A 111,213-nucleotide genomic window follows, 5' to 3' on the forward strand; every position below is an offset into this window, starting at 1 on the left:
ATCGTCGCCATCAACAAGGACGAGGAGGCGCCGATCTTCCAGGTCGCCGACTACGGCCTCGTCGCCGATCTCTTCGATGTCCTGCCGGAACTGGAAAAGGCGCTTTGAGGGCGCCGCACTCGGGCACGAAAAGGGCTGGAAAATCTGCCGGGTTGGCATTAACAATCGTACCGGGCCGTACCATCGGCCCGGTTTTTTGCATCTTCGGCAGCGCCGCTGCCGAGATTTCCTAAAGTGGATGTTCGCTTCGATGATCAAGACAATCGGAATTATTGGCGCGGGGCAAATGGGCTGCGGCATTGCCCATGTTTCAGCAGCCGCCGGTTACAAGGTACAGCTCTACGATATTGCTGCTGACCGCATCGAAGCAGGGCTGGCGACCATCAACGGCAACCTCGCCCGCCAGGTTTCCTCCGGCAAGATGAGCGACGACGACCGCAAGAGGGCGCTGTCGCTGATGAAGGGCTCGACAGATATCAACGATCTTTCGCAGGCCGATCTCGTAATCGAGGCGGTCACCGAAGACGAAACCGTCAAGCGCAAGATCTACGGCCAGGTTTGTCCGATCATGAAGGCGGACGCGCTGCTTGCCACCAACACCTCGTCGCTGTCGATCACCCGGCTCGCCTCGGCGACCGACCGTCCCGAACGCTTCATGGGCATCCACTTCATGAACCCGGTTCCGGTGATGAAGCTGGTGGAACTCGTGCGCGGCATCGCCACCGACGAGGAGACGTTCCGGACGGCCAAGGAATTCGTCGCCCATCTCGACAAGACCGTCACGGTCGCCGAGGACTTCCCCGCCTTCATCGTCAACCGCATCCTGCTGCCGATGATCAACGAGGCGATCTACACGCTCTACGAGGGCGTCGGCACGGTCGATGCCATCGACACGGCGATGAAGCTCGGCGCCAATCATCCGATGGGGCCGCTACAGCTCGCCGATTTCATCGGCCTCGATACCTGTCTGTCAATCATGCAGGTGCTGCACGACGGCCTCGCCGATTCGAAATACCGTCCCTGCCCGCTGCTGGTGAAATATGTCGAGGCCGGCTGGCTCGGCCGCAAGTCCGGCCGCGGCTTCTACGATTATCGCGGCGACGTTCCGGTCCCGACGCGCTGAGGCCCGCGATATCGCTTAACTTTCCGGAGGCGGCGCTATCGCCACCTCGATCAGCCGCTTCGCATCGTCGCTGTCCCAGGCGGCCGGCCCGTTCATCGAACCGATAAGGCAACCCTTCTCGTCGATCAGCAGGGTGGCCGGCAGACCGAAGGCAAGCCCCTCCTTCTTCAGCGTGTTGAAGACGCCCATCGAGGCGTCGCGATAATAGCGCAGGTCTTTGACCCCGATCTCGTCGAGGAAGGCCTTCGGCTTGTCGTCGCCACCGGTGTCGATGTTGACCGCGACGACCTCGAAGCGATGGCCGCCAAGCGCCCCCTGCAGCCCGTCAAGCGCTGGCATCTCCTCGCGGCAGGGCAGGCACCAGGTTGCCCAGAGATTGACGAGCAGCGTCTTGCCGGCAAAAGAGGCGAGCGTCAGCGGCTTTCCGTCCGGCCCCGTGAAGTCGAGACCGCCAATCGGCCGCGGATTGGCGGCCGGTGTCATCGCCGCCACCTGGCCGCGCATCAGCGGCGTCAGCGCTGCCACCTTTTCGCCGGCGAGCGGGCAGCTTGCGTCCGCCGTCGGCGCCGCGCCGCCATTGCCAGACCCGGTCTCCTTCACGTATACCGCAGCCGCACCGGCGATCACGCCAAATAGGGCAGCGAGCGCGAACAACTTCACGGCCGGAGGACGTTTCTTCTGGTCTTGCATTTCATTCTCCAAAGGCGGGCATTCCGATGGCTGACGGCAGTTCCGAGACGAAATCCTCCAACCAGATGTGGGGCGGACGCTTCGCCTCGGGCCCGGACGCGATCATGGAGGAGATAAATGCCTCGATCGGCTTCGACAAGAAGCTCTATGCCCAGGACATCCGCGGCTCAATAGCGCACGCCACGATGCTCGCGCATCAGGGCATCATTTCCGCCGAGGACAAAGACAAGATCGTTCACGGCCTCGGCACGATCCTGTCAGAGATCGAAAGCGGCGCCTTCGAGTTCTCGCGCCGGCTCGAAGACATTCACATGAACATCGAAGCGCGGCTGGCGACGCTGATCGGCCCCGCCGCCGGACGCCTGCATACGGCACGCTCGCGCAACGACCAGGTGGCGCTCGATTTCCGCCTCTGGGTGAAGGAAGAACTGCAGAGGACCGAAAGGGCCCTGACAGCGCTGATCGGCGCCTTTCTCGACCGGGCGGAAGAGCATGCCGACACGGTGATGCCGGGCTTCACCCATCTGCAGACGGCCCAGCCGGTGACCTTCGGCCACCATTGCATGGCCTATGTCGAGATGTTCGGCCGCGACCGCTCGCGCGTCCGCCACGCGATCGAGCATATGGACGAAAGCCCGATCGGCGCCGCCGCCCTTGCCGGCACCGGCTTCCCGATCGACCGGCACATGACGGCGAAGGCACTCGGCTTCCGCGAGCCGACCCGCAACTCGATCGATACGGTCTCCGATCGCGACTTCGCACTGGAATTCCTGTCTATCGCCGCAATCGCCGCCACGCACCTGTCGCGTCTTGCCGAAGAGATCGTTATCTGGTCGACGCCGCAATTCGGCTTCATCCGCCTGTCGGATGCCTTCTCGACCGGTTCTTCGATCATGCCGCAGAAGAAGAACCCGGATGCCGCCGAGCTCGTGCGCGCCAAGACCGGCCGCATCAACGGCTCGCTGATTGCGCTTCTGACGGTGATGAAAGGGCTGCCGCTCGCCTATTCCAAGGACATGCAGGAGGACAAGGAACAGGTCTTCGACGCGGCCGAAAGCCTCGAACTGGCGATCGCGGCGATGACCGGCATGGTCCGCGACATGACGATCCGCGCCGACCAGATGAAGGCCGCCGCCGGTTCCGGCTATTCGACCGCCACCGACCTTGCCGACTGGCTGGTCCGCGCGGCGGGCCTTCCGTTCCGCGATGCGCATCACGTGACCGGAAAAGCCGTCGCACTTGCCGAAGAGAAGGGCTGCGATCTCGCTGACCTCCCGCTTGCCGAACTCACGGCGATCAACCCCGCCATTACCGACAAGGTCTTCGACGTGCTGACCGTCGAAGCGTCCGTCGCGAGCCGCACCAGCTTCGGCGGCACCGCACCGGCCGAGGTGCGCAAGCAGATTGCCTGGTGGCGGGCGCGCAATTAGTGGATTCGCTGCCGCCGGCGCGCCCCTAATCCCGCTGCCGCGACCTTCTCCCCGCACGCGGGGAGAAGGCTAGGGTGAGGCAGCGATATGCATTGAAACGTAGACATCTGCGCACACAAACAGGGTGCACAAGTCGCTGAAAAACCGATAAGAGACCGCTCTATCTAAGATCAATCGGCTTCAGCTTCGGCGAGGGACATGACGATGACATCCACCAAGGCGGCCCGGCTTGCGCTCCTGTTGGCAATTCCGGGGCTGGTTCTGACCGGCTGCGGGCGCAAGGGCGATCTCGACCGGCCGGGCGCCACCACGGCGATCAACACGAAGGCGCCCGCCGGCACCGCCGAACCGAAGGAGACGGTCGAGGACCGCCCCTTCCTGCTTGATCCCCTCCTCTAAGCGAGCGACACCCCCGTGAACCATTTCGACTATCGCGACGGAATTCTTTACGCCGAAGACGTCCCAGTAACGGATATCGCCCGCGCCGTCGGCACGCCCTTCTATTGCTATTCCACCGCGACGCTCGAGCGACACTACCGGGTGTTCGCAAGGGCCTTCGCCGACGTCGATGCGATGGTCTGCTATGCGGTGAAGGCCAATTCCAACCAGGCCGTGCTGAAGACGCTCGGCCGCCTCGGCGCCGGCGTCGACGTGGTCTCCGAGGGCGAGCTCCGCCGGGCGCTCGCCGCCGGCATTCCTGCAGAGCGGATCATGTTTTCCGGCGTCGGCAAGACGCCGCGCGAAATGGACCTCGGGCTCGAGGCCGGCATCTATTGCTTCAACGTCGAATCCGAGCCGGAGCTGGAGATCCTCAACCAGCGGGCCGTCCGCGCCGGCAAAAAGGCGCATGTCTCCTTCCGCATCAATCCGGACGTCGACGCTCGGACGCACGCCAAGATCTCGACCGGCAAGAAGGAAAACAAGTTCGGCATTTCCTGGGAGCGGGCGCGGGCCGTCTATGCCCATGCCGCGACGCTCCCCGGCATCAAGGTGACCGGAATCGACATGCATATCGGCAGCCAGATCACCGAGCTGCAGCCCTTCGACGATGCCTTCAAGCTGCTGCGCGAACTGGTCGATACGCTGCGCTCGGATGGCCACGACATCAACCATGTGGATATCGGCGGCGGCCTCGGTATCCCCTACCGGGAAGACAACAATCCGCCGCCGCTCCCCGATGCCTATGCGGACATCGTCAAGAACCAGCTGAAGGGCCTCGACTGCAAGATCGTCACCGAGCCGGGCCGGCTGATTGTCGGCAATGCCGGCATTCTCGTCACGGAAGTCATTTATGTGAAGGATGGCGGCGAAAAGACCTTCGTAATCGTCGATGGCGCGATGAACGACCTGATCCGCCCGACGCTATACGAAGCCTATCACGAGATCAGGCCGGTGAAGATTTCTGCGGCCAATGCGCCGCGCATCAAGGCCGACGTCGTCGGCCCGGTCTGCGAGACGGGCGACTATCTGGCGCTCGACCGGGAGATGGCGATGCCGAAGCCGGGCGATCTCTTCGCCATCGGTTCAGCGGGCGCCTACGGAGCGGTCCAGGCCAGCACCTATAACAGCCGCCTTCTGGTCCCCGAGGTACTCGTCAAGGCCGATCGATTCCACGTGATCCGCCCGCGCGAGGACTACGACGATTTGATCGGCCTCGACTCGGTGCCGGATTGGCTTGACTGATCCCCGGCGTAGATCTTTCGACGGGCCGCGCCTCGGCGCGATCACGGTTTGTTTTTCTTGTCGCCCTCGCCTTCGCCACAAAGGATGTTATCCTGACCTTTGACCGCCGCGGCGGTCAAAGGGATCGAAAGGGAACTTGGGCGGATGACGCAATTCCGGCAGGATGAAACGCCACAACCGAAGTCACTCGGCAGAATGCTGGCGACGAAGCGGTTCCTGGCACGCCTGATCCTGCTTTCCGAGCAGCTCCTGCCCCGTGCGCTCGCCCCGGCCTCGCTCGTTCTCCTCTTCCTCTCAGCTGGCTGGCTCGGCCTTTTTCGTGTCGCGCCGTTCTGGCTGCACGTCGTGGTACTGCTCGCCTTCGCCGCCGGGCTTTTCCTGACGCTGCTGCCGCTCACTCGCGTTCGCTGGCCGGAGATCGCCGAAGCCGACCGGATGCTCGAAGACCGCAATCGGCTGCCGCATCAGGCGATCCGCGTGCAGGATGACGCGCCGGCGACGGAGGGAGCCGTTGGTGCGGCACTCTGGCACGAGCACCAGGCACGCATGGCGCGTCTCGTCCACGGCCTCGATACGGGCCTGCCACGTCCCGACGTTGCGAGACACGATCCCCTAGCACTCAGAGCCGTGCCGATCCTCATCGCCTGCGTCGCCTTCGCCTATTCCTATTCGAACCGCGCCGGCCTGGCGTCGGATGCGTTTCGGCTGCCCGAACGGCAGGTCGCTGCTCCCGACATCCGAATCGACGCATGGGTGACGCCGCCGGCCTATACCGGCCGCGCACCGATTTTCCTGACCGGCCGGGAGGATACGGCAGCCGCCGACAGGCAGGCTGCGATCACCATTCCGCAGTTCAGCGACGTCACGGTCCGGGTAACCGGCGCCGGCCAGGAGACGCAGGTCAGCTATGCCGACACGGGCAGCCCTCAGCCGACGATCATCCCGGCCGTGGCCGGCAAGCCGTCGCCGCAGCAGCCGGCGGAAGCGGCCGGCACGCCGGCGAACGGCGCCCGCAGCCATCTCTTCGAGATCACCCGCGACGGGACGCTTTCCGTTGCCGGACAGCGCTGGAATTTCAAGATCATTCCCGACAGCGTCCCCGGCATCGCCTTCGATGGTGCTCCCCGTCCGACGGCGAACGCTTCGCTGGAGATAAGCTTCCTCGCCCATGACGACTACGGCATCGCCCAGGCCTGGGCAGAGATCAAGCCTCTGGACGAACCGGCTGCCGGCGCCAGGCCGCTCTATCCACCACCGGAATACCGCCTCGACCTGCCCCGCCGCAACCCGCGCGATGCCAAGGGAACGACCAGCCGGAACTTGAGCGAACATCCGCTTTCCGGCAAGCGCGTCGAGATCACTCTCGTCGCCCGCGACGCCGCCGGCCAGGAAGGGCGAAGCGTGCCGGAGGAAATGGTGTTGCCGGCGCGGCGCTTCTTCGAGCCGCTGGCCGCAGCGGTCGCCGAACAGCGGCAGGTCTTCGCGCTCGACGCCAACCAGCTCCCCCATGCCATCGATCTCAACGATGCGCTGACGCTCTATCCCGAGGAGACGATCCCGAACCTCACCCATTTCCTGCTGATCCAGTCGGCCCGGACGCGGATGGAGCTCGCCCGCAACGACGATATGCTGCGCGACGCGGCCGAGCATCTCTGGGAAATCGCCCTCGGCATCGAGGATGGCGACCTGTCGCTCGCCGAGCGCCGGCTGCGCGATGCCCAGCAGGCGCTCTCCGATGCGCTCGAACGCAACGCCTCGGATGAGGAGATCGCCAGGCTGATGCAGGAGTTGCGTCAGGCGATGCAGGAATATATGCGCGCGCTCGCCGAGCAGGCGGCCAAAAATCCGGCGATCGCCGCCAATCCGGACATGAACAATGTGCTGCGCCAGCAGGATCTGGAAAAGATGATGGACCAGATCGAGAACCTGGCGCGCTCCGGAGCGCGCGATCAGGCGCGCCAGCTTCTGTCCGAACTACAGCGGATGATGAACAATCTGCAGGCCGGCCGAATGCAACAGGGCGGCGAGCAGAACAGCGCCATGCGCCAGCAGATGGACAAGCTCGGCCAGCTGATGCAGCAGCAGCAGCAGCTGATGGACGAAACATTCAAGCTGGACCAGGCGCTGCGTGACCGGATGCAGCGCGGCGATCCGCTGCAGGGCGAGGACAACGAGCTGTTCGGCCAGGACATGCCCCAGGATCCCGGACAGCAGGGCGACCCGAACGGACAGCCGAACCCGCTCGACGAGATGACCGCCGAGCAGCTGAAGGAAGCCTTGAGGCAGCTCAGAGAGCAGCAGGAGGCGCTCGGCAAGCAGCTGGGCGATCTGCAAAAGGGCCTGGAGGAACTCGGCATAAAGCCCGGCAAGGGCTTCGGCCAGGCCGGGCGCGAAATGAAGGACGCCGCGGGCGCCCTCGGCCAGGGCCAGGGCGAACGGGCGGTTGGCAGCCAGGGCCGGGCGCTGCAGGCGCTGCGCGAAGGCGCCCAGGACATGATGAACCAGATGCAGGCCCAGGGTCAGGGGCCCGGCCCCGGGCAAGGTGTGCCGCAATACGGCCAGAACGGGCGCGATCCGCTCGGGCGCCGCCAGCAGAACGCCGGACCGGATTTCGGCGACCAGGTGAAGGTGCCGGACGAGATCGACACGCAGCGCGCCCGCCAGATCCTGGACGCGATCCGGCGCAAGCTCGGCGACAACCTCTCGCCCGAAGTCGAGCGGCTATATCTGGAGCGCTTGCTCGATATGCGCTGAGGCCCCGCCCGAGCAGGGCCTCAGGAAAGCCTCAGGCCGCCAGGGCGTGCGCAACCGCCTTGCGGATGTCAGGCAAGGAAAATGGCTTGGAAATCACATCCACCACCTTGCCAGTGAGATCGTCGGTGCGCTCGCGCTGCTCGGCATAGCCGGTCATCAGCAAGATCTTGAGCTTGGGAAAGGCCGCCGATGCCTGATGCACGAGTTCGATGCCGTCCATGACCGGCATTCGGATATCGGAAAGCAGCAGGTCGAAGCGCTGGTCCTTGAGGCAGGCGAGCCCGTCGGCACCATCCCCGGCCTCAACCGTTTCGTGTCCATCGAGTTGCAGCGCCCGCGCCACGAACGAGCGCAAGGCATCCTCATCCTCGGTAATCAGGATTTTCGCCATCATGGCCTCCCGTATTCGCTCTCACGGAGCGCCGGCGTCGTTCGCAAGGAAGACGCTCTACGTCGTTGAACATCCGTATCCACGCCGCCTGCGGCCGTGACACCGTTCCAACCAAACAGGTTTTTGTTTGCTTTCGGTAAACGCGATCTCATCGATTTTCAGCATCTCGCGCTTCCAGGTAGAGAAAGGGCGAATACTCGCCCATCAGGCGCAAGCAATCATTGCCCTCCCCGCAAAGAGTGAAACCGGGGTATCGGAGGCCGGAGAGACGCTATTCCGCGTCGCCGGTGACCACGCCGACGAAGGGCAGTTCGCGGAAGGCATAGGCGACGTCCATGCCGTAGCCCACCACGAAGTGATCGGGGCATTCGAAGCCGACATAATCGGCCTCCAAGTCGACGCGGCGCTTCATGCGCTTGTCGAGCAGTACGGCGATCGTCACGTGGCGGGCGCCGCGTTCGTAGAGCAGGTCCTTGGCAAAGCGCAACGTCCGCCCGGATTCGAGAATATCGTCGATCAAGAGAACGTCGCGATCGTGCACGTCGCTGTCGATATCCTTGGTGATCTTCACGCCCTTGGATTTGGTCCCCTTGCCGTAGCTTGACAGCGTGATGAACTCGACCTCCGGCGCAAGCCCCGCCCCGTGCATGGCACGGATGAGATCGGCCGCAAAGATGAAGGAGCCCTTGAGGATCGAGATGACGAGGAGGTCCTTGTGCGGCCCGCGCATGATCTCTTCCGCCATGTCTCGATTGCGACTGGCGATCGCCTCGGGGCTATAGAGGATCTCGATATTCTTGCCGCGAACGACGGGCATGGCGGGTCTCCGTTTCTGAAGGAAGAACGCCTGCCCTCCCTTTCCAGCGCCGATTAGCACAATCAGCGAGGCGAAACACTGTTTTCCGCAAAGGAAACGGCGACTTCAGGCATTTTTCCGCCCGCATAGGGAAGCCGGGTGACGAAGCGGCGGCTTTCACCCGGCGCGATGGCCGCGCCTTCGTGCATCAGCCGCGTCGCCGTCACCGGCCGTCCGTTGCTCATCACTTCGACGACCACAGGCGGCAGACGCTGTTCGAGATCGGAGCGGTTGTCGATGGCCCCATAGACGGAAAGCACGCGCATGCCGCCGGTATAATCGAGTGAGGTCGTGACCGCCTCGATGGCCAGCGGACGGGCATCCGCCTCGTCGTGCCCCCCGAGCCCTGCCACCAATAGGAAGGCCGTGAGGCCAAGGCCGGCGGCGAGGGCGGCGAAACGCCGCGCCGGCATCGCACGCAGTTTCACCTCCGCAGTCGCTAGGAGCCGCGCCGCTGCCCCGCTTCGAATGGTCGTCGTCGGAGGCGGAACGGGGCGCGCTGCCGATCGCCGATTGTCGTTGAAGACCGGATAAGGGCCGCGCCGCGGACCAGGAGCGACGGTCTCGAATTCGACGTCGACATAGTCGCGTTTCCTGCCCGGGGGATTGTCCGCGCGCGGCACGCGCTCCGGCGGAAGGAGGTCGATACCGGCGGTCTTCGTGCGAAATGCCTGCATGGGGCTCTCCCATCGGAGTGCCGCGCCCTTCTACGCCGGGCGCGCCAAGCTCGCGGCAAGACCCTGCAAAAACAAGGCATTGCATCAAATCCTCACGGAACGTAAATCGGAATGGTTAATGTTTCGGAAAGAGCCGCGAAAGCGGCGTGTTTTCCTGGGACATTAACCGTCGCTTAACCATGGTTCCGCACTCGGTTTTGCCTTGGCAGGCGCGCTGTCCTACTGCATGGTCCTTCAATCGGCACCGCAGTTCAAAGCGATGCAGCGCGCTTCGTGTGCGCCCGGCGGGCGCAAGGACGCCTGGATGTGCGAACGGCCGGTTGCGGCGGTTGTCGAGGATTGTGACGAGAGATTGGACTGTCCCGTTGATTCATTTCGAGAATGTCGGATTGCGCTATGGCATGGGGCCGGAAATTCTCCGGGACCTGACGTTCGACATTCCGCGTCGGTCCTTTCAATTCCTGACCGGCCCATCAGGAGCCGGCAAGACGACGCTGCTGCGGCTGCTGTTCCTGTCGCTGAAGCCGACGCGCGGGCTCATTCGCATGTTCGACCGCAACATATCCTCCATTCCGCGCGAGGAATTTCCGATGCTGCGGCGACGCATCGGCATCGTCTTCCAGGACTTCCGCCTTCTCGACCACCTGACGACCTATGAGAACGTCGCCCTGCCGCTGAGGGTCCGCGGCAAGGAGGAGACGAGCTATCGCTCGGACGTGCTCGAGCTTCTCAAATGGGTCGGTCTTGGCGAGCGCATCAATGTGCTGCCGCCGGTGCTTTCCGGCGGCGAAAAGCAGCGCGCCGCGATCGCCCGGGCGCTGATCGACCGCCCGGAAATCCTGCTCGCCGACGAACCGACCGGCAATGTCGATCCGCCGATGGCAAGGCGGCTGTTGAACCTTTTCCTCGAACTGAACAGGCTCGGCACCGCCGTGGTGATCGCCACGCACGACCTGTCGCTGATGGACCAGGTCGAGGCCCGGCGCATGATCCTTTCACAGGGGCGGCTCGATATCTATGAATGAGCAGCGCCCCCGCCGCGAGCCAGACCCGCCGCCGCAGCAGCGCCGCAGCGAGATGCGCGTGCGCCCGACCGGGCCGATCGTACCCTCCGCCAATGTCTCCGGCCATGCCTTGATGTGCGTCATTGCCATCATGTCGTTCCTCGCCTGCCTGACGCTCGGCGGCGTCAGCATGGTGCGCGCGACGGCGCAAAGCTGGCAATCGCAGATTTCTCGCGAGATCACCATCCAGATCAAGCCGGACGAGAACCTGGACATGGAGAAGGCGCTCGCCGACGCGCGCGACCTCGCCTTGACCTTCCCCGGCACGACGGGCGGCAACATCATCGACCGCGCCGCAACGGCCCGCCTCCTCGAACCCTGGCTCGGCAGCGGCCTCAACCTCGACGAACTGCCGGTGCCGCGGCTCGTGGTGATAACCATCGACGAAAACGACCCGCCGGATTTTTCCGCCATGCGAAAGGCCTTGACGGAGACGATTCCCGAGGCGTTTCTCGACGACCATCGCACGTGGGTAGACCGCCTGGTCGCCATGGCCAACACCACGACAATGATCGGGACCGGCGTTCTGGCGCTTGTCTTTTCGGCCATGGTGCTGACCGTCGTGTTCGCCACCCGCGGCGCCCTTTCCGGCAATCGCCACATCGTCGAGGTCCTGCATTTCGTCGGGGCAGAGGCGGGCTTCGTGGCGTCCGAGTTCCAGAAGCACTTCCTCAGAATCAGCCTCAAAGGCGCCGGCGCCGGCGGGCTGCTCGCGGCGCTGTCATTCGCCATCGCCGGTTTCTGGCAATCGCAGACGCTCGCAACCCCCGAAACGGACCAGGCGACCGCCCTCTTCGGCACCTTTGCGATCGGCTACACCGGCTATCTGGGCATCTTCGCGATCATCATCGTCATCGCCTTGCTGACGACGCTGACGGCGCGGCTGACCGTCACCCGGACGATCTACGAAATCGACCTTATCCGCTCGGACCCCGGCCGGACGGATACCTATCAGAGCTGACCCCTCTCGTGGGCTTTCCAAAACCGTGAATCTCCCCCGACCGATCTATCCCCTGCCGCAATCGGCGGCTATGTGAGAGAATCATAATGGGTGAGAAGCTTCGCGAGAGCGGAATGGCCGATAGGGGCAAATGGCGAGACAGGGCCGCGCGCCGCCGTCGGTCTCGCAGCCTGCTGCGCAAAATCCTGCGGCGCGGCTTTTTCGTGCTGCTCGCCTTTCTCGCCATCTTCGTCGCCGGCTTCCTGCACTTCGCCGATACGGTCGCCTCGCTGCAGCCGCCGGCCACACCCAGAGCGGATGCAATCGTCGTGCTGACCGGCGGCTTCCAGCGGATAGACCAGGCGGTCGAACTGCTGAAATCCGGCGCCGGCAACCGGCTTCTGATCTCCGGCGTCAATCCGGCGACGACGGAGAGCCAGATACGCCGCAACACGCAAAGTTCGGCCGATCTCTTCAAGTGCTGCGTCGATATCGGCCATGAAGCAGTCGACACGATTGGCAACGCGACCGAGGCCGGGCAGTGGATCCTGGACCGCGGCTATCGGAGCGTCCTCGTCGTCACCAACAACTACCATATGCCCCGCAGCCTGCTCGAACTGCGCCGGGTTCGGCCGGACACGCAGTTCATCGCCTATCCGGTCGTCAATTCGGATCTGAAGACATCCAACTGGCTGCGCAATCCGCTCTTCATCAAGGCCATCCTGCTCGAATACGCCAAATATTCGGTCGCCTCGCTGCGGGATCTTGTGAGCACGCACCTGACAGACAATCCGAGAACCGACGCTTCTCTCCCCGCGCCGCGGGAAGAGTAGCGCGCCGGATCCTGCAAGAACTGTTTTCCTTGCTGCGAGTTTCGTGTAGGCAGCGGAACGGCCAACCGCATCGCGGTCAGCGTCGCCTTCCATCGAGAGCCTGCCTGATGATCATCCTGCGTTCGATCCTCTTCAACCTGGTCTTCTATGCCAATCTGATCGTCCAGATGATCGTGCTGACCCCGGTCTATTTTCTCGTGCCGCGCAAGACAGCCTGGTTCGTGCCGAAGAACTGGGTGCGCAGCAACCACTGGCTCATGCAAAAGATCGTCGGGACGACCTTCGAGATCGAGGGCCTCGAGAACGTTCCACAGGGCGCCTACATCTTCGCGCCGAAGCACCAGTCCTTCTGGGACGCCTATGCGCTTCTGCCCTGGCTCGACGACCCGTTCTACATCCTGAAGCGCGAGCTGACCTGGATCCCGCTCTTCGGCTGGTACATCATCAAGCAGCGCATGGTGCCGGTAAACCGCGCCGCCCGCGGCAAGGCGATGACGGAGGTCATGGAGCGCACCAAGCGGGAAATGGCGACCGGACGCCAGCTGATCATCTATCCGGAAGGCACGCGGCGCCCGCCCGGCGCCCCGCCGGAATACAAGTACGGCATTGCCCGGCTCTACCGCGACCTGCAGGTGCCGGTCGTCCCCGTCGCCATGCATCCGGGCCTCTTCTGGCCACGCCGCAAGTTCCTGCGCTTTCCCGGCCATTTCAAGGTGCGCGTGCTGCCGCCCATCGAAGCCGGCCTTGATCCGGACGCCTTTTTGGCGAAGCTCGTCGAAGTGACCGAAGCCGCTAGCGACGAGCTCCTCGTCGAGACCGTCAAGGCCAATCCTCACCTGCCGCTGCCGCCGACGGCCAAACAGCGCCTGCGCGAACTTGGCGCGGGAAAAGTGACCGATCAGACCTGAGCCGACGCGGCTGCACCGTCGGTAAGACTGGCGGCGACTTCCTCGAGCCAATGGTCGCGGATGCCCATTTCCCTCAGATGGGCAAGCGTGTTGAGCACGTATTCCCGGTTGTTTCCCGACTTGCCCACGGCGGTTGCGACCGTGGCGGCCGCCTGCTCCGCGCTGAGCGCCCCGGCATATTGCACGTGGTTGCGGTCGATCACATAGGCGAGCGCCGGCACGCGCCGGCCGTCGGAGAGCTGCACCGGCATGGTTCGCTCCTTGTAGACCTGCGTGACCAGCTCGCGCTCGCGCAGATAATCGACCACCTCCGCCCTTTCGGCGGCAGCGACGCGAAAGGCCATGCCGATGCAGGAGCCGCCATAGTCCAGTCCGAGCACCAGGCCGGGGTGCCGCTCGGTGCCGCGATGAACCCAGGAATGGACGCAGAGGGAGCGACGATAGCCGAAAGCCCGCGCCGTCAGCTTCTCCTCGAAGCGAAAGCCCGGGTTCCACATCAGCGAGCCGTAGCCAAAGACCCAAAATTCGTCCATATCCGCTGCCATTCAACCAATGTTGCCGCAATAACCGAATCATCCTGGATAGGCGCAGCGGCCGACTGAGAACTTTCTAAAGCGGGATGGGCAAAGCTGTGAAGCGGTTTTCCGCCTGAAGCCGCTTCACCTTGTCGGGAGGCGAGCGCGCCGAAGAGTGCATGCGCATCTGCGTCGAAGTCGAGTTCTCCTTAAATCGACCTCGATTTAAGGACAAAGACATGCAGCAATTCAAAGTGCTACAGCGACCTTTGCGCGTCTGATAAGACGCGCGCTCTAGATGCCGATACTGGCCAGTAAAGTGGAGTACGCAATACCATGACGGTAACCGAGGTCGCCAAGGGCCGGCCCGCCAGCAGGAAGTTTCTCTGGCTTGCAGCAGGCATAATCCTCGTCGCCGGCCTCTATTCCGCCGCCTGGTTCGTTGCCGCCGACCAGATCGAGAAACGGTTGCCGGCCTACTTGGCGGAAAAGCAGGCGAGCGGCCTTGGCGGCGAATGCACAGATCTCGACGTGCGCGGCTTTCCGTTCAGGATCGGCCTCTTCTGCGACAAGGTGCGCCTCGACGACACCCGCCGCGGTGCGTCTGCCTCCTTCGGCGCCTTGCGGACGGCGGCACAGGTCTACCAGCCGGGACGCGCCGTCGTCGAACTCGACGGCCCCGCTGAAATCCGGGTCTCGCCCGGGGTTTCGGTGTCCGCCGATTGGACGCTGCTGCATGCAAGCCTTGCGGCGACGCTCTCGGGCATCGACCGTACGTCGATTGCCTACGACAATCTGACCGGCACGATCCGCTCGCCGCTCCTCGGCAAGGGCATAGGTTTCGGCGCCAGCCACGGGGAGATCCATCTACGCCAGAACAGCGATGATCTCGACGCGGCGCTCAGCGTCGAGAAGCTCGACCTGCGGCCCGAGGAAGGCCCGAGCCCCGCCCCGCCGGTCAATCTTGCCGCGGACCTTACGGTCACCGGTAGGGCCGACTGGCTGCGAGGCGGCGCGATCAACCCGCACATGCTGCGCGGTACCAGGGGCGAAATGCGGCAGTTGACGTTGGACGCAGGAAGCGGAATGACCGCCAAGCTCACCGGACCCTTCTCGGTAGACGATCAGGGGCTCGTTTCCGGCGAGTTCTCGCTGACCCTGGTGAACATCGACGCATGGCGCGAGAACCTGGTGAAAGCCGTTCCCGAGGAAACGGACCTCATCAACAATGTCGCCAACGTCTTGACGGCGCTCGCCGCCGGCAAGAACGAAGCGACCGTCAAGCTCAATGTGCGCGACGGCACCGCCTTTCTGGCCTTCGTTCCGATCGGTGTCCTGCCGGCGCTTTGAATCCGGAATTCAGATCTATTTCTGGTCCATGGCATGCCGGCCGAAGTCCGGCATCGCCGTATCCTGACCGGCCTGGATGATCGACCGGCGGATCGCCCGCGTACGGGTGAAGAGATCGAACAGCTTGTCGCCGTCGCCCCAGCGGATCGCGCGCTGCAGCGAGGCAAGATCCTCCGAAAAGCGCGCCAGCATTTCGAGGATCGCGTCCTTGTTGTGCAGGCAGACGTCGCGCCACATGGTCGGGTCCGAGGCGGCAAGACGGGTGAAGTCGCGGAAGCCCGAGGCGGAATATTTGATCACTTCCGACTCGGTCACGGTTGCGAGGTCGTCCGCCGTGCCGACGATGTTGTAGGCGATGATGTGCGGAAGATGCGAGACGATCGCCAGCACCATGTCGTGATGCTCCGGATCCATCTCGTCGACCATCGAGCCGAGCGCCTCCCAGAAAAGCCTGAGCTTTGCGACCGCCTCCTCGTCCGTGCCCGGCGGCGGCGTCAGGATGCACCAGCGACCGCGAAACAGTCCGGCGAAGCCGGCATCCGGACCGGAATGCTCGGTGCCGGCGATCGGGTGACCAGGCACGAAATGCACGCTGTCCGGCAGGTGCGGCGCCATCTGGGCGATCACCGATCCCTTCGTCGAGCCGACATCCGTGACGATCGCCCCTGGCTTCAGATGCGCGGCGATTTCGGCGGCGACGGCACCGGAAGCTCCGACCGGCACGGAGACGATGACGAGATCGGCATCCTTCACCGCCTCGGCGGCCGACAGCGTATAGCGATGCCCGAGGCCGAGCTCGCCGGCGCGCTTCAGGGTCGCTTCGCTGCGCGTCGACACCACGATCGTTCCGGCGAGCTGCCTGTCGAGGATGTCGCGCGCGATCGACGAGCCGATCAGGCCGATGCCGATGAGGGCGATGGTTTCGAACTGCTGAGCCATCATTTCCGTCCCATGAATTCGGTTAGTGCCGCGATCACGCCCTCATTCGCCTCTTCCGAGCCGATGGTCATGCGCAGCGCATTGGGAAAGCCGTAAGCGCTGACGGCACGCAGGATAAACCCGCGGCCGGTCAAAAAGGCATCCGCTTCCTCGGCCGATTTGCCGCCCGCCTCCTGGAAATGGATTAGCACGAAATTGGTGACCGACGGCGTGACACGGAGACCGATCGCCGCCAGGGCTTCGCTCGCCCTTGCGAGCCAGGCGAGGTTGTGATCGACCGCCGCGGCGACGAAGGCCTGGTCCCGGATCGCCGCCGCCCCGGCCGCGATCGCCGGCGCATTGAGGTTGAAGGGGCCGCGCACGCGGTCGACGGCCTCCACAATGTCGCGCGGCGCATACATCCAGCCGATGCGCAGGCCCGCAAGGCCATAGATCTTTGAGAAGGTCCGTGTCATCACCACGTTTCGGTTGGCCGAAACCAACTCCACTCCCGCCTCGTAATCGTTGCGCCGGACATATTCGGCATAAGCCGCATCGAGTACCAGAACGACGCCGGGCGGCAGCCCGGCATGGAGGCGCCGCACCTCGTCGACGGGAATATAGGTTCCCGTCGGGTTTGCCGGATTGGCGATGAAGACGATCTTTGTCCGCTCGGTGACGGCAGCGAGGATCGCGTCGACGTCGACGCGCGCGTCGCTCTCCTTGACCGTCACCGGCCTCCCGCCGGCGGCGGTGATCTGGATCTTGTAGACGAGGAACCCATGCTCGGTGACGATCCCTTCGTCGCCGGGGCCGAGATAGGTGTGGCAGAGGAGCCCCAGCAGCTCGTCCGAGCCGTTGCCGCAGAGAATATTGGCCGGGTTCAGCCCGTGAACCGCGGCAATCGCGTGTTTCAGCGCGTGAGCCTGCCCGTCCGGATAGCGCTCTAGAGTAAACGCCGCCCGCTGGAATGCCTCGATTGCGCGCGGACTCGCGCCGAGCGGCGTTTCGTTCGACGACAGCTTGTGGACCTTCGCCACGCCCGGCGCGTGTTCCCGGCCCGGCACATAGGCGGCAATGTCCAGGATGCCGGGACGCGGCTCGGGGCTCTTCAGGGCAAGGTTCATCGATCGGCTTTCGCGGGGAAGAATGCGGTCCAGCCAATACCGGGGCGCGGCAAATTTGTCGAGTGCGGCGTCGCTGCCGCGTTTACGGGGTTTTGACCTCCGGCGCCCGAATGCGGGTGCTGGGAACGCCATGCGGTGCCAGCACCGGGACGAAGACGCGGCGCGAGGCGCGCGCCGCCACCGGCAGGCCCTGATAGAGCCGCTTCTGCGCCTCGACGATGATCACCCCGGAAAACACCGGCCAGAGCGAGCGGCCGAAGCGCTCGAGACCATGGCGCAGTCGCAGGATCATCTTTCGTCTCGATGGCGGAAAGAAGAGCGCTTCGGAGCTCGCCCCCGGCGTGAAGTTGGTCTCGCGCAAAAGTGCCGTCAGCTGTCCCCGCGAATAGGGCCGGCCGGAACCGAAGGGCGTGTGCTCCATCCGCGCCCAGACACCGCGACGGTTTGGCACGACGATGACCAGCCGCCCGCCGGGAGCAAGCACGCGCCAGATCTCCTTCATCGTCTCCCGCGGGCTCTCGGCGAATTCCAGCGCATGGACCATCAGCACCCGGTCGATCGAGGCATCCGGCAGCGGCAGTTCCTCGTCGAAGACGAGCGCGGTGGAGGAGAGTTCGGCAACCGGCCAGTTCACCGCGCCTTGTCCGGCCGGCATGAAGGCGAAGGTGCGTTCGGTGTCGGCGCGGAAACGCTCGAGATAGGGAACCGCGTAGCCGAGGCCGACCAGCCGCTCTTCCGGCATGCGCGCCCAGACGGAAGCGATCGCCATGCTGACGGCTTGCTCTGCCATCCGGCCGAGCTCGGAATGATAGAATTGGCGGAGATCGACGATATCTGTATGCATGCGCAACATGTTAGCTTCGAAGCGGTAGACTTCAAGGCGAGGCTCGCTACATTCGGCTACTGCATGTCTCCTAAGATCGACTTCGATTTAGGACAAAGACATGCAGCAATTCAAAGTCGCTGTAGTCCCGACGCATGCTCCAAGGGAGGCCCAAGCCATGGCCGCGCTCGAACTTGACCTCTTCCTCTGCCGTAGCGACAACTTCGGTGTGCTCGTCCACGATCCGGTAAGCGGCGCAACGGCGTCGATCGACGCACCCGAGGAGCAGCCGATCCTCGAGGCCCTGGAGCGGCGCGGCTGGCACCTCACCCACATCCTGACGACCCATCACCATGGCGACCACGTCGCGGCAAATGTCGGCCTGAAGGAACGCTTCGGCGTCACCATCATCGGTCCAAAGGGCGAGGCTTCGAAGATTCCAGGCATCGACAAGCAAGTGGCGCATGGGGAACGCTTCGTATTCTCCGGCCATCCGGTCGAGGTGATCGAAACGCCCGGTCATACGGCGGGGCACATCTGCTTCCATCTGCCCGAAGACAAGTTGCTCTTCGCCGCCGATACGCTGTTCGCGCTCGGCTGCGGTCGGCTCTTCGAGGGGACGGCCGAGACGATGTGGCAATCGCTGAACCGGCTGATGGCGCTTCCCGACGATACGGCGGTCTATTTCGGCCACGAATACACGCTGTCGAACGCTCATTTCGCCGTGACGATCGATCCGGAAAACTCAGCGCTGAAAGAGCGCGCCGCCGAAATCGAGGAGACCCGTTCGGACGGCGGCTTCACGGCGCCGACGACGATCGGCCTTGAGAAGAGAACCAACCCGTTCCTGCGCGCCGCCGATCCGAAAATCCGCGCTCACCTCGGCATGGAGAAGGCGAGCGATGCAGCCGTCTTCGCGGAAATTCGCAAGCGCAAGGACAATTTCTGATGAGCGCCGCGCGGGAGATGACGGCGGCCACGATCATCGACACGCTGGGGCTCACCCGGCATCCGGAAGGCGGCTGGTACGTCGAGACCTTCCGCGATGCCGACGGCGGGTCACGCGGCCACTCGACGGCAATCTACTATCTGCTCGAAAAGGGTGACCGATCGCACTGGCATCGCGTCCGCGATGCAGCCGAAGTCTGGCATCATTACGCCGGGGCGCCGCTCGAACTCAGCATTGCCGAACCCGGAAAGCGGGCCTCACGCCATCGGCTCGGTCCCGACCTTCTGAACGGCGAACGGCCGCAACAGATTGTCCCCGCCGGTTGGTGGCAATCGGCCGCCTCGCTCGCAGACTGGACGCTCGTCGGCTGCACGGTTGCGCCGGGCTTCGACTTTTCCGCCTTCGAGATGGCCGCACCGGATTGGCAACCGCCGCAAGATCAAGATTGAGTGTTACTCGGCCGCTTGCGCCGCCGTCCCGCCACTCCTGAAGATCATATCCTTCGCCGCGAGTACGGCGCCGCCTGTGACGAGCATGCAGGCCAAGGCGATTCGCCAGGACGGCTCGGCAAAGTCGAACAGGATGAGGATCAATGTCGAGAGCACCGGCGCCGCATAGCTCGCAACACCGAGGAACTGGATGTCGCCGTTCTTGACGCCGAAGTCCCAGGCATAGAAGGCAGCGCCGACCGGCAGAAGGCCGAGGCCGGCAACCGCCAGCCATTCCAGGGGCGCCTGCGGCCAGACCGTGGTCTCGAGGCCGAGATGGCAGAGAAGGGAAAGAATCGAGGTCGCTAGGCAAAAGCCGGTCACCACGTCGGTCGAAACTGCGCCGAAGCGCCGGGTGATCAGCGAATAGCCGGACCAGGCGAAGGCGCAGAGGAATGCGGCTCCGTAACCGAGTGCATAGGCATCGTCGAAGGCGACGCCGTCGCGTGCCACGATCATGATGGTGCCGGAGAGCCCCGCAAGCGCGCCGGCGATATGGTACCAGCGAAGCCTCTCACCCGGCAGCAGGGCCGAACCGACGACGATCAGAAGCGGCCAGAGATAGGCGATCAGGCCGGCTTCCACCGCCGGGGCATTTCGAAGCGCCGTGAAATAGAGAAAATGGTAGCCGAAAAGTCCGGCAATGCCGGTGATCCAGACCTTGGCCGGCTGCTTCAGAAGCGAGAGGCGTTGAGGTTTCGACGCCAATACGATGATGCCCGGCAGGCTGCCGATCATGAAGCAGATCGCCGAAAGCTGGAACGGCGGCACCTCACCGGAGGCCGCGGTGAAGAGTGCCAGCAGCGACCACATCAGGATTGCCGAAAAACCGACCAGCGTTGCCTTGAACTTCATCCCACTTCCCCTCACGCAGCCCCCGAAGGCGACACCCGGTACGTCCGCGTACCGCCGCCCTTCGACTTGTCATGGATTTATCGTGCCTGCGCGATTTTCGAAAGAGGCGACCGGCTGGCCCGACTAGCCGCCAAACCGCGTCGCCGACACGGTCACCGGCCCGATCTTCGTCGGAATGCGGACATAGACGGGGGCATAGACGTCGACCGCCTCCGACTTCGCGAACCAGATTTCCATGGTTTCCAGGCGGCGCAGATATTCGACGTCCTCACGCCCCTTTCGGTACCCGGCCTTCGGCACGAACTTGACGCCGCAGACGATCACCTCGCCGTCAAAGCCCTTGGTCTTGAAGTTCCGCGTGCCCTTGGCCGACAGCCTGATGTCGAGCCGCGATTCGCCGTCGAAGATCGGCAGCGTATTGGGGCAGACGCGGCTTGTCGCCGGAATGATCAGCCCGGAGAGCGGATCGAGGACGTTGCGCATGTCGCGGCTCGTCACCGGTACCCAGTTCTTCGGCAATGGTGTGCGCTTCGGGACCATGCTTGCGCGCACCACATTGCCGTTGCGGAAGCTGACGCTGATCGCCCGGGATTTCTTCCCGCTGCGATAGGACATCGAGTATTGCGTCGCCCGGAGGCGGTCGCGGCCGATCAGCCCGGAAACGCGCGTCTGGCCGGCGGTCGGGCTGATGATGTTCACCAGGCCGGCCGAGTTCAACGTTCCCGAGATCGTATAGCGATTCTGCTCGATCTCGGTGTGGAACGAGGCCCGCGCCAGCGGCAGGCCGGCAAGCGCGATACTGTAGTCCGTCTGATGCTCGATCTCCGCAGCAAAACAGGCTGTGGAAAACATCGCGGCGGCCAGGAGTGCCGGCACGCGAAAGCCACTGCGCAACATCATTCCCGAAAGCCCCATTGCCAATCTCCTGCAGGATCCGTGAAGCGCGACCGGTTCAAGGACGAAACCATGCAGCAGCTCAAAATGTTACAGTGTCATTCTGCTTCTCGACGACACCCGGCGCGGCCCTGCCGCAATTCCCTGAGATGCAAGCGGTTTGCGGCATTTCTGCGCCCGATTCGTCATAGTCTCTACAGGCGAGACCAAGGGCTTGATTCCGCCTGCGCCAGGAGGAGATAGCGCGGCGCGGCACGGCCGGAAAGATGACGGCTCGCAACCGCGCTGAATTTTTGATAATCCTTGGCAAGGCACGGATTTTGAGGAAAGCGCAGGTTTGGCTTGACTGGCGGGCCATCACTGACTATAGAACCGCGACTTTCCAATAACGGCCAGTAGGAACGCGGCCTGGGCTCTGGGCCCGCTACCGCATTGTCCGGCGGCGAAAAGAAAATAGGTGTACCATGTCCCGTAGTTGCGAATTGACCGGTAAGGGCGTCCAGTCGGGTCACAATGTGAGCCACGCCAACAACAAGACGAAGCGCAAGTTCCTGCCGAACCTGTGCAATGTCACGCTGATCTCCGACGCGCTCGGCCAGCGTTTCCGCCTGCGCGTCTCCGCTGCGGCTCTGCGTTCGGTCGAACACCGCGGCGGTCTCGACGCCTTCCTGCTGAAGGCCGACGAGAACGAGCTGAGCATGCGCGCCCGCCTGCTGCGCCGGCAGATCGTCAAGAAGGCTGCCGAAGCCGCCTGATCGGCGCCGGAACCTTTCCGAACACGGCTTGAAAGGCTTGCGGATCCGTCCGGCAAGCCTTTTTCTCGTGTTCGATTCACCGGCCGGATGCCTGCCTTCGGTCTTGTGCGTCACTGGTGGCATCACCCAGGATAAAAAAATGCTGATCAACCGTACGTTCTTCGTCTATGTCGCGCTGATGACCCTGGTGGTGGTCGCGTCGAACTTCCTCGTGCAGTATCCCCTGCCCGGCTCAATCGCCGGCATGCAGCTCGGCGATCTTCTGACCTGGGGCGCTTTCAGCTATCCCTTCGCCTTCCTGGTCACCGACCTCACGAATCGCCAGTTCGGTCCGCGCATCGCGCGCCGCGTCGTCGTCGCCGGCTTCGTGGTCGCCGTCGCGCTTTCCTTCTTCGCCGCGACGCCGCGGATCGCGATCGCCTCGGGTTCGGCCTTCCTGCTTGGCCAGCTTCTCGATATTTCGGTATTCAACCGGCTGCGGCGTCAGACTTGGTGGCGCGCTCCGCTCGCCGGTTCGCTGATCGGCTCGGGCCTCGACACGGCGATGTTCTTCTCCTTCGCCTTCGCACCGGTCTTCGTCTTCCTCGGCCCGAACGACAGCTTCGCGCTGGAAGCAGCACCGCTCCTCGGCCTCGTCGCCTATGAAGCGCCGCGCTGGATTTCGTGGGCGCTCGGCGATCTGGCGGTGAAGATCCTGTGCGGCATCGTCCTCTTGCTGCCCTATGGTGCGCTGATGAGCGTCGTCAAGCCGATGCCGGCAGCCAAGGCCACCGCGTGAATTTGAAGAGATGAATAGGCGGGGCCGGGTTGGCCCTGTCGCGCTTCAGTTGGTGTAACCGTCCCTCAGCCGGAACTCGAGCATTAGATTGCGCTCGAGGATCGAATGGTTGTCGTCGGAAACCAGGATCAGCCGAGTCTCGCCGTCAGGCCGGACGACGACATCGAGCCCCTCCATGTTGTCAATCTGGTAGCCCATGTCGGCCTCGAGCAGCACCTCGCCGTCGACCACGGCGCCCGGGCGGATATCGGCGGCGGCAAGCCGCCGGATGCGCATGCCGAGTCCTGAGGCGAGATTGAAGCGGCGCTCCAGGATGAGCAGATCGCCATTCGGCAGGAACGCGCCGTCGGTCACCGCATAGGGGTCGTTGCGCACCACCGCGAAGGCGCCCCGCAGCGGACCGTCGAGAATGCCGGCCAGCAGATTGTCGGACGCATCGACGCTACGTTCCGCGACGACCACAGCGGCGCCGGCGAGCGGCCCATCCTTCGGCGCAATTGCGATCGTCTCCAGGCCGCCATTGCTACGCAGCTCCTCGACCCGAAAGGGCAGGCTCATCTGGCCGATCGGCCGCAATCCGGCAAAACCTGGGTCCGGATAGAGATCGACCCGTGCCGCCTGCTCGAAGCTGACGATGACGGCGCCGTCGCGCAGCGCCAGCCCCTCGGAATCCACCATCCATTTCTTGAGCTGAGCCCCGCCATTGGCATCGGTCATTGCGGTGATGGCGAGGTCGGTCGTGCCCAGCAGCCTGCCCGCCGCGTCCCGAATGACGGCGCCCTCGACCCAATGTCCAGTATCGAGAACGGCGACGAAGGATTCGCCACCCGGCCGGAAGCGGATCGCCGAAACCGCTCCGAACAGCGCATTGGGCGAGGTCATCTCGATGCCGCCGATGAATTCGAGCCTGCCGAAGGTCGTCGCGTCGGAGCCGACCTTGAACTGCGAGATCTGCCGGCTGCGGATCGGAGCGATCTCACACAAGGCCTCCGCCTTCGCAGCCACGGTCGACGCCAACAGGAAGAGAACGGCAAGGAATCGGCGGAGCATGTCTAGGCACAACCTTCCAGGGAGGCGACGCAGGTGCTGACCGACGGGCAGCCTCCTAGCAGATGATGGAGATGCAGGCGAATTTGCGGCGTGGCAAACCGCTCAGCCGACCCGGCGCAGGCCCCCGACGCGGCCATGCCTCTCCTCCTCGAAGAGGGCGGCGAGCTGCTCGGTCATGGCGCCGGCCAGTTCGTCCGCATCGACGATCGTCACGGCGCGGCGATAATAGCGCGTCACGTCATGACCGATGCCGATCGCCAGAAGCTCGACCGGCGAGCGCGTCTCGATCTGCTCGATGACGGCGCGCAGATGCCGCTCGAGATAATTGCCGGCGTTCACCGACAGGGTGGAATCGTCGACCGGCGCGCCGTCGGAGATCATCATCAGGATGCGGCGCTGCTCCGGCCGGCCGAGCAGGCGATCATGGGCCCACATCAGCGCCTCGCCGTCGATATTCTCCTTGAGCAGCCCCTCGCGCATCATCAGGCCGAGATTGCGGCGCGCGCGGCGCCAGGGGGCATCGGCCGACTTGTAGACGATGTGGCGCAGGTCGTTGAGGCGGCCCGGCGACTGCGGCTTGCCGCCGGCCAGCCATTTCTCGCGGGATTGTCCGCCCTTCCACGCCTTGGTGGTGAAGCCGAGGATCTCGACCTTGACGCCGCAGCGCTCCAGCGTGCGGGCCAGGATGTCCGCGCAGGTGGCCGCGACGGTGATCGGCCGGCCGCGCATCGAGCCGGAATTGTCGATGAGCAGCGTCACGACCGTGTCGCGGAAATTCGTATCCTTCTCCCGCTTGAAGGACAGCGGCTGCATCGGATCGATGATGATCCGCTGCAGCCGCGCAGTGTCGAGGAACCCCTCCTCGAGGTCGAACTCCCAGGAACGGTTCTGCTGCGCCATCAGCCGCCGCTGCAGGCGGTTGGCGAGGCGTCCGACGGCCCCCTGCAGGTGTGCCAGCTGCTTGTCGAGGAAGGCACGCAGGCGGTCGAGTTCCGCCTCCTCGCAGAGCTCCTCGGCTGTGATGGTCTCGTCGAATTCGCGCGTATAGACCGCGTAGTCGACCTTTTCGTTCAGATCGGCGAAGGGGTGGTTCGGCCGCTTGACCTCGCCGGGCGTCTCGCTGTCTTCGTCGCCCTCGTCCTGAAGGTCGTCGTCGGAGATCTCGGCGCCGTCCATCTCGCCTTCTTCCATCTGCTCCTCGGCAGACTGGTTTTCATCGGCGGGGGCGGCATCGGAGCCCTCCTCCTCTTCGCTGGCGTTCTCGTCCTGCTCCTGGCTGCGCGGCTGGTCCTCGTCGGTCTCGCTTTCCTGCTCGTCCGGCTCGATATCGTCCTCGCCGTATTTCTCGGCCACATCCATCGAGGCAAGCATGTCGCGCACCACCCGGGCGAAGGCGTGCTGGTCGTTGATCGCCGCCGGCAGGTGCCCGATGTCGGCGGAGGCCTTCTGCTCGATGAAATCGCGCCAGAGGTCGAGCACCTTGCCGGCCGCCGCCGGCGGCTTCTTGCCCGTCAGCTTTTCCCTGACCAGCAGCGCCACCGCCTCTTCGAGCGGTGCATCCGCTTGCGCTTCGATGGAGCCGAAATTGGCCTTGGCATATTTCTCCTCGAGCATGGAGGAGAGATTGTCGGCAACGCCTGGCATGCGGATCGCCCCGATCGCTTCGACCCGCGCCTGCTCGACGGCATCGAAAATCGCCCGCGCATCGGCGCCCTGCGGCGACATGGTCGCATGGATGCGGTGGTTGTGGCAGGCCTTGCGCAGCGCCATGGAATCGCCCAGACCGCGCGCCACGGCGAGTTCGTGCCGGGTCGGACGCTTCGAAAGCTCCGGCAGCCGGATGCGCTCGCCGGTCATCCCGGGGCGCTCGTTCGCGAAGGCGACTTCGAGCTCCGCATCCCCGGCGATCGACCGGACGCAGCCGGAAAGCGCCCGCTTGAACGGTTCAGCGGCGTTTTCCCTCGTTTGCAGCTTCGCCTTTGAATTCGAGCTCACGACAGTTCCTTCTTCAGCCGGCTCCGGCTGATACCGAGCGCATCACCGATGTACCTAAGCGCCGGCGGCTCCGGGCGGGTGCCGGCGCTTGGGCGAACTCAGGCAGTCGCTTCCAGCACGATATTGGCGGCGCTTTCCTTGAGCTCGACACCGAAGGCACGCTGGTAGTGCTCGGCGACCAGGGCCCGCTCCAGCTCGTCGCATTTGTTGAGGAAGGTCACACGGAACGCGAAGGCGATATCGCCGAAGATATGGGCGTTCTCGGCCCAGGTGATCACCGTGCGCGGGCTCATCACCGTCGAGAGGTCGCCATTGATGAAAGCGGCGCGCGTGAGATCGGCGACGCGCACCATCTTCGACACGGTCTCGCGGCCCTTGTCGGCCGTGAAGCCTTTCACCTTGGCAGCGACGATGTCGACCTCCTTGTCGTGCTGCAGGTAGTTGAGCGCGGTCACGATCGACCAGCGGTCCATCTGCGCCTGATTGATCTGCTGCGTGCCGTGATAGAGCCCGGTCGTGTCCCCGAGGCCGATCGTGTTGGCGGTGGCAAACAGGCGGAAGGCCGGGTGCGGGCGGATGACGCGGCTCTGGTCGAGCAACGTGAGGCGGCCGGAGGATTCCAGCACCCGCTGAATGACGAACATGACGTCCGGACGACCGGCATCATACTCGTCGAACACGAGCGCGACATTGTGCTGATAGGCCCAGGGCAGGATGCCGTCCTTGAATTCAGTGATCTGCAGCCCGTCCTTGACGACGATTGCATCCTTGCCGACGAGATCGATACGGCTGACATGGCTGTCCAGATTGATGCGCACGCAGGGCCAGTTGAGCCGCGACGCCACCTGCTCGATATGGGTCGACTTGCCGGTCCCGTGATAGCCGGAAACCATCACGCGTCGGTTGTGGGCAAAGCCTGCAAGAATGGCGAGCGTCGTTTCCCGGTCAAAAAGATAATCGGGATCGAGATCGGGCACATAGGCGTCGCCCTTCGAATAGGCTGGAACGCGCAGATCCGTATCGATGCCGAAAGCCTCCCGAACAGAGATCGTCGTATCGGGGAGGTTGGAAATGTCGAGGTCAATCTTGCTCATCATGTCTCCAGAGCGGCCGCCGGACGGCAGCCGCGCATTCGCCTGCAAAAGTGTTTTCTGTCTTAATCCGCGTTGTTAGCAGAAACCAGCCTGTTTTAACAATTGATAGGCCTGAATCACGGCCCGAAAACGGTCTTCCGAGCCCCTGTCTCCGCCATTCGCATCGGGGTGGTGTTTCTTCACGAGGTCCTTGTACGCGGCCTTGATATCGGCGGAGGTTGCCGAGGCGGCGAGCCCGAGCGTTTCGAAGGCCTTGGCCTCGAGCGTCTTCAGCTTGCGCAACCGCGGCTCGTGCCGCGCCTGCCGGGCGCGCGCCTCGTTGAAGAAGCCGAACGGATCCCGCATGCGCGCCTGGGCGCCGGCGCTGCCGGAACGCATCTGCGATTGTGTCGGGCCGTTGCGGGCACTCTTGTTGACGCCGACCGTCCAGGTGGGACGATGCCCTGTGACCGCTTCCTTCTGGTAGCGGGCGATCTCGGTGTCCGAGAGCCCGGAGAAATAATTGTATCCCTTGTTGTATTCCTTCACGTGCTCGAAGCAGAACAGGAAATACTCGCCTTCCGCATTTCGGCCGACCGGAGCCCGATGCACGCCCGTCTTGTCGCAGCCGTCCCACTGGCACGTCGGCGTAGACGGCTCCACGCGCGCCTGTGCCCCCTTGGGGCGCGTGCGGATTCGATCGAAGTATTTTGAATCGAGCTTCATGGCAGCCATTATGGGGTTTGCGACGGGTCACAACAAGAATTGACAAAGCGGAATGTTGCTGGCTTTGTGCGCGCATTTTGCATCGCCGGCGCCATATCGCGGCGCCAGAGCAACAGGAAAATGGGACGGAAGCATGTCGCTGCAGAACCGCATCGAAGAGAAGCTTCAGGAGGCCTTCCATCCCGAACGGCTGATGGTGATCAACGAAAGCCATCTGCACGCCGGCCACCAGCCCGGCTTCGACGGCGGCGGCGAAACCCACCTGCGCATCCGGATCGTCGCGAGCGCCTTTGCCGGCATGAGCCGCGTGGCGCGCCACCGCGCCATCAACGACCTATTGAAACCCGAGCTCGATGCCGGCCTGCATGCGCTGGCGGTGGAGCCGGCCGCGCCCGGAGAAGCGACGCGCTGGTAGAGGTCAGAGCCCTGCCGCCTCCTCCTCGGCCGGGCGGATGCGCAGTTTGGTGATCCGGTTCTTCACCCGCTTCATGACGATGAAACGCTTGCCGTAGAAGGTGAAGGCCTGCCGCTCCTCCGGAATGCTCTTCGCTTCGTGGATGACGAGACCGGCGACAGTGGTCGCCTCCTCGTCCGGCAGGGACCAGTCAAGAGCGCGGTTGAGATCGCGGATCGGCACCGAACCGTCGACGACGATCGAACCGTCGGCCTCCTGTCGAACGCCCTGGATGTCGAGGTCGTGCTCGTCGGCAATGTCGCCGACGATCTCCTCGAGAATGTCCTCCAGCGTGACGAGGCCCTGAACCTGGCCGTATTCGTCGACCACGATCGCCAGATGCAGCTTTCGCCTGAGGAAGGCGTTGAGCTGGTCCGTGAGATTGGTCGTGTCCGGCACGAACCATGGCTTCTGCGCGATTCTGACGATATCGACGGTATGCGGTTCGACACCCGGCTCGGCGAGCGCCCTCTGCAGATCCTTCGAATGGACAACGCCGATGATGTTGTCGGTCGAGCCGCGCCACAGCGGCAGGCGCGTGAAGGGGCTTCCGAGGATTTCCCGGACGCAGACCTCCGGCGGCTCCTCCGCGTTGACCGCCTGCATGGCGGTGCGGTGGATCATGATGTCGGAAACCTCGAGCTCGCCGAGGTCGAGGACGCCGCCCAACCGGTCGCGGTCCGCCTTGACCACCGCCCCTTCCCGATGAAGCAGGTCGACGGCACCGCGCAGTTCCTCCTGGGCCGAAAGCATCGGCCGGTCGGAGGAAACCTTCACGCCGGATAGGTTCAGGAGGCGGCGCACGATCCCGTTTATGAGCGCGGATATCGGACCGGCAATCGCCACGAAGCGCTTCACCATGGGCGCCACGGCAAGGGCGAACCGATCGGGAGAGGCGATCGCCCAGCTCTTCGGCAGCACCTCGCAGAAGAGGACGAGCAGCACCGTCATGCCGAGCGTCGCGACGAGCACGGCGAAGTTGCCGACGAGGCGGATCAGCAGGCTGGTCGTCAGCGACGTGGCGAGAATGGTGACGAGGTTGTTGCCGAGGAGCAGCGTTCCGACCAGCCGGTCACGCCGCTCGATCAGCCGGTTGACGAGACCGGCGCGCCGGTCGCCATTGCCCTCGAGCGAATGCATGCGCGCCCGGGAGGTTGCGGTCAGGGCCGCCTCCGAACCGGAGAAGAAGGCCGAAAGGAGCAGCAGGCAAACGACCGAGAGGAGCGACAGCCAGTGCTCCGCCAGGAACAGCCATGCCGCCTCGACGCTCATCGCGGATGCTTTTCCTTGAGAAAGCCCAGCACCTCGGACGCCGGAACGTCGTCGGCGACGAAGGACTGGCCGATGCCTCTCGTCAGGATGAAAGTGAGCTTGCCGCCCTTGACCTTCTTGTCCTGGGCTATCGCCTCCATCAGCCGCTCGGCCGGCGGAAGGTCGCCGGGAATGTCGGACAAGCGCGTCGGCAATCCGACTGCCTTGAGGTGGGCTTCGACGCGCCGCGCATTGTCCGGACTTGCAAGATTCATCCGGGTGGAGAACTCGTGCGCCAGCACCATGCCGATCGCAACGCCTTCCCCGTGCACGAGCCTGCGGCTGTCATACTCGGTCGCGGCCTCCAGGGCGTGACCGAATGTGTGTCCGAGATTGAGCAGCGCGCGCAGGCCGTTCTCGCGCTCGTCCGCGGCGACGACGTCGGCCTTGGCCTGGCAACTGACCGCGATCGCCTCGATGCGAGCCGATCCGCCGGCAAAGACCGCCTGCCAATTGCGCTCCAGCCAATCGAAGAATTCCGGCTTGTCGATCAGGCCGTATTTCGCAACCTCGGCATAGCCGGCGCGAAACTCGCGCGCACTCAGCGTATCGAGCACGTCCGTGTCGGCGAGCACCAGATCCGGCTGGTGGAACACGCCGATCAGGTTCTTGCCGTGCGGCGAGTTGATGCCGGTCTTGCCGCCGACGGAGGAATCGACCTGTGCCAGAAGCGAGGTCGGCATCTGGATGAAGCGCGAGCCGCGCCGGACGATGCCGGCGGCAAAGCCGGTCAGGTCGCCGATCACGCCGCCGCCGAGCGCGATCACCGCATCGTTGCGCTCGATCTTCGCCGCGAGAATGGCGTCGCACACCGGGATCAGATGCTCGAAGCTCTTGGTCTTCTCGCCCGCTGGCAGGACGAGCGAGACCGCCTCGATGCCGCTCTCCTTCAGGCTCGTCATCAGCGGCTCCAGATAACGGGGCGCCACGTTTTCGTCCGTGATCACCGCCATCCGGCGGCCCTTGAGGCGCGAGGCGATTTCCTTGCCCGCCGCGGCGATCAGGCCGGGGCCGATGAGAATGTCGTAGGACCGGTCTCCGAGGTTCACCCGGACCTTTCGCTCGGCAGGCGTCACATGGTTCATCATGGCATCTCGACTTTCTTGCAGTCGGCGATGGCGGCGAGGACCTCCTCGACCATCGTCTCCTTTTTCACGTCGCGCGACAGGACCACGAGGTCCGCCTCGGCGTAGATCGGGTAGCGAGCCCGCATCAGGTTCTCGAGCGTCTGCTTGGGGTTTTCCGTCTTGAGGAGCGGCCGGGTGTCGCGCTTGTTCACCCGTTCCCACAGCACGTCGAGATCCGCATTCAGCCAGACAGTCAAACCGCCCTTCTTGATCTGCCGGCGCGAGCGTTCGTTGATATAGGCGCCGCCGCCGGTCGAGACGACCCGCGGCCCCGATCTCAGCAACCGCTTCAGCACCCTCGCCTCGAGCGCACGGAACTCCTCCTCGCCATAGGCGGCGAAAAGCTCGCTCACCGTCATGCGCGAAACCCGCTCGATCTCGTGGTCGGAATCGACGAAGGGAACCCCGAGCGCCTGTGCGGTCAGCCGACCGATCGCCGATTTTCCCGCCCCCATCAGGCCGATAAAAATGAGATTGCGTTTACCGAGAGCGAGCTTCGCCCGCTCGGCGAGCGTCGCGGAATCCGGTTCGGTCACATCGTTCATTAGGCCTCACAGTCCCCATTCCCCTTCCGTATCGACAAATCGGCGGGGGGCGTCAAGTCGTCGCGCCGGCCGGGCCACGCTTCTTGAACTTGCCGGACGAGCCGTTCATATAGATCACGGTTCCGCAATGGCGTTACCCGCGTACTGGAGACTGAAATGCCAACCCTGTTCCGGTTCCTGTTCTTCTGCGCCGTGGTGGCCGGCATGATCTATGGAACCATGGTGGCGCTCGTCACCTTCGTCGAACCGGTAGAGCGGGACGTGACGGTGCGCATTCCGTCCGAACGGGTCAACAAGCCGCAATGACCGATCTTTCGGAGGCCCACCTCGAAGCTTTCCTGGAAATGATGAGCGCCGAACGAGGCGCGGCGGTCAACACGCTGCAATCCTACGAACGCGATCTCAGGGATGCCAGCTCCTTCCTGCGCACCTGTGGGACGCGGCTCAATGCCGCCACGGCCGACGATCTGAGACGCTATCTCTCGCATCTTGCCGGCGAGGGCTTCAAGCCTTCCTCGCAGTCACGCCGGCTGTCGGCCCTTCGGCAATTCTACAAGTTCCTCTATGCGGAAGGGCTGCGCGGCGACGACCCTACCGGCATTCTCGACGCGCCCAAGAAGGCGCGCGCCTTGCCGAAGACGCTCAGCGTCGATGACGTCACCCGGCTGATCGGCCAGGCCGAGGCGGAGGCCGGCTCCGGCGCCGAAGACGCCTTCGCGAAGCGTCGCATGCACGCCCTCCTGGAGCTTCTTTATGCGACCGGCATGCGCGTCAGCGAGCTCGTGTCGCTGCCGGCAAGCGTGCTTGCGCAGAACGGACGCTTCCTGGTGATCCGCGGCAAGGGAAACAAGGAACGGCTCGTGCCGCTGTCGCAGGCCGCGATCCGCGCCATGCGGACCTACGGGGCCGAGTTGCGCGAAAGAGCGGCGGAAACGGAGAGCCCCTGGCTCTTCCCCTCCTTCGGCAAATCCGGTCACCTGCCGCGCCAGGTCTTTGCCCGCGACCTCAAGAGTCTCGCGGCTCGTGCCGGCATCAAGGTCGCGGCGATCTCGCCGCATGTGCTGCGCCATGCATTCGCCAGTCACCTCCTCGCCAATGGCGCCGACCTGCGCGCCGTGCAGGAACTGCTCGGCCATTCGGACATTTCGACGACACAAATCTATACGCATGTGCTTGAAGAACGGCTGCACGAGCTGGTGCAAAACCACCACCCCCTTGCCAAACAGGCGAAAAAACAGGATTAGGACCGCCGGGCAGGTTGGCTTTGCCGGACGGTCCTTGTCGCAAAACGATCGGAAACGCATCTCATGCACAACTATCTCGACTTCGAAAAACCCATCTCTGATCTCGAGGGCAAAATCCTCGAATTGAAGAAGCTTGCCGGCGAAGACGAGAGCGTGAACACTTCCGATGAGATCGCGCGGCTCGAGGGACGTGTCCGCGATGCGATGGCGGAGATCTATTCCAAGCTGTCGCCCTGGCAGAAGACTCAGGTTGCGCGCCACCCGTCCCGGCCGCATTTCCTCGACTATGCCGCGGAGCTCTTCACCGAGTTCACGCCGCTTGCCGGCGACCGAAACTATGCGAACGACGATGCGATCCAGGCGGGCCTCGCGCGGTTCCGCGGCGCGCCGGTCGCGGTGATCGGACAGGAGAAGGGCAACGACACGAAGTCGCGCATCAAGCACAATTTCGGCAGCCCGCGCCCCGAGGGCTACCGCAAGGCGGTCCGCGTCATGGAAATGGCCGACCGGTTCGGCCTGCCGCTGATTACCCTGGTCGACACCGCCGGCGCCTATCCCGGGGTCGGCGCCGAGGAGCGCGGCCAGGCCGAGGCGATCGCCCGTTCGACCGAAATGTGCCTCAACGTCAAGGTGCCGATCGTCACTGTAGTGATCGGCGAAGGCGGCTCCGGCGGCGCGATCGCGATCGCGACGGGCAACCGCGTCTATATGCTCGAGCACGCGATCTACAGCGTCATCTCGCCGGAGGGTGCGGCCTCGATCCTCTGGCGCGACTCGACGCGGGCGAAAGAAGCGGCCAGCAACATGAAGATCACCGCCGAGGACCTGAAGGCGCTCGGCGTCATCGACGGCATCATTCCCGAACCGATCGGCGGCGCCCATCGCGACGCGCAGGCCGTGATCGGCCGCACCGGCACGGTCATCGCCGATGCACTGAAGGAGCTATCCGGCCGCAATGGCGACGAACTGCGCGCCGACCGCCGGCAGAAATACCTGAACATCGGCCGCAATCTCTGAGCGGGCGAGGCAGAGCGTGATCCTGGCCGCCTCCCGCTTTAGCCTCGTTCAGCGCCCGGGATTAACCATTGCGATCAACTTGGCGCGCTCGACAACCGGAAATCGGGACTGTGGCCAAATCTTGGCCATATTCATGGGGTCATGAGAAACGGCCGTTCGCAGGGGGCGCCTGCACGGTTAAGATTTCGTGAAGGATAATGACTTACTGATTCGTTGACACCTCTCCCTCGCGGAAGGGGCGTGCACGGATGGAATCTGGCTAAAACGGGCTTTTGCCGATGCGTTTCAGGAATCTTTTTGTCACCGCCGTCATTGCAGCCGCGCTCGCCGGCTGCACCAACGAAACGCTCGATTCGGTCAATCTCTCCTCCGTCAAGAACAAGACCGAATACCAGCTGTCCGGCAAGATCGTCGGCAAGATGAAGGAACTGGGGATGCAGAAGACATCCCCGATCCTGTTGCGCATTTTCAAGGAAGAGGGAACGCTCGAGGTCTGGAAGGCGAATGCGTCAAGCCGCCTCCAGCTCTTGAAGAGCTATAAGATCTGCGCCTGGTCGGGCAAGCTCGGCCCCAAGGTGAAGGAAGGTGACCGTCAGGCGCCGGAGGGCTTCTATCCGCTCTATCCGCACCAGATGAACCCCAATTCGAACTATTACCTGGCGATCAATACCGGCTTCCCCAACACCTATGACAGGGCGAATGGCCGCAGCGGCACGCATCTGATGATCCACGGCGCCTGCTCGTCGTCGGGCTGCTATTCGATGACCGACGAGCAGATCATCGAGATCTTCGCGCTCGCCCGCGACGCCTTCAAGGGCGGTCAGGAGAGCGTCCAGCTTCAGGCCTTCCCCTTCCGCATGACGGCCGAGAACATGGCCCGCCACCGCGACAATCCGAACATCGAATTCTGGAAGATGCTGAAGGTCGGCTACGACCAGTTCGAAGTGACCAAACGTCCGCCGCAGGTCAATGTCTGCGAGAGGAAATACGTCTTCAATCAGCAGTCCGACGGCAGCTTCAACCCTGCCGGCCAGTGCCCCGCCATGTCGACGCCGCCGGCCTTGCAAGTGGCCATGGCGAATTTCGACAAGGACTACCAGCGCGATTATCAGAAGGCGCTGAAGAAATACGACGGCATGGTTTGGTATGAGCCGAGCGAAGCGGAGCGCAAGGCGATCGTCGCCGAGCAGCGCAAGGGCCGCGAGCTTGCCTATGCGCCGACCGGCACGTCGCTCGACGCCGGCAAGCTGATGAAGGTGAGCGATCTCGAAAAGCGGCTCGCCGAGCAGAAGGAGGCCGAAGAGGCCAAACAGGCGGCGTTGATCCAGAAGGAAGCTCTGGAGAAGGCGACGCGCGACGGCAAGGCCGTACCCGTGCCGCAGCAGAGCCCGATCGAGCGCCCGGTTCAGCAGGCGGCGCTGCAGACGGCGCCTACCCAGAAATCCTTCTGGAACCTGTTCTCGAAAAGCGAGCCCGCGGCGCCGGCACCGGTCAACCAGGCGCCCGCCGAGCAGAGCGCAGTCCAGCCGGGGGCTCAACAGGCGGCTGCGACCCAGCAGCACCCTGCCAGCACTCAGCAACAGGCAGCCACGCCGGCCGGGGCCAATCCGCAAGTGGCCACGGCCCCTGCAGCCGGCAGCGAAACGGCGCCGGCGGAACAGCCGCCGAAGAAGCGTCCGTTCTGGAAGATCTGGGGCAATTGATGCCGGACGAGCCAAGGGTGGTCTATGATTTGAGGGGGCTGAAATGCCCCCTTCCCGTTTTGAAGACGCGCAAGCGAATGGAAACGATGGCGCCCGGCGGGCTCATCGAGGTCGAGACGACCGATCCGCTGGCCGTGATCGACATTCCGCATTTCTGCAACGAGGATGGGCACCGGCTCGAGCAGGCGGCATCGACCGCCGGCGGCCATCGCTTTCTCATTCGCAAGAAGACGTGACGGCGGAGATTCCGGCGTTCTCTATTATGACGCCTGTGGGCAGTAAGGGGCAAAGCGGCTTGATCAGAACTTCACACCGGGCACGGCGAGCGGGTTGTCGGTGAGCGCCTGCGCATCCGGACGGTCGACGCGCGGCTTGCCGGTGAAGGCATCGAAGAGATCGCGCACGAAAGCCTCTTCGAGCCCCTTGGTGATCAGCACCATCCGGGTGCGCCGGTCGGCTGGGTCCGGCCAGGCGGCAAGCCGTTCAGGCGCGTGAAAGACGGACTGGACGCCGTGCAGGACCACCGGGCGCTCCGGCCGGTCCGCGGCGCAAACGATCGCCTTCATACGCAACAGCTTCTCGCCATGGGCCGAGCGCAACAGGTCGACGAACATTTCGAGCGCCACCGGCTCGATCGGCCGGTCGTGAACGATGCTGAAGGAGCGGATGTCGGAGCCGTGGCGATTGACGTCGTGGTGGTGGTGATCGTGCCCATGATCATGGCCGTGGTGATGGTCATGATCGTCACCTCCATCGAGCTCGTCCTGCAGCCAGCGGCCGACATCGGCAACTTTGGTGGATGGATCGTAGAGCCCGCAGGCGAACAGGTCGGCCCGCCCCGCCTCTTGCCCGTCGCCGTCGAAGATTGGCGCGCGCGGATTGAGGTCCTTCAGAAGGTCAGCCAGCGCGTCGAGCTGTTCCTTACCGGAAAGCCCCGTCTTGCTGATCACCAGCCGGTCGGCCACGGCGACCTGCTTCAGCGCCTCGATGTGCTTTGCGATCGTCTGGGCCCCATTCACCGCATCGACGACAGTCACTACGCCGTCGAGGCGGAAGTTCTGGGCGATCACCGGATTGCCGAGCACCGACTGCAGCACCGGCGCCGGGTCGGCCAGGCCGGTCGTCTCGATGACGACGCGCTTCAGCGGCTTGATCCGCCCGGTCTGCATTCGGTCCATCAGGTCGGCGAGCGTGTCGACCAGTTCACCGCGGACCGTACAGCACAGGCAGCCGTCGGAAAGCTCGATCACCCCGTCGCTCGACGCCTCGACAAGCAGGTGATCGATCGAGACATCGCCGAATTCGTTGATGATCACGGCGGTGTCGGCAAGCGCCGGATCCTTCAGCAAGCGGTTCAGAAGGGTCGTCTTGCCCGCACCGAGGAAGCCGGTGAGGATCGACACCGGCACGACCGGCAGTGGACCGTTCATGGAAAGGACTCCGTCATAGACCTTGGCGGCGTCCGGACGGAAACCGCAATCGCATTCCCATCGCGCTCAGAAGCTGGGGCGCGGCACCGGAACCGGGACGTTGGCGAGCTCGGCGACATCACCCTGCCCGGCGACATCGCTGCCTGCCTTGGCGGTCTTGTCGCCGCTGCCCGGAATAAGCCCGGCGAAGGCAAGCTTCAGCGGACGGTTGATCTCGTGGATATAGGGCGACAGCAGCTTCTGCCGGCCGCCCTCGTCGCGGCCTTCGCTACGGACCTTCGCCGCCTGCTTGGAGCAGATCTCCTTGCTGACGTCCGAAACCACTTCACGGCCTTCGCCGTAAGGCGCGATGGCGGTCAGCGACGGTTTTCCGGCCGCAGGGGTCGTCAGCGCCATCTGAAGAAGCCGGGCCGACTCGTCGGCGCGGGCGCCGAGGCTATCCTCGCCGAGCACGACCGATATGACGCTGCGACCAGAGCGGCTCGCCGACGATACCTGGTTGAAGCCCGACGCGCAGATGAAGCCGGTCTTCATGCCGTCGGCCCCTTCGAAGCGGCCGATCAGCATGTTGTAGTTTGCATAGTCCTTCTTGCCGGTGGTGAAGCCTTCCAGCGAGAAATAGGAGGCATATTGCGGAAACTCGCGCTTCAGCGTGATGGCCAGAACGGCAAGGTCACGCGCGGTCGTGTATTGGCCCTGCCCCGGCAAACCGTTGGCATTGATGAAATGCGACGAGGTCATGCCGATCCGCCGCGCTTCCGCGTTCATGCGGTCGATGAAAGCCTGCTCCGTTCCGCCGACCGTTTCCGCAATCGCCACGGCGACGTCATTGGCGGATTTGACGAGCATCATCTTTAACGCGCTGTCGAGCGTCATCGCCTGCCCGGGCTTGTAGAACATCTTGCTCGGCGGCTCGGCCGCCGCGTTCTTCGTCATCACCACCGGGCTTTCCAGCGTCAGCTGTCCCGCCTGGATTGCCCGAAACGTCGTATAGGCCGTCATCAGCTTGGTCAGCGACGCCGGATACCATTTCTGGAAGATGTCCTGATGCTCGTAGACCTTGAGAGTTGCGACGTCGACAACGAGCCGCGGATTGGCCGACGCCGGAAGCGCCGCCGCCAATGCCGCACAAACACCGGCAAAAACGCCCATCGCGCCTGCCCTGTTGCGCATCAGAAGTCGAACTGTCACCACTATCTTAACCTCGAATTTCCGCAGTTGCCTCGTATCGTCCGGCTATTTAGCCTATATGGCAAGGAGATGGCAAAGCCCATTCACCTCGCCGTCAGGCCACCCACCGAACAGACCCACAGGGAAGCATCATGCCGATATTGAACCGCGCTGCCGAACTCCAGAACGAAGTGACCGAATGGCGGCGCCATCTGCACATGAACCCGGAGCTCCTGTTCGCGGTGGAAAATACGGCAGCCTTCGTCGAAAGGAAACTGAAGGAATTCGGCGTTGACGAGATCGTGACCGGCCTCGGCCGGACGGGCGTCGTAGGGCTTATCCGCGGCAGTCTCGGCCCCGGCCGCACCATCGGCCTCAGGGCCGACATGGACGCCCTGCCGATCACCGAGACGAGCGGCAGGGCCTGGTCGTCGACGACCCCCGGCAAGATGCATGCCTGCGGCCACGACGGCCACACCGCCATGCTGCTTGGTGCAGCGAAATATCTCGCCGAGACGCGCAACTTCGCCGGCAGCGTCGCCGTCATCTTCCAGCCGGCCGAGGAAGGCGGCGGCGGCGGCAACGAGATGGTCAAGGACGGCATGATGGAACGCTTTGCCATCGAGGAGGTCTATGGCATGCACAATATGCCGGGCATGCCGGTCGGTCATTTCGGCAGTCGCGTCGGGCCGATCATGGCTTCGACCGACGAGTTCACCATCACCATCAAGGGGCGCGGCGGCCATGCGGCGCAGCCGCACAAGACCATCGATCCGATCGCCATCGGCGCGCAGATCGTCAATGCGCTGCAGACGATCGCCTCGCGCACCGTCGACCCGCTTGCCTCCATCGTCGTTTCCGTCACCAAGTTCAATGCCGGCTTCGCCCACAACGTCATTCCGGAACAGGCGGTCCTGGCCGGCACGGTGCGCGCGCTGACGCCCGAGGTGCGCGACACCGGCGAGACGCGCATCCGCCGGATCGCCGAAAGCATTGCCGGCGCCTATGGCGCGACGGTCGACGTCTGGTACGGCCGCAACTATCCTGTCACCGTCAACCATGCCGAAGAGACCGGCCACGCGCTTGCCGCCGCCGCAACGGTCGCCGGCCAAGGCAACGTCAATGCCGCGCTCGATCCGATGATGGGCGGCGAGGACTTCTCCTACATGCTACTTGCCCGGCCCGGCGCCTTCGTCTTCATCGGCAACGGCGATTCCGCCGGTCTCCACCATCCCGCCTACGACTTCAACGACGAAGTGATCCCGCACGGGATTACCTATTGGGTGAAGCTCGCCGAAGCGCGGCTCGCCGCCTGATAGATCGGAGCAGGGGCAGGCAGATGCACCAGATCGACAAGACCGATCGCCGGATCCTCAATATCCTGCAGGCCGACGGGCGGATCACCAATCTCGAACTGGCGGACCGCATCGGCCTCTCGCCGACCGCGACGAGCGAGCGGCTGCGGCGGCTTCTGAAAGAGGGCTACGTATCCGGCTTCGGGGCGCGCCTCGATCCGCACAAGCTCGGTTTCGGGCTGCTGGTCTTCATCGAAGTGATGCTCGACAAGACGACGCCGGAGGTCTTCGACCAGTTCGCCGCCGCCATCAAGCAGGCGCCTGCGGTGCTCGAATGTCACATGGTCGCCGGCGGGTTCGACTACCTCGTCAAGACCCGTTTCGAGGATATGACCGCCTACCGCAATTTCCTCGGCCAGGTGCTTTGGACGCTGCCGGGCGTCAAGGAGACCCGCACCTATGCGGTGATGGAGGAAATCAAGAACGACGGGCCGCTGCCGCTCGTTTGACGGCAGCGGCTCGTCAGATCATGCCTTGATCGAAGCCATGTCGATTACGAAGCGATAGCGCACGTCGCTCTTCAGCACCCTCTCATAGGCGGCGTTGACCTCCTCCATCCGGATCGTCTCGATCTCCGAGACGATGCCGTGCTCGCCGCAGAAATCCAGCATCTCCTGGGTTTCCTTGATCGAGCCGATCATCGAGCCCGAAATGCTGCGCCGCGCCGGCACCAGCGAGAAGGCATGAACCGGCACCGGCTTCTCGGGAATGCCCACGACCACGAAATCGCCGTCGACCTTCAAGAGGTTGAGATAGGCGTTCCAGTCGATCTCGGTGCCCACGGTGCAGATGATCAGATCGAAGCTTCCGGCCAGTTTCTCGAAGGTCTGCGGATCGTTCGTTGCATAATAGTGGTCGGCTCCGAGTTTCAGCCCGTCTTCCTTCTTGGACAATGTCTGGCTGAGGACGGTGACCTCTGCACCCATCGCATGGGCGAGCTTGACGCCCATGTGGCCGAGACCGCCCATGCCGACGATCGCCACCTTCTTTCCAGGCCCCGCCTTCCAGTGGCGGAGCGGCGAATAGAGCGTGATGCCGGCGCAGAGCAGCGGCGCGGCCGCATCAAGCGGCAGGTTCTCGGGGATCGAGAGGACATAGCCCTCCTTGACGACGATGTGATCGGAATAGCCGCCCTGGGTCGGGGTCTTCCCATCGGCCTCGACCCCGTTATAGGTCACGACCAGGCCGGGCATGTAATGTTCGAGATCGGGATCGCGGGTGGCGCAGGTCGTGCAGGAATCGACGAAGCAGCCGACGCCGACCCGGTCGCCGCGCTTGAACTTGGTGACCTTGGAGCCGACGGCCCGAACGATGCCGACGATTTCGTGGCCGGGCACCATGGGAAAGGTCGAGTTCCCCCATTCATTGCGGGCCTGGTGGATGTCGGAGTGGCAGACGCCGCAATACTGGATGTCGATGACGACGTCGTCGTCGCGCGGTTCGCGACGTTCGAAGGTGAAAGGGGCGAGCGGCTTCGATGCGTCCGTTGCCGCATATCCTCTTGCGATGGCCATGGGGTCTTTCCTTCATGTCTGGGAATAGCGCGCCGCGCGGAGGCATGGACCTCGGGCGGCAAGGCGGACTATGCTGTTCCTGGGCGGCACTGCGTTAGTGCGATCCTGCAAAGTTTTTGCACAATCCTGCAAGAATGAAAGAACGGCCGTTGCGTCGCAACGTCCTCCTCCTATCTGTGCCCCATCTCATAAGCCCCAAGCACCGGAAAGAATATAGAAGATGTCAGAACTGCAACGGACGCCGCGCCAGGAGATGATCGACATCATTGCCCGGATTGCCGCGGTGGACGGCGACCACCCGACGATCATTCCGGGCCTCAGCATTCACCGGCATTCGAGCTCCGCCAAGCCGAATTGTGCCGCCTACAAGCCGAGTCTCGCAATCATCGTCCAGGGCGCCAAACGCGTCCTGCTCGGCGGGGAGCTGTTCGTCTATGGCGCATCGGACTATCTGCTGACGTCGATCGACCTGCCGGTCCTGTCGCAAATTTCCTTGGCTTCCAACGACGAGCCCTATCTCAGCATGAATTTTCAGATCGATACGGCGAAGATTCCAGCGCTTATCGACAGGGTCGGCGATCAGACGGCAAGGTCACCCGCGTCGCCGCGCGGCATGACGGTTAACAAGCTTACGGCGGACCTGGAAGACGCGGCACTGCGACTGCTGCGGCTCCTCGATCGCCCCGCCGAGATGCCCATCCTGTTGCCGCTTATCGAACAGGAAATCCTCTATCGGCTGCTGATTGGGCCACATGGTGCCAGGCTGCGGCAGATGACGACCGCTGAAAGCCAGCCACACCAGATCGGCCGCGCCGTCGCCTGGCTGAAGGAGCACTACTCCCACCCGCTCCGCATCGACGATCTGGCAAACCGGGTCAGCATGAGCGTCTCCTCGCTGCATCATCATTTCAAGGCGATCACGGCGATGAGCCCGCTGCAATACCAGAAGCAGCTCCGCCTGCAGGAAGCACGCCGGCTGATGCTGGAGGAGCGCCTCGACGCGGGCGACGCCGGTCATCAGGTTGGTTACGACAGCCAGTCGCAGTTCAGCCGCGAATATGCGCGCCACTTCGGTGAGCCGCCGATGCGCGACATCGGCCGCGTTCGCCGAAGCCTCGTCGATCTTTTGACCGGTGAGCCGGAGATGCTGAGCGAGGGGTAGTCGGGCTCTACCACCCCTCCTCCAACACCTTTGCCAGCATGGCGGCGAAGAAATCGGCGCTCTCGCGGCTGAGGCAGAGCGGCGGCTTGATTTTCAAGACGTTGAGATGGTCGCCGGTCGGCTGCATGATGACGCCGAGCTCCAGGAGACGGTCGCAGATCGCCGCCGTCTCCTCCGTCGCCGGCTCCAGGGTCTCGCGGTCGCGGACGAATTCCACGCCGAGATAGAGCCCCATGCCGTGCACCGCACCGACGATCGGGATTAGCTCACCGAGCGCTTGCAGCCGCTCCTTGAGATGATCACCCACCGTGCGGGCGTTCTCCTGCAGCGCCTCGTCATGCAGGATGTCGAGGACGGTCAGCCCGACGACGGAGCTCACCGGGCTGCCGCCGGCGGAAGAGAAGAAATAGCCTTCCTTCTCGAGCGCCTCGGCGATTTCGCGGCGGGTGATCACCGCTCCGAGCGGGTGGCCATTGCCCATGCCCTTGGCGACGGAGATGATATCCGGCACGACGCCCTGTTCCTCGAAACCCCAGAAATAGTGACCGAGCCGGCCATAGCCGACCTGTACCTCGTCCGCGATGCACACACCGCCACGCGCCCTGACCATCCGATAGAGGGCCTCGAGATAACCGGGCGGCAGCGGAATGCCGCCGGCATTGCCGTAGACCGCTTCGCAGATGAAACCGGCGAGGCCCCCGCCGTTCTCATCCAGTTCCTCAAGCTTTGCCGCGACCGCCCCGACATAGTCGCCGGTCGAGCTTTCGCCGCGATACGGCCCGCGATAGGTATTCGGCGAGACGACCGGGTGCACCCACTGGGGCCGGGTTGTCAGAGCCTGCGGATTGTCGGCGATGGAGGTCGAGACGGCGTCGCTGGCGACCGTCCAGCCATGATAGGCCTCCAGCAGCGAGACCACGCTGCGCGCGCCGGAATGGGCCCAGGCGAGGCGGATGGCGAGGTCGTTCGCTTCCGAGCCGCTGTTGACGAGAAAGACCGTGTCGAGGCCTTCCGGTGCAAGAGCCGCAAGCCGCTCGGAAAACTCGGCGACGGCCGCGTAGTGGAAGCGGGAATTGGTGTTAAGCAGCGACCATTGCCGTCCAACCGCAGCCGAGAGGCGCGGATGCCCGTGCCCGACAATGGTGACGTTGTTGACCATGTCGAGATAGGCCCGCCCCTCGACGTCGAAGAGATGCTCCTTCCAGCCACGCTCGATCTGCGGGGGCTTGCGGTAATAGTTCTTCTGCGGCCGCGCGAAATGGCGCTGCCGTCGATCGAGCAGCGCCGCCGCTTGCGGTGGCGGCGCATCGCAATCGAAACCGAGGATTGGCCCCGGCGACGGAGAGAGCCTCCGCCAGGCTTCCGCCTGATGCGGGACCGCAAAAGGCGGCGGGTCGATTTCCGCGGCGGTGCAAAGCTGCACGCGCATGAAGCCGAGCGCTGAAGCGTCGCCGGGGACCGTGCCGATCCGGTCCCCTGCCTCGACGCTCCCATCTTCAAGTGTTGCCGGCTCGATCCCCAGCAGATGGAGGTGGAGGCCCTGCGTCGAAAGAATCAGCCTGCCGCGGCGCTGGTGCAGCTGCCCGGCAAAGGGCGCGTGAACTGCGGTCTGCCCGTGCAGGCAGAGGTCGACATGGAGGGCGAGCGTCTGGGGAGGCTTGGCCTGGAGAAGGCGCGTTTCGGTCAGGCGGAATTCGCCGTAGCGGGTCGCGGCAGCCCCGGCGGCCCGCGCCGCCGACTGCAGGAGCAGCGCCTCGGTATCCTCGTAGTGCCAGCGGTCGGCGGGCAGATGCGGTCCGAGCAGCGACAGGTCGACGATACCGACCCGGTGAGGATCGACGTCCGGCATCAGGCGGCCACTCTCCGGGAGGACGGGCGACGCATCCTCCTTGCCGATCGCCTGATGAATGGCATGATCCATAAGCTCGAAGGGAACGGAGACGGCGACATCGAAGATTTCGCGCTCATGTGCGGCATTGCCCTGGACATATGCGTTGTCCGGCTCGATCTCGAGCTGCCGTGCCGAGCTTGCAACGAGAATGCCGGCGCGCGCGACGATCAGCGGCCAGAGTGCCTTGATTTCGGCCTCGGTCAGCGGGCAGACGGCATGGAACGCCTTGACCGCCGGCAGGATGCGGAAAGGATCGCCGTCGACATGGTGAAGCAGCGACGCACAGGTGACCGCGAGCTCCGCCACCAGCCAGCCTTGGAGCACGTCGCCGAAATCGATGACGCCCTCGGGCACCAGGCGGCCGCCCTTCTCCGCCCGGCTCACGACATTGTCGTCGGTGACATCCTGATGGATCGCCCTGAGGCGCAGCTCCGGCATCAGCGGCTGAACGCGGCGCATCGCCCCCACCATCGCCTCGGCGATGCGCTTGCGCAAATCGACATCGGTCATCGCCGAAAGCAGCTGAAGCGCCACTGGACCGGCTCGCCGGAGATCCCATTGCAGTTGCCGGACGAGCCCCGGATGGTCGAAGTCCGCGAGTGCCGCGGCGAGCCGACCGGCGAGGTCGCCAAGGGCCGATACCGTTTCTGCCGACAGGTGCTTGCGGCGCGTCAGCGGGGTTCCCGCGAGGTAGGTCAGCAGCCGGAACTGGTAGGTGACGTCGCGCACGGCGGCACTGACGATCTCTTCGCCATCGCGCGCCGGAACGACCCGCGGCACCATCGGCGCATTGGCCTTGGCGCCCACATGGCGCAACGCCGCATTTTGCGCCTCGAGTTCGACGCGCTCGTATTCCGCCCTCGCAATCTTCAGCACGAAGCGGCCTTCGCCCGTATCGACACGGTAGTTGCGGTCCTGCTGGCTGCCGAGTTCGGTAAGATCCCCGGAGACGCCGTAATGTTCGAGCAGGATCGCCTTTGCCTCATCCGCCGACACGTCGGGCCTTGCGAGCTCGGTGCGGCGCTTCAGCGAGTCCTCTTCCATCGTTCCGCTCCCGTTCGTCTCAAGGCTTCTTACGATGAAACGCCTTCGAGGCGATAGCGCGTACCGGGATAGATGAGCCGCGCGACCGTGACATTCCGGTTTTCCGACCAGGTCCGGCGGCGGATCATCAGGCAGGGTTCGTTGCGGCCGATCGAAAGCAGCTTGCATTCCCAGGGCTGCGGTAACACCGCCTCGACGACCTGTTCGGTGCGGGTGATCGGCGCAACCAGCGTCAGGTAGGCGTTCGGCGTCGTGCTCACGAAATCCTGCTTAAGATAGTCGGGGCAGATCACCGGATTGACGAAACGATCCTCGAGTTGGATCGGCATGCCGTTTTCCGCGTGAACGATGATCGAGTGGAAGACCCGTGCCCCGGTCGAGAGCCCCAGCGCACCGGCAATGTCGGGGTTTGCCGATATCTCTTCGAGACGATCGATGCGAGAGCTGTGACGGTGACCCCGCTCGCGAATCTCATCGGCGATGTTGCGGACTTCGAGCAGCGCGGTGCTGCCCTTGTGAGGCGCGACGAAGGACCCGACACCTTGCACCCGGGTGATGGCGCCCTCGCTTGCCAGCTCGCGCAAGGCGCGGTTCGCGGTCATCCGGCTGACCCCGAGATCGGCAACAATGTCGTTTTCGGAGGGGATGCGATGATGCTCCGGCCACTCCCCGCTTTCGATGCGGCTGCGGATGAACTGCTTCACCGCCTCATAGCGCGGGATGGGTCCATCCTCGAAGGCGGATGCGTCGCTTTTGCGCTCCATTGACGGCATAGTATGCTCCGTTCGTCGATGCCGGACCGACATGCGACCGGCGACCACGGATTGTTTTCGACGATTTTTAGGTTGCGCGCCACCAGAAAATATCTATAGTTCCATATACAACCACGTACAGGGAGAAAGCGATGTCTGCCTTTTCCGCTCACCGGCTCTTTGCCGAGCAGGCGCTTCTGTCGACCGGTTGGGCGCAGAACGTGGTCATTTCCCTAGACAGTGACGGATGCATTGCCGCCGTCGAAACGGCCCGGGCGCCGGCAGCGGGCGACGAACGCATCGCCGGCCCCCTTGTCCCGGCCATGTCGAACCTGCATTCCCATGCCTTTCAGCGCGCCATGGCCGGCCTTGCCGAAGTGGCCGGTAGCGGCGACGACAGCTTCTGGACATGGCGCGAGACAATGTACCGCACCGTCGGCCTTGTCGATCCGGACGATGTCGAGGCGATCGCCGCGAAGCTCTATGTGGAGATGCTGAAGGGTGGCTTCGGCCGAGTGGTCGAATTCCACTATCTTCATCACCAGGCGGACGGCACCTCCTATGCCGATCCGGCGGAAATGTCGCTGCGCATCCTGAACGCCGCCCGTACGACCGGCATCGGACTCACGCACCTGCCGGTTTTCTACGCGCATGCCAACTTCGGCGGCATGGAGCCCAATCCGGGCCAGCGCCCTTTCCTTCACGATCCGGATCGCTTTCTTGCCCTGCTCGAACGGCTGGTTCCGGCGAGCGCCGAGGCCGGCGCCGAGCTCGGCTATGCCATCCATTCCCTGCGCGCCGCCACGCCCCAAGAGATGCGAGAGATCCTCGGGTCGGCACCGGTTTCCGGACCGATCCACATCCACGTCGCGGAGCAGACCCGCGAGGTCGAGGATTGCCTCGCCTGGAGCGGCCGTCGCCCAGTCGAATGGCTGCTCGACGAAATGCCGGTCGACGAGCGCTGGTGCGCCATTCATGCGACGCATATGACGCCGGAGGAAACCGAGCGGCTGGCGAAATCGGGAGCGGTTGCCGGTCTCTGCCCGGCGACCGAGGCCAATCTCGGCGACGGCATCTTTCCCGCCACCGATTTCCTTGCCGCCGGAGGACGTCTCGGCATCGGCACCGACAGCCATGTGGCGACCAGCGTCGCGGAAGAGCTCCGGCTTCTCGAATACGGCCAGCGGCTGCGCGACCGCAGGCGCAACCGGCTCGCCGCTCCCGGCGCCTCGGTCGGCAGGACGATCTTCGACGCCGCACTCGCCGGCGGTGCCCGGGCGGCCGGTCTCGGTACGGCGGGCATTCAGGTCGGCGCGCGGGCGGACCTCGTCGTGCTCGATGGCGCCAATCCCTATATCGCCGCGGCAAGCGACAATCAGTTTCTCGACCGCTGGCTTTTTGCGCTCGGCGGCGAGACGGTCCGCGACGTCATGGTCGCCGGCCAATGGAAGATCCGCAATGGACACCATGACCGGGAGGAAGACATCGACCGCGCCTTCGCGCGGGTTCTCACCAAGCTGAAATAGCAATCCAGTCGACGATCAAAAAAGGGGAATGCGCATGTCGATCAGCACTATGAAACTCACCTTCGCCGCCGCCGGCCTGATGCTTGCGGCTTCTGCGAGCGCGGCCAACGCCTCCTATTGCAGCGACGGAAAGACCGTGACCTTCGCCGGCATCGATTGGGAAAGCGGCGCCTTCATCACGGAAGTCATGAAGACGATCCTGGCCAAGGGCTACGATTGCCAGGTGGATTCCATACCCGGCAATTCCGTCACGCTCGAGCAGGCGACCGCCAACAATGACGTACAGATTTTTGCCGAGGAATGGCTTGGCCGCTCCGACGTCTGGAACAAGGCGGTCGAAGAAAAGAAGGTGGTTGCTGTCGGCAAGACCTTCGTCGGTGCCAGCGAAGGCTGGTTCGTGCCGGACTATGTCGTCCACGGCGATCCCGCTCGCAACATCGAAGCCAAGGCGCCGGATCTCAAGAGCGTCTCTCAGCTTTCCGACCCTAAGGTCGTCGAAGTGTTTGCCGATCCGGAGGAACCGTCCAAGGGGCGCTTCCTGAATTGCCCCTCCGGCTGGACCTGCGAGGGCGTCAGCACTGCCAAGCTCGAAGCCTACAAGCTCGGCGAGGCCTATGTGAACTTCCGGCCCGGCACCGGCACGGCGCTCGATTCGGCGATCACCTCCGCCTATCTCCAGGGCGAGCCGATCCTCTTCTACTACTGGTCGCCGACGGCCATCATGGGCAAATTCAAGCTCGTCCAGCTGGAAGAGCCGGCATACAACGAGGCCTGCTGGAAGGAACTGAGCAGCGCCAACGGCAAGCGCGATCAGGGCTGCGCCTTCCCTTCCGTCGAGGTCGCCTATGGCGTGAACAGCACCTTCGCTTCGGAGGCTCCGGAGATCATCGCGATTCTCGAAAAGGCGACCTTCCCGCTCGAAGCGGTCAACGGCAGCCTTGCCTATATGGCCGACAACAAGGTCGACGCCGCCGCTGCCGCCGCGGAATTCCTCAAGACCAAGGCCGACGTCTGGGGCAAATGGGTTTCCGAAGAGGCCCGCGGCAAGATCGAAGCGAGCCTCAAATAAGACGAGCTCAATTCCGTCTGCGTTCGCCGCGCCTTATCCTTCCACCACGGTAAGGCGCGGCGCCCGCAATCTGCCAAGATGCCCGCGGACAGGCGGCGATGATCGCCGGCGGCTATCCGAGCAAGGATTTTTCCGATGTTTCCGGACTCTCTCAATCTTTCGATCCGCGCCCCGGTGAACGAGTTCATCGAGGCGCTCGTCACCAACTACGGCTGGGTGTTCAAGGCGATCAGCGGCGTCATCCTGAAGGCCGTGCTGTTCATCGAATGGATCCTGCGTGGCCTGCCCTGGTGGCTGGTGATTCTGGCCTTCATGGCGCTTGCCTGGCAGAGTTCGAAGCGCTGGACGCTGACGCTTGCCGTCGGTGCCCTGCTTCTCGCCGTCGGCGTGCTCGGCCTCTGGGACCTGACGATGCAGACATTGGCCCTGATGCTGATGGCAACCATCGTCTCGGTGGTAGTCGGCGTGCCGATCGGCATCCTGGTCGCCAAGAGCCGCGTCGTGCGCAACGTCACCCTGCCGGTCCTCGACGTCATGCAGACAATGCCGAGCTTCGTCTACCTAATCCCGGCGCTGATGCTCTTCGGTCTCGGCAAGGTGCCGGCGATCCTCGCCACCATCATCTATGCGGTGCCGCCGCTGATCCGCCTGACCGATCTCGGCATCCGCCAGGTCGACGGCGAGGTTGTCGAAGCGGCAACCGCCTTCGGCGGCAGTCCGACGCAGATCCTCTTCGGCGTCGAGCTGCCGCTCGCCACTCCGACCATCATGGCCGGCCTCAACCAGACGATCATGATGGCTCTGTCGATGGTCGTCGTCGCCTCGATGATCGGCGCGCGCGGTCTCGGCGAGCAGGTGCTGAACGGCATCCAGACGCTCGACGTCGGCAAGGGGCTCGAGGCCGGCATCGGCATCGTTATTCTCGCAATCGTGCTCGACCGCATCACGCAGGGCTTCGGCAAGCCCCGGACGGAGGACGCCCGCAATGGCTGATATCGATATCCGCAACGTCTACAAAATCTTCGGGCACGACGCGAAGGCGGCGCTCGCCATGGCCAAGGATGGCCTCGACAAGGCCGATATTCTTGCCCGCTCCGGCTGCAGCGTCGGCCTCAACGATGTCAGCCTCAAGATCGGCGCCGGCAAGATTTTCGTGATTATGGGGCTTTCCGGGTCGGGCAAGTCGACCTTGGTGCGTCATATCAACCGGCTGATCGAGCCGACGAGCGGCAAGGTCGTGTTCGACGGCAGCAATATCCTCGATCTCGACGCAAAGGCGCTGCGTGCCTTCCGCATGCGGCGCGTCAGCATGGTGTTCCAGAGCTTCGCGCTGATGCCGCACCGGACCGTGCTGCAGAATGTCGTCTACGGCCAGCGCGTACGCGGCCTGTCGAAAGCCGATGCCCGCGAAATCGGCATGAAATGGATCGAGACCGTCGGCCTGTCAGGCTATGACGCGAAGTTCCCGCACCAGCTCTCGGGCGGCATGAAGCAACGCGTCGGTCTCGCGCGGGCGCTGGCCGCGGATACCGACGTGATCCTGATGGACGAGGCTTTCAGCGCCCTCGATCCGCTGATCCGCGCCGATATGCAGGATCAGTTGCTGCAACTGCAGCAGAACCTTGCAAAAACCATCGTCTTCATCACTCACGATCTCGACGAGGCCCTGCGCATCGGATCCGAGATCGCGATCTTGAAAGACGGTCAGGTCGTGCAGGTCGGCTCGCCCAGTGATATTCTCGATAATCCGGCAAACGACTATGTCGCGCGCTTCGTCCAGCGCCGGCAGGGAAGACCCGAGAAGCATGACTGAGACGATCCTCATCGATGGACCGCTGACATGGCGCGAGATCGCCGTCATCGCCGGTGGCGTTCGCCTTGCCTTGTCCGAGCGGACGCGTCAGCGGATCGTCGATGCCCGCCGGATCGTCGATGCGCTGGTCGAGCGCGGCATCCGCGGTTACGGTATCAATACCGGCGTCGGTGCGCTTTGCGATGTCGTCATCAGTCGCGAGAACCAAGAGGCTCTGTCGCGCAACATCATTCTAAGCCACGCCTGCGGCGTCGGCGAACCTCTCGGGCGGGCCGAAGCCCGTGCCGTGATGGCAGCGCAGATCGCCAATTTCTCGCATGGCTACTCCGGCGTTCGGATCGAGACCGTCGAGGCGCTGATCGCCCTTCTGAATGCGGATATCATTCCGCTCATCCCCTCGCGCGGTTCGGTCGGTTATCTCACCCACGCTGCCGCGATCGGGCTCGTTCTGATCGGTCATGGCGCGGCCGCGCACGGGGCCGAAACGCTCAGCGGCATGGAGGCGCTCGCTCGGGTGGGGCTGGAGCCCTTGCGGCTCGAAGCAAAGGAGGGTCTCAGCCTCGTCAACGGCACGCCTTGCGCCACCGGGCAGGCTGCGCTGGCGCTGGCCCGCACGGAACGGCTCTTCGGCTGGGCCGACGCGGCCGCGGCGCTGACCTATGAAAATCTCGGCAGCCAGGCGGAGCCGTTTGCCGAGGCACCACTGACACTGCGCCAATCGCCAGGTCTCCAGGCGGTCGGCAAGACCTTGCGTCGCTGGCTCGCGGAAAGCCCGATGCTTGCCGAGACAGCGGGCAGCCGCACGCAGGATCCGTTAAGTCTGAGAGCCGTGCCGCAGGTGCATGGGGCGGCGCGCGACGCCTTCTACCAGGTAGCCGAGATCGTCGACCGGGAACTAGCAAGCGTTACCGACAATCCGGCCGTGTTCGGTTCGCCCGAGGCACCCCAGGTCCACTCACAGGCGCATGCCGTCGGAGCCGCGCTCGGACTTGCAATGGATACTCTCGCCGTCGCCGTGTCAGAGGTCGCCGCGATTTCGGAGCGCCGCATCGACCGTCTGGTCAATCCGCTGGTGAGCGGCCTTCCGGCGTTTCTTGCCGATGACAGCGGCGTCTCCTCCGGTTTCATGATCGCCCAGTATACCGCCGCGGCCCTCGTCGCCGAGAACCGCCGGCTGGCAGCACCGGCAAGCCTTGACGGCGGTATCACCTCCGCGCTGCAGGAGGATATCCTGACCCATGCGACGCCTGCCGCATGGAAGGTCCTGTCGATCCTCGACAATCTCGAACGGATCGTCGCGATCGAATTGCTGGCCGCCGCCCAGGCCTATGACATGCAGCCCAAGTCGCGCGGCAGGGCACCGCGCACCGATGCTCTTTATGGCCGCATTCGCGGAGCAATCTCAACCTATGCCGACGACCGGCCGATGAACGAGGACTTCGACCGGATGCGCGACCTCATGCGAGGAGTGGCACCATGAAAATCCTGCGCTCAAACGACTACAGGCACATGCCCTGGAAGAACGGCGGCGGCGAGACAATCGAAATCGCCGTGTCGCCGGATCGCGCGCCGCTATCCGATTTCGACTGGCGCGTCAGCATGGCGACGGTTGCCAATGACGGCCTGTTTTCCAGCTTTCCCGGCATCGACCGGAGCCTTTCCATTCTCGAAGGCGCCGGGATGACACTATCGATCGAGGGCCGCCCCCCGAAGCTGTTGACGTCGGCCGACGCCCCGCTCTCCTTCCCTGCCGATGTCGCGACCTCGGCCAAGCTCACCAATGGCCCGATCACCGACCTGAATGTGATGAGCCGCCGGCAGACACTCAGGCACCGGGTGCGAAAGCTCCATGTCGAGCACTCGCAGCCGATCACCTCCCATGCCCGCGAACTCATCCTTTTCTGCCACCGCGGCAGCGTCGCGCTGTCGACCGAAGGCGTCTCGGCGACGCTGCACGCGCTAGATACGGCAGTGCTGCAGCAGCCGCTCGCCGTCACGCTTTCGGCGGACATCGCCTCGGAAGTCTTTCTTGTCGAGATCAGTTCCGCCTAGAGCACCAAGGCGTAGCGGATTGCACCGAAAAGCAGGAGCAAGGCGCCGAGCGCCATCATTGCCACCCCGTGCCAGTTCCGCGTCAGCCCGAGGAATCGCAGGCTCTGATGTCTTGGCTCCAGCGTCTGGGGGTCATTGTCGAGGGGATGCGGCGGCTCGCTCAACCGCCTTCGGCCAAGCGCCTCCCAGGTCATGACGAGAACGCCGCATATAAACAGGAATGCACCGGCGAGGACTGGCCACACGCGCTTGCTCCGCAATTCACTGCGCGATCACGCCTCAGCGTGTACGCGTCTGAGGACGCACGACATTCATCTGCAGCTCGTGGGCCGAAGCGTATCTGCCCAGCACCTTGATCAGGCGCTGCTCCTCTGCCTTGTGCAGACCGCTTCGCCTGCAGTACTCCGCCACGTCCCAGACATGCTTGGCATCGGTCTTTTCGAGCTTGCGGATGTCCATGTGTCTCATTCTGCACCTCCCACCTCTGGCGAGAAACGTCGCCGCTCCGATTTTGGTTCCACCGCCTCGGCAAGGCACCGAATGCGCGTCACGCGCTGCGATGCGCACCCGTGACGCCGTTTTCCGCGTCCCGCGCTTGCGTTCCCTCTTGCATGCAGTCGCGGCGAACGTCCTTCAGCTCCTGTTCGTCCAGCTTCTCTATTCCGATGAAGCGGTTCTCGGCGTCACTCACTCGGATCAGCTCGTCGATCTTGGCTTGCAGCGCGACACCGTCGCGGTTCTGTGAGTTCTGAAGCACGAAGACCATCAGGAATGTCGTGATCGTCGTACAGGTATTGACGGCGAGCTGCCATTTTACCGAGAAATCGAAGAGCGGACCACATATGGCCCAGATGACGATCGCCGAGGACGCCACGGCAAAAGTGTACGGCCTTCCGGCGAGCTCGGAAATTTGCTTTGAGAATTGGGTAAAGAATGGCTGCATCTGGCGTGCTCCTTCCGAAAGCCGCCAACGCGCCGACGGCCTGCTTGGTTCCTGCCGGCGAGGATGACGGCCAGCCGAACCGAGGGAACAAATCGCACTGCTTGCCGTTCAGCCTATGGCGCATCGCGTGCGACACGTATTGCGCGCCGTGCTTCGTTCCTCGTCCTTTGGATGTCGTCTCCCCGGACTGCTGCAGGGCGAAGGAGAGACAATCCTCTGCATGTTTCCTCAAATCGCCCATTTGAGGACAAAAACATGCAGGAATTCAAAGTGCTAAAGCGCCCTTGTGGGTCTGATAAGACGCACGGCGCTGTAGAACGGAAGAAGGACCCGATGCCTCAGAAAGACAACAAGCTTCAGAAACTGACACTGATGCTCGGCCAGACTGTCGCCGCGATGCGTGTCAATGAGATGGTGACATGCCGGTTGCTGCACTGGGTTGCTGCGCAGACCGACGACCCCCAGCGTTTCATTGCGGAAGCCATGGAGGATATGCGAGAAGAACTGAGGAGCGCGGCCGGGGCCGATGGCAGCCGGGTCACGGCGGAGGCGGCCCAGGAAGCTCTGGACTATCTCGACAACTTGGCCGCCGAGATGCTGGCTCCGCGAAGCCGCAAGCGCGTGTCCGGCGAGACCAAGGGCGTCTCACCGGTGGAAGGATATCACTTCCCTTCGTTCACATCCGTTCAAGACGGGCGGTTGAGCGCGGCCGCCCGTGATCCCTGAGGCTATGCCGGAAAGGCCCCGGCATATTTCGCCTCATTGCGCCCCATGATGCGGCACGGATTTCGGCGCCTCTTCCAGGAAGGTATAAGGCCCCTCCGGGCATTTGACGTCCGGATTGACCGGATGGAACAGGCCGAGCGGGTTCGGCTTGAAGATCCAGGCATGCAGGTCGTAATGATGCAGTTGCGCCGGTAGAAGCGGCTCATGGCCCTCCATCGGCCCGTCGAAAGGCTGCCCGAACAGCTCGGGCTTTGACTTAACACCGGTGGCGAGCGGGATCAGCCACTCGACGGCAACGAGCTGCAGCTTGTCCCCAACCGGCTCGTAGACCAGCAAAGTGGGCTTCATCGGGTCGGGCACCGGGCCGATCAGGGCGGGGTTCAGGAAATGCACCCCCATCGTGCCGGTCGCGAAGGTGACGCAGCCGAGCGTCGAGAAATAGCCGTCGCGCACGGCAACCACCGGATCCTGGTATTTTTCAAGCGACGCCTTGAGCTTCTCGAGCTCCGGCGGAAGCTTGTCGGACGCGTTGACCAGATGTGCGGACATGAAAGCAATGGCTGCCGCCAGACAGTTCGTCCATAGGCGGCGCAGCACCGGAGACATAGGCATGGCTCGGTCCTCCCTCGCTCCACTCGCCTCCCGCGAGGAGCGCGCGACATGATACAGCGGCGCCTTTCCGCGCGCTATTCATGCGATAGTTAGTGCCCGCCAGCAGATCAAGGATGAGGAGCGCCGATGACGCTCCTCCTCGACCCGCGGACGCCCGACCAGGCGGCACTCAAAGCCGAACATCCCACAGGGAAAACTTGGCTTCGAAGAGCCGATCCTCGTTCTCCGGAAGACCGATGTCGCGGCGCATGCGATCTGACAAATGCGAGACCCGGTTCGTCGTTTGACGATGCCTCCAGATGGCAATCAGAAGCGCACGCGCAGTCTTCCAGGCGCCGAATTTCCGGCACAGGTCATCGACCGTCGGAGCGAGGGTATCAACAACTAAAAATTGTGCTTCACGCATGATTTTTCCATCCCGGCGCATCGAGGCGGCCAGGTCCTTTCGAAGGTCAGAAACGCGCGGATGCGAAGGCGAAGATACGAAAATCGCTTCGTCAGCCGGTCACGTCAGATCAGGTGGAGATAGCGCCAATCGGCGGAAATCCGGGGTTTAATAGCCCTGGACACCAAATCGGCTCGGGCCAAATGCGCGATGCATCGATGCCACGGCAGCCGTTCCGCAAGAGGGGCGCATGGTCACGAGAGTGGAATTCATTGCACGCCTCCTCTGGCTTGAATTAAGAGTGATGCCAACATACACGAGTCCGGCCGATTGGCAAACACACAATTTCGGATTGTAGCAATTGCCGACAATTCGTTGCAAGACAGCAACAGCTTGGCGCTCCAGTGACAGCATGCCGGTGATCGTCTCTCGCCGGTCCCCGCGGGATAAGAAAATGTGGACGGCCTCTAGGCGGACCGGTCCAGCGGTGTCTTCTGCTGGCGGGTCGTCGCCGCCGCTCCGGAGACGCCGCAGCTCTCTATCGGCAAGAGCGGCTACTGATCGCTGCCGAGAAGCGCGGCGATTTCCCCCATCGCTGCGGCCGACAAAGCGCCCTTTTCGAGTGCGGCGAGATTCTCGCGCACCTGCGCCTCCGTCTTGAAGCCGGGGATCGGAAAGGTATTGGGGGAACGGGCGAGGATCCAGCCCAGGGCCCCCTGTGCCAAGGTCCTGCCGCCGGTCTGGAGGAGTTCCCGCACCGCGGCGAGGCGTTGCAGATGCTCGGCACGCGGCCGGCCGTCCTCGAAGAACCGCACCCAGCTGTGCCCGGCCGCCCTGACGTCAGTGGGTGGCAAGCGCGTATCCGGCCTGAACTTGCCGGTCAGGAATCCCATCGCCAGCGGCGAGCGATTGAGGCTGGCCAGATTGTTGCCCTCGCACATCGCAAGCATCTCCGGCCCATCCGTGAAGACGTTCAGCTCCTGCTGCACGGCGACGAAATGCGGGAACTTCACCATGCGCTTCGCCGCGGCGGCATTGTCCGTACTCCAGCCCCAGAAACGAATGGCGCCCCGCTCCGCCAATTTCTCGAGCGTTTCAGCGGCCGCATCCGCTTGATCGCTTGAAAGCTCGCCGACGTGGATTTGATAGAGGTCGATATAGTCGGTGCCCAAACGCCTGAGCGAAGCCGCGCAGGCCTCTTTGATATAGGCGGGAGTGACATCGGTGCCGACGAGAGCCCGGGCGGCGCGATCATAGGTATAGCCGAACTTGGTTGCGATGATTGCCTCGCCCCTTCGTCCGCTCAGCGCCCGGCCGATCACCTCCTCGCTGTGACCGGTTCCATAGGCATCGGCCGTGTCGATCAGCGATGCACCCATTTCGAGCCCGAGGCGGAGGGCACGGATCGACTGTTCGTCGTCGACCTCGCCCCAGCCATCCGGCTTTCCGTTGAGCGTGAAAAAGCCCCCGATCGCCCAGCCGCCGAGGCCGATAGCCGCGGCCGAAAGGCCGGACCGGCCCAATTGTCTGCGTAGAGTCGCGGGCATGTCGGTGGCAAGCATGGTATTCTCCTCACGATGCGGTGCTCATCAACCATGTCATCGCAAACCGGCGATCAGAAGCCCGAATTCCGCAGGATGTTTTTCAACAATGAAAAACGTCATTGACGAGTGGGAGGATCACGTGGGCGAGCGAGCCGTCAGAGAAGTGCCCTGAAAACGAGCCCTCGGGCCTCATCGCCGAAAGACGTAAACCGCACCTCCGGCGTCGTCGGAGACGAGGACGGAACCGTCCGGCGCCTCCTTGACATCGACCGGCCGGCCGACGTCCCTTAGAAAGGTCGTCGCCGAGACCGGCCGTCCGCCCCGGAAGCGCAGCCGCACGACCTGATAGCCGACCGGCACGGACCTGTCCCAACTGCCGTGCTGGGCGACCAGCGCGTCGCCGCCGAGGCTGCGGAAGAAGTGGATTCCCAGGGCTGCGACATGAGCCTGGAAATTGAAGACGGGCGCGATCTGACGGGCGGGCGGCGTCGCGTCCTCAAATCCTGTGAGACGGATTTGGCCGCCGAAATAGGGGAAGCCGTAGAAGCCGCCCGGCCGAAGCGCATTCAACTCGTCGGGCGGGACGTCGTCGCCCATCCGGTCGGCACCATTGTCGGTGAAGAACATGGTGCCGCCTCGCCAGTCGAAGCCGACAGAGTTGCGAACGCCCCAGGCGACGCGTCGAAGGTCCGACCCGTCCTGGTTCATGCTGACGATCGTTCCCTGCAGCCCGCGCGGCGAGCAGATGTTGCAGGGCGATCCAAACGATACATACAGCCGGGCATCGGGGCCGACTGCGATGTAGCGATAACTGTGGGCGCCCGAATTCGGCAGGTCTCGGCGAATATCGCGCCGGCCGCTCAGAGCGCCGCCGCGCCCGATATCGAAAACGGTGATGCTGTCCCTCGAGGCGACGAACAGGCGGCCGCGGGAACACGCGACGCCGTTCGGAGCGGAGAACCCGGACGCCACCCGCCGGGCGCGGCCCCCGGATAACGGCACGGCATAGACCGAGGACCCCTTGGTACCGACAAACAACGTGTCGCCGCAGACCGCCATTTCGCGCGCGGCGGGGACGCGGGCAAGCAGTTCGGCTTGGGCGGGGGCAGCGACGCCGAAGGCGACGGTCGCGACAGCGGCGAGCGCGAGAAATCCGGCTTTGGCGGCAAAGACGACCATAGGCGCCTCCGAATGCAAGCTGAATTGCTGGAAGGAATTGGAGCGGCCCACTGTCGTTTCAAGCGGAAGCGCCGGCCTCACGGCGAAGTGATCGTCGGAAGCCGTTGTGGAACTACCGGTTCGGCGAGCCGACACGCGGCGTTGGCTCGCTCATGAAGGGACGCTCCCCTTTCCGCACCAGATAAACCTCGCGCTCCGGATTGGCTTCGATGACGAAGCCTGCGCTGCGCAGCATCGCCTCGACGCCGGCGCGGTTCGGGATGAACCAGTTGGTGGGATCATCGGCGAAGCGGTGTTCGACGAAGAACAGCTTGGGATAGTCCGGACGATCGAAAACATCCCATTCCGGAAAATCGTAGTTGGTTTCGACCGGCGAGACCGACCTCGATCCGCGCTGCATGCACTGGAACAGCATCTCGTCGCCGACCACGTGCTCGTAGAGGAGATCGAGCGCCAGAAGCGGATGGCGCAGGTGGTAAAGAACACCCATGAAGATCACCAGGTCGAACCTTTCGCCGAGCTGCGCTACGTCGTAGACGCTCATCAGCCGGAACTCGATCCGCATCCCTGCCTGCTCGGCGGCGAATTTCGCCTGCCGCAGATAGCGCGGATCGGAATCGATGCCGAGCACCCGACCGGCATTGCGGCGCTTCATTTCCTGTGAATAGAAACCGGCATTGCAGCCGATGTCGAGCACGCTGCGCCCGCCGAGGTCCTCCGGCACGACATGCTTGAACGCCTTCCATTTCACGGCGGGATAGTCTCCGAGGAAATGATCGGGAGACGTTTCGACGCCGGCGATCCGCATGTTGTGGAACCAGGGTCCGAGCGCGGCGATCTCATCCTCGATCGTCGTTCGGTATTTCGTCTGCTGAACCATCATCAGAGATCCTGCGAAAGAGCCGACATTTCCGGCTGACGCGTGGGACGGCCGCGCCGGCGGACCGGCCTTTGCTCCGGGAGCATCCGTTGGAACCAGCCGATCGTATGAGTCAGCCCCTCGTGTAGCGGAACCTTCGGCTCCCAGCCGAGAAGCGATTTTGCCCGGGCAATGTCGGGGCGGCGGCGTTGCGGATCATCGGGCGGCAAGGGTGCGTGGACGATCGTCGACGCGGTCCTGACTTTCGAAAGCACGAGCTCGGCGAGCTCGATGACGGTGAACTCGCCCGGATTGCCGAGGTTCACCGGCACCCCCGGATTGGGATCGCGATTCATCAGCCTGATCAAGCCCTCGACGAGATCGGACACATAGCAGAAGGACCGCGTCTGCTCGCCGCTGCCATAGACCGTCAGCGGCTCGTTGTTCAGCGCCTGGACGATGAAGTTCGAGACGATCCGGCCGTCGTTCGGGCGCATGTGCGGGCCGTAAGTGTTGAAGATACGCGCCACTTTCGCGTCGACGCTGCCGGCCCGCAGGCTGTCGAAGCAAAGCGCCTCGGCCGCCCGCTTGCCTTCGTCGTAGCAGGCCCGCGGCCCGGTGCAGTTGACATGGCCCCAATATTCCTCCTGCTGCGGATGCTGTTGCGGATCGCCGTAGATCTCGCTCGTCGAGGCCTGAAGGAACCTGGCACCGTGCCGTGCGGCAAGCCGCAGCAGATTTCCGGTTCCAGTGACGCTTGTCATCATCGTATGGATCGGGTCGGCCTGGTAGGAGGGCGGCGAAGCCGGGCAGGCGAGATTGTAGATCTCGTCAAGCGGCTCATCGCTTGCGATTTCGTCGCAGACATCCTGTTCGACCATGGTGAAATAGGGGTTGCGCTGAAGTTCGGCGACATTCGCCGGAGAGCCCGTCAGATAGCTGTCGAGGCAGATCACCCGGTTGCCGGCATCAAGCAGGGCTGAACAAAGATGGGATCCCACGAAGCCGGCCCCGCCGGCGACCAGGATGACCTTTGCGCGATTGGCTCCGTTTCTCTTTGCCATAGGCCGTTCTCCTTTGGGTTATACCCGAAGCCGCCGCTCGGAATGTCTCGTGGCGAGATCGGTCTTGGGCGCGACGCTTTCGATGGCCTCGACGAAGGTTCTGGCACGCACCGCAGCGCTATGCGCGCTTGCGACGCGCTGGTAGGCGCGGTCGGCGACGGCCCGGCACTGGCGATCGTCGAGGCTCGTCAGTGCCGCGACGACGTCGTCGCTGCTCGTTGCGACGATGGCGGCCTGTCCCGGCGGGAAGAAGCTGTCCAGGCCCCTCCACCAATCGCTGATCAGCGGCGTGCGGCAGGCGGCCGCCTCGAAGAGCCGGACGCTCGGCGACCAGCCCGCCGCCACCATGTCGGCACGGGTCACATTCAGCGTGAACCGCTGGCGGCTGTAGAACTCGGCATGTTCGGCAGGCGGCAGATGCTCGATGCGCTCCACATTGCCCGGCCAATCGATCCCGAGCGGATAGTTCGGCCCGGCAACGACGAAGCGCATTTCAGGCAATCGCCGCGCCGGCTCGATCAGCAGACGTTCGAGTATCGGCTGCCGGTCGGGGCTGAAGGTTCCGAGATAGCCGAGATCCCATTTTCTCGGCGCACCGGTGTTGCGATAAATGTCCAGGTCGACGGCGCAATAGAGCGGCACGGGTCGCCTCGCCCCGAAGTCGCTCCGAAGCCGATCGAGCATCCGGCCGCCGGAAAAGGAGAAATAGAGATCGAAGAACGGCACCTGCCGGCGCGCCAGATATTCCTCGTCGCCGCGCCCGAGCTTTGCAAGCGTCACCGGCGTGTCGATGTCGTAGAAGCACAGCCGCTTCGGGCCGAGATCGAGGACCGCGTCGATCACCTCCACCCCGTCCGGCACGTAGGACCCGATGACGACGCCGTGCGCACCGGCCAGCCTGCCGCCATGCCGCGTCAGCAGTTCGTCGACGCTGCCATACAAAACAAGCTCGCAGAACTCCGGCTCGATGAGGTCGCGGTGGCTTGCATACCAGGGGACGTCTCGTTCGAGGAAAGTCACCCGATGGCCGGCGGCGTGGACGCCCCGAAGCAGCGCTCGAAATGTCGTCGCATGGCCGTTGCCCCAAGAGGAGGATAGCGAAAGGCCGAGGACCGCGATATCGAGCGAACGGTTCATTCGGCTGCCTCCACCCGACGCGACCGCTCGCGGAAGATGCGGTCCACTTCGGCCGCCCGATGTGCATAGGTATGTTCGCCGAGCACGCGCTGGAACGCCCGCTCCCCGACCTCCCTCGCAACCTCACCCGTCAAGGTCCGCATCAGTTCCGCCACGTCGCGGCCGTCGCGGGCGACCAGCACCTCCTCGCCCGGCTTCAGGAAGAGTTCGATGCCTTCCCAGGCATCGGTGATCAGGCAAGCGCCGGCGCCTGCCGCCTCGAAGACGCGTGTGGCTGGCGAGAAACCGTTCTCAGCCATGCTGTCGCGCGAAATGTTAAGGACCGCGCGCGGCGTCGCGTTGAAGGCGTTGTGGTCGGCAGTCGGGACATGGCCGATATAGGCGACGTTTGCAGGCAGCGGCTTGTCGTGCCAGCCGGCTCCGCCGAGCAGGAAGCGCCGATTGCCGAGTTGCGCTGCCGGCTCGAGGAAGAACGCCTCCACCCGCGCCTCGCGATCCGGCAGGCGATTGCCGAGGAAGGCAAGATCGGCCGCAAAGCGTGGGTCTTCGGCGACGCGATGATGCGTCTGCGGGTCGACCGCATTGTAGATCGGCACGCATTGGCGGGCGCCAAGCGCGCGATAGGATCCGACGACCGGATCGCCGCCGCCATAGGTCAAGACGAGATCGAGCGATGCGAGGGCGCGCCGCAGCGGATGATCCGGCGAGGCCCGGAGCTCCTGAAGCGTCGCGGGCGCGTCGACGTCCCAGAAGATCTTGAGCGCGGCCGGACGTGCTGCCGACATCACCTTTTCGAGCAGGTCGTCGTCCTCGAAGCCGACGCCGCTCGCCTTGATGACGATGTCGGCCTCGGCCGACGCCGCAGCAACCCGCTTCAGCGCCGCGACCTTCCCTTCGTAGACGACGACCCTGCACCAATCCGGCGGCTCGATGTCGCGGTGCTTCTGGCGGTCATAGACGTCCGGCTCATAAAAGGTGATCTGATAACCACGCGCGGCCAGCGCCCGCAGCAGACCGCGGTAATAGGTCGCCGCACCGTTCCAATAGGCCGAAACGAGGCTCGATCCGTAAAATGCGATCCTCATAGCGCCACCTCCTTCGTCGTGACGAGATCACCCGCAGCGCCTATCGGCCGATAGGAAGCGACGATCTCAAGGAGCTCGTCGACGCGATGCGCGCAGGTGTGGCGTGTCCGGATCGTCTCCAGCCCGCTTGCCGTCATCTCTTTGGCAACGGCCTGCTCGGCGAGCACCTGGCGCAGGAGACGCGTCATCTCCGATCCATTCCGGGCGAAGAGAAAGTCCTTGCCGGCGCGGAAAAGCCCCTCCGCATCGTTCCACGGCGCCGAGATCAGCGGAATGCCGCAGGCAAGCGCCTCGAACACGCGGATGGTCGGGATTCCGGGCAAGGCCTCCACATAGGGTCGGCGCGGGATGTGCACCGTTGCCCGATGCTCGGCGAAGGCACGCGGCACCGCGGCGTTGGCGATCCAGCCGCCATAGGCGATTGCCGCCGCCCGCAGCGCCTTCAGCGCGCTGCCGGGATAGCGGACGCCGCGCACCGCGGTCTTGAGCCTCAGCCGTCCCGCCGGCTCGATGAGGAAGGTGGCGATCTCGCTGCTCCGCTCGTCGTCGCCCCAGTTGCCGATCCAGACCAGATCGCCGGTCTTTTCCACCTCCGGCATCGGGTGAAACAGCGAGGTGTCGGCCGCTTCGTGCCAGGTGAAGACATGCTTGCCCCAACCGGCGTTGAGATACCGTTCGCGAAGCGCCTCCCCGAAAGCGAGTACGAAATCATAATCGGTCAGATCGAGCCGGGCGATCTCGCGCCGCTGGCTGACGGCCCGATGATGCGTGTCGTGAAAGGCGAGCGTGAACCGGCCGCCATTGCGTCGGAGGCGCCCGAGCCGGGCGATTAGGGTCGGCTCGGTCCACTCGTGCACAACGACCACGTCGACGTCACCGACTGCCGCCTCGTGATCGAAGTTCGGGTCGTAGCTCTCCGCGCGCAATTCGGGGAACTGCTTGCGGAAGGCGGCGATCGGCGCGACACCCTGGTCGGCGATCAGGTTCAGGCGGCTCCAGGAATCGCGCGGCTCAAGAGCCGTCGCCTGATGTCCGCGGCGAACGAGTTCGCGCATCACGCCGCGCAGGAAATGGGCATTGCCATGGTTCCAGTCGGAAACGAGGGATTGGGTGTAGAACAGGAACCGCATCGCTCACTCCGCTGCCGTCAATCGGGAGGATTTGTGCATCGCCAGGCTGTAGGCATCGAGCACCCGGTCGCGCTGCGCTTCGATTGTGAAGCATTGCGACCGAGATCGGGCCAAGCGGCCAAGCTCTGCGCGATGCGCGGCATCCCGGGTCAAATCGTTGACTGCATCCGCCAGCGCCTCCGGATCGCGCGGATCGAAGAAGCGTGCCGCACCATCCCAGAGTTCACGGTAGGTTGCGATATCGGCAAGCACCAGCGCCGCTCCGGCGCCGGCCGCCTCAAGCGGCGCCAGGCCAAACGGTTCGTAGATCGACGGCGAAACGACGACCGCAGCGCTCGACATCAGCGCCATCACCCGCTCGTGACTGATCTCGCCCCTGTGATCGGCGTGCGCGATGGCGAGGTGCTGGCCGTTCGGCCCGCTGCACGCCCCCGCCATGACGACCGGCCAGCGGATCGTGGCGGCAGCCCTGTCCAGCACCGCGCCGTTCTTGCCCTCGTCCCACCACCGCCCCGCTGCAAAGACGAAATTCCGCTTTGAGATCATTGCAGGCTGCTCGCGGCTGGCGTTGTGGACGACGGCAAGATTGTCGATCGGGCCATAGCAGCGCTCAAGCACCGCCGCATGGCTCCGGCTGGGGGCCAAAACCACGTCAGCGCGATTGAAACCCAGCCGGTTGCGCCGCTTCTGCCAGTGCCACTCCTCCGGCGGGCCGCCATTGCGCACGGCCTCGAACCAGGTGACGACGCAGGAATGAGAGACGGTGACGACGGGCACCTGCACAGCCAGGCCGGCAGCCTGCGAAGGCAGGTTCAGATGAATGAGATCAACGGAATGCCGGAGCGCCAGTTCGCCGAGCCCATCCGCCGCGGCTTCGAGTGCACTTTCCTCGTCGGCCATCCAATCCAGCGGCACGCCAAGCCATTCGAGGCGGCCGATCCGGGCAGCTTCCCGGCTTTGCACCATGGAGGGCGCGGGACCGAAACCCGCGAAGACTGTTTCGATGCCTGCCTTGCGGAGAGCCTCGGCAAGATCCATCGCGTAGCGCCAAACACCGCCGACCGCATCGACGCTCATCAGGATGCGGCGCGGCAGCCGCGCCGGGCCCTCATGGGTGAATGGGCGCGAGACGGCTGGAGCGCGGGCGATCATGCGGTGACCCTCCGCGGCCGGTCCCGAAACCGAGACTTGCTGACCTCCGCCCAATCCTGCAGAAGCCAGGCATGAAGGTCGCGCAGGCCGGCGCGCCAGCCCGTGTGGGGTCTCCAGCCGACAGCGTCCGCAAGTACGCGCGTGTCGGCGACGAAATACAGCTGGTCGCCGGCGCGCCAGTCGCATTTTTCGGTCCTCAGCCTGCGTGCCGTCAGGAGTTCGATCTCGTGCAGGACCTCGGCGAGGCTCACCGCATTGTCGGGACCACCGCCCAAATTGAAGGCACGGCCATGAAAGCGGTCGATCGACGTCAGCAGTGCCCTATAGGCTGCCACCGCGTCGCCGACATGGAGAATATCGCGCACCTGCTTGCCGTCGCCGTAGATCGAGATCGGCTCACCGGCGAGCGCGCGAATGAGAAAATGCGCAACCCACCCCTGATCCTCCGTGCCGAACTGCCGCGGACCATAAACGCAGCTCATGCGGAGCACGGCTGTCGGCAGGCCGAAGGACTTCGCATAGTCCAGCACGTACTGGTCCGCGACGCCTTTCGAGCAGCCGTAGGGCGTAGAAAAATCGAGCGGCTGCGCCTCTCCGACTCCGTATCGGCGCGTTACGGCATCGGCCGGCAGGTAGCGATCTCCTGCCTCTTCCATCTCCAGGCCTGCCAATCCCCCATAGACCTTGTTGGTGCTGGCGAATATCACCGGTGCGCGGCGCCCGGCACGCCTGGCCGCTTCTAGGACGTTCAGAGTACCGCGCGCATTCGTTTCGAAGTCATCGACCGGCTGCAGCAGGCTGGTCGTCACAGCCGTCTGCGCGGCGAAATGGAAGATCGCCTTGGCGTCCTTGAAAACCGGCTCGATAGCGGCAAGATCGCGAATATCCGCAATCTCGGCCTCGACGGCCCCGCCATGATTGTCCACGAGCCACTCTAGATTGCGCTCGACGCCCGGGCGGCTCAGATTGTCGAGGACGATCACCTTCTCGCCGTCGCGCAGAAAGCTGTCCGCGAGATTGCAGCCCAGAAACCCGCTGCCGCCGACAACAAGGGTCGCTGCCGCTTTCCCGGAAAGGGCGGGCGCCGCCACGCCTGATCGCTTGTCAACCGACCGGGCGCTCATCGGACGAGCCCCCGCGTTTCAAGATGACGCTTCATTTCGGCGCCACGGTCGATCGCACCGACGCTCAGCACCCAATGCGCGAATTCCGCGAGCGAGTCCTCGAGCCTGTGCGTCGGCTGGAAACCGAGCAGGTCTTGCGCCTTGGAGATATCGGCGAAGCAATTGCGGATGTCGCCGGAACGCGCCCTGTTCATGATCTCGGGCGCGAGTTCGGGGACACCCATGGCTTCCGCCAGCAGCGAAGCGACGTCGGCAATGGCGTAGGCATGGCCGCTGCCCACATTGATGACGTGGCCCGCCGCCTGCGGCTGCTCGAGCGCCAGCCGGAAGGCGCGCGCCACATCGCTCACGTGAACGAAATCGCGCCGCTGCCGGCCGTCCTCGAACACCATCGGCGACTGCCCGTTGGCAAGCCGTGACGCGAAATTGGCGAGGACGCCGGTATAGGGATTGGAAAGCGCCTGCCCGGCACCGAACACGTTGAAGAGGCGGAGTGCGACGGCCTCCCTGCCATAGGCTTCACCGAAGATCAGCACCTGTCGTTCCTGGGTGTATTTCGTCAGGGCGTAAATGGAGGCGAGGTCGACAGGCTTGTGCTCGTCCGTGGCAACGGGCCTGAGCGTCTCTCCGTTCGGTCCGAGCAGATCCCATGCGCCGGCCCGGATATGGGCAGGTGAGCGCCTGGCATTCGGCATGCGCTCGCCCGTCGAGGACTCGTAAACACCTTCGCCATAGACGCTCATCGACGACGCGACGACGATCCGCTGGACCGGGCTTTCGATCATCGCCTCGAGCAGCACGGCCGTCCCGAGATCGTTCACACCGACATAACGGGCGATCTCGTACATCGACTGGCCGACGCCCACCTCGGCGGCGAGATGGATGACGCAATCGATCTCCGTCAGCGCGTCCTTGACGGCGTCCGGATCGCGAATGTCGCCCCGGCGCATGTGGACGTCCGGCGGCAAGGTGATCTGTGCATCCGCGTGGACCTGCTCGTGAAACGAGTCCAGCACGGAGAGCTCATAGTTCCTCGAGAGAAGTTCATCGACTACATGCCTGCCAATGAACCCGCAGCCGCCGGTGACAAGTACCTTTGTCATAACCGCTCCTGACTATGACCAATCAGAGATAGAGACAAAGCTCCAACAAACGTCTGCAGCAAAGGTTCCTTCATCTATGACTTCTTCTTTGAACATCTATATAGCTGATGATTGTGCTGGCTATCGCCCGCGCACGCCCAAGCTACAAACCTCGCTCTTCCCATGAGGTTCCATGACAATCGGCCGGGCAGGAACAAAAGCCGGAACATGAGGTTAAGGGCCCAAGGCGGCCGAGCGTCTTTCTTGGGGCGCCGCGACGAGGGTATGGCGGGGGATATTCTTCCACTCAACGCCCACGCTGTGCCGAGCCGCCGGACATGCTCCATGTCAACAGCGGGAGGCAGGCATGAACATCAGAACGCAGCCGAGGACAGACACAATGTCCGCGGCGATCATCACCGGGCCAGGCGAGTTGCGACTCGAGAAATTGCCGGTGCCTGAGCCCGGCCCCGGGCAGGTCCGCATCAAGCTGCAAGGCTGCGGCGTTTGCGCATCCAATCTCGTACCCTGGGCCGGGCCGGAATGGATGCGGTTTCCGACCGAACCCGGCGCGCTCGGGCATGAGGGCTGGGGGATCATCGACAAGATTGGCGAAGACGTGCATGGTTTCGCACCGGGCGACCGCGTCGCGGCGCTCTCCTATCACGCCTACGCGACCCACGACATTGCGGACCAGACCGCGATCGCATCCCTTCCCGCCGCGCTCGCGGATGAGCCCTTTCCGGGCGAGCCGCTCGGCTGCGCCTTCAACATCTTCCGGCGGAGCGCAATCCGGCCCCGCGAGACCGTGGCGATCATCGGCATCGGCTTCCTCGGCATCCTCCTGACGGAGCTCGCAAGCGCGGCGGGCGCAAGGGTCATCGCCATATCGCGCAGACCGTCTTCGCTCGCTTCGGCCAAACAGGCCGGCGCAAGCGAGGTCATCGCCATGGACGACCATTGGCAGATCATCGACAAGGTGAAGCAACTGACCTCCGGCGCGCTTTGCGACTGCGTCGTCGAGGCGGTGGGCAAGCAATGGCCACTCGACCTCGCCGCCGAACTGACGAAAGAGCGCGGCCGCCTCATCATTGCAGGCTACCACCAGGACGGACCGCGGCAGGTGAACATGCAGCTCTGGAACTGGCGCGGCCTCGACGTGATCAATGCGCATGAACGGGACCCGGCCGTCTACATGCGCGGCATTCGCGAAGCGATCGAGGCGACGGCAGCCGGCCGCCTGTCGCCCTCAAGGCTCTATACGCATCGGTTCCGGCTCGAAGAGCTCGGCCCTGCGCTCGACATGACGCGCGATCGTCCCGAAGGCTTCATCAAGGCACTGGTGATCTACGATGAGTGACGCGATGCCACTTGCAACGAAACTGGACGCCACGACCCGCCCACGCGTCGGCTTCCTCGGCGTGGGGCGAATCGGCTTGCACCGCATGCGGGCGATCGTCGAAACCGGCGCCGTCGAAACGGCTGCCATATTCGACCCCACGCCGGAAATGGCGGCTGCGGCGCGCGAGCTGACGCCCGACGCCGTCTTGGTCAATTCCCTTGAAGCCCTGCTCGACCAGCGCCTCGACGGCATCGTCATCGCCTCTCCGAGCGCCCTCCATGCCGCCCAGTCGATCGTGGCGCTGGAGCAGGGCCTAGCGGTCTTTTGCCAGAAGCCGCTCGGTCGAACACGCGACGAGACCCTGGCGGTCGTCGAAGCGGCGCAGCACGCCGACAGGCTGCTGGGCGTTGATCTCTCCTATCGTCATACCGTCGGCATGCAGCGGATCCGGGACCTGATCACTTCGGGCGAACTCGGCACCGTATTCGCAGTCGATCTGACCTTTCACAACGCCTACGGTCCCAGCAAGCCATGGTTCTACGACAAGGCGCTTTCCGGCGGCGGCTGCGTCATCGATCTCGGCGTGCACCTCGTCGACCTCCTGCTCTGGGTCCTCGGATTTCCGGAGGTGGCCCGCGTCGAAAGCCGGCTGTTTGCCAAGGGCGTTCCCATCCGCCGCGATGGCGACGAGGTCGAGGACTATACCGTCGCGACACTCGAACTGGCTGACGGAGTCGTTGCCCGGGTCGCTTGCTCCTGGCACCTGCAGGCGGGATGCGACGCGGTGATCAGTGCCGATTTCTACGGCACCGAAGGCGGTGCCAGCCTCAGAAACGTCGACGGCTCCTATCTCGACTTCCGGGCCGAACGGTATCGCGGCACACAGCGGGAGGTGCTGGCTCTTCCCCCGGACGATTGGGGCGGACGCGCCGCGGCGATCTGGGCCGAGCGCCTTGCCGCAGGCGAGCGCTTCGATCCGGAAAACGATTGCTTCGTCACCGTCGCCGACGTTCTCGACAGGATCTACGGAAGATAGCGGTGACGGCTACGCACCCTGTCCGGCGCCCTCTTCGAGGCGCCGGAGCAACAGGCCTCGATAGCGCGCCACGAGCGAGTCCAGCCGCTGCACTTCCTCGGCGGCAGCACCGCACTTTGCAGAGCTCCAAAGGCCAAGGTGGAAAGCCAGATAACAAAGCTCGAGGATGTCCTGCAGCTTAGCGTCTACGGCGCGCGAGCAGCCGTCGGACACGATCGCGCGAAGATCGGCCGCTTCATCCGGTGAGAGATCGAACTCGATGGTCGCACCAGCAATGTCCCAGGCGATATCCTGAGGTCCGACGAGGTCGTGGCCAGCACTATGATCGAGCCCATCCGCCTTCAGGAACCCCTCGGCGCCGGCCAGCCACTCCCACGGGTGAAGGCGGCCGTCCGTATCGACGGGCACCACCGGAAGATCATCACCATTGGAAAGCCGAGATTCCAGCCGGGTCGCAACGGCTTCGCCGAGCGCTTCCTCCGAATTGGCGATGGCCATCTCGTACAGCATTGCCATCGAGGCGCCATTCGTCTTAGGCCGCGGCAGCCGGCTTGCCCGAAATGCTAGATAGCGGCCGAGATATCCAATGAATTCCGCACGGTGAAACTCGCTTGGCGCAAGCGGCGCCGCCGAAATCCACTTCTGGACTAGGAACCCATGGCAGAGGCCGGCGACCGGCGGCGCGAAACCGGCCTTCGCCAGCAACCGTGCCTTTTCGAGCTTCCGTTGTCCGACGTCGCCCAGGCCCGCGAATTTGACGAGCCATGTCCCGTCGGAAGCATGCGCCAGGAATTTGCGCCGCTCGAACCGCGGATCGGCGGGCGGCCAGGAGTCGCGTCCGCACGCAAGCACGCTACGCCAGCCTCCGCCGGAAATCTCTTGCAGCGGCTGCCGTAGAGGGCCGACAAGCTCGCTCACCCAAGCGGCGAGCCGGTGCGGCGGGTGTGCCCCGAAGAAAAGCTCGTCCAGTTCGACGACGTGGCGGGGGCGCTCTGCCCAGCGTTTGCGGTGATCCTCGCTCGCTTGCGGTCCGAGCTCTCCTCTATGGCCGGGAAAGAAGTGGATGCGGTCTTCGCGGACGCCGTGCTCCTCGAGCCAATCCGCCACGCTTCCGAGGGAACTGCCGGAAAGGCCGGGCCCCTCGTCGACGATCGCGAAATCGGCCGTCCCGTCCTGCAGTAGCCGTCGCGAAAGATGCGGGCCGACGCGGATTTCCCTTCTAAAAGGATGACCGACCGGGCGCAGGGTGACCGGCACCGCCGCCCCGATCGCAGCGGCGACCGCGGCCGAAAGGCTGGTGCCGATCGAGCGGAGGCCGATAACGACCGTGTTTGCGGCAAGCCCGGAGCGCCGGGCCGCTTCCATGTAACATTCCGGATAGAGCGCATAGAAGGCATAGCCCTCCCCCTCTTTGATCGACAGGTCCCATGGCGCCCGAAGGTCGCGGAGCAGTGCCCAGATATGCTCCGGCGGGGCTAGGCGAGCAGAGAACCCCGAAGACCAGGACTGGGCGACGAGCCGCGCAAGCTCGAGAAGCAGAGCGCCGGACTTTTCGCGCCTTGCCGACAGCTCGTCCGCACCGAGCGTGTCGAACTCGGCGTCCGACAGTCCCTGCACCAGTTCGCCCGCCTTGATGAAGATACCGACCAAAGCGGCGTGCCGCTCGAGACCCGGCGAACGTCGATCGAACGTCCGCAACTGTGCGGCAATTGCCTCGCACAAAGTGTCGGCCCGGTCGCTGCGCTTCGGGTCACCGTAGACCAGCATCGCTCCGCCCATTGCTCTTCATCGGCGTTGAACGCGCGGCGGCTCATTTCGATCCGCGGAATGCGTGCGGAACCAACCGCGGGAACCATTCCGGCGTGCGTGGGTTTGGCGAGCATTGTAGATGCCTTGCGGGAGTGCGGCGATGCGATCGAAATCCATTCGAATCGGGCTGGTCGGAATCGGCAATTGCGCATCTTCCCTCGTCCAGGGAATTACTTTCTACCGCGACGCCAAGGAAGACGAGCCGGTGCCGGGGCTGATGCATGTCAATCTCGGCGGCTATCACATCAGCGATATCGAAGTGTCCGCCGCCTTCGACGTTGCCGCTTCGAAGGTCGGCCGCGATCTCTCCGAGGCGATCTATGCCCCTCCGAACAACACGTTCCGTTTCGCAGAGGTCGCTTCGACCGGGGTCACAGTGGAGCGCGGCAGAACGCTCGACGGGATCGGTCGGTATCTGCGCGAGGAAATCCCCGAATCGGAGGCTCCGGCCGTCGATGTCGCCGAGGTCCTGCGAAGAAGCGAAACGGACGTGCTGGTCTCCTACCTCCCGGTCGGTTCGGAAGTGGCGACGCGATGGTACGCGGAGCAGGCGCTCGCCGCCGGCTGCGGTTTCGTCAACTGCATTCCCGTCTTCATCGCCTCCGACCGATCCTGGCAAAGAAAGTTCGCCGAGCGGGGCCTGCCGCTGATCGGCGACGACATCAAGAGCCAGGTCGGCGCCACCATCGTGCACCGGCTGCTCGCCAATCTCTTCCGCGACCGAGGCGTCAGGATCGACCGGACGTATCAGCTCAATTTCGGCGGCAATACCGACTTTCTCAACATGCTCGAACGGGAGCGGCTGGAATCGAAGAAGATCTCGAAGACCCAATCGGTCATTAGCCAGATGGACATGCCCCTTGCTCCCGGAGACATCCATGTCGGCCCCAGCGACCATGTGCCTTGGCTCGCCGACCGGAAGTTCGCCTATATCCGTGTTGAGGGCACCACATTCGGCAGCGTCCCGCTGAATGTCGAGCTGAAGCTGGAGGTCTGGGACTCGCCGAACTCGGCCGGCGTGGTCATCGATGCGGTTCGCTGCGCCAAGCTCGGCATGGACCGCGGCGTCGGGGGTCCGCTTATCGCACCCTCGAGCTACTTCATGAAATCGCCGCCGCGGCAATTCACCGATGCCGAGGCGCGCATACGCCTTGAGGAATTCATCGCAGGCGAAACGGACGCACTCCGGGGAGCGGCCGAGTGACGACCACGTTCCTGCTGGTGCGGCACGCCGCCCACGACAAGATCGGGAATTTCCTCGCTGGGCGCACGGCAGACGTTCCGCTCGGCCCGGCCGGCCGTGAACAGGCCGAGCGTCTGGCAACGCGGCTTGCCGGCGAGAATATCGGTGCGATCTATGCCAGCCCGCGTAAGCGAACCCAGGAAACGGCCGCGGCGATCGCCGCTGCCTCGGACATTCCGGAAGTCGAAACGGCCGATGCGCTTGACGAAGTGGATTTCGGCACCTGGTCCGGCAAGACGTTCGAAGTGCTGAACGGGGACCCGCATTGGCGTCATTGGAATTCCAAAAGGAGCCTTGCCCGCGCGCCGGGCGGAGAGACGATGCTGGAGGTCCAGTCGCGAGTGATCTCGCTCGTCGAAACACTCGGACGGCATGGGGACGACGGTAAAATCGTCCTTGTCAGCCATGCGGACGTCATCAAGGCCTTGGTCTGCCATGTCCTCGGCCTTTCGGCGGACGCCTGGTCCCGTTTCGAGATCGCTCCCGCCTCCATCTCGACCCTGGTCGCGGGCGACTGGGGGGCGAAGATCGTCACGTTGAACGAAAACGGGTCGTGAGCGCCGAAGACCTCGAACAGCGCAATCAACCAGCCGGTCTCCGGCAGTTCGGAGGAATTGATGATCGAAGCCGCAATGATCTGGAACGAGCCGAACAACAAGTCCCATTGGGATCCGGAGATCGACCCCGATTGGAGCCGCTTTGCGCATATGGCGAAGCTCGCCGCGGACGCCATTCATGGCGTGAACCCCAATCTGACAAGGGTGCTCGGCGGCATCTCGCCGATCGACCCGGGCTTCCTGGCTCTCATGGATACCTATGGCGTGCTCGATCACGTCGATGCGGTGGCCGCCCATGGCTTTCCGCTCGACTGGAACCTCTGGCAAATTGACGAATGGCCGCAGAAGATCGCGGAACTGCAGAACGTCACCGATCTGCCGATCTGGATAAGCGAGGTCGGCGTCTCGAGTTTCGGTGCCGAGGAAGTGCAGCTATGGGGACTGAAAAGAACCGCCGAATTGCTGAAGGGCAAGGTGGAACGAATTCAGTGGTACAGCCTCTACGATCTGCCGAGCGCCTGGCCGGCCACGACCCGGCACAAGGAGGCGGAGGGGTCTTCCTATTACCGGCATTTCTACATGGGACTTCTGCGCGAAGACGGCACGCCGAAGCTGGCGCTCGAGGAATTTGCCCGGCACACGCCGGACATCGGGCTGGTGCAATGGTTCCATTTCGAGGACCCGCGGCTTGAGGACGCCGTAGAATGGATGAAGCGCCTCGGGATCACCTGCCTGCGCACCGGCCTCTCCTGGGCCGACCGATTCCGGCCGGATGCGCTGGCATGGTTCGATCGGCAGATGGAGGCGCTCGAGGATTTCGACGTGACCGTCACCTATTGCTTCACGCCGGAACACCGGGGCCTTGCCCCGCACCATACGAGCGCGCCGATCGTGCCGGAGGAATTTGCCGAATTCTGCGCCGAGATGACCGAGCGCTATGCTCCTCACCCGTCGCCGGTAGGTGTCCTCGATCAGCCTCAGCTCTCACCGCGACCGCCGATGCGATCGACGAGTTTCCCGACCCAGCCGCGCGAATAGGTGACGCCCTGATAAAGGGCGAGCATCGTCGAAGCCCAACGGGTATAGATGATTGGCAGGTGGAGTGCCCTTGCCAGCAGGAAGATGCGATGGCTGTGGGCGCTGATCGAACTGCGCAGCCAGTAGACCAGCATGCGTCGGGCCGGCAGCCCGCTCCATTTCGGCGCCACGCGCTTGTTCGGCCTTATTCCGTATCGCGGCCAGCTCAGGCGAAAGCCAAGCCCCTCGCGTCGCTGTCTGAATCCCGCCGCTTGGGTTCGCACAACGAAATCGGCGTCGACCTCGTCGAGAGCCAGCCTTCCTTCGTCGGCGGCATCGGCGATGAGCCGTTGCAGCAATGGAGAGCGAACCACAACGACATTCGTGCCCCGTCCGTCGGACGAGTAGGGTTCGACCCAGGCGTCGCCGAATGAAATGTCCGCCGTCTCGGCGACCACGTCGTCGCAGAAGTTGCAGGCGGAATTCTGAAAATATCCAGCCCCCCAGTCGCCGTCGACGAGATGCCACCAGTCCTTGCTCCTGGTCCCTCCGTCCCTGAGCCGCAACTGAGCGGTGTACCAGTTCGCCGGCCGGCGGACATCCTTCAGCCGGAAATCGACACCCGCAACGTCTCCCATCCTCGCCTGCATCTGCCAGGCGAAGCTTTCGACGAAACGAGCGCTTTTCATGTGTCCGCAAAAAAGGCCGAGCGTGAAGGTGATGCGCTCGCTCAGGACCGGATCCTGCCGAGAAAGGAGATGCACGGCCTTGACGAAGCACGGGATGCCGACCACCGCATAGCGTCCGGGCCGGCGCCTGATCTCGTCGACGATCGCGGACATCTCCACGGGATAGTAACGCGACTTGGCGCCATCGCGCACGTCTTCCACCGTTCGCGAGATCCGGTAGCGGAAGAGCGGTTGGCGATCGTCCTCGCCGTCGGAGCGCGGCACCACATGAGCGATCCCGTCGACCAACTTCCTCGCCAGAAGCTCGGCGGCCGTCCAGCTTGCCAAGCCGCCGGAGCTGCCGTCCGCCCGAAAGCTCGCCTCGCGCACGTGACCGACAAAGGCTGCCTGGAAGCGCCCGATCAGCGGATCCCGGTATTTGGCCGATGGGAACCGCTCGCAGGCGATTTCGTCCTCGTTCCGGGCATCTGGAGAGAAGGGACAGAGGGCGGCGAAGTCTGGTGGATTGTTATCCGCCGACAGACCGGAAATTTTCGGCTTGAAGTGGCCATAGCGGTCGAGGCGCATGGTCACATCGCTGGCGCTTGAGCGCGCCACGCAGGCTCCACACCCGATGCACAGGCCAGACTTTCCGATCCGCCGCGGCGTGAGCCTGGGATGGTCAGGCGGAAGTTTCGGCGGATCAGTTGAGGACATAATCCAGATATGCCTGTGAGCGGAGGCGATGCTCGGCGAGCCGGGCTGCGGTGGCTGGATCCGGTGCTTCGTCAAGAGCCGCTCCATAGTCCCGCTCGCCCGCTCCTTGCCAAATGACGTGGCGTTCTGCGCCCAAGAGTGCGGTCAGGTCGTGGATCTTGTTCCAGCGGTAGTCCGACATCACGCAGGCAAAAGCCTTGGAATTGATCAGGGAGAAGACGCAGCCGTGAAAGAAATTCGTCACCACCGCCGCAGCACCGGCAATGAAGCCGGCGAAATCATGTGGCCCGGCGTCGATCCACTGTTCATCGGCCCAATCGTTGCGATAGCCGACGCTGACAAGCTTGATCGCGCGTGATCGCGCCCAGCGTCGAACCGGGTCCTTGAACCAGTCCGGAAAGGAATGGCCATAAATGGCAGCGTAGGGGCGCGGCATTGCCATTCCGTAAACTGCCTCGTCGGAAGCAATTGCCTCGGGAAATTGGAGGCACGGATCGAGGACGAGCGTCGCCTCGCAGCCGACCGCGTTCTCGATGATCGTCTTGGAATTCCCATCGCGCACGGAAATGCTTTCGAACTTCCGCAGCCCCTCCGCCCAGAAGCTCTCGAGCCCGTTTGCAGCCGGATGGTTCCCGAATGTAGCGGCATAGGAAACGAGCCGCCGCGTGGCGAGTTGATCGCCGTAGAACAATCGGCATCCACCATACCAGGGGTGACGCAGGTTCCAGACCTCGTCGCTGCCGACGATGACAAGGTCGCAGCTCTCGCTGCCCGCCGGATCATCCAGCGCAAAGGCTCGGCTGAGCGGAAGTGCTTCAATGGCCTTCAAGAACTTTCTGATTTTCGCCGCATAGAGCGGACCATCGGCAGCCGAGGTCCTGACCGGCAGCAGCGGCTGCAAGGCGCAGCGCCATTCGGCCCGGCTGACGCGATCGGAACGGTGGTCGAGAACGATCGGCTCGTGGCCGCGAGATCGCAACCCTTCGACCAGACATCGCGTCTGCCACAAGGAGCCGTAGTTGATGCAGCGGTGAAATGTCAGGACACCCAATTTCGCCAATGGTCGATCCTCTTCGCACCTAACCGACCGCGCAGGAGTAGGTTCCCGCCATCACTTGCCCGCTGCTGAAGCGGAGCAGGCAACAGCGGGTATTGGCTGGGGACTATCGATTGATGCGCTAACCGCTGCGGCGGCCGGGGGTGCGGGGTTCCGACGTCAGGAACGCTTGAGCGCCGGGTCGTCGAGCGCCGGATTGTAGAAGAGCGAGAGCGTCAGGCTGCGCGCGATGCGCTCTGCCGTGCTCGTGAACCAGGCCTTCGCCTCCGGGTTCGGTGCAATGTCGTCAAGGGTGACAGCAAAGAGCGCCAGCCATTTTGGAAAAAGCTCCGGTGACATGTTGGCGACGCCGAGATGCGCCTGGACCGGCTTGCCGCCATAGGCGCCATTGCGGAAGGCCACGGCGGACCAGAAGCTCTTCATTTTCTCCGTGTGCTCCGGCCAACGTCCCGACAGCCTTGCGTCGAAGACGGGCCCAAGCACCGGATGCGCGAGCACACGGGCGTAGAACGTGTCGACCAAAGTGCCGATGAACGCCTCATCGATACCTATCGCCTTCATCTCCGCCTCCGCCCGTTCGCGGATGGCCGCTGAATCCGCGGCTTTGCCATGCAATTCCATTCCGTCGCCCTGTTCAGCCGTGTCTGCGCCCCCTTATATAGACGTTGCGGATGTCACTCCAAAAGTCGAACCGGGACATGCGGCAATCTGTCCGGCGACGGCCGGGCCCCTCCGGCCGCAGCGTCGCGCGCGTTCCAACGTGGTCGCAAGCGGCGCCCATCGCAATCTGCGGATTTGCTTCTCGGGGGAAGTCGACGGGCATTTCCTTGATTGCCCTATCAGTATTTCGACGGCACATACAGTTCCGGTGGCAGTACTTTCCGCTCGTAGTCGGGATTGAAGACCCGCTCCGGCAACGCGATATCCGCATGCGGCACATCCTCATACGGGATCTTCGTCAGCAGGTGGTCGATGCAGTTCAGACGCGCCCGCTTCTTGTCATTTGCCTCGACGATGTACCATGGCGCTTCCGGGATGTTGGTGCGGGCAAAAGTCTCTTCCTTGGCCTTGGTGTAGCCCTCCCAGCGCACCCGCGACTGCAGGTCCATGGGCGAAAGCTTCCACTGCTTCAGCGGATCATGAATGCGCATCAGGAACCGCAACTGCTGCTCCTCGTCGGTGATCGAGAACCAGTATTTCACAAGCCGAATGCCGGAGCGCACCAGCATTCGCTCGAATTCCGGAACGTCTCGGAAGAATTCCTCCACCTCGCCTTCCGTCGCGAAGCCCATCACCCGCTCGACACCGGAGCGGTTGTACCAGGAGCGGTCGAAAAGCACGATCTCGCCGCCGGCCGGCAGATGCGGAACGTATCGCTGGAAGTACCATTGCGTCTTTTCGCGGTCGGACGGTGCCGGAAGCGCCACCACCCGCACGACGCGCGGGTTCAGCCGCTGTGTGATGCGCTTGATCGCGCCGCCCTTGCCGGCCGAATCGCGGCCCTCGAAAATCACCACGACCTTCTCTTTGTGATAGACGACCCAATCCTGGAGCCTGATGAGTTCCGCCTGCAGGGACAGGAGGGCGCGGAAATAATCGGCTCGCGGAATCGTCGGGGGACGCGCCTTGCGATAAATCTTGCGGATCTCCTCCGTCAAGGCCGGTTCGGACAGTTCCAGCTCATAGTCCTCGTCGAGCGTATCGGTGAGCTCCGCTTCGAGCCAATCCAGGCGCTCAGTTTCGTCGTTCAGCTTCCCCATGCTATCCTCCATCCTTCAACCGGTGCGGCAGCATAGCATTTTCTTATGAGACTGATTTGACCGCGCCATGAACTCGCTAAAGCCCGCAGGAACCAGGACTTCTCCTCCGACGTTTCCCGACTGGCATCGAGGAGTACGACAATGGCCAAGAAGAAGCAGCTTCCCAAGAAGATCGCAGGCGTGAAGGTTCCGAAGGGGCTTCGTCGGTCGAAGATATTGAGGAGCATGGTACGCAGCGACGTGGGCAGGGATGTACTGGCCAAGGCCATCACGGCCGGGGCCGGAGCCGCCGCAGCGGTACTGGTCGACCACCGTGACGACGTTTTCGACGCCAGAACCGCGAAGAAGGGTAGGAAGGCAGTCGGGTTGGCGCGCCGGGCAATGCAAAGCGGCTTTTCGGCAGCGATGGACGCGATGAAGGATTCCGTATTTCCCGAGACTCACAAGCCGAAGAAAGCCAAGAGCAAAACCCAAAGGCGGGCAGTTGTCCATTAGACCGGGGTCGACGAGCAAAGTTGTGCTCAGTCGTCATCGCTTGTCCGGTTACCCTTGCTGTTGACTTCCGGCACCAGGGACTGTCGGGGCACGATCAGTCCCGAGGGGAGTTCGGGGTCATCTTGCCGCTCGCCGCCGCTCACATAGTCATATACGTCGGCTGCACCCACTTGTGCCGCCCGCGCCAGGCCGACGCCCAACAGCCGCGCCGCGATCAGCGGGTGTTCGCGGATCAGCACGGAAATTGCTCGCACGCTCGCCGCGACGATGACGCGCGAGGTGAACTTGTCGCCGTACTGGCGTACCAGGAACCCTTCGATGGACTTAAGCCCGCCCCCTTTTTCTTCGTCATCGCGCCACGCCTCATCCTGATCGGCGCCGTCCGCTGGCAAGGGCGCCGGTTTGTAGCGCCGTTTCGGCGGATCGGCGTCTCGGATCACTTCCCTTGCAGCCGAAAACGCGGTCTCCAAAGCATTCGCCCAAAGCCCGGCGGATCGGGCACCCTTTCGGGTCACGGTTTTGGCGACCGCGGTCACCTTCTGCTGCTTTCCGATCAGCACTGCCGCCGCCGCACCCGCGCCGGCAGTCAACGAGTGGGCGAGCAGGTCACGCCCGGGGCTGGTCTTCATCAAGCTGCGGAGCATCTTTGATTTGCGCCAAGCCTTGGGGATCTTCACACCCGCGATCTCTTTGGGAAGCCGCTTCTTCTTGCCCATCGTCGCCTCCTTGCTCTCACAAACGAAGAGAGACGATCGGGGTTCCAGCCGCAGGCCCGGATAAGGAAATTCGCGTCGCTCGGAACGCTATGCCTCAGCGCCAGAAACGCCTCGTGTCGACAAATATATCGTGGGCTTCACCGGCAGCATGCAGGAGCTTTTCCTTGTCGTCCGCACTGAACGGTTCTGTATCCGCGACCTCTGAAAGCTGCAGCTTCGACAGCATGTCGGGAGCGGTGGCGAGATCGTTCAGACTGCCGAGGTGATCCTGAAGTCCCCCCATCGCGACGATGAACCTCTTGTGGCGCTTGGTTTCCTGCTTGCTTTCATAAAGGGGGCCAAAAAACTCCGCCGCATAGCGCAGTTTCTTTGCCGCAATGCGCACTTCATGGCGGGTCTCATCATCCAAATCGATCAGATTGCTGCCGCCTTTCGCCACCTTCTTCCAAAGCTTGTCGAGCATCCTGGAGGCGAATTGCCTCGCCGGCTGGGCGAGCAAGGCCTGGCCGGCCTCGTCGCTTCGCCAGTCTCTGATCGAAATCCATTCGACTAGGTCGATCATCAGGGCGCGGGCGCGGACGGAGGAAAGCGCGGCTCCTGCCGCGCCATAGGCGTCGCTGCGGGCCTCCTGCAGACAGCGCAAAAGCTCTTCGCCTGTCGTGTTCTTGATCATGACGTCGATATTGCGCGCATCGCCAAGCTCCGAGGCAAGCCAGCGTAGCTCATCGCGCAGATGATCGAACCTGCTATCCGTGAAAAGCGATTTACAGATGGAGAAAAGCGAGCGCAGTCGACGCAGGGCCACACGCGCCTGATGCAAAGCTTCGGTATCGCGAGACCATGACAGGACCATTTCATTGAGGCGAAACTGCTTGAGGCAGGCTGACGCAATGCGCACGAACACCGTCGCAGTATTCATATCGGCAGCGAGTGGCGTAACACTCGCCTTGACGGCACCACGCGCAGGACCAATCAGACGGTAGCCGCGATCCGCTTTGGTCAGCACCCCGATCGAAGCCGGCGTGATCAGATTGAGTTTTCTGGTCAGGGCAAACAACGCCGTCGGGGAACCCGCCTTCCTTTCCAACTCGATTTCGCAGAGCGGTGCCTCGCGATCCGCTGCAAGGACTTTACCGACGTCCATGGCGACGTCGATCGTCGCGTCGCCTTCCGTGATGCTCCAACGATGCCGCTTGACGTGAACCTCGAACAGCGGCGCGAGCCTTTCGGCCACCCCGGCAAGCTGGGCCTGTATCTGCGGATCGTCGAGAACAGGCGTGTCGTCGGCAATTGGCCGTGACCATTCTTCACGCGTGAGAGCTTCGGCCGCCGAGCCGTCGCCGGATTTGACGATCTGGGTCCGTTCATTCCCGCATTGCCGGATGCATAGCGACAACCCGCGCTGAGACAGGTCCCATTCGTCGGTATCATAATAAACGGACCTCTGCCGACGAATGGTGGGGGTGCAGGCGAAGGGATTCTCCTTCAGAAGCAACGATGCCCCCCCTTGGGCCAGCTCAAGCTTGAGTTCCGTTTCCTGCATAGTCCCCCTCGGTGCGGCTTCCCTCTGCAAAGCTGGCAAGCATTGGATAGTCCGTTAAAAAGCTGTCACAAACAATCCTTCCGGCCCGTGCCAGCTCTGGCGCGGGCATCACTCGCCGCGATGCTGCTCCGCTTCGACACCCGAAAACGGCGAGGCCATCCGGGTATTCGTCTGGCAGATAAGACAAGGGGCACGTCGACAGCTCTCGATGCTGGTCAAGGATGAATTGTCGCGGCATTCCCGGCCTCGTCGGCCGTACCGGCCGCATAGGCTGTCGATAGCCGTCGGTAATATGGGAATCTCAGCGCAAGAATCGTCACCACCACGCCGATCGCACCCGCAAGTGTAAAGACCAAACGCGATGCCTCGCGCCGGACCCATCCCGAACCATCCGCCTATGGTATCGGCCCCTGCCCCGTCGGTCATGAACGGAATGACCACGAACTGGGTCAGCGGACCGATCAGGAAGGCGGTCAGCGGCGAAGCGGCCTGTTCGACCGACTGGGCAAAGCCGAAGACGCGTCCCTGGCGTTCCAGGGGCACCACTTTCTGCAGGACGGTTGCTCGGCCGCTTCGGCATAGGGCGCCAACAGCATCCAGATGAAGCAACCGCCCGCCAGCAGCCAGACCGAGGACTGGATCGTGAAGACGCAGCACACCGACCAGGTGATGAGATTGACCAGCAGCAATGTGCGCAGCGGATTCTTGCCCAAACCGCTCTTCGATATGACGATGCCGCTGATGATGAAAGCGGTCGAGAGCACGCCGAACAGCAGTCCCACATCTGCACCGATACGAGCGAGAGGCCATAGGCATCCAGCAGCGCCATGAAAATGCCACCCAGGAAATTGTTGAACGTGGCAAAGAAGATCAGCGCGAATAGCCCCGGCACGGCGGCAATCACCGCAATCGTTCCTCGATGTCGACGCGCTTGGGTTCGGCGGGGTGACCGGGCGCGGCTCCCAAACGCCGCTCATCGACATGAATGAAGGCAAGGTGCGCAAAGGCCAGGAAGGTGAAAACGAGGGCGAAAGCCAGCGACGCCACCATTCCGCCCCAGGCGACCAGAAAGCCGCTGATCACCGAGGTGGTGAGAAAGCCGATACCGGTCACCATGCCGACGAGACCATTGGCCTTGTTCCTCCTATCCTCGGGAATGAGCACGGTGACCAGTGTCGGCAGGGCGATGGAGCGAATATTGCCGGCAATGACGCCGAGCATCACCAAAAGCACACGAAAACCCAAAGGTGAACGCCATAGGGATTGGCGAAGGCCGCCTGCGGCGACATCAAGAGCAGCGCCAGGGACAGTACATAGAAGCCCGCCGACACCACGCTCGAGCCGAGCATGGCCAGCTTCTTGGGATTGTGGTCGACTATGCTGCAGAGCCAGAAGCCGAAGCCGGATGTGAACACGAGGTAGACACCGGCGATCATGCCGGTCGCAAACACGGATTGCGTTTCGATATAGACTCAGAAGGTCAGCGCGAACCAGACCGTGAAGTTGGTGATGTTGGCGATCAGGTTGTTGCCGAGAAGATGGTAAAACGGACGCATCGGCCTCTCCCTGTTGGCCCGGCCCTGCGTAGCTAGGGTGTGGAACCCCGATGTTCAATCCATTGCCAGGATGGCCACAGTCCGCCACGGCGAGGCGTCAGCAGTTCGGCTAACTCCAGCCTCATGCCGACCCGGACGCCGCGATCAGTGAAATCTGGGACGCCGACGTGCGAAGGCCTGAGGGCCTTTCGGCGCGCCGCGCGGCACCTTGCGTGCGGTCGTCTGACCGGAACTCTTCGTGCTGGTGTCCATCGGCATCCTCGCCGGATTCGCATCGGTTACGCCGCGGCAATGGTCATTTCCCAGGCGGTGGTCGATGGTAGCGGCATTGCCATGCCGGTCGGATTCGCTCGCGAGGACATCGCCTTCGCAGTGACGTTGCTCGGCTTCTCGGCACTGATCGCATCCGTGCCCGCCATCCTTGCCTACCGCCAGTCTCCGGCCTCCGCCCTTCGCGGCTGAGCGGGCAACCTTTCCCTGGCAGGCCGACCATTCTGCGCCCCCGCCTGGGTTCTTATGATGTTGGAACCTCGATGCTCGGAAAGCCGACCTCGCGTGGCTATCGAATCTCTGCATGCCCTTACTGGGAAATTGCACGGCCCAACGCCATATTCAGGCAGCAGATCCATGACGGAGACAGGGCAATGACCTACGCTAAGACTGCCGAGGCGGTCAGGAAACTCACACCCGAGCAGTATCGTGTGACCCAGCAGAACGGCACCGAGAGGCCCTTCACGGGGGAGTACAATGACAACAAAAGGCCGGGGATCTATGTCGACATCGTTTCCGGCGAACCGCTGTTCGCCTCGTCCGACAAATTCGATTCCGGCTGCGGCTGGCCGAGCTTCACCAAGCCGATCGTGGAGGAGAATGTCGAGGAACTGAGGGATGATTCCTATGGCATGGTCCGCACCGAGGTGCGCTCGAAGCATGGGGACAGTCACCTCGGCCATGTCTTTCCCGACGGCCCGAAGGATCGCGGCGGCTTACGTTATTGCATCAATTCCGCCGCGCTGCGCTTCATTCCGCGCGAGGAGATGGAGGCCGCGGGTTACGGCGCCTATCTCAACCAGGTGGAGGACATCTGAATGACCGAGAAAGCTGTATTGGCTGGTGGCTGCTTCTGGGGAATGCAGGACCTGATCCGCAAGCTCCCCGGCGTCGTCGAGACCCGCGTGGGCTATACCGGCGGCGATGTGCCGAATGCGACCTACCGCAACCACGGCACCCACGCCGAGGGCATCGAGATCATCTTCGATCCGGGTAAGATCAGCTACCGGCGGATTCTGGAGTTTTTCTTCCAGATCCACGATCCGACCACGAAATACCGGCAGGGCAACGACATCGGCATGTCCTACCGCTCGGCGATCTACTATGCCGACGACGAGCAGAAGCGCATTGCCGAGGACACCATCGCAGACGTCGACGCTTCCGGCCGATGGCCGGGAAAGGTGGTGACCGAAGTCGAACCGGCGGGGGATTTCTGGGAGGCGGAGCCGGAGCACCAGGACTATCTGGAGCGCTACCCAAACGGCTACACCTGCCACTTCCCGCGCTCCGACTGGGTCTTGCCCCGTCGCTCGGCGGCCGAATAGGCGGCCGTGTAGCTCCCGCCGCCGCATCCGAGCGCGGGCGCGCAGGCTGACTGTCTACAACAATGGTCCGGAGCGAGGCTGTGGCAAGCCGCTTGTCGCGTCTGGCGCTTTGGCTTCCGCAAGCTGCGACAGGAAACGATCCATGAGCGGGGAAGTGCCGAAGCGACGATAGACGCGCTCTTCGGCGAGTGAAAACTGAGGATTGACGTTCGTCAGCTGCGCCATCGCCCGCTGCGCGCCTGGCGCGTCTCCGCGCTGGGTCAGGACTGCCGTATGTATCAGGAGGCAATCCGCCTCGCGCGGCGCGCGGATCAGGCATTCCCGCAAGACCTGGTCGGCCTCGTCGATGCGGCCGGCAGCATAGAGAGCCTGGCCGTAGACATAGGTGTAATACTCGGGCGCCATCGGATGCAGCCGCCGGGCGCGCTCGGCGTTGCTGACCGCCTCCTCATAGCTCCCGAAGCGGACCTGCGCCTTGGCCAGCGCCATCAGGCTGTCCGGGTCGTTCGGGTTGAGTTCGACCGCACGCTCCGCGGCCTGAATGGCGCTGGCGTAGTCGCCGGCGGCCGAAAGGCCGAAGCTCAGGGCCTGATAGCCTACGGCGAGATTGGGGTCGAGGCGAACGGCTTGGCGCGCCTCGCTGAGCCCCGTTTCCACGTCGATCCGAGTCGCCCTGCCGCTGAGGTTCTGTGCGAAGTCGACGATATAGGTCATGCCGAGATTGGCGCGCGCTGTGGCATAGCGAGGATCGAGTTCGAGGGCACGATGAAGCAGCGCACGCGCCGCAAGCAGCGCCTCGGCATCCCTCGATCCGTGTTTATAGCGGTCCCGCGCCTGCAGCACGAGATCGTAGGCCTGAAGATTTTCGGTCGGCCGTTCAGCCGCGTTCGATACTTCCGACTCGCGCACATAGGACACGAGATGCGAGACGATCTCGGCCGTCAGATCGGTCTGCAGCGCAAAGACGTCCTCGACGCGGCGGTCGTAGGTGCGCGACCAGAGATGGGCGCCGCTGCGCGCGTCGATCAACTGTGCCACCACGCGAAGCTGGTCGCCGGCGCGCCTGGCGCTGCCTTCCACCACATAGCCGGCCCCGAGCCTTTCTCCGATCCTGCGGATGTCCTCCGCCTGACCGCGCAGCGCAAAGGTCGAGTTGCGTGCGATGACCTGAAGGTCGGGATTTCGCGCTAGGTTGGCGATGATGTCCTCGGTCAGCCCGTCGGCGAAATAGGCCTGGTCGGTATCGCCACTCATGTTGTCGAAAGGCAGCACCGCAACGGTCGGCCGCGCATCTGCGGGCTCGGCGCCTGTCAGACGCACAATTCTGCCGGTCACATCCGCACCGATCGCCCGCAATGCGGGCACCTGAGTGAAAGCGGCGACGGCGACGAGCGCCGCAGCCCCCACCGCAAAAGGCAAAGCGGCACGCCGGCGGAGCGTAAACCTCCGTGTCCAGCCCCGGCCGCTCGCCTCTTCCGGCTCGAGCCGAACGGCGTAGACGGCGAGCGGCTCGGCGATGTTCTTGGCCTGCCTTCGCCCGACACTGTAGAAAAGCTTGCTGCGCCTCCGGTCGGCGCTGCGGACCACGGCCTCGCTGACGAATATGCTGGCCGGCGCTGCCATGGCCTCCAGTCGGGAAGCGACGTTGACGCCATCGCCGAACATGTCGCCATTGTCTTCTATGACGTCACCGAGGTTGATGCCGAGCCGCATTTGGAACGGCCGCTCGGCAAAGCCGTTTTGGATCTCGATCGCCGCATCGAGCGCCTCGTTGACGCTTGGGAAGGTCGCCAGAAAGCCGTCACCGGTGGTCTTGAAGGTGCGACCGCCATGTTTCTCGACGGTCGGTATGATCAGTTCGCTGAAGGTGGCGCGCAGGGCCGCGTAGGTCGAGGACTCGTCCTCGGACATCAGCCGGCTGTAGCCTACGATGTCACCTGCAATGATTGCTGCTAGTTTGCGTTCCATCACGAGCCTCGTCAGACGCATCTATATGGCACCGTCCTTGCCCGTCCACTCAAAACTCCGTGTGCGCACGCGTTCCCTCGCGGGGCGTCTTGCGACCACAGCGCCGCCGTCCGTCAACCGGTAGTGGTTTGCGGATCGCTTGCCAAACGACCGGACACGAGCCTTCACCCGGAACGAGGACGGAACCTATCGCGGCTCGCGAGGTTGGTCGGACTGAACAGGAGGATATAGCGATGGCCAAATGCGACCAGTGCGGCAACGGGTGTTTCCGTGCCCCTTGATGCTAAGATGCTTACCCGAGTGCCCACGAGCTGAGGAAAGGCCGTCCTCATGAAGCCTATGAACGAAGAGCACCTGGCCGTTCTGCGCAGGCACATGGTGGAGGTGATTGCAATCTATGTCGATCTTGCAAGCGAGGAACTCGGCAAGGCGGTGCTCGATGAACGGGTGATGGCGGCGATGCTGCGGGTGCCCCGGCATCTCTTCGTGCCCGCCCCGGTGGCGCCTCTTGCCTATCAGGACACGCCCTTGCCGATCGGCTTCGACAAGACCGTCTCGCAGCCCTTCATGGTCGCCCTTATGACCGATCTTCTCGATCCCCAACCGCATGAGGCGGTGCTCGAGATCGGCACCGGCCTGGGCTACCAAACCGCAATCCTCGCCGAACTCGCCGGGCAGGTTTGGAGCGTCGAGATCATCGAGGAATTCGCAAGCCATGCCGAGGCTCTCCTTGAGGGCTTCGGCTTGTCGAACATCGGCATCCGGGTCGGCGACGGCTCTCGCGGCTGGCCCGAGCACTCCCCATTCGACAAGATCCTGGTCACGGCGGCGGCCGAGGAGGCGCCGCCCGCCTTGCTCGAGCAGCTCAAGCCGATGGGCCGTATGGTTCTTCCTCTCGGATCCGAAGAACAGGTGCTGACGGTCATCGACAAGAATGCGGCGGGACAACTCAAGACGCGGAAACTCATCCCGGTTCGGTTCAGTCGGCTCGAGGCCGCCTGATGCGCGCGTCTGGGCATCCGGCGCACGGGAAGACGTGATAACAGCTCAAAGAGCTCACCTCGGCAGGCTACCTTCGCCGATCCCTTGCCGATCGCGTGCTGCGGAATCTCTGATCTCCGCGGGCGTTCGGCCGTAGGTCCGCCGAAACTCCTTGGTAAAATGCGAGGTGTTCACGAAACCGACGTCAAGCGCGACCTCGATTATCGGTTTCTTGCTCGTCAGCAGGATCTGCCTCGCCCGCTCCAGTCGCAGGCGTCGGAATGCAAGCGCGGGAGACATCCCCGCCTTCTCGGAGAACAACCGTTCGAGCTGGCGACGCGACAGGCCGACCGAGGCCGCAAGCTGCTCGATAGTGATGCCACCTTCGAGATGCTGTTCCATATTGATCAGCGTGGCCATGACGCGGTTGTCGTTGACGTAGTCGTGCAGCGGCTGCCGCGTCTGGATATCGAACTGCGACCGGGCCTTTTCGATCTGCAGGACTTCGAGCGCGTTGCGCTCGGCGTCCCGGCTGATGTGGCGCCTGACCAGGGCAGCGGCAAGATCGGCGGCACTGCTTCCCCCCGCACAGGAGCCGCGCTTGCGGTCGAGATTGAACAGCCGATCCGGTCGGACGTCATGATCGGGAAATCGTTCGCGAAACTCGTGGTAGTGAAGCCAGCTCACGCAGGTCTGGTGTTCCTTCATCAGGCCGGCCTCCGCCAGAATGAAGGAGCCGGTGCACAGGCCGATCAACGGAACGCTTTTCGAAGCGGCCCGCTTCAGAAACCGGGTTGTTTCATGGTCGACCGGCTGCTCGACACTGAGAAGGCCGCCAACGACGGCAATGTAGTCGAACTCGCCAGGATCGACGAAGTCCGATGTAGGAGCGACCTGGACGCCGCAGCTCGAGGTGATCAGGTGCCTGGTGCTGCCGAGGACCTGCCAATCCGCAAGCACGCGGCCCGATCGGTCGAGCTGATCGCTCGCAAGCCGCAGCGTGTCAACGAATAGCGCAAAGGCGGACAGCGTGAACCATCGCGAGAGGATGAATCCGATTTTCAGCCGCTGCGCCTGCGGAGCGGCCGCCGGCGCCGATGAGTGCACGGAGTGTCCCATTTTACTCTGGCTCCTCTGCAGGCGCTCACCCGGCACTGCGGTTCACCTGATCTGAAATCCGTGGGCCAAGGGATCGCGGTCGTCGACGAAAATCGTATTGTGGCCGGTGATCCGCGCCCATGCTCCGATACTCGGCATGATGCCCTCGCAGGCCCCGACCCTGGCTGCCGCCTCGATCTGGCCGTCGAACACCGTGCCGATCAGGCTTTCATTCCGATAGGTGTCACCGACCTTCAGTCGTCCTTTTCCGTACAACTGCGCCATGCGGGCGGAGGTCCCTGTTCCGCCGGGCGAGCGGTCGATCGCCTTATCGCCATAGAAGACCGCACCCCGGCCGTCGGCATTTTCGTTGGTCGGCCGATCGCACCAGATCGCGTGGTGGACGCCGCGAATCCTGTCATCCTCCGGGTGCACCGGATCGCAAACGGCTGCAAGCGCCGTGCGGAGTTTCTGGCTGACGCCGACGATCTCGGACGCGGTCATGCCGTCGAGACCTGGCCAGTTCCCCTGCGGCTCGACGACCGCATAGAAATTGCCGCCATAGGCAATGTCCACGACCAGCCGTCCGACACCCGGCACGTCGACTTCGACATCGGCGCTGTCGAGGTAGCTCGCGACGTTGAACAGCCGCACGTTTCTGACGAAATCGCCGTCCATCTCGTACCTGACGTCCACCCTTCCTGCCGGCGTCTCGATAGACAAGGTGCCGGGAGTCTTTGGCCTGACAAGGCCTTCCTCGATCACGACGGTCGAAAGGCCGATCGTGCCGGCGCCGCACATCGGCAGGCAACCGCTGACTTCGATGAACAGCGCCGCGAAATCGCAGTCGTCCCTGAAGGCCGGATAAATGATGGCTCCGGACATCACATCGTGGCCGCGCGGTTCGAACATCAGCGCCTGGCGTATCCAGTCATGGTCGCGAACGAAGATCTCGCGCCGCTCGGCTATCGGCAGATGCGGCAGCAGAGGCCCGCCGCCGGCGACCACGCGGACCGGATTGCCGCAAGTGTGTGAATCGATGCAGAAGAAACTGTGCCGCATGATAAGTCCTATCGGTCCGCTGGCGACATGCCACCTCGCTGAAGCGCGCCGCGAGAGAGCCTGTCGAGAAGGAGCGCGACCGCGACGATCGCGAGGCCGGCGCGCAGGCCGAGGCCCATTTCCATTCGCGTCAGTCCGCGCGTGACCTCAGCACCGAGCCCGCCTGCACCGACAAGTCCGGCAAGCACGACCATGGCGAGCGACAGGAGGATGCATTGGTTGAGGCCGACGAGCAGCGTCGGCTTTGCAGCGGGTATTTCGATCTTGAAGAGGATCGAGCGCGGCGAGGCCCCGATCGCCTGGCCAAGTTCAAGCAGGTCCTTCGGCACCTGGTTGAACGCCAGCGTCGTCAGCCGCAGCATCGGCGGTATGCCATAGACGATCGTCGCGATGATTGCCGGTACCCGCCCGAGGCTGAAGATCATCACCGCCGGAATGAGATAGACCCAAGGCGGGACCGTCTGCATGATGTCGAGGACGGGACGGATCGCCGCCTCGAAAGCCTTCACACGCGAAGCGAGGATCCCGAGCGGAAAGGCGATCAGGACGGAAATCGCCACGGCCACGGTGACGAGGGCAATCGTCTGCATCGAAGCGGCCCAGAGACCCATGATGAGACAGAAGCCGAGTGCCGCTCCGGCGAGAATCGCCGCCCGTATATTGACGAGGACGAAGGCGAGAAGCACCACGATTGCGATCAGCATATAGGATGGCATCGCAAGGAGCGCCGCCTCGATCCCCGAAAGCACGGCCTCGACGACAGCGCTGATCAAGGCGAACAAGGGATGGAAATTTGCGTTGAGCCAGTCGACCGCCGGGGCGAGATATACTCCCGGCGAAAATTGAAACGCGAAAGGGTTCATGATTTTGCTCCCTTGCCGATGCGGGCCGCGCTCTGCGTGATCCGGTCGAGCACCATGGTCAGCACGACGATGGCGATGGCGGCATCGATCGACTTGGCGATGTCGAGTGTCCGGATCGCCCCATAGATCGTTTCGCCAAGACCGCCCGAACCGACGATGCCGGCGATCACGACCATGCCGAAGGCCATCATCAGGCTTTGGTTGATGCCCGCCATGATACTCGGCAGCGCAAAGGGCAGACGGATCTTGAAGAACATCTGCCATCTGGTGATTCCGACGGCCTGACCCAGCTCGATGAACTCGTGCGGCGTCATGCGGATGCCGAGCGATGTCAATCGGACGGCCGGAGGCATGGCGACAACGAAGGTTGCGATGAGCGCGGTCGCCGGTCCGTAGCCCAAAAGCGCGATCGCAGGCAGGAGATAGATGTAAGGCGGCAGGGTCTGGATGAGATCCAGGGCCGGTTCCAGCAAACGATCGAGCGCCGGCAGAAAGCCGGCAACCACGCCCAGCGGCAGCCCGACGAGAAGCGCGAGGGAGGTCGCGGTAATCACCAGAGCCAAGGTGCTCATCGTTTCCGGCCACAAGCCCATGAACGAGCAGAACGCCAGTGCGACCCCCGCCAGGACGCCGAACCAGGCGTTCACCAGCCGCCAGCCAAGAGCGCCGAGAATGATGACGATAATGTAGAATGGCGGCAGTTCGAGCACCCAGAGGATGCCGTCATAGAAGCCTTCGAGCAGCGACCGCACGAAATCGAAGAGGAACTCGCCATTGTCGCTCAGCCACTCGAGCGCCGAGTCCGTCCACGTATCGAACGTGTCCGCGAAACCTGAACTGTCCATTTCCAACCGCTCCTCTAAGCAGCTGCCGCGTGCTCGCCCGCGGGCGTGCCCTTGACGCCGGCCAGCAGGCTCCGGGCTGTCACCACACCGACGACGCTGCCTTTGTCGATGACCGCGATCGCATCCCGGTCGGACTGCATCGTCAGCTCGATGAGCTCGTCGATGTCTGCCTCGGGCCTCGTTTTGACGAGCGCACCGACGTCGTTCAGCGGATGCCGCTTCTGGTATTCGGCCACGGGGACCATCACCGAATGCGCCTTGATCAGGTGGAGACGTGAAATTCCGGCCACGAAGTCGGCGACATATTGATCGGCGGGGTTGAGAACGATGTCCTCTGCCGTACCCACCTGGATGATGACGCCGTCCTTCATGATCGCGATCCGGTCGCCGATGCGGATCGCCTCGTCGAGGTCATGGGTAATGAACACCGCCGATTTTCCGAGCTCCTTGGTGAGCTGCCGGAATTCGTCCTGCAGCTGCCGGCGGATGAGCGGATCAAGGGCGCTGAACGGCTCGTCCATGAGAATGATTTCCGGATCCGAGGCGATGGCGCGCGCCAGCCCGACGCGCTGCTGCATGCCGCCCGACAGCTCTGCCGGAAAACGATTGAGCCAATCGCCAAGGCCGACTTTCTCCAGCGCGGCCTTGGCAGTCCGGTTGCGCTCGGCTTTCGGGACGCCCTGCACTTCGAGACCGAAGGCAGCATTGTCGAGCACCGTTCGATGCGGAAGCAGCGCCACGCTCTGAAACACCATGCCGATGTTCTGGGCCCGCATCTGCCGGAGTTGAGCCGCATCGAGCATGGAGAGATCCTTGCCCTTCACGAGTACCTTGCCGAGGCTCGGCGCAATCAGCCTGTTCAGAAGCCGAATCAAGGTGGACTTGCCGCTGCCCGACAATCCCATGATGCAGAAAATTTCGCCGCGGCGAACCTGAAGGCTGGCGTCCGAAACGCCGACGACGCAGTTGTACTCCTGCAGGATCTGTTTTTTCGACAAGCCGCGCTTCGCAACGGCTTCCATCGCGGCGTGTGCCTTGTCGCCGAAAATCTTCCAGACCGATTGGCAGTCGATCAGCACTTCGTTCGCTTCGATGCTTGCCATTTCCTCACTCCCTGGGAGCCAAACTTGCGCCGGCAGTGCCGCACAAGGTTTGGCAGCGGCCGCCCGGACAGGTCTCCAGGCGGCCAATTGCGGTTTTGCACCTCAGTAGTTCTTGATGTTTCCCCACCGCTTCAGGAGGTCGGCATGGCTATCCGTCCAATCCTTCACGGCCTCATCCATCTTCTTGCCGTCGCTGACGGCGCCATTGATCGCGGTGATGTCGGCCAGCGGCACGTAGACGCTCGCCAGGATCTCGCGGGCCTGCGGGTTTTCTTCCGAGAAGCCCTTATGGCCGATCCAGTAGTAGCTCTGCGGCGGCGGGAAGACGCCCTTCGGGTCCTTCAGGAACTTCACGTCGTATTTCTGCATCATCCAGGACGGCTCCCAGATCGTCACCGCGATCCACTCCTGCCTGTCGATCGCCGATTTCAGCGCCGCCGTCATGGCCGCGGTGCTGCCTTCCACGAGCTCGAGCTTGAGGCCGTATTCCTTGACCGCGTTCGCGGTGTCGCGCATCAGGCCCGAGCCCGGCTCGATCCCGATGATCTTGCCGTCGAACTTGTCCGCGATATCGTTGAGCTGGTCGATGGAGTCGATCGTCACGTAACTCGGCACGGCAATCGATTGGTAGAGGCCGTGGGATACCGGCGAGATCTTCTCCAGACGGTTCTTGTTCTTGTCCCAGTAGTCCTGGGCGACATAGTCGGTCTGGGAAGCCAGGATCTGGATATCGCCCTTGCTCAGGGCCGCATAGGCGATGCCCCACTCCGAAAACTCGGTCACCTTGACCGTGTAGCCGGCGTCTTCCAGAACCTTCTTCGTGATCCCTGTGATGGGGGTGAGGTCCTCCCACGAGAGGGTTCCCATCTCGATGGTCTTCTCCTCGGCGCGAGCCGGCATCATGGTCAGGCCGACCATCGCAGCGGCGCAGAATGCTTTCCAAAGTGTCTTCACGGTTCACTCCTGTTCTTGGTTCCCGTTGTTTTTCAAAGACTGCTCATTCAGTCTTCGTCATTGCGTGGTCGCCGGCTTAGCCCTCCCGACCAGCTCGCAATTCCTGCCAGCGGATCACCGAGTTGATGCCGAGCCAGGCAAAGGGCTCCGGCGGCAACTTCGCCGGGATCGGCTGATCCTTGTATGTCTTGAGATTCCGGCTCCCGGTGTTCGTGGCGAGTTCCGCGGCCATCATGCCCGCCAGCGTGCTCTTGACGGTTCCGAGACCGTTTTCGCAGCAGGCGGAATAGAGCCCCTCCTCCACCTCGCCGAAGGCCGGCACGTGATTCCGGCTGAGGCAAAGCGCCCCGGCCCAGCTGAACTCGAAGGGCACACGCTGAAGTCCGGGGAACCGCGCATCGAACGATCGTCTCTGCTCGGCGGCGATACCGGCGATGCGCTTCGTGGAGACTTGCAGGCTCGGGTCGTAGGTGAAGCGCGTCCTGATCACGATGCGCGATTGACCGCCACTGCTGATCTTCCTGACCGTCGCCCCCATCGGATCCGCCGGCAACAACGCCCAACGGTCGACTCCGCTCGCCCGGCTGCCGAACTCCTTCGGCGAGAAGGCAGCCGTCATGGAGGCGTAGGTGAAGATGTGCATCAGCCGACGACGGAAATACCCGAAGCTCTCGACGTGGCCATTCACGGCCAGGATCACCCGGGGCGCCGTCACGGTGGCGCGGTTGGATTTCGCCTTCCAATCCTTCCCCTGCCGGGTCAGTTCGAAGACCGGCGAATGTTCATAGAGATCGACTTTGGAACCCAGGCCGTGCGCCAGACCTCTGATATACTCTGCCGGCTGGATCAACACGGCGCCCGGCGTGTAGAGGCCGCCGCGATAATAATCGGAGCCGGTGATCTCGCGCATCTGCTGGAGGTCGATCAGCTCGTGCTTCTCGCCGATCCGCTGAAGCGAAGCGGCATAATTCCTGTTGAATTTCAGGCCCCGCTCGCTGGCCGCAGCGTTGATCTTTCCGGATGGGTCGAACGTCTCCTTCCCCATTCCGTACTCGGCGGCAGCCTCCGCGGCGAATGAGATGGCGAGACGGTTCTGCTCCATTTCCAGCGCAGTCGCCTTCTCGTCGGCGACCGAATACTCGCCGGACGCAAGGTTATGCGGCACATCGATCATATAGCCGGAGTTGCGGCCGGCCGTGCTCTTGGCAACCTCCGTCGCATCGAGCACGACGATCTTTTCCCCGGCTCTCAGCTGCGACAACCTTCGCGCGGCCGAGAGACCCGCGAAGCCCGCGCCGATGATAAGCCAATCGGCGCGAACATCGCTCTCAAGCGTCTGCATCTGGAACCGGCGGGTGCTGATGGCCTCCCAGCCGGACCTACCCGTATCGACGGGCAATCGCTTGATGGCGTGATGGTTCATCGAACCGTCTCGTCCACCGAGCGATCCGAGACATCGATCCAGATTGTCTTCAGCTCGGTATACTGGTCGTGCGCCCAGATGGACTTGTCGCGGCCGCCGAAACCGGATTCCTTGTAGCCGCCGAACGGTGTCGTCGCGTCGCCTTCGCCGAAGCAGTTGACGGTAACGACGCCGGCGCGGATCTCGCGCGATAGCTTGATCGCGTTCCGGAGACTGCCGGTGTAGACCGAACCCGTGAGGCCATAGACCGTGTCATTGGCAAGGGTGATCGCCTCCGCCAGGCTCGTGAAGGTGGTGACGGAAAGCACCGGACCAAAGATTTCCTCCTGGAAGAGGCGGCTGTCGCGGCCGACGCCGTCGACGACGGTCGGCTCGACAAAGTTGCCGCCTTCACGGGTATCTCCGCCAAAGAGCAGCGAAAGCTTCTCGGTCTGGATATCGTCCAGGAAGGACTTCACCTTCTCGAAGTGCGCTTTGCTCACCAGCGATCCGATGCGGTTTTCCGGGTTGAGCGGGTCGCCCATCCGCCATTCCCGCATATAGGCGCCGATCCGTTTCAAGAGCTCGTCCTTGACGTCGGCGTGAACGATCAGGCGGGAGGTCGCGGAGCAGTTCTCGCCCATATTCCAGAAGGCGCCATTGACGACCTGCTCGGCGACGAGGTCGAGATCCTCGACGTCGTTCATCACAACGGCAGGGTTCTTGCCGCCGCATTCGAGTACGACCCGCTTCAGATTCGAGTCCGCCGCATAACGCAGGAAGCGCCGGCCGGTCGCGGTCGAGCCGGTGAAGCTGACCATGGAGACATCCATGTGCATGCCGAGCGGCTCGCCGACATCCTTGCCGCTGCCGGTGACGACGTTGAAGACGCCGGCGGGAATGCCGGCTTCATGCGCAAGTTCAGCCACCCGCAGTGCCGTCAGGGTCGTTTCCTGCGCCGGTTTGACGACAATGGAGCAGCCGGCTGCGAGCGCCGGGCCGATCTTCCAGGCGAGCATCAGCAGCGGAAAGTTCCATGGCAGCACCAGGCCGACGACGCCGATCGGTTCGCGCACCACCAGCGTCAGGGCGTTCGAGCCGACCGGTGCGGTGTTGTCGTAGATCTTGTCGATCAGCTCGGCATGCCAGCGGATGGTGTGGATCGTATCCGGCACATCAATCGTCTGGACCTCGCGGATCGGCTTGCCGCTGTCGAGGCTTTCTAGCACCGCGAGTTCATGGCGGTTGCGCTCGAGCAGCCTCGCGAACTTCAGCAGGACGTCCTTCCTCTCGCCGGGAGAGCGAAGATGCCAGCGGCCGTCTTCGAAGGCTTGCTTGGCCTTGGCCACGGCATAGTCGACGTCGGAAGAATCGCAGGCGGCGATTTCCGTCAGGACTTCGCCGGTCGCCGGATTGGTCGTCTTGAAGGTCTTTCCGGATTGAGCGGGACGAAAGGCGCCGTCGACAAAGGCGTTCGACGGATAGGACATCGACTTGGCTATCGCCGCATATTCCGCTGCGGTCAGAAGATCATGCATAATTGGCTCCCGATGTGATGTGGGCGACGCTTCGCTTCAGGTTGCTGATGACTGTCTGAAGGCTTCGCTTCTCTTCCGAATTCAAGGGGCGCAGCGGTGCGCGCACCTCGCCGACGTTCAGGCCGTTCAGCTCGCAGCCGTGCTTGATCGACTGGACGAACTTGCCGCATTCGAGAAAGTCCATCAGCGGCAGCATCGCCGCCATGATTGCGCGGCCCTTGTCGAAGTTCTTTTCGAGCACACAGGCTTCGTAGAGGGCGACATGTTCGCGCGGCAGAAAGTTGGAGCCGGCACAGACCCAGCTTTTCGCGCCCCAGGCGAAGAATTCGAGCGCCTGGTCGTCCCAGCCGCAGGAGAGCGAGATGTGCGGAAACTTCCGGGCGAGCAGGTGCAGGTTGCCCATGTCGCCGGAGCTCTCCTTGATCGCCACGACGTTCTTGGACTTGCCGACGCGGGAGAAGTATTCGTCTCCCATCATCACGCCCATGCGGGCCGGATAGTTGTAGAGCATGATCGGCAGGTTGGCGGCGCGGTCGACGGTCAGCGCATGCACCGCGTTCTCGCGCTCCGTCGGCAGGGCATAGGGCGGCGACGAGACGAGGATCGCGTCGGCCCCGATGTCTTTGGCGGCCTTCGCATATTCGACCGAATCCTCCGTCCGCGTCGCACCGGTGCCGACGATCAGCGGCAGCCGCGTGCCGATGACGTCCTTGGCATGGGCCGCAAGGTCGACGCGTTCCTGCGCCGACTGCGCGTAGTATTCGCCGGTGGATCCGCCAACAATGATGCCGTGGACCTTGGCCTCGATCAGAGATTCAAGAACCTCCGCGAACGCCTTCATGTTGATCGTGCCATTGGTGTAAGGCGTCACCGCAGGCGTATAGATACCTTCGAACTTCAAGACAGTTTCTCCATCTGCGGTTTGGCCGGGCCATCGACCAGGGCGTCGGCCTTCATGCCCTGCGGCGCGATGAACATCTCCATGTTCTCTCGCGAGAGTTCCCAATGCTCGAAGACGAGATCGACGACCGCGTCCTCGTCATGCGCGGCGATCGCCGCGATGAACGCGTCATGGTGCTCGACGGCGACGCGAAGCCGCTTTTCCATGTCCTCGTTGCGCGGGCGGAAGAAGGTGTGGCCGATGCGGGCGTGATCGATCAGTAGGCGGCCGAGGCTCGGCTGCAGGTAGACGTTACCCGACATCTCGCCCATGATCTCGTGGAAGCGGTTGTTCTCCAGCACCATCGCAGGGGCGTCCTTGGACCCTGCAGCAGTGCGAAACCGCTCCTGCGTGTCCTTCAGTTGCGTCATCTGTCTGGGCTTGAAGTTCTGGACGGCCAGCCGGCCGATCGCTGCATAGACCATGGGCGCGACCAGAAAGAAATTCCTGAGCGTCGAATGATTCATGGGCGCTACCCGCGCCCCGCGGTTCTCCCGGATTTCGACATATCCCTCCCCCTCGAGGCGGCGGATGACTTCTCGCACTGGGGTCCGGGACACGCCGTAGCGCTCGCTGAGGACCACCTCGTCCAGGTCCTCGTCCGGATCCAGGTCCATCGTCAGTATTTGCCGTTTCAGATCTTCGTAGAGACCGTTCTTGCCGCTCTTCACAGGGACCTCCTCCGACGTCGGGAAGTTGGCTGGTAGGCGCACCGTCGCATTCGAGGCGCACCGAGTCAAGAAAAATGTATTATCTGCGTATACACTTGTTATGCGCAAGGAATACATTTTCATGAGGGGACAGTCTTCGGGCTTCCATGTCACAGGAACCGAAAGCGTCTGGTGACAATGGGTTAAGGGAGCCGCACGATCGCTGCGGCGCGCAGGGAAGCGGCTGTTGCGGCGAGAGAAATATGGCTGCTTGTGCGCTGCTCGAGTCGCGAAGTTTTCGCGAGCGATCTACAGCGTCAGTCGCGCAAATATTGCTGCAGCACTTTGCTCGCTGCCTGCTCTAAACTCGGCTGCGAGTCATGGAAACATACGGTAGCCGCGAACTTCGAAGTCGAATCGCGCAAAAGATGCTCTTCGCCTCCGCCGGTCGCTGCGCACCTTCGCAGCATCCGCCCCGACCGATCGATCCTCAGACGGCGTAAAGCTCGACCGGCTTCTCAAAGCCCTTGAGATGATATTCCCGACCTATGCTGTCGGCCGTCTGACTCTGCGCCCGCTCGAGAACGGCCCGGGTTACGAGAATCCCGCCCGCTTCGGCGGCTGCCTGGGCGCGAGCGGCAGTATTCACAACCGTTCCAATCGCCGTCAGGTCACGATGCGACCGACCGAACTCTCCAAAGCTGGCCTCGCCCGAGTCGATGCCGATCCCGACGCCGAATTCGCTTCCATCCAGGCCTTCGCCCGCGTGCAGTTCGCGACGCAGTTGGCAGCGGCGCTGGATCTCCCGTGCAGCCAGAACGGCACATTCCGCATGGTCCTGGCGGGGGATCGGAAAGTTGAAAATTGCCATGACCGCGTCTCCGACCGTCTTGTTGAGAAGACCGTCGAATTCCCAGATGGCCTCGGCACATTCATCGTAAAAATCATCCAGCAGGGACGAGACCGCATCTGCCGAAAGCGACTGCGACAGCGTGGTATAGCCCCTCAAGTCTGCAAAAAGCACGGTCACGTCAACGGTGATCTTGCGGGCCTTCATCACGCGTGTGAACATGAGTTCGCAAATGGTGCAGGTGTTCGGATTCATCCGGCTCGGGCGGATCCCGAAGGCGCGGAAGGGTATGGACGCCGGTCCGCGCAGAGGCACGGGCAGACGCATCTGCTCCCAGCAGCCCTTGCAGATTCTCGATTGAGAAAACGACATGTCGCCGCGGCTCCCTATATAGGTCGCCGCGATTTTCTCACATCTCAGTCGGAAAATCTTTCGAATATCAATCGAAGACTCCGGCAAGGAGGCTTTTGAGGTCGTGACGGTTTTGGCCCGGGCCGGCACGCGTCATTCTCGTCAGAACCAGAGATCGCCCACGCATCGCCCCTTGGACGGCAGGTCCTCAAACGTGTCGAGGCCGTCGAAATGATCAATCGGCAGGTCAAAAACGGCATCCGGCGGCGCAAGCCGCAGGTTCACGGCCATGCGCCGCCGGCCATCCCCGTCAAGCCGCAGGCCGCGCCAACTCAGGACACAGGCGCATGAGGGGCAAAACAATATCTCAAGCGATGATCTGTCGCGGCCGGCGCGCGTGTAGGAGGCCGTCTCCCCCGTGACGGCGATGCGCTCTCCTTCGTAGCCATAGGCCCACAGCGCCCCATAGCGCCGGCAGAGCGTGCAGTTACACGCTGTGATCGAGGGGGGATCACCCTCCAGGGTCCAGCTCGCTTTACCGCTATGACATGAGCCGATCAGCATGAGCCCGCCGTTCAGTCGCGCTGCCTGTTCAACGGCGGCATCCTGCCTCAATCAGGCCATGGCAGCAACGACCGTTTCGGGCCGAGCCACCCTGTGGGTGGTCCGGCAGCAAAAAATGTAGGCCGCGATTGACTTGCGGAAATTTGGCGAGGCGAGGGCGATCACTCCTATTCGGATCGCGAATGCGATGTATCAAATCCGAAGGAAATGCGCTTCAGGCGGCGAAGTCATGATAACGGAAAGAAGAACCCCTTGTTCAATCCGCTGCGGGCTGGACTTCACGCGTTTATCGCGTCGTTGAAGCAGAAGACTGCAACATAGGTCGCCGAGCTTGCTTACCCAGCGGAACCTTTCCGTCCGGGGCACATTTCCACCCGAGGGTGGGTCGTGGCAACCGGACGCCTCACCCGAGATTTTTCCCTTTGTTCGGACGAGCTCCGCCATGACCACAATGACGCTTTCCGATATCGCCAAGAAGATCGGGAATATCGATTTCTGCATGTTGGCGACGAAGGCAGAGACGGGTGCGATTTCCCATCGCCCGATGAGCAACAATGGCGATGTCGAATATGATGGCGACTCGTGGTTCTTTTCCCATGACGATACCAACAAGGTAGCCGACGTCCGTCGCGATCCGCGGGTGACACTATCGTTTACCGAACCACCAGGCCTTCTCGGAAAGCCCGGCATCTTCGTTTCCATCGAGGGCCGTGCGACGGTCATCCGCGATAGAACGCAGTTTCAGAAGCATTGGGTGGAGGGATTGGAGCGCTGGTTTGCCCAGGGTGTCGACACACCCGGTCTCGTGCTCATCAAAGTGCATGCCGACCGAATTCAATATTGGGACGGCGAGAAAAACGGTATCGTCCAGCTATAAGCGGCACGTTCATGGCGAGTGGGGGAGTGAAAGTCGGCCCTGTGAATTTCAGGTACACTGCGGAAGGCTTGACGGCTCACTTCGCAACGATCTTGTGCGATCACGCTGCACCGGGCGATGACGGCAGCCGGCTTCAGAAGGGAGGAACTCATGACCGAAAATATCGCTGAAAAGTCCTGCACCCCCTGCCGCGGCGGCATACCGCCGCTGACGAGGGACGAAGCCGCCGGATATCTTTCCCAGATCCCAGGCTGGGAGTTGCTGGACGACGGGCATCTGATCCGCCGCAGCTTCAAGTTCGCCGATTTCAAACAGGCGCTGACCTTCGTCGATGAAGTTGGGCGGCTGGCCGAAGAGGAGGGGCATCACCCCGACCTCTGTTTCGGCTGGGGCTATGCGGAGGTTTCGCTGCAAACCCACAAGATCAAGGGACTGCACGAGAACGATTTCATTTTGGCGGCGAAGGTCAACCACCTGCCGAGGTCATCTTGAATTCAGACAGCATCGACCTTGCCACCGTCCCTGGAACCGGATGGCCAATCTCGAAAGACGCGAATCTATGGCCGATCTTCGAAGCACAGATCATGAACACACCACGGCTGCGTACGCAGCACATCATTGGTACGCAGCTAGAATGTCGGCAGAGATCGTCCTCCTAACGCCGCCCCCCATTCGCACGCGCACATCGACCGGATTGCTGCTGTGGTAATTGATGTGGCGAGCACGGCGGAGCACTACGAAATGCCGCCCGAGGAGCGATGGGACAGTCGCTCGATAGGCGATGGGATGCGCAACGTTTGAGTTGACCGATTTGGATGACGAGGCGACACTTGCAACCTGCAGCAAGGCGGGAGGAAAAACGATGGCCGAGCCAGACGGCTGGCGTCAAATGGCAAGCGCGCCAAAAAACGGCACTCGGATCCTTGTGACGATTCGCCCGTCCGAACAGGGGGCGGCAGAGGTTGACCTCGTGTATTGGTCGAAGGGCGATCAGTTCGGTGCAGAAGGCTGGCGCGCCTCTGATTCCTCGCCCGGCCGCATCGTCGAATATTCCGAGCCGGAATTGAAGTGCTGGATGCCGATGCCCTCGGCCAATCTCAATCGCACCTCGATGCCCTCACCCTGGGAAGGCGACGACGACAAAGAGCTCGACGGGTCAGGGATTTAAGAGAGGCTCTCGCCATCTGTTCGTGTTTGGCTGACTTTCTCGTATAGGACGGATCAAGGGAACTCTTGAGACGTGCGCTTGCATTGGATCGCCTCAATCTCGATCCCGTGAAGCCTCCGACTCAACTGGCATTGGCGTGCGATCAGCGCGTCTGGGCTGAAGGCAGGGAGTATGCGGCACGGGGGCCGCCTCCTCGAGCTCTGAGCTGTTCGCTTCTATGAAGCACTCTATCTGGAAATCAACGGCACTCGGTAAAAGGGCCGCCCGATTGCGCCGGTCGCTTTGGCAAGGACTACTGCCTGTCTCTTAAATCGACCTCGATTTAAGGACAAAGACATGCAGCAATTCAAAAGCGCCACAGCGACCTTTGCGCGTCTGATATGACGCGCGACGTATCGGTGAGACAGGCACGGGCACTTCAGGAGAACTCATGTTTGACCATGTCAAGTTCGGAGTCAGCGACTATGCAGCGAGCAAGGCGTTCTTCCTCAAGGCACTCGAACCGCTCGGCGTAGCTGTTGTGTCGGAGGGGCCGCCGACCTACGGGGTCGAGCTTAGCCCGAAGGGTAAGGCTTCATTGTGCCTGTACCAAACCAAGGAAAAGCCGGCGCACCTTCACTTGGCGTTCACCGCCGAGAATCGCCAGCAAGTCGAAGCCTTCTATCGCGCGGCTCTGGCTGCGGGCGGCAAAGACAATGGTGCGCCCGGCCTGCGGCCGCACTACCACGCGAACTACTATGCAGCTTTCGTCATCGGTCCGGACGGGCACAACATCGAAGCAGTTTGCCACGAACCCGATGCCTGACCCATCGCTCGGCCTTCTTCTGACCCTGGTCATCGGCCTTCATGATCAGCATTTCCTTGGCGAGATAGTGGGATGGCTGAACTGGATCTGTTCGGCACGCCTGAGCGCATGGGCTAGATTGGCCACTTCGATATCGACATGCCGAGCTTCACCTTGTAAACGCGCGCACCGTCCGAGAGGGTTAATCTCGGCCTTGACGCCGAGTTCGCGGGTGATCGCGCTGCAGAGATCGACGTAGAAGTCAGGCGGGCAGCCGCGATAGCCGCCTAGACCATTTTTGTCACGAAAGCGGAATTTCCATTCTCCGGCTCCGGCGTCAAAACTCCGGAAATTCGCCGCGAGCTACAACGAGATTGTCACCCATGTCTTAGGTACGTTCTGCTACCTATGTCTCCGGGTCGTACAAGGAACTGAATGGTAGCGGAGGAGGGATTCGAACCCCCGACACAAGGATTATGATTCCTCTGCTCTAACCTACTGAGCTACTCCGCCGCCGGTGCCGTGGAAGCTTCTTGGAGAAGCCCGTCTCGGCTGGACGGGCGGCTTATAAGGTGCTGTTCCGGCTAGTGTCAAGCAATGTCTTCGGGAAAGTGTGAACTTTTGCCGATGCGCCGGACCGGGGCCGTTCAGGCCGCCGCAGGCTCACGCAGGAGCGCCTGGAGGGCCGCCTCGGCAGTCGGCTCGCGTTCGGACTTGCGGATGAATCCGCCGCCATAGACGCGGGCGTTCTCGCCGGTGCCGGAATAGAGCGCGCAGGCCTGGCCGGGCGCCACGCCCGCCTCGCCGTCGACAAGCTCGACATAGATGCCGTCGGCATTGCGTCTCAAGACGGCCGGCGCTGGCTGGCGGGTAGAGCGGACCTTGGCGAAGCATGCGAATCCGCGGACTGCCGCCTCGTCGATTTCCTCGTCGCCGAGCCAGTTGACGTCGCGCAGATAAATGCGGCGCGTCTCGAGCGCCTCCTTCGGGCCGACGATGACGCGGCGCGAGCGGGCGTCGAGATAGACGACATAGAGCGGCTCGCCGGTCGCCACCCCGATGCCGCGCCGCTGGCCGATCGTGTAGTGCAGGATGCCTTCATGCGTGCCGAGCACGCGCCCGTCGAGATGGACGATCTCGCCGGCGAGCGCCGCATTCGGCTTCAGCTTAGAGACGATGTCGCTGTACTTGCCCTGCGGCACGAAACAGATGTCCTGGCTGTCCGCCTTCTTGGCAACGACGAGGCCCATCTCCTCGGCGAGCGCGCGCGTCTCGGGCTTGGAGAGGCTGCCGAGCGGAAAGCGCAGATAGTCGATCTGCTCCTGGGTCGTCGCGAAGAGGAAATAGCTCTGGTCGCGCTCCGCGTCGGTCGGCCGATAAAGGGCGCGCTGCCCGGCATAGCGCGGCTTCGGGCTCGGCCGCGAACGGATGTAATGGCCGGTCGCAAGCGCGTCGGCGCCGAGCTCCTTGGCGGTCGTCAGGAGATCGGCGAATTTGACGGTCTGGTTGCAGGCAACGCAGGGGATCGGCGTTTCGCCGGCAATGTAGCTTTCGGCGAAGGGATTGATCACCGTCTCGCGGAAACGGGCCTCGTAATCGAGGACGTAATGCGGGATGCCGAGCGTCTCGCAGACGCGTCGCGCATCGTCGATGTCCTGGCCGGCGCAGCAGGAGCCGGCCCGATGCACCGCCGCACCGTGGTCGTAGAGCTGCAGCGTGATGCCGAGAACGTCGTAGCCCTCGCGTTTGAGCAGCCCGGCCACGACGGAAGAATCGACGCCGCCGGACATGGCGACGACGACGCGCGTATCTTCGGGCTTGCGGTCAAAATCGAGACTGTTCACGGGATCCAATCCGGCATCCGGACGCCGCCTGTTCCTGCAGACGTCCTGTTTTACCTATCGCATGCTTCCTTAAATCATCGTCGGCTTAAGGATAAACATGCAGCAATTCAAAGTGCTACAGCGGCCTTTGCGCGTCCAATGACGCGCCGCACCTAGAGGCGGCGCGCTGATCACGATTGTGCCGGCGGCCTTGCTTCGGCTTTCTGTGCCGCGACATATAGAAACTTGTGCTTCGCGGGGCAAGAGCGCAGGCGTGCGGGCCGTGCAGGTTGCCGACCGAGGCCGCACGCCTGCCTGACGTTCTCCGCGGCTCTCAGTGGCTCCGAGGTGTCTCAAATTATGAGCAAATTGTTACCGGCCACTTAGGCAAATGTTAAATGTGGCAAGCTAAGGTCGCCTCCATATGGTCTTGAGTTTGTGTAGAGAGTCCCATGACCGAAATGATGCGACCACGCGTGAAATATGTCATCGGCCCCGATGGCAGTCCTCTGACGATTGCGGATCTGCCGCCGGCCAACACCCGGCGCTGGGTAATCCGCCGGAAGGCCGAGGTCGTCGCTGCCGTGCGTGGCGGCCTTTTGAGCCTCGAAGAGGCCTGCGAGCGTTACACCCTCACCGTCGAGGAATTCCTCTCCTGGCAGTCCTCCATCAACGACCACGGTCTCGCCGGCCTGCGCACCACCCGCATCCAGCAATATCGCCACTGATCCATCCGCGACAGGGCCATACATCGAACCGGCGGCTCGGGACCTCCCGCAGCCGCCGGTTCCGTTTCTAAGATGCGCCGCAGTCGAAAGTCAGCTGTATCTTGCGGGATTATCGCTTAGCATCGGCTCGAAGAGCGGCCAAGGCAAAGGAAGCCCTATATGGAGATCACTGAGGAGAAGACGGATACCAAGGGCCGCTATGCGGCGACGGTCGAAGGACACACAGGCGAAATGACCTATTCCAGATCGTCGCCGCAGCTCGTGATCATCGATCACACCTTCGTGCCGGACGAATTGCGCGGCAAGGGCGTGGGACAGGCGCTTGCAAGACACGCGGTCGAGGAAGCGCGCCGGGGCGGCTGGAAGATCATTCCGCTCTGCCCGTTCATGCGCGCACAGGTCATGCGTCATCCGGATTGGCAGGACGCCGTCCAGGCATAGCCGCCGGCATCTTTGGTAAGACGATTGCCCGCCTCCCGAAAGGGAAGCGGGCCTTTGTGTTTCCCAAAGCAGGCCCTCCGTCGGTGCGGTCGAGGCTCACGCCGAGCGGCCGCCTCTTCTCAGGCGCGAAGCCGGGCCGACGAATCCCGCTCCTCAAGGGCTGCGGCCTTGGCATACTCGGCCTGAACCTCGGCAAGCGCCAGTTCGGCCGCGTCCTGCTGCACCTTCAGCTCACGGATCGACACCTGGAGATTGTCGGCACGCTGGCGCGCCGCCTTGGCGAAGGTCGGATAGGCAAAATGCGACGGATCGGAGATTCCCGACTTCTTTTCCTCGAAGACGATCTGGCTTTCGAGTTCCTTGGTCATCCGCTCGAACTCGGACATCATCATCTGAAGCTGGGTCAACTGACGCTGCTTCTCCCGCACCTGAAATTCCTTCAGGCGGGTAAGGCTCTCACGTGCTTTCATACGCAATACTCCCGTGGATAGCGAGACCCCGGTTACCGATTCCTGCGCCCGAATACCGGCCCGCGCGGGCCGGAAACAAAAAACGACTGCGGTCTTAACAAATACCTACCGCTGGTAACCTTTCGTTTACGGGCATCATTAATCATAGGTACGATGATTTAAGGCTCCGTAAATGCTGAGGTACGAAATGTGGCGCCTGCGGCATTTACGAGTCGAAAGAGTCAGATAGCGGCATTTCCTCATCTTTCGGATGAAGAGTGCCGTTTCAGATTCACCTTTAAAATCAGGAGACTGCTAAAAATATTTAACATTTTCGATACACCTTGCCAGAGTGAATCAGAATTTGTTAACCATTTGGTGGCAGCCTCCAAATCAGGCAACGACTGGATCCGTATCGCGTAAGGGGGCCACGACGACCTTGGGCGGCGGAAAAGGGGAAGACTATGCGGGTTCTACTGATAGAAGACGACAGCGCGACGGCGCAAAGCATTGAGCTCATGCTCAAGTCCGAGAGTTTCAACGTCTACACCACCGATCTCGGGGAAGAGGGCGTCGATCTCGGCAAGCTTTACGACTACGACATCATTCTCCTCGACCTCAACCTGCCGGACATGTCGGGCTACGAGGTGTTGAGAACGCTGCGCCTGTCGAAGGTCAAAACCCCAATCCTCATTCTCTCCGGCATGGCCGGCATCGAGGATAAGGTCCGGGGCCTCGGCTTCGGCGCCGACGACTACATGACCAAGCCCTTCCACAAGGACGAGCTGGTCGCCCGCATCCATGCGATCGTTCGCCGCTCCAAGGGCCACGCCCAGTCGATCATCGCCACCGGCGAGCTGATCGTCAACCTCGACGCCAAGACGGTGGAAGTCGGCGGCCAGCGCGTGCATCTGACCGGCAAGGAATACCAGATGCTCGAGCTCCTGTCGCTGCGCAAGGGCACGACGCTCACCAAGGAAATGTTCCTGAACCACCTCTATGGCGGCATGGACGAGCCGGAACTGAAGATCATCGACGTCTTCATCTGCAAGCTGCGCAAGAAGCTCGCCAATGCCGCTGGCGGCGCCAATTATATCGAGACGGTCTGGGGCCGCGGCTATGTGCTGCGCGAGCCCGACGGCAACGATTACCTGGAAACCGCCTGATTTCCGGGCGGGCGTCACCGCCGAACACAGACCTATTCCCCCGCAAACCCGCCGCACGGCGGGTTTTTGCGTTGTGAGACAGGATTTGGTCCTGTTCGAAAAACCGCCCTCGCCCATTTCATTTTCCGCGAATGCAAAAAGCCGCGGTACATACCGCGGCTGCGACGCTCGGATCTGCGCTATGCGAATGCGTCAGGCGGCCATGGATTGACTGGCAAAGACGCTCGTCAGAATCTTCCGGTCGAAGGGCTTCAGCAGGAAATCGTCCGCCCCGGCCCGCTTGCCGGCCATCATCTTCCTGAGATCCGCTTCGACGACGCAATAATAGATGCGCACCGACGCGCCCTCGGGCAGCCGGCGGATATTGGCGATGAGGTCGAGGGCGCCCTCGAGCCCGGAGTCGACGATCAGGATGTTCGGCAGTTCGGCCTCGCAGCGGACGAGCGCCTCGAGGCTGCTCGGCGCTTCGGACACCAGGAAACCCATGCCCGACAGTATGCGCTTCCCGACCTTCCTCACCACATCCGAGCCATCGGCAATCATCAAGCGCCGCATGTCCAACTCCTTCAGGCCTCATCGGACGCCAAAAGGCGTCCATGAAGCAAAACTAGAGAGATTTGGCAAAGAAACCGTTACCGCCACGGTTGACGGCCGATTTTCATTTCTCGCAAAGCAATAATCCGCCGAGACCTGTGAAACCCTCGGCGGAGTTGAGAGCAGCGGGACTTCGGCACCCGAGAAAAGAGAAAGGCCTCCGTCGCGGACGATGGAGACCTCTTTTCATGTCACGGGCGTGATTGGCGGGCGGAGTGGATCAGGCCTCGGTGCGAGCGGTGAAGACGATCTCCTCGCCGGTCGACGTGACATCGATCAGCATGCCGGCTTCCTCGGCGAGCAGGACCGTATAATAGGGCTGGATCGAGTGGGCGTCCACGGCTTCCTCGGGGGTGCCGGAAAGGAGTTCGGTCAGCCGCGGCGGAACGCGCATCATTCGCCCCTTTGCGACAAGGGTAAATACCGCATCGAACTCCGGGTTTTCCAGGGTGATGTCGATCGAGCCGCCGCGCGGGATTGCACCATAGGCAATCAGGAAGAGGTTCAGCAGCAGCTTGACGCGGTTCTTGGCGATGATCGCCCGCGGGCCGTTCCAAGTCACCTCGGTCTTCTTTTCCGCAGCGGCGAAGTCCTTGGCGGCCTTTTCCGCTTCGCCGGTGTCGATCGAGGCTCCGACCGAGCCGGAGGCGCCGAAGGCAAGCCGCGCGAACTTCAGCCGCACCGAGGCATTGAGCGCGCTGGTACGGATCAGGTCCATCGCATCGGCGTCGGCGCCGCCCTCGTCCAGGAGTTCGAGACCATTATTGATGGCGCCGACCGGCGAGATGATGTCGTGACACACCCGGCTACAGAGCAGCGCCGCCAGATCGGGTCCCGTCAACGTCAGGTTCGGATTCTTTGCCATCATTCTTCCCGTTCGGTTCCATCAGCATATCGACGCCTTGCGTTCCCCGCCACGCCCGGCGAGGTCTTCGCCCGGGCCCGGCATAGCCACGTGGCCCGCGCCGATCAATAGGCCATAATGACATCACATTTGGTAAACCGATTATTAAGAGGATCGGTTCAAATTGTCAGGGCACCCCCGGATTTCGAGTGGAACTACGGAAAGCGGATCAGGTGCACGCGTTCGAGACCCGCGCTGGCCCGCGCAACCGATGCATGAGCTGGTCATGACGGCCGGCCCGCGAGCCGCATTCGCGCCTGACGGAGGAAACGATGCAGCCGATCATGAAGGCAACCGCAATGGCCGTCCGCGCCATTCTGACGACAATCCTGCTGTTCAGCAGCGCCCTGATGTCCGCCGCGCTCGCCCAATCTCCAAATAGCAGCCAGTACACGATGCAGGAGATCGTCGACGCTGGCCACGGCTTCTTCGGCGAGACCTCCGGCGGGCTTGCCAAGGTCGTCGAGCGCGCCTTCGAGCGCTACGGCCTGCCGAACGGCTATATCCTCGGCCAGGAAGGGTCCGGCGCCTTCATCGCCGGCCTCACCTATGGCGAGGGCGAGCTCCACACCAAGAATGTCGGCCAGCATAGTGTGTTTTGGCAGGGCCCCTCCCTCGGGCTCGACTGGGGCGGGCAGGGCAGCCGGGCGATGATGCTAGTCTACAACCTGTCGAGCGTCCCGGCGCTCTACAAGCGCTTCGGCGGCGTTTCCGGCTCGGCCTACGTCGTCGCCGGCGTCGGCATGACGGTGCTGACCGACGAACACGTCGTCGTCGTGCCGATCCGCACCGGAATCGGCGCAAGGCTCGGCCTCAATGTCGGCTATCTGAAGCTGACACAGCAGCCGACCTGGAACCCGTTCTGATACCAAAAGGCCGCATGTAAGTTCTCTGGAGCGCGTAGCGGGCGTGCAATCCTGCAGTAATTGTTGCAGCTTTCGGGCCGTCGTGTTTACTGCAGAAGACGGAAGGAAACTGCCCAACCGCCATGGATGCATCGGTCCAGACTTGAAACGGCCAGCACGTGATTGAATATGCGCTCCTCTTTGCCCTGGGCTTCCTGACGGCGGCCATTATCGGCCTGCTGGTCGCGCCGGCCATCCAAAAGCGCATCGTCCGCTTCGCCGAGGACCGTTTGAAAGCGACGATGCCGCTCAGCCCACAGGAAGTTCGCGCCCAGAGGGACGCCGCGCGCGCCACCTTCGCCGTCGAGAACGCGAAGATGTCGCAGACGCTCCGCCGCGAGCGCGACAAGGGCGTGGCCTTGATGCTGGAGAAGGAAAGGGCGCTCACCGAGGCACAGCGATTGGCTGGCGAAAATACCGACCTCCACACGCAACTTGCCGACATGAACGTCGAGGCCGCCGACATGCGGTCGACCATCCGCCAGCTCGAGCTGCGGATCGCCGACATGCGGGCGACATTCGACAACCTGCAGCGCGACACCGGCGCCAAGAACGAGACAATCCGCGCCTTGAACGGCCAGCTCGACAGGCAGGCGACCGAACTCGACAACCTGCGCATCGACCTCGCGGCGCGCGAAACGCAGATCGAGCATCTGAGGAGCCGGGCCGCCAGTCTGAGCGACGAGCGCGAAGCCTTACGCGCCAGTCTCAAGGGCGAAAACGCCCGGGCTCGCGAAATGGAGCTGCGCCTCGGCCGCGAAGAAAACCGCGTACGCCAGCTCGAAACCAAGCTCGCCCGAGAAGCGGCCGCCAATGCCGACCGCGAAAGCGCGCTCGAGCGGCGAGCGGAAGAAATCGAGCGGCTGAAAATGCGGGTGAAGGCGGCAAACCAGGAAATCCGCGATGCGACGAAAGCGCTGCGCCTGGCCGGCGCCAAGCCGCCGAAGCGCGTGGAACAGCACCCTGCCGCGCAAGGGGTACCGATCGAGGGGGCGCATGACGCGCAGCATAGTGTGGATCCCACCGTCCTCTCCGACGACCTGCGCAACCGCGCGACGGCGCTATCGGAACGCCTCGCCAATTCGAAGTCTGCGGCCCATGACGAGGCGCTGCGCGAGGAGATGGCGCAGATCGCCGCCGGCATGGTGGCGCTCACGGCTGCGCGGGAAGGCTCGTCCTCGCCGATCCACGGCCTTCTCGGCCGAGAGGAGGCGGGGCAGCCGGGAGCCGGCAAGAGCCTGGCGACGCGGGCCAAGGAAATGCTGCCGCCTGAATGAAGGCGGCTCGGGCTTCCCCTCAGATTCGACCGTTGGCGCTGGCGACCTGATGCAGCGCGATGCCCGCGGCCATGGCGACGTTCAGGCTGTCGAGGCCCGGACGCTGGCGGATACGCGCGGTGCGGACCGCGGAAAGGATCGTCGCCGGCAGCCCCTCGCCTTCCGTCCCGACCAGCAATGCCGTGCGCGGCGACGGCGGAATTTTTGTGACGTCCGTCTCGCCGCGCGGCGAAAGGCCCCATATCGCGAACCCGGCGGCATGAAGCCTTTCGATCAGGTCCGCGGCCGTCCCCTCGCGCGCGAAGGGGAGCGTCAGCGCCGATCCGACGGACACCCGAATCGACTTGCGGTACAGCGGATCGCAGCTCGATGCATCCATCAGCACTGCGTCGACGCCGAAGGCGGCGGCATTGCGGAACAGCGATCCCATATTGTCATGGTTCGATATGCCGCAGGCGGCAAGCACGAGGCTTGCGGTAGGAAGGGCGGCGATGAGGGCGTCACGGCCGGGCATCGCATCGGATCGGCCGAGCGCCAGAACACCGCGATGCATGTTGAAGCCGGCGATCGCGTCGAAGACCCGGGCATCGGCCACGTAGACCGGCACATCGGCGGGGAATTGTGCAAGCAGCTCTGCGACGCCGTCAAACCGGTTTTCGAGCAGCAGGATTGCCTCGGCGATGATGCCGCGCCCGGAGCGGTGCGCGGCCGCCAGCATCCGCAGGACGACCGTGCCTTCGGCAATGAAGCGGCCCTGCCGGCCAGTGAGATCCCGTTCCTTGATCGACAGGAAAGCGGCGATGCGCGGGTCCGACGGATCCTCGATGCGGATCGGAAGCGGTGCCGCGACCATCTCGTCACTGCGTCCTGACGGTGACGTCGGCGACGATGCGTCCCGCCTTTATGTCGAAAACGATCGCACGGGGTTCTGCGTCCGGCAGGCTGCCATAGAACAGCACCTGCGAACCGGACAGCGCCACATTGGTCACCGAAAAGCCGGCCGGCAGCGCCGCAATCGCGGTCAGCGGCGCATCGCCCGGCACGCTGACCGCCGGCGGCGTCGCCTCCGCAGCGCCGTCGCTCCGCGTCAGCTTGTAGACAATCGTTCCGAGGACGGCCATAAGCATGATCAACATCACGCCGGCCGAAACGAGCTGCAGGCGCACCATCTTGCGGCGGACATTCTCCATCGCCGGGTCAAGCGGCTTGTCTTCCTGTTCGTCGGGCTCGATCGCGGTCATGGCTGGCTTTCTGTCGGAATTGAAACGGAATGAACGATCCCTTTAAACAAGCGACCGGCAATAGGAAAGTCCTGAGCGCCGACGAGAATGCCGCCGGGCGGTTGGATGCGTTTCTGACGGAGGCGCTTTCGGGCGAATTCTCCCGCAACCGCATCAAGGCCCTGATCGAACAGGGTGCCGTTTCGATCAACGGCATCACGGTGCTCGAACCCAAGCGCAAGGTGCACCCGGGCGACAGCTTCGAGATCGCCCTGCCCGCGCCCGAGGATCCGGAACCCAAGGGCGAGGACATTCCGCTCGAGGTTCTATTCGAGGACGATGATCTGATCGTGCTGGTGAAGCCGGCCGGTCTCGTCGTCCATCCGGGTGCTGGGAACTGGACGGGAACGCTCGTCAACGCCCTCATTCACCATTGCGGCGACAGCCTTTCCGGCATCGGCGGCGTCAGACGGCCGGGCATCGTTCACCGGCTGGACAAGGAAACGAGCGGCGTCATGGTCGTCGCCAAGAACGACACCGCCCACCGGCATCTCTCCGACCAGTTTGCCGACCATGGCCGCACCGGGCCGCTGGAGCGCGCCTATCAGGCGGTCGTCTGGGGCCGCCCCCGCCAATTGAAGGGCACGATCAATGCCGCCCTCGGCCGGGCCGGCGACCGCACGAAACGCGCCGTCAAGCGCGAGGAGAGCGATGATGCGCGCGAAGCGATCACCCACTACGAAGTGGTCGA

Annotated in this window: 116 protein-coding genes, 1 tRNA gene and 2 pseudogenes (1 of these 119 only partly in view); 51 read left to right on the forward strand and 68 right to left on the reverse strand. The window is 63.3% G+C overall.

Annotation, left to right across the window (positions count from 1 at the left end; genetic code table 11):
* Positions 1–108, forward strand: a pseudogene (locus CO664_RS19730) (electron transfer flavoprotein subunit alpha/FixB family protein); the annotation flags it as partial.
* A gap of 142 nt (positions 109–250) precedes the next feature.
* Positions 251–1,123: a 3-hydroxybutyryl-CoA dehydrogenase gene (locus tag CO664_RS19735; protein WP_097539789.1), complete on the forward strand. Its 873-nt coding sequence runs from the start codon at positions 251–253 to the stop codon at positions 1,121–1,123.
* A 15-nt stretch (positions 1,124–1,138) separates the two neighbouring features.
* On the opposite strand, the gene CO664_RS19740 is transcribed toward CO664_RS19735, so the two are convergent.
* Complete coding sequence (locus CO664_RS19740; RefSeq protein ID WP_097539689.1) at positions 1,139–1,813, reverse strand: TlpA disulfide reductase family protein; 675 nt, start codon at positions 1,811–1,813, stop codon at positions 1,139–1,141.
* Positions 1,814–1,839: 26 nt separating this feature from the next.
* Here CO664_RS19740 and argH point away from each other — a divergent pair, with 26 nt between their 5' ends.
* The 4 genes from argH (at position 1,840) to CO664_RS19760 (ending at position 7,680) form a co-directional block, all read left to right on the forward strand.
* A complete protein-coding gene (gene argH / locus CO664_RS19745; protein ID WP_097539690.1) occupies positions 1,840–3,243 on the forward strand; it encodes an argininosuccinate lyase in 1,404 nt (467 codons plus the stop codon).
* Between the two features lie 204 nt (positions 3,244–3,447).
* The gene (locus tag CO664_RS19750) at positions 3,448–3,642 is read left to right on the forward strand and encodes a lipoprotein (RefSeq protein WP_050988264.1); all 195 of its coding nucleotides are present in this window, start codon (positions 3,448–3,450) and stop codon (positions 3,640–3,642) included.
* Positions 3,643–3,657: 15 nt separating this feature from the next.
* Entirely contained in the window at positions 3,658–4,926 is a 1,269-nt protein-coding gene (gene lysA, locus CO664_RS19755; protein WP_097539691.1) for a diaminopimelate decarboxylase, read from the forward strand.
* Between the two features lie 144 nt (positions 4,927–5,070).
* Complete coding sequence (locus tag CO664_RS19760; RefSeq protein ID WP_097539692.1) at positions 5,071–7,680, forward strand: TIGR02302 family protein; 2,610 nt, start codon at positions 5,071–5,073, stop codon at positions 7,678–7,680.
* Between the two features lie 31 nt (positions 7,681–7,711).
* Here CO664_RS19760 and CO664_RS19765 read toward each other — a convergent pair whose 3' ends face one another.
* The 3 genes from CO664_RS19765 to CO664_RS19775 all read right to left on the reverse strand — a co-directional run bounded on the left by CO664_RS19765 (position 7,712) and on the right by CO664_RS19775 (position 9,604).
* Positions 7,712–8,071, reverse strand: a complete 360-nt coding sequence (locus tag CO664_RS19765; protein WP_037419785.1) for a response regulator — start codon at positions 8,069–8,071, stop codon at positions 7,712–7,714.
* 271 nt (positions 8,072–8,342) lie between these two features.
* Entirely contained in the window at positions 8,343–8,888 is a 546-nt protein-coding gene (hpt, locus tag CO664_RS19770) for a hypoxanthine phosphoribosyltransferase (RefSeq protein ID WP_097539693.1), read from the reverse strand.
* Positions 8,889–8,950: 62 nt separating this feature from the next.
* Positions 8,951–9,604: a hypothetical protein gene (locus tag CO664_RS19775; RefSeq protein ID WP_097539694.1), complete on the reverse strand. Its 654-nt coding sequence runs from the start codon at positions 9,602–9,604 to the stop codon at positions 8,951–8,953.
* Positions 9,605–10,005: 401 nt separating this feature from the next.
* On the opposite strand from CO664_RS19775, the gene ftsE reads away from it, so the two are divergent.
* The 4 genes from ftsE to CO664_RS19795 all read left to right on the forward strand — a co-directional run bounded on the left by ftsE (position 10,006) and on the right by CO664_RS19795 (position 13,349).
* Positions 10,006–10,629 (forward strand): cell division ATP-binding protein FtsE, encoded by a 624-nt coding sequence (gene ftsE / locus CO664_RS19780; RefSeq protein WP_234782359.1) that lies wholly within the window; start codon positions 10,006–10,008, stop codon positions 10,627–10,629.
* Positions 10,622–11,629, forward strand: coding sequence for an ABC transporter permease (locus CO664_RS19785; RefSeq protein ID WP_037419800.1), 1,008 nt, complete (start codon positions 10,622–10,624; stop codon positions 11,627–11,629). The genes ftsE and CO664_RS19785 overlap by 8 nt, the downstream gene beginning before the upstream one ends.
* 113 nt (positions 11,630–11,742) lie before the next feature.
* Positions 11,743–12,441, forward strand: coding sequence for a YdcF family protein (locus CO664_RS19790; RefSeq protein ID WP_037420112.1), 699 nt, complete (start codon positions 11,743–11,745; stop codon positions 12,439–12,441).
* A 107-nt stretch (positions 12,442–12,548) separates the two neighbouring features.
* Positions 12,549–13,349: a 1-acyl-sn-glycerol-3-phosphate acyltransferase gene (locus tag CO664_RS19795; RefSeq protein WP_097526580.1), complete on the forward strand. Its 801-nt coding sequence runs from the start codon at positions 12,549–12,551 to the stop codon at positions 13,347–13,349.
* Here the strand turns inward: CO664_RS19795 and CO664_RS19800 are convergent.
* Complete coding sequence (locus CO664_RS19800) at positions 13,340–13,894, reverse strand: gamma-glutamylcyclotransferase (RefSeq protein ID WP_037419802.1); 555 nt, start codon at positions 13,892–13,894, stop codon at positions 13,340–13,342. The two genes, CO664_RS19795 and CO664_RS19800, sit on opposite strands and share 10 nt — an antisense overlap.
* A 306-nt stretch (positions 13,895–14,200) precedes the next feature.
* Between CO664_RS19800 and CO664_RS19810 the strand changes: the two genes are divergently transcribed.
* Complete coding sequence (locus CO664_RS19810) at positions 14,201–15,214, forward strand: DUF2125 domain-containing protein (protein WP_037419803.1); 1,014 nt, start codon at positions 14,201–14,203, stop codon at positions 15,212–15,214.
* 15 nt (positions 15,215–15,229) lie between these two features.
* Here the strand turns inward: CO664_RS19810 and CO664_RS19815 are convergent, their stop codons facing one another.
* The 3 genes from CO664_RS19815 to CO664_RS19825 all read right to left on the reverse strand — a co-directional run bounded on the left by CO664_RS19815 (position 15,230) and on the right by CO664_RS19825 (position 18,112).
* Positions 15,230–16,156 (reverse strand): prephenate/arogenate dehydrogenase family protein, encoded by a 927-nt coding sequence (locus CO664_RS19815; protein ID WP_097526584.1) that lies wholly within the window; start codon positions 16,154–16,156, stop codon positions 15,230–15,232.
* Positions 16,153–17,259, reverse strand: coding sequence for a histidinol-phosphate transaminase (gene hisC / locus CO664_RS19820; RefSeq protein ID WP_097526585.1), 1,107 nt, complete (start codon positions 17,257–17,259; stop codon positions 16,153–16,155). Before hisC ends, CO664_RS19815 begins: the two co-directional genes overlap by 4 nt.
* Positions 17,260–17,341: 82 nt before the next feature.
* Positions 17,342–18,112, reverse strand: a complete 771-nt coding sequence (locus CO664_RS19825) for a class I SAM-dependent methyltransferase (RefSeq protein ID WP_037419808.1) — start codon at positions 18,110–18,112, stop codon at positions 17,342–17,344.
* Between the two features lie 148 nt (positions 18,113–18,260).
* On the opposite strand from CO664_RS19825, the gene gloB reads away from it, so the two are divergent.
* Both gloB and CO664_RS19835 read left to right on the forward strand, forming a co-directional pair.
* Positions 18,261–19,031, forward strand: a complete 771-nt coding sequence (gene gloB / locus CO664_RS19830; RefSeq protein WP_037419810.1) for a hydroxyacylglutathione hydrolase — start codon at positions 18,261–18,263, stop codon at positions 19,029–19,031.
* A complete protein-coding gene (locus CO664_RS19835; protein ID WP_097539696.1) occupies positions 19,031–19,480 on the forward strand; it encodes a cupin domain-containing protein in 450 nt (149 codons plus the stop codon). The genes gloB and CO664_RS19835 overlap by 1 nt, the downstream gene beginning before the upstream one ends.
* A 3-nt stretch (positions 19,481–19,483) precedes the next feature.
* Here CO664_RS19835 and CO664_RS19840 read toward each other — a convergent pair whose 3' ends face one another.
* Entirely contained in the window at positions 19,484–20,374 is an 891-nt protein-coding gene (locus tag CO664_RS19840) for an EamA family transporter (protein ID WP_037419815.1), read from the reverse strand.
* A gap of 123 nt (positions 20,375–20,497) precedes the next feature.
* Complete coding sequence (locus tag CO664_RS19845) at positions 20,498–21,289, reverse strand: DUF3108 domain-containing protein (RefSeq protein ID WP_162109123.1); 792 nt, start codon at positions 21,287–21,289, stop codon at positions 20,498–20,500.
* A gap of 443 nt (positions 21,290–21,732) precedes the next feature.
* Here CO664_RS19845 and rpmB point away from each other — a divergent pair, with 443 nt between their 5' ends.
* Together rpmB and CO664_RS19855 are read left to right on the forward strand one after the other, a co-directional pair.
* Positions 21,733–22,023, forward strand: a complete 291-nt coding sequence (gene rpmB, locus CO664_RS19850) for a 50S ribosomal protein L28 (protein WP_012709220.1) — start codon at positions 21,733–21,735, stop codon at positions 22,021–22,023.
* A gap of 139 nt (positions 22,024–22,162) precedes the next feature.
* The gene (locus CO664_RS19855; RefSeq protein ID WP_037420118.1) at positions 22,163–22,801 is read left to right on the forward strand and encodes a VUT family protein; all 639 of its coding nucleotides are present in this window, start codon (positions 22,163–22,165) and stop codon (positions 22,799–22,801) included.
* Between the two features lie 45 nt (positions 22,802–22,846).
* Here the strand turns inward: CO664_RS19855 and CO664_RS19860 are convergent, their stop codons facing one another.
* The 4 genes from CO664_RS19860 to CO664_RS19875 form a co-directional block, all read right to left on the reverse strand.
* Positions 22,847–23,851 carry an esterase-like activity of phytase family protein gene (locus CO664_RS19860; protein WP_097539697.1) on the reverse strand — a complete coding sequence of 335 codons (1,005 nt, stop codon included), beginning with the start codon at positions 23,849–23,851 and terminating at the stop codon, positions 22,847–22,849.
* Between the two features lie 102 nt (positions 23,852–23,953).
* Positions 23,954–25,846, reverse strand: coding sequence for a cobaltochelatase subunit CobT (gene cobT / locus CO664_RS19865; RefSeq protein WP_097539698.1), 1,893 nt, complete (start codon positions 25,844–25,846; stop codon positions 23,954–23,956).
* A gap of 98 nt (positions 25,847–25,944) precedes the next feature.
* Positions 25,945–26,940 carry a cobaltochelatase subunit CobS gene (gene cobS / locus CO664_RS19870; RefSeq protein ID WP_037419822.1) on the reverse strand — a complete coding sequence of 332 codons (996 nt, stop codon included), beginning with the start codon at positions 26,938–26,940 and terminating at the stop codon, positions 25,945–25,947.
* A gap of 75 nt (positions 26,941–27,015) precedes the next feature.
* Positions 27,016–27,654, reverse strand: coding sequence for a J domain-containing protein (locus CO664_RS19875; RefSeq protein WP_095678005.1), 639 nt, complete (start codon positions 27,652–27,654; stop codon positions 27,016–27,018).
* A gap of 124 nt (positions 27,655–27,778) precedes the next feature.
* On the opposite strand from CO664_RS19875, the gene CO664_RS19880 reads away from it, so the two are divergent.
* Positions 27,779–28,060: a BolA family transcriptional regulator gene (locus CO664_RS19880; protein WP_037419828.1), complete on the forward strand. Its 282-nt coding sequence runs from the start codon at positions 27,779–27,781 to the stop codon at positions 28,058–28,060.
* A gap of 3 nt (positions 28,061–28,063) precedes the next feature.
* On the opposite strand, the gene CO664_RS19885 is transcribed toward CO664_RS19880, so the two are convergent.
* From CO664_RS19885 to CO664_RS19895, 3 genes are read right to left on the reverse strand one after another with little or no spacing between them, the layout of a single operon-like run.
* The gene (locus CO664_RS19885) at positions 28,064–29,371 is read right to left on the reverse strand and encodes an HlyC/CorC family transporter (RefSeq protein WP_037419831.1); all 1,308 of its coding nucleotides are present in this window, start codon (positions 29,369–29,371) and stop codon (positions 28,064–28,066) included.
* Positions 29,368–30,498, reverse strand: coding sequence for a 3-dehydroquinate synthase (aroB, locus tag CO664_RS19890; protein ID WP_097539699.1), 1,131 nt, complete (start codon positions 30,496–30,498; stop codon positions 29,368–29,370). The genes CO664_RS19885 and aroB overlap by 4 nt, the downstream gene beginning before the upstream one ends.
* Entirely contained in the window at positions 30,495–31,082 is a 588-nt protein-coding gene (locus CO664_RS19895; RefSeq protein WP_037419837.1) for a shikimate kinase, read from the reverse strand. Before CO664_RS19895 ends, aroB begins: the two co-directional genes overlap by 4 nt.
* Before the next feature lie 156 nt (positions 31,083–31,238).
* On the opposite strand from CO664_RS19895, the gene CO664_RS19900 reads away from it, so the two are divergent.
* The 5 genes from CO664_RS19900 (at position 31,239) to CO664_RS19920 (ending at position 35,282) form a co-directional block, all read left to right on the forward strand.
* Positions 31,239–31,388, forward strand: a complete 150-nt coding sequence (locus CO664_RS19900; protein WP_018235448.1) for a hypothetical protein — start codon at positions 31,239–31,241, stop codon at positions 31,386–31,388.
* The gene (xerD, locus tag CO664_RS19905) at positions 31,385–32,326 is read left to right on the forward strand and encodes a site-specific tyrosine recombinase XerD (protein ID WP_097539700.1); all 942 of its coding nucleotides are present in this window, start codon (positions 31,385–31,387) and stop codon (positions 32,324–32,326) included. The genes CO664_RS19900 and xerD overlap by 4 nt, the downstream gene beginning before the upstream one ends.
* 63 nt (positions 32,327–32,389) lie before the next feature.
* Positions 32,390–33,343: an acetyl-CoA carboxylase carboxyltransferase subunit alpha gene (locus CO664_RS19910; protein ID WP_097539701.1), complete on the forward strand. Its 954-nt coding sequence runs from the start codon at positions 32,390–32,392 to the stop codon at positions 33,341–33,343.
* 278 nt (positions 33,344–33,621) lie between these two features.
* The gene (locus CO664_RS19915; protein ID WP_097526593.1) at positions 33,622–35,046 is read left to right on the forward strand and encodes a murein L,D-transpeptidase family protein; all 1,425 of its coding nucleotides are present in this window, start codon (positions 33,622–33,624) and stop codon (positions 35,044–35,046) included.
* Entirely contained in the window at positions 35,046–35,282 is a 237-nt protein-coding gene (locus tag CO664_RS19920) for a sulfurtransferase TusA family protein (RefSeq protein WP_097526594.1), read from the forward strand. Before CO664_RS19915 ends, CO664_RS19920 begins: the two co-directional genes overlap by 1 nt.
* 63 nt (positions 35,283–35,345) lie before the next feature.
* Here CO664_RS19920 and CO664_RS19925 read toward each other — a convergent pair whose 3' ends face one another.
* Positions 35,346–36,476, reverse strand: coding sequence for a GTP-binding protein (locus CO664_RS19925; protein ID WP_097526595.1), 1,131 nt, complete (start codon positions 36,474–36,476; stop codon positions 35,346–35,348).
* Between the two features lie 66 nt (positions 36,477–36,542).
* Positions 36,543–37,628, reverse strand: coding sequence for a D-alanyl-D-alanine carboxypeptidase family protein (locus CO664_RS19930; RefSeq protein WP_050988265.1), 1,086 nt, complete (start codon positions 37,626–37,628; stop codon positions 36,543–36,545).
* 170 nt (positions 37,629–37,798) lie between these two features.
* Here CO664_RS19930 and CO664_RS19935 point away from each other — a divergent pair, with 170 nt between their 5' ends.
* Positions 37,799–38,962 carry a M20 aminoacylase family protein gene (locus CO664_RS19935; protein ID WP_097526597.1) on the forward strand — a complete coding sequence of 388 codons (1,164 nt, stop codon included), beginning with the start codon at positions 37,799–37,801 and terminating at the stop codon, positions 38,960–38,962.
* Positions 38,963–38,985: 23 nt separating this feature from the next.
* Complete coding sequence (locus CO664_RS19940) at positions 38,986–39,450, forward strand: Lrp/AsnC ligand binding domain-containing protein (protein ID WP_037388644.1); 465 nt, start codon at positions 38,986–38,988, stop codon at positions 39,448–39,450.
* A gap of 18 nt (positions 39,451–39,468) precedes the next feature.
* On the opposite strand, the gene CO664_RS19945 is transcribed toward CO664_RS19940, so the two are convergent.
* Positions 39,469–40,515 carry an NAD(P)-dependent alcohol dehydrogenase gene (locus tag CO664_RS19945; RefSeq protein ID WP_097526598.1) on the reverse strand — a complete coding sequence of 349 codons (1,047 nt, stop codon included), beginning with the start codon at positions 40,513–40,515 and terminating at the stop codon, positions 39,469–39,471.
* A 220-nt stretch (positions 40,516–40,735) separates the two neighbouring features.
* Between CO664_RS19945 and CO664_RS19950 the strand changes: the two genes are divergently transcribed.
* Complete coding sequence (locus CO664_RS19950) at positions 40,736–41,677, forward strand: AraC family transcriptional regulator (protein ID WP_097526599.1); 942 nt, start codon at positions 40,736–40,738, stop codon at positions 41,675–41,677.
* 7 nt (positions 41,678–41,684) lie between these two features.
* Here the strand turns inward: CO664_RS19950 and CO664_RS19955 are convergent, their stop codons facing one another.
* Together CO664_RS19955 and hutC are read right to left on the reverse strand one after the other, a co-directional pair.
* Complete coding sequence (locus CO664_RS19955) at positions 41,685–44,612, reverse strand: aminotransferase (protein WP_097539702.1); 2,928 nt, start codon at positions 44,610–44,612, stop codon at positions 41,685–41,687.
* A 29-nt stretch (positions 44,613–44,641) separates the two neighbouring features.
* Positions 44,642–45,385 carry a histidine utilization repressor gene (gene hutC, locus CO664_RS19960; protein WP_037419879.1) on the reverse strand — a complete coding sequence of 248 codons (744 nt, stop codon included), beginning with the start codon at positions 45,383–45,385 and terminating at the stop codon, positions 44,642–44,644.
* A gap of 131 nt (positions 45,386–45,516) precedes the next feature.
* Between hutC and hutF the strand changes: the two genes are divergently transcribed.
* From hutF to CO664_RS19990, 6 genes are all read left to right on the forward strand, one after another.
* Positions 45,517–46,890, forward strand: coding sequence for a formimidoylglutamate deiminase (gene hutF, locus CO664_RS19965; RefSeq protein WP_097539703.1), 1,374 nt, complete (start codon positions 45,517–45,519; stop codon positions 46,888–46,890).
* Positions 46,891–46,924: 34 nt separating this feature from the next.
* The gene (locus CO664_RS19970; RefSeq protein WP_097526710.1) at positions 46,925–47,959 is read left to right on the forward strand and encodes an ABC transporter substrate-binding protein; all 1,035 of its coding nucleotides are present in this window, start codon (positions 46,925–46,927) and stop codon (positions 47,957–47,959) included.
* Positions 47,960–48,094: 135 nt separating this feature from the next.
* The gene (locus CO664_RS19975) at positions 48,095–48,952 is read left to right on the forward strand and encodes a proline/glycine betaine ABC transporter permease (RefSeq protein ID WP_097539704.1); all 858 of its coding nucleotides are present in this window, start codon (positions 48,095–48,097) and stop codon (positions 48,950–48,952) included.
* Positions 48,945–49,772 (forward strand): betaine/proline/choline family ABC transporter ATP-binding protein, encoded by an 828-nt coding sequence (locus CO664_RS19980; protein ID WP_097526603.1) that lies wholly within the window; start codon positions 48,945–48,947, stop codon positions 49,770–49,772. Before CO664_RS19975 ends, CO664_RS19980 begins: the two co-directional genes overlap by 8 nt.
* Positions 49,765–51,252: a histidine ammonia-lyase gene (hutH, locus tag CO664_RS19985; RefSeq protein WP_097526604.1), complete on the forward strand. Its 1,488-nt coding sequence runs from the start codon at positions 49,765–49,767 to the stop codon at positions 51,250–51,252. Before CO664_RS19980 ends, hutH begins: the two co-directional genes overlap by 8 nt.
* Positions 51,249–51,824, forward strand: a complete 576-nt coding sequence (locus CO664_RS19990; protein WP_097539705.1) for a HutD family protein — start codon at positions 51,249–51,251, stop codon at positions 51,822–51,824. Before hutH ends, CO664_RS19990 begins: the two co-directional genes overlap by 4 nt.
* Here the strand turns inward: CO664_RS19990 and CO664_RS19995 are convergent.
* From CO664_RS19995 to CO664_RS20005, 3 genes are all read right to left on the reverse strand, one after another.
* On the reverse strand, positions 51,821–52,069 hold the full coding sequence (locus tag CO664_RS19995) for a hypothetical protein (protein ID WP_037419891.1): 249 nt from the start codon (positions 52,067–52,069) through the stop codon (positions 51,821–51,823). The genes CO664_RS19990 and CO664_RS19995 overlap by 4 nt on opposite strands.
* A 34-nt stretch (positions 52,070–52,103) precedes the next feature.
* Entirely contained in the window at positions 52,104–52,292 is a 189-nt protein-coding gene (locus tag CO664_RS20000; protein ID WP_037419894.1) for a hypothetical protein, read from the reverse strand.
* Between the two features lie 79 nt (positions 52,293–52,371).
* Positions 52,372–52,767, reverse strand: a complete 396-nt coding sequence (locus tag CO664_RS20005) for a low affinity iron permease family protein (protein WP_097539706.1) — start codon at positions 52,765–52,767, stop codon at positions 52,372–52,374.
* 255 nt (positions 52,768–53,022) lie between these two features.
* Here CO664_RS20005 and CO664_RS20010 point away from each other — a divergent pair, with 255 nt between their 5' ends.
* Positions 53,023–53,493: a hypothetical protein gene (locus CO664_RS20010; RefSeq protein ID WP_234820289.1), complete on the forward strand. Its 471-nt coding sequence runs from the start codon at positions 53,023–53,025 to the stop codon at positions 53,491–53,493.
* Positions 53,494–53,526: 33 nt separating this feature from the next.
* On the opposite strand, the gene CO664_RS20015 is transcribed toward CO664_RS20010, so the two are convergent.
* The 12 genes from CO664_RS20015 to CO664_RS20070 form a co-directional block, all read right to left on the reverse strand.
* On the reverse strand, positions 53,527–54,105 hold the full coding sequence (locus CO664_RS20015; RefSeq protein WP_097539707.1) for a hypothetical protein: 579 nt from the start codon (positions 54,103–54,105) through the stop codon (positions 53,527–53,529).
* A gap of 169 nt (positions 54,106–54,274) precedes the next feature.
* The gene (locus CO664_RS20020) at positions 54,275–54,511 is read right to left on the reverse strand and encodes a DUF1127 domain-containing protein (protein WP_097526606.1); all 237 of its coding nucleotides are present in this window, start codon (positions 54,509–54,511) and stop codon (positions 54,275–54,277) included.
* A 533-nt stretch (positions 54,512–55,044) separates the two neighbouring features.
* Positions 55,045–56,052, reverse strand: a complete 1,008-nt coding sequence (locus CO664_RS20025) for an aldo/keto reductase (RefSeq protein WP_037419910.1) — start codon at positions 56,050–56,052, stop codon at positions 55,045–55,047.
* A 171-nt stretch (positions 56,053–56,223) separates the two neighbouring features.
* Positions 56,224–57,213 (reverse strand): PQQ-dependent sugar dehydrogenase, encoded by a 990-nt coding sequence (locus CO664_RS20030; RefSeq protein ID WP_097526712.1) that lies wholly within the window; start codon positions 57,211–57,213, stop codon positions 56,224–56,226.
* Positions 57,214–57,325: 112 nt separating this feature from the next.
* Positions 57,326–58,093 carry a TIGR04290 family methyltransferase gene (locus tag CO664_RS20035; protein WP_037420129.1) on the reverse strand — a complete coding sequence of 256 codons (768 nt, stop codon included), beginning with the start codon at positions 58,091–58,093 and terminating at the stop codon, positions 57,326–57,328.
* A 2-nt stretch (positions 58,094–58,095) separates the two neighbouring features.
* Positions 58,096–59,136 (reverse strand): UDP-glucuronic acid decarboxylase family protein, encoded by a 1,041-nt coding sequence (locus CO664_RS20040; RefSeq protein ID WP_037419913.1) that lies wholly within the window; start codon positions 59,134–59,136, stop codon positions 58,096–58,098.
* Positions 59,137–59,154: 18 nt separating this feature from the next.
* A complete protein-coding gene (locus tag CO664_RS20045; protein ID WP_097539708.1) occupies positions 59,155–60,273 on the reverse strand; it encodes a glycosyltransferase in 1,119 nt (372 codons plus the stop codon).
* Positions 60,270–61,358 (reverse strand): glycosyltransferase, encoded by a 1,089-nt coding sequence (locus tag CO664_RS20050; protein ID WP_097539709.1) that lies wholly within the window; start codon positions 61,356–61,358, stop codon positions 60,270–60,272. Before CO664_RS20050 ends, CO664_RS20045 begins: the two co-directional genes overlap by 4 nt.
* A complete protein-coding gene (locus tag CO664_RS20055) occupies positions 61,355–62,488 on the reverse strand; it encodes a glycosyltransferase (protein WP_097539710.1) in 1,134 nt (377 codons plus the stop codon). The genes CO664_RS20050 and CO664_RS20055 overlap by 4 nt, the downstream gene beginning before the upstream one ends.
* Positions 62,489–62,491: 3 nt before the next feature.
* Positions 62,492–63,565 (reverse strand): glycosyltransferase family 4 protein, encoded by a 1,074-nt coding sequence (locus CO664_RS20060; protein WP_176536634.1) that lies wholly within the window; start codon positions 63,563–63,565, stop codon positions 62,492–62,494.
* Between the two features lie 71 nt (positions 63,566–63,636).
* The gene (locus tag CO664_RS20065; RefSeq protein WP_097539712.1) at positions 63,637–64,764 is read right to left on the reverse strand and encodes an NAD-dependent epimerase/dehydratase family protein; all 1,128 of its coding nucleotides are present in this window, start codon (positions 64,762–64,764) and stop codon (positions 63,637–63,639) included.
* A complete protein-coding gene (locus CO664_RS20070) occupies positions 64,761–65,867 on the reverse strand; it encodes an NAD-dependent epimerase/dehydratase family protein (RefSeq protein WP_097539713.1) in 1,107 nt (368 codons plus the stop codon). The genes CO664_RS20065 and CO664_RS20070 overlap by 4 nt, the downstream gene beginning before the upstream one ends.
* Before the next feature lie 346 nt (positions 65,868–66,213).
* Between CO664_RS20070 and CO664_RS20075 the strand changes: the two genes are divergently transcribed.
* Both CO664_RS20075 and CO664_RS20080 read left to right on the forward strand, forming a co-directional pair.
* Positions 66,214–67,206 carry a zinc-binding dehydrogenase gene (locus tag CO664_RS20075; protein WP_037419931.1) on the forward strand — a complete coding sequence of 331 codons (993 nt, stop codon included), beginning with the start codon at positions 66,214–66,216 and terminating at the stop codon, positions 67,204–67,206.
* A complete protein-coding gene (locus CO664_RS20080; protein WP_097539714.1) occupies positions 67,199–68,224 on the forward strand; it encodes a Gfo/Idh/MocA family oxidoreductase in 1,026 nt (341 codons plus the stop codon). The genes CO664_RS20075 and CO664_RS20080 overlap by 8 nt, the downstream gene beginning before the upstream one ends.
* Positions 68,225–68,233: 9 nt before the next feature.
* Here the strand turns inward: CO664_RS20080 and CO664_RS20085 are convergent, their stop codons facing one another.
* On the reverse strand, positions 68,234–69,991 hold the full coding sequence (locus CO664_RS20085; RefSeq protein ID WP_097539791.1) for a hypothetical protein: 1,758 nt from the start codon (positions 69,989–69,991) through the stop codon (positions 68,234–68,236).
* 142 nt (positions 69,992–70,133) lie between these two features.
* On the opposite strand from CO664_RS20085, the gene CO664_RS20090 reads away from it, so the two are divergent.
* Genes CO664_RS20090 through CO664_RS20100 form a run of 3 tightly spaced genes read left to right on the forward strand, consistent with a single transcriptional unit; the run spans position 70,134 to position 72,871 of the window.
* Positions 70,134–71,237: an inositol-3-phosphate synthase gene (locus tag CO664_RS20090; protein WP_097539715.1), complete on the forward strand. Its 1,104-nt coding sequence runs from the start codon at positions 70,134–70,136 to the stop codon at positions 71,235–71,237.
* A complete protein-coding gene (locus CO664_RS20095; protein WP_037419941.1) occupies positions 71,234–71,833 on the forward strand; it encodes a histidine phosphatase family protein in 600 nt (199 codons plus the stop codon). Before CO664_RS20090 ends, CO664_RS20095 begins: the two co-directional genes overlap by 4 nt.
* 60 nt (positions 71,834–71,893) lie before the next feature.
* Positions 71,894–72,871 carry a beta-xylosidase gene (locus tag CO664_RS20100; protein WP_097539716.1) on the forward strand — a complete coding sequence of 326 codons (978 nt, stop codon included), beginning with the start codon at positions 71,894–71,896 and terminating at the stop codon, positions 72,869–72,871.
* On the opposite strand, the gene CO664_RS20105 is transcribed toward CO664_RS20100, so the two are convergent.
* From CO664_RS20105 to ppk2, 4 genes are all read right to left on the reverse strand, one after another.
* Positions 72,811–74,235 carry a Coenzyme F420 hydrogenase/dehydrogenase, beta subunit C-terminal domain gene (locus CO664_RS20105; protein ID WP_176536626.1) on the reverse strand — a complete coding sequence of 475 codons (1,425 nt, stop codon included), beginning with the start codon at positions 74,233–74,235 and terminating at the stop codon, positions 72,811–72,813. The two genes, CO664_RS20100 and CO664_RS20105, sit on opposite strands and share 61 nt — an antisense overlap.
* A complete protein-coding gene (locus CO664_RS20110) occupies positions 74,222–75,295 on the reverse strand; it encodes a polysaccharide pyruvyl transferase family protein (RefSeq protein WP_097539717.1) in 1,074 nt (357 codons plus the stop codon). Before CO664_RS20110 ends, CO664_RS20105 begins: the two co-directional genes overlap by 14 nt.
* Positions 75,296–75,451: 156 nt before the next feature.
* Entirely contained in the window at positions 75,452–75,913 is a 462-nt protein-coding gene (locus CO664_RS20115; protein ID WP_097539718.1) for a truncated hemoglobin, read from the reverse strand.
* A 218-nt stretch (positions 75,914–76,131) separates the two neighbouring features.
* On the reverse strand, positions 76,132–77,052 hold the full coding sequence (ppk2, locus tag CO664_RS20120; protein WP_037419955.1) for a polyphosphate kinase 2: 921 nt from the start codon (positions 77,050–77,052) through the stop codon (positions 76,132–76,134).
* Positions 77,053–77,193: 141 nt separating this feature from the next.
* Here ppk2 and CO664_RS20125 point away from each other — a divergent pair, with 141 nt between their 5' ends.
* Positions 77,194–77,547, forward strand: coding sequence for a hypothetical protein (locus CO664_RS20125; RefSeq protein ID WP_037388718.1), 354 nt, complete (start codon positions 77,194–77,196; stop codon positions 77,545–77,547).
* Positions 77,548–77,573: 26 nt separating this feature from the next.
* Here the strand turns inward: CO664_RS20125 and CO664_RS30750 are convergent, their stop codons facing one another.
* The 5 genes from CO664_RS30750 to CO664_RS30980 form a co-directional block, all read right to left on the reverse strand.
* Positions 77,574–78,263, reverse strand: coding sequence for a hypothetical protein (locus CO664_RS30750; protein WP_176536627.1), 690 nt, complete (start codon positions 78,261–78,263; stop codon positions 77,574–77,576).
* Positions 78,264–78,357: 94 nt separating this feature from the next.
* Positions 78,358–79,806 (reverse strand): inorganic triphosphatase, encoded by a 1,449-nt coding sequence (locus CO664_RS20135; RefSeq protein ID WP_097539719.1) that lies wholly within the window; start codon positions 79,804–79,806, stop codon positions 78,358–78,360.
* Between the two features lie 473 nt (positions 79,807–80,279).
* Positions 80,280–80,588: a hypothetical protein gene (locus CO664_RS30970; RefSeq protein WP_202859977.1), complete on the reverse strand. Its 309-nt coding sequence runs from the start codon at positions 80,586–80,588 to the stop codon at positions 80,280–80,282.
* Positions 80,589–80,706: 118 nt separating this feature from the next.
* Entirely contained in the window at positions 80,707–81,051 is a 345-nt protein-coding gene (locus CO664_RS30975) for an MFS transporter (RefSeq protein WP_210201048.1), read from the reverse strand.
* Entirely contained in the window at positions 81,027–81,257 is a 231-nt protein-coding gene (locus CO664_RS30980) for a hypothetical protein (protein WP_202859979.1), read from the reverse strand. Before CO664_RS30980 ends, CO664_RS30975 begins: the two co-directional genes overlap by 25 nt.
* 396 nt (positions 81,258–81,653) lie before the next feature.
* On the opposite strand from CO664_RS30980, the gene CO664_RS30755 reads away from it, so the two are divergent.
* The 3 genes from CO664_RS30755 to msrA all read left to right on the forward strand — a co-directional run bounded on the left by CO664_RS30755 (position 81,654) and on the right by msrA (position 82,957).
* A complete protein-coding gene (locus tag CO664_RS30755) occupies positions 81,654–81,824 on the forward strand; it encodes a hypothetical protein (RefSeq protein WP_176536628.1) in 171 nt (56 codons plus the stop codon).
* Positions 81,825–82,006: 182 nt separating this feature from the next.
* Positions 82,007–82,450 carry a peptide-methionine (R)-S-oxide reductase MsrB gene (gene msrB, locus CO664_RS20150; RefSeq protein ID WP_097539720.1) on the forward strand — a complete coding sequence of 148 codons (444 nt, stop codon included), beginning with the start codon at positions 82,007–82,009 and terminating at the stop codon, positions 82,448–82,450.
* Positions 82,451–82,957: a peptide-methionine (S)-S-oxide reductase MsrA gene (gene msrA, locus CO664_RS20155; RefSeq protein WP_097539721.1), complete on the forward strand. Its 507-nt coding sequence runs from the start codon at positions 82,451–82,453 to the stop codon at positions 82,955–82,957.
* 54 nt (positions 82,958–83,011) lie between these two features.
* Here the strand turns inward: msrA and CO664_RS20160 are convergent, their stop codons facing one another.
* On the reverse strand, positions 83,012–84,925 hold the full coding sequence (locus CO664_RS20160; protein ID WP_097539722.1) for an adenylate/guanylate cyclase domain-containing protein: 1,914 nt from the start codon (positions 84,923–84,925) through the stop codon (positions 83,012–83,014).
* Between the two features lie 330 nt (positions 84,926–85,255).
* On the opposite strand from CO664_RS20160, the gene CO664_RS20165 reads away from it, so the two are divergent.
* Positions 85,256–85,927, forward strand: a complete 672-nt coding sequence (locus CO664_RS20165) for a protein-L-isoaspartate(D-aspartate) O-methyltransferase (RefSeq protein ID WP_097526619.1) — start codon at positions 85,256–85,258, stop codon at positions 85,925–85,927.
* 54 nt (positions 85,928–85,981) lie between these two features.
* Here the strand turns inward: CO664_RS20165 and CO664_RS20170 are convergent, their stop codons facing one another.
* From CO664_RS20170 to CO664_RS20225, 12 genes are all read right to left on the reverse strand, one after another.
* Positions 85,982–87,025 (reverse strand): helix-turn-helix domain-containing protein, encoded by a 1,044-nt coding sequence (locus tag CO664_RS20170; RefSeq protein WP_097539723.1) that lies wholly within the window; start codon positions 87,023–87,025, stop codon positions 85,982–85,984.
* Positions 87,026–87,067: 42 nt separating this feature from the next.
* The gene (locus CO664_RS20175) at positions 87,068–88,066 is read right to left on the reverse strand and encodes a 4-hydroxyproline epimerase (RefSeq protein WP_097539724.1); all 999 of its coding nucleotides are present in this window, start codon (positions 88,064–88,066) and stop codon (positions 87,068–87,070) included.
* A gap of 8 nt (positions 88,067–88,074) precedes the next feature.
* Positions 88,075–88,929, reverse strand: a complete 855-nt coding sequence (locus tag CO664_RS20180) for an ABC transporter permease subunit (protein ID WP_097539725.1) — start codon at positions 88,927–88,929, stop codon at positions 88,075–88,077.
* Positions 88,926–89,774, reverse strand: a complete 849-nt coding sequence (locus CO664_RS20185; protein WP_097526623.1) for an ABC transporter permease subunit — start codon at positions 89,772–89,774, stop codon at positions 88,926–88,928. Before CO664_RS20185 ends, CO664_RS20180 begins: the two co-directional genes overlap by 4 nt.
* A gap of 14 nt (positions 89,775–89,788) precedes the next feature.
* A complete protein-coding gene (locus CO664_RS20190) occupies positions 89,789–90,877 on the reverse strand; it encodes a glycine betaine/L-proline ABC transporter ATP-binding protein (RefSeq protein ID WP_097539726.1) in 1,089 nt (362 codons plus the stop codon).
* Positions 90,878–90,979: 102 nt separating this feature from the next.
* Positions 90,980–91,831 carry a glycine betaine ABC transporter substrate-binding protein gene (locus CO664_RS20195; RefSeq protein WP_097539727.1) on the reverse strand — a complete coding sequence of 284 codons (852 nt, stop codon included), beginning with the start codon at positions 91,829–91,831 and terminating at the stop codon, positions 90,980–90,982.
* A 76-nt stretch (positions 91,832–91,907) separates the two neighbouring features.
* Entirely contained in the window at positions 91,908–93,254 is a 1,347-nt protein-coding gene (locus CO664_RS20200; RefSeq protein WP_097539728.1) for an FAD-binding oxidoreductase, read from the reverse strand.
* The gene (locus CO664_RS20205; protein WP_097539729.1) at positions 93,251–94,771 is read right to left on the reverse strand and encodes an aldehyde dehydrogenase; all 1,521 of its coding nucleotides are present in this window, start codon (positions 94,769–94,771) and stop codon (positions 93,251–93,253) included. Before CO664_RS20205 ends, CO664_RS20200 begins: the two co-directional genes overlap by 4 nt.
* Positions 94,764–95,672 carry a dihydrodipicolinate synthase family protein gene (locus CO664_RS20210; RefSeq protein ID WP_097539730.1) on the reverse strand — a complete coding sequence of 303 codons (909 nt, stop codon included), beginning with the start codon at positions 95,670–95,672 and terminating at the stop codon, positions 94,764–94,766. Before CO664_RS20210 ends, CO664_RS20205 begins: the two co-directional genes overlap by 8 nt.
* Positions 95,669–96,382, reverse strand: coding sequence for a GntR family transcriptional regulator (locus tag CO664_RS20215; RefSeq protein ID WP_097526629.1), 714 nt, complete (start codon positions 96,380–96,382; stop codon positions 95,669–95,671). The genes CO664_RS20210 and CO664_RS20215 overlap by 4 nt, the downstream gene beginning before the upstream one ends.
* Positions 96,383–96,851: 469 nt before the next feature.
* Complete coding sequence (locus tag CO664_RS20220; RefSeq protein ID WP_176536629.1) at positions 96,852–97,583, reverse strand: adenylate/guanylate cyclase domain-containing protein; 732 nt, start codon at positions 97,581–97,583, stop codon at positions 96,852–96,854.
* Positions 97,584–97,724: 141 nt separating this feature from the next.
* Positions 97,725–98,126 carry a GFA family protein gene (locus CO664_RS20225; RefSeq protein WP_097539793.1) on the reverse strand — a complete coding sequence of 134 codons (402 nt, stop codon included), beginning with the start codon at positions 98,124–98,126 and terminating at the stop codon, positions 97,725–97,727.
* A 442-nt stretch (positions 98,127–98,568) separates the two neighbouring features.
* Between CO664_RS20225 and CO664_RS20235 the strand changes: the two genes are divergently transcribed.
* The 4 genes from CO664_RS20235 (at position 98,569) to CO664_RS20250 (ending at position 100,976) form a co-directional block, all read left to right on the forward strand.
* Positions 98,569–99,003 carry a pyridoxamine 5'-phosphate oxidase family protein gene (locus tag CO664_RS20235; protein ID WP_037419970.1) on the forward strand — a complete coding sequence of 145 codons (435 nt, stop codon included), beginning with the start codon at positions 98,569–98,571 and terminating at the stop codon, positions 99,001–99,003.
* 150 nt (positions 99,004–99,153) lie between these two features.
* Positions 99,154–99,495, forward strand: coding sequence for a 4a-hydroxytetrahydrobiopterin dehydratase (locus CO664_RS20240; protein ID WP_037419973.1), 342 nt, complete (start codon positions 99,154–99,156; stop codon positions 99,493–99,495).
* A 370-nt stretch (positions 99,496–99,865) separates the two neighbouring features.
* Positions 99,866–100,171 carry a hypothetical protein gene (locus tag CO664_RS20245; protein WP_037419976.1) on the forward strand — a complete coding sequence of 102 codons (306 nt, stop codon included), beginning with the start codon at positions 99,866–99,868 and terminating at the stop codon, positions 100,169–100,171.
* 430 nt (positions 100,172–100,601) lie between these two features.
* Entirely contained in the window at positions 100,602–100,976 is a 375-nt protein-coding gene (locus CO664_RS20250; RefSeq protein ID WP_097526631.1) for a VOC family protein, read from the forward strand.
* 7 nt (positions 100,977–100,983) lie between these two features.
* Here the strand turns inward: CO664_RS20250 and CO664_RS20255 are convergent.
* The 3 genes and pseudogenes from CO664_RS20255 to mnmA all read right to left on the reverse strand — a co-directional run.
* Positions 100,984–101,216 (reverse strand): annotated as a pseudogene (locus CO664_RS20255) (transporter substrate-binding domain-containing protein); the annotation flags it as partial.
* A gap of 175 nt (positions 101,217–101,391) precedes the next feature.
* Positions 101,392–101,468 (reverse strand) — tRNA-Met (locus tag CO664_RS20260).
* A 134-nt stretch (positions 101,469–101,602) separates the two neighbouring features.
* A complete protein-coding gene (gene mnmA / locus CO664_RS20265) occupies positions 101,603–102,799 on the reverse strand; it encodes a tRNA 2-thiouridine(34) synthase MnmA (protein ID WP_037420153.1) in 1,197 nt (398 codons plus the stop codon).
* A 431-nt stretch (positions 102,800–103,230) separates the two neighbouring features.
* Between mnmA and CO664_RS20270 the strand changes: the two genes are divergently transcribed.
* On the forward strand, positions 103,231–103,506 hold the full coding sequence (locus CO664_RS20270; RefSeq protein ID WP_003527546.1) for a DUF1153 domain-containing protein: 276 nt from the start codon (positions 103,231–103,233) through the stop codon (positions 103,504–103,506).
* A 159-nt stretch (positions 103,507–103,665) separates the two neighbouring features.
* On the forward strand, positions 103,666–103,947 hold the full coding sequence (locus CO664_RS20275; RefSeq protein ID WP_037419985.1) for a GNAT family N-acetyltransferase: 282 nt from the start codon (positions 103,666–103,668) through the stop codon (positions 103,945–103,947).
* A 119-nt stretch (positions 103,948–104,066) separates the two neighbouring features.
* Here the strand turns inward: CO664_RS20275 and CO664_RS20280 are convergent, their stop codons facing one another.
* Positions 104,067–104,417 (reverse strand): hypothetical protein, encoded by a 351-nt coding sequence (locus tag CO664_RS20280; protein WP_037419987.1) that lies wholly within the window; start codon positions 104,415–104,417, stop codon positions 104,067–104,069.
* 443 nt (positions 104,418–104,860) lie between these two features.
* Here CO664_RS20280 and ctrA point away from each other — a divergent pair, with 443 nt between their 5' ends.
* A complete protein-coding gene (ctrA, locus tag CO664_RS20285; protein WP_012709262.1) occupies positions 104,861–105,562 on the forward strand; it encodes a cell cycle two-component system response regulator CtrA in 702 nt (233 codons plus the stop codon).
* 192 nt (positions 105,563–105,754) lie between these two features.
* On the opposite strand, the gene CO664_RS20290 is transcribed toward ctrA, so the two are convergent.
* Positions 105,755–106,117: a response regulator gene (locus CO664_RS20290; protein WP_037388773.1), complete on the reverse strand. Its 363-nt coding sequence runs from the start codon at positions 106,115–106,117 to the stop codon at positions 105,755–105,757.
* Between the two features lie 259 nt (positions 106,118–106,376).
* Positions 106,377–107,021 (reverse strand): histidine phosphotransferase family protein, encoded by a 645-nt coding sequence (locus tag CO664_RS20295; RefSeq protein WP_176536630.1) that lies wholly within the window; start codon positions 107,019–107,021, stop codon positions 106,377–106,379.
* A gap of 311 nt (positions 107,022–107,332) precedes the next feature.
* Between CO664_RS20295 and CO664_RS20300 the strand changes: the two genes are divergently transcribed.
* Positions 107,333–107,926, forward strand: coding sequence for a DUF1134 domain-containing protein (locus CO664_RS20300; RefSeq protein WP_050988267.1), 594 nt, complete (start codon positions 107,333–107,335; stop codon positions 107,924–107,926).
* Between the two features lie 158 nt (positions 107,927–108,084).
* The gene (locus tag CO664_RS20305; RefSeq protein ID WP_097539731.1) at positions 108,085–109,242 is read left to right on the forward strand and encodes a hypothetical protein; all 1,158 of its coding nucleotides are present in this window, start codon (positions 108,085–108,087) and stop codon (positions 109,240–109,242) included.
* Positions 109,243–109,261: 19 nt separating this feature from the next.
* On the opposite strand, the gene CO664_RS20310 is transcribed toward CO664_RS20305, so the two are convergent.
* Positions 109,262–110,095 (reverse strand): RNA methyltransferase, encoded by an 834-nt coding sequence (locus CO664_RS20310; protein WP_097526634.1) that lies wholly within the window; start codon positions 110,093–110,095, stop codon positions 109,262–109,264.
* 4 nt (positions 110,096–110,099) lie between these two features.
* Positions 110,100–110,483 (reverse strand): hypothetical protein, encoded by a 384-nt coding sequence (locus CO664_RS20315; protein ID WP_097526635.1) that lies wholly within the window; start codon positions 110,481–110,483, stop codon positions 110,100–110,102.
* Positions 110,484–110,512: 29 nt separating this feature from the next.
* Between CO664_RS20315 and CO664_RS20320 the strand changes: the two genes are divergently transcribed.
* A protein-coding gene (locus CO664_RS20320; RefSeq protein WP_097526636.1) for an RluA family pseudouridine synthase crosses the window boundary here: on the forward strand, positions 110,513–111,213 show its 5' portion. Its footprint extends 328 nt past the window's final position; the window shows 701 of its 1,029 coding nt (coding positions 1–701); its start codon is at positions 110,513–110,515; its stop codon lies beyond the right edge, outside the window.

Origin of the sequence: Sinorhizobium sp. NG07B (assembly GCF_002532005.1) — a bacterium.
GTDB classification, from domain to species: Bacteria; Pseudomonadota; Alphaproteobacteria; order Rhizobiales; family Rhizobiaceae; genus Sinorhizobium; species Sinorhizobium fredii_C.

Bases quoted from the DNA above. Each gene is read 5' to 3' on its own strand.
- CO664_RS19880 (WP_037419828.1), top strand. From the start codon at position 27,779: ATGTCGCTGCAGAACCGCATCGAAGAGAAGCTTCAGGAGGCCTTCCAT.
- CO664_RS19760 (WP_097539692.1), top strand. From the start codon at position 5,071: ATGACGCAATTCCGGCAGGATGAAACGCCACAACCGAAGTCACTCGGC.
- CO664_RS20115 (WP_097539718.1), bottom strand. From the start codon at position 75,913: ATGGAATTGCATGGCAAAGCCGCGGATTCAGCGGCCATCCGCGAACGG.
- CO664_RS19980 (WP_097526603.1), top strand. From the start codon at position 48,945: ATGGCTGATATCGATATCCGCAACGTCTACAAAATCTTCGGGCACGAC.
- CO664_RS19900 (WP_018235448.1), top strand. From the start codon at position 31,239: ATGCCAACCCTGTTCCGGTTCCTGTTCTTCTGCGCCGTGGTGGCCGGC.
- hutH (WP_097526604.1), top strand. From the start codon at position 49,765: ATGACTGAGACGATCCTCATCGATGGACCGCTGACATGGCGCGAGATC.
- CO664_RS19785 (WP_037419800.1), top strand. From the start codon at position 10,622: ATGAATGAGCAGCGCCCCCGCCGCGAGCCAGACCCGCCGCCGCAGCAG.
- ppk2 (WP_037419955.1), bottom strand. From the start codon at position 77,052: ATGGGGAAGCTGAACGACGAAACTGAGCGCCTGGATTGGCTCGAAGCG.
- CO664_RS19920 (WP_097526594.1), top strand. From the start codon at position 35,046: ATGCCGGACGAGCCAAGGGTGGTCTATGATTTGAGGGGGCTGAAATGC.
- CO664_RS20245 (WP_037419976.1), top strand. From the start codon at position 99,866: ATGGCCGAGCCAGACGGCTGGCGTCAAATGGCAAGCGCGCCAAAAAAC.
- CO664_RS20270 (WP_003527546.1), top strand. From the start codon at position 103,231: ATGACCGAAATGATGCGACCACGCGTGAAATATGTCATCGGCCCCGAT.
- CO664_RS20035 (WP_037420129.1), bottom strand. From the start codon at position 58,093: ATGGTTCAGCAGACGAAATACCGAACGACGATCGAGGATGAGATCGCC.
- CO664_RS20000 (WP_037419894.1), bottom strand. From the start codon at position 52,292: ATGAGACACATGGACATCCGCAAGCTCGAAAAGACCGATGCCAAGCAT.
- CO664_RS19790 (WP_037420112.1), top strand. From the start codon at position 11,743: ATGGCCGATAGGGGCAAATGGCGAGACAGGGCCGCGCGCCGCCGTCGG.
- msrB (WP_097539720.1), top strand. From the start codon at position 82,007: ATGACCTACGCTAAGACTGCCGAGGCGGTCAGGAAACTCACACCCGAG.
- CO664_RS20290 (WP_037388773.1), bottom strand. From the start codon at position 106,117: ATGCGGCGCTTGATGATTGCCGATGGCTCGGATGTGGTGAGGAAGGTC.
- xerD (WP_097539700.1), top strand. From the start codon at position 31,385: ATGACCGATCTTTCGGAGGCCCACCTCGAAGCTTTCCTGGAAATGATG.
- CO664_RS20065 (WP_097539712.1), bottom strand. From the start codon at position 64,764: ATGAGCGCCCGGTCGGTTGACAAGCGATCAGGCGTGGCGGCGCCCGCC.
- CO664_RS20205 (WP_097539729.1), bottom strand. From the start codon at position 94,771: ATGCATGATCTTCTGACCGCAGCGGAATATGCGGCGATAGCCAAGTCG.
- hutC (WP_037419879.1), bottom strand. From the start codon at position 45,385: ATGCCGTCAATGGAGCGCAAAAGCGACGCATCCGCCTTCGAGGATGGA.
- ftsE (WP_234782359.1), top strand. From the start codon at position 10,006: ATGGGGCCGGAAATTCTCCGGGACCTGACGTTCGACATTCCGCGTCGG.
- CO664_RS20300 (WP_050988267.1), top strand. From the start codon at position 107,333: ATGCAGCCGATCATGAAGGCAACCGCAATGGCCGTCCGCGCCATTCTG.
- CO664_RS20020 (WP_097526606.1), bottom strand. From the start codon at position 54,511: ATGCGTGAAGCACAATTTTTAGTTGTTGATACCCTCGCTCCGACGGTC.
- CO664_RS20190 (WP_097539726.1), bottom strand. From the start codon at position 90,877: ATGGCAAGCATCGAAGCGAACGAAGTGCTGATCGACTGCCAATCGGTC.
- ctrA (WP_012709262.1), top strand. From the start codon at position 104,861: ATGCGGGTTCTACTGATAGAAGACGACAGCGCGACGGCGCAAAGCATT.
- CO664_RS19895 (WP_037419837.1), bottom strand. From the start codon at position 31,082: ATGAACGATGTGACCGAACCGGATTCCGCGACGCTCGCCGAGCGGGCG.
- CO664_RS19840 (WP_037419815.1), bottom strand. From the start codon at position 20,374: ATGAAGTTCAAGGCAACGCTGGTCGGTTTTTCGGCAATCCTGATGTGG.
- CO664_RS19825 (WP_037419808.1), bottom strand. From the start codon at position 18,112: ATGTTGCGCATGCATACAGATATCGTCGATCTCCGCCAATTCTATCAT.
- CO664_RS20160 (WP_097539722.1), bottom strand. From the start codon at position 84,925: ATGGAACGCAAACTAGCAGCAATCATTGCAGGTGACATCGTAGGCTAC.
- msrA (WP_097539721.1), top strand. From the start codon at position 82,451: ATGACCGAGAAAGCTGTATTGGCTGGTGGCTGCTTCTGGGGAATGCAG.
- CO664_RS20310 (WP_097526634.1), bottom strand. From the start codon at position 110,095: ATGGTCGCGGCACCGCTTCCGATCCGCATCGAGGATCCGTCGGACCCG.
- CO664_RS19945 (WP_097526598.1), bottom strand. From the start codon at position 40,515: ATGGCCATCGCAAGAGGATATGCGGCAACGGACGCATCGAAGCCGCTC.
- CO664_RS19845 (WP_162109123.1), bottom strand. From the start codon at position 21,289: ATGGGGCTTTCGGGAATGATGTTGCGCAGTGGCTTTCGCGTGCCGGCA.
- CO664_RS20220 (WP_176536629.1), bottom strand. From the start codon at position 97,583: ATGTCGTTTTCTCAATCGAGAATCTGCAAGGGCTGCTGGGAGCAGATG.
- CO664_RS20030 (WP_097526712.1), bottom strand. From the start codon at position 57,213: ATGGTCGTCTTTGCCGCCAAAGCCGGATTTCTCGCGCTCGCCGCTGTC.
- rpmB (WP_012709220.1), top strand. From the start codon at position 21,733: ATGTCCCGTAGTTGCGAATTGACCGGTAAGGGCGTCCAGTCGGGTCAC.
- CO664_RS20090 (WP_097539715.1), top strand. From the start codon at position 70,134: ATGCGATCGAAATCCATTCGAATCGGGCTGGTCGGAATCGGCAATTGC.
- CO664_RS19950 (WP_097526599.1), top strand. From the start codon at position 40,736: ATGTCAGAACTGCAACGGACGCCGCGCCAGGAGATGATCGACATCATT.
- CO664_RS19815 (WP_097526584.1), bottom strand. From the start codon at position 16,156: ATGATGGCTCAGCAGTTCGAAACCATCGCCCTCATCGGCATCGGCCTG.
- CO664_RS19940 (WP_037388644.1), top strand. From the start codon at position 38,986: ATGCACCAGATCGACAAGACCGATCGCCGGATCCTCAATATCCTGCAG.
- CO664_RS19975 (WP_097539704.1), top strand. From the start codon at position 48,095: ATGTTTCCGGACTCTCTCAATCTTTCGATCCGCGCCCCGGTGAACGAG.
- CO664_RS20225 (WP_097539793.1), bottom strand. From the start codon at position 98,126: ATGCTGATCGGCTCATGTCATAGCGGTAAAGCGAGCTGGACCCTGGAG.
- CO664_RS19750 (WP_050988264.1), top strand. From the start codon at position 3,448: ATGACATCCACCAAGGCGGCCCGGCTTGCGCTCCTGTTGGCAATTCCG.
- CO664_RS20085 (WP_097539791.1), bottom strand. From the start codon at position 69,991: ATGCTGGTCTACGGTGACCCGAAGCGCAGCGACCGGGCCGACACTTTG.
- CO664_RS19925 (WP_097526595.1), bottom strand. From the start codon at position 36,476: ATGAACGGTCCACTGCCGGTCGTGCCGGTGTCGATCCTCACCGGCTTC.
- CO664_RS20295 (WP_176536630.1), bottom strand. From the start codon at position 107,021: ATGGCAAAGAATCCGAACCTGACGTTGACGGGACCCGATCTGGCGGCG.
- CO664_RS20105 (WP_176536626.1), bottom strand. From the start codon at position 74,235: ATGTCCTCAACTGATCCGCCGAAACTTCCGCCTGACCATCCCAGGCTC.
- argH (WP_097539690.1), top strand. From the start codon at position 1,840: ATGGCTGACGGCAGTTCCGAGACGAAATCCTCCAACCAGATGTGGGGC.
- CO664_RS20070 (WP_097539713.1), bottom strand. From the start codon at position 65,867: ATGACAAAGGTACTTGTCACCGGCGGCTGCGGGTTCATTGGCAGGCAT.
- CO664_RS19735 (WP_097539789.1), top strand. From the start codon at position 251: ATGATCAAGACAATCGGAATTATTGGCGCGGGGCAAATGGGCTGCGGC.
- CO664_RS19885 (WP_037419831.1), bottom strand. From the start codon at position 29,371: ATGAGCGTCGAGGCGGCATGGCTGTTCCTGGCGGAGCACTGGCTGTCG.
- CO664_RS19740 (WP_097539689.1), bottom strand. From the start codon at position 1,813: ATGCAAGACCAGAAGAAACGTCCTCCGGCCGTGAAGTTGTTCGCGCTC.
- CO664_RS19765 (WP_037419785.1), bottom strand. From the start codon at position 8,071: ATGGCGAAAATCCTGATTACCGAGGATGAGGATGCCTTGCGCTCGTTC.
- CO664_RS19810 (WP_037419803.1), top strand. From the start codon at position 14,201: ATGACGGTAACCGAGGTCGCCAAGGGCCGGCCCGCCAGCAGGAAGTTT.
- CO664_RS19930 (WP_050988265.1), bottom strand. From the start codon at position 37,628: ATGGGCGTTTTTGCCGGTGTTTGTGCGGCATTGGCGGCGGCGCTTCCG.
- CO664_RS30750 (WP_176536627.1), bottom strand. From the start codon at position 78,263: ATGGGCAAGAAGAAGCGGCTTCCCAAAGAGATCGCGGGTGTGAAGATC.
- CO664_RS20005 (WP_097539706.1), bottom strand. From the start codon at position 52,767: ATGCAGCCATTCTTTACCCAATTCTCAAAGCAAATTTCCGAGCTCGCC.
- gloB (WP_037419810.1), top strand. From the start codon at position 18,261: ATGGCCGCGCTCGAACTTGACCTCTTCCTCTGCCGTAGCGACAACTTC.
- CO664_RS20125 (WP_037388718.1), top strand. From the start codon at position 77,194: ATGGCCAAGAAGAAGCAGCTTCCCAAGAAGATCGCAGGCGTGAAGGTT.
- CO664_RS20240 (WP_037419973.1), top strand. From the start codon at position 99,154: ATGACCGAAAATATCGCTGAAAAGTCCTGCACCCCCTGCCGCGGCGGC.
- CO664_RS20235 (WP_037419970.1), top strand. From the start codon at position 98,569: ATGACCACAATGACGCTTTCCGATATCGCCAAGAAGATCGGGAATATC.
- CO664_RS20315 (WP_097526635.1), bottom strand. From the start codon at position 110,483: ATGACCGCGATCGAGCCCGACGAACAGGAAGACAAGCCGCTTGACCCG.
- hpt (WP_097539693.1), bottom strand. From the start codon at position 8,888: ATGCCCGTCGTTCGCGGCAAGAATATCGAGATCCTCTATAGCCCCGAG.
- CO664_RS19860 (WP_097539697.1), bottom strand. From the start codon at position 23,851: ATGCTCCGCCGATTCCTTGCCGTTCTCTTCCTGTTGGCGTCGACCGTG.
- CO664_RS20180 (WP_097539725.1), bottom strand. From the start codon at position 88,929: ATGAACCCTTTCGCGTTTCAATTTTCGCCGGGAGTATATCTCGCCCCG.
- CO664_RS19955 (WP_097539702.1), bottom strand. From the start codon at position 44,612: ATGGAAGAGGACTCGCTGAAGCGCCGCACCGAGCTCGCAAGGCCCGAC.
- hutF (WP_097539703.1), top strand. From the start codon at position 45,517: ATGTCTGCCTTTTCCGCTCACCGGCTCTTTGCCGAGCAGGCGCTTCTG.
- CO664_RS19835 (WP_097539696.1), top strand. From the start codon at position 19,031: ATGAGCGCCGCGCGGGAGATGACGGCGGCCACGATCATCGACACGCTG.
- CO664_RS20275 (WP_037419985.1), top strand. From the start codon at position 103,666: ATGGAGATCACTGAGGAGAAGACGGATACCAAGGGCCGCTATGCGGCG.
- CO664_RS19800 (WP_037419802.1), bottom strand. From the start codon at position 13,894: ATGGCAGCGGATATGGACGAATTTTGGGTCTTTGGCTACGGCTCGCTG.
- aroB (WP_097539699.1), bottom strand. From the start codon at position 30,498: ATGATGAACCATGTGACGCCTGCCGAGCGAAAGGTCCGGGTGAACCTC.
- cobS (WP_037419822.1), bottom strand. From the start codon at position 26,940: ATGAGCAAGATTGACCTCGACATTTCCAACCTCCCCGATACGACGATC.
- CO664_RS19970 (WP_097526710.1), top strand. From the start codon at position 46,925: ATGTCGATCAGCACTATGAAACTCACCTTCGCCGCCGCCGGCCTGATG.
- CO664_RS19775 (WP_097539694.1), bottom strand. From the start codon at position 9,604: ATGCAGGCATTTCGCACGAAGACCGCCGGTATCGACCTCCTTCCGCCG.
- CO664_RS20165 (WP_097526619.1), top strand. From the start codon at position 85,256: ATGAAGCCTATGAACGAAGAGCACCTGGCCGTTCTGCGCAGGCACATG.
- CO664_RS20080 (WP_097539714.1), top strand. From the start codon at position 67,199: ATGAGTGACGCGATGCCACTTGCAACGAAACTGGACGCCACGACCCGC.
- CO664_RS20075 (WP_037419931.1), top strand. From the start codon at position 66,214: ATGAACATCAGAACGCAGCCGAGGACAGACACAATGTCCGCGGCGATC.
- CO664_RS20135 (WP_097539719.1), bottom strand. From the start codon at position 79,806: ATGCAGGAAACGGAACTCAAGCTTGAGCTGGCCCAAGGGGGGGCATCG.
- CO664_RS19935 (WP_097526597.1), top strand. From the start codon at position 37,799: ATGCCGATATTGAACCGCGCTGCCGAACTCCAGAACGAAGTGACCGAA.
- CO664_RS20280 (WP_037419987.1), bottom strand. From the start codon at position 104,417: ATGAAAGCACGTGAGAGCCTTACCCGCCTGAAGGAATTTCAGGTGCGG.
- hisC (WP_097526585.1), bottom strand. From the start codon at position 17,259: ATGAACCTTGCCCTGAAGAGCCCCGAGCCGCGTCCCGGCATCCTGGAC.
- CO664_RS20045 (WP_097539708.1), bottom strand. From the start codon at position 60,273: ATGAACCGTTCGCTCGATATCGCGGTCCTCGGCCTTTCGCTATCCTCC.
- CO664_RS19855 (WP_037420118.1), top strand. From the start codon at position 22,163: ATGCTGATCAACCGTACGTTCTTCGTCTATGTCGCGCTGATGACCCTG.
- CO664_RS20015 (WP_097539707.1), bottom strand. From the start codon at position 54,105: ATGCCTATGTCTCCGGTGCTGCGCCGCCTATGGACGAACTGTCTGGCG.
- CO664_RS19990 (WP_097539705.1), top strand. From the start codon at position 51,249: ATGAAAATCCTGCGCTCAAACGACTACAGGCACATGCCCTGGAAGAAC.
- CO664_RS20050 (WP_097539709.1), bottom strand. From the start codon at position 61,358: ATGAGGATCGCATTTTACGGATCGAGCCTCGTTTCGGCCTATTGGAAC.
- CO664_RS20175 (WP_097539724.1), bottom strand. From the start codon at position 88,066: ATGCGGCACAGTTTCTTCTGCATCGATTCACACACTTGCGGCAATCCG.
- CO664_RS19875 (WP_095678005.1), bottom strand. From the start codon at position 27,654: ATGGCTGCCATGAAGCTCGATTCAAAATACTTCGATCGAATCCGCACG.
- CO664_RS20185 (WP_097526623.1), bottom strand. From the start codon at position 89,774: ATGGACAGTTCAGGTTTCGCGGACACGTTCGATACGTGGACGGACTCG.
- CO664_RS19910 (WP_097539701.1), top strand. From the start codon at position 32,390: ATGCACAACTATCTCGACTTCGAAAAACCCATCTCTGATCTCGAGGGC.
- CO664_RS19915 (WP_097526593.1), top strand. From the start codon at position 33,622: ATGCGTTTCAGGAATCTTTTTGTCACCGCCGTCATTGCAGCCGCGCTC.
- CO664_RS20025 (WP_037419910.1), bottom strand. From the start codon at position 56,052: ATGCTTGCCACCGACATGCCCGCGACTCTACGCAGACAATTGGGCCGG.
- CO664_RS20060 (WP_176536634.1), bottom strand. From the start codon at position 63,565: ATGAGCGTCGATGCGGTCGGCGGTGTTTGGCGCTACGCGATGGATCTT.
- CO664_RS20170 (WP_097539723.1), bottom strand. From the start codon at position 87,025: ATGGGACACTCCGTGCACTCATCGGCGCCGGCGGCCGCTCCGCAGGCG.
- CO664_RS19795 (WP_097526580.1), top strand. From the start codon at position 12,549: ATGATCATCCTGCGTTCGATCCTCTTCAACCTGGTCTTCTATGCCAAT.
- CO664_RS20010 (WP_234820289.1), top strand. From the start codon at position 53,023: ATGCAGGAATTCAAAGTGCTAAAGCGCCCTTGTGGGTCTGATAAGACG.
- CO664_RS20250 (WP_097526631.1), top strand. From the start codon at position 100,602: ATGTTTGACCATGTCAAGTTCGGAGTCAGCGACTATGCAGCGAGCAAG.
- CO664_RS30755 (WP_176536628.1), top strand. From the start codon at position 81,654: ATGGTCATTTCCCAGGCGGTGGTCGATGGTAGCGGCATTGCCATGCCG.
- CO664_RS20040 (WP_037419913.1), bottom strand. From the start codon at position 59,136: ATGGCAAAGAGAAACGGAGCCAATCGCGCAAAGGTCATCCTGGTCGCC.
- CO664_RS20055 (WP_097539710.1), bottom strand. From the start codon at position 62,488: ATGCGGTTCCTGTTCTACACCCAATCCCTCGTTTCCGACTGGAACCAT.
- CO664_RS20100 (WP_097539716.1), top strand. From the start codon at position 71,894: ATGATCGAAGCCGCAATGATCTGGAACGAGCCGAACAACAAGTCCCAT.
- CO664_RS20200 (WP_097539728.1), bottom strand. From the start codon at position 93,254: ATGAACCATCACGCCATCAAGCGATTGCCCGTCGATACGGGTAGGTCC.